The sequence below is a fragment of the Arenimonas sp. genome (assembly GCF_035721105.1).
Lineage (GTDB): Bacteria > Pseudomonadota > Gammaproteobacteria > Xanthomonadales > Xanthomonadaceae > Arenimonas.
The window spans coordinates 1-101,797 of sequence record NZ_DASTNG010000063.1 but is presented as its reverse complement, the minus strand read 5'-3'; the positions used below and the strand labels follow the sequence as shown (position 1 = coordinate 101,797).

101 protein-coding genes, 6 tRNA genes and 1 pseudogene are annotated in these 101,797 nt (G+C 70.8%); 84 read left to right on the top strand and 24 right to left on the bottom strand.

Going from position 1 to position 101,797, the window contains the following annotated elements; genetic code table 11:
- The 5 genes and pseudogenes from VFQ84_RS10665 to VFQ84_RS10645 form a co-directional block, all read left to right on the top strand.
- Nucleotides 1–488 (top strand): annotated as a pseudogene (locus tag VFQ84_RS10665) (ABC transporter ATP-binding protein); the annotation flags it as partial.
- A gap of 153 nt (nt 489–641) precedes the next feature.
- Nucleotides 642–2,162, top strand: a complete 1,521-nt coding sequence (locus tag VFQ84_RS10660; RefSeq protein WP_325131610.1) for a fumarate hydratase — start codon at nt 642–644, stop codon at nt 2,160–2,162.
- A 251-nt stretch (nt 2,163–2,413) separates the two neighbouring features.
- Nucleotides 2,414–2,623 (top strand): cold-shock protein, encoded by a 210-nt coding sequence (locus VFQ84_RS10655; RefSeq protein ID WP_026816018.1) that lies wholly within the window; start codon nt 2,414–2,416, stop codon nt 2,621–2,623.
- Nucleotides 2,624–2,715: 92 nt separating this feature from the next.
- Nucleotides 2,716–3,348, top strand: a complete 633-nt coding sequence (locus VFQ84_RS10650; RefSeq protein WP_325131609.1) for a glutathione S-transferase family protein — start codon at nt 2,716–2,718, stop codon at nt 3,346–3,348.
- A 4-nt stretch (nt 3,349–3,352) separates the two neighbouring features.
- Nucleotides 3,353–4,048 carry an NAD(P)H-binding protein gene (locus VFQ84_RS10645; RefSeq protein ID WP_325131608.1) on the top strand — a complete coding sequence of 232 codons (696 nt, stop codon included), beginning with the start codon at nt 3,353–3,355 and terminating at the stop codon, nt 4,046–4,048.
- Here the strand turns inward: VFQ84_RS10645 and VFQ84_RS10640 are convergent.
- Nucleotides 4,045–5,232, bottom strand: a complete 1,188-nt coding sequence (locus VFQ84_RS10640) for a PQQ-dependent sugar dehydrogenase (protein WP_325131607.1) — start codon at nt 5,230–5,232, stop codon at nt 4,045–4,047. The two genes, VFQ84_RS10645 and VFQ84_RS10640, sit on opposite strands and share 4 nt — an antisense overlap.
- Before the next feature lie 22 nt (nt 5,233–5,254).
- A complete protein-coding gene (locus VFQ84_RS10635; RefSeq protein WP_325131606.1) occupies nt 5,255–5,860 on the bottom strand; it encodes an arylesterase in 606 nt (201 codons plus the stop codon).
- Nucleotides 5,861–5,940: 80 nt separating this feature from the next.
- On the opposite strand from VFQ84_RS10635, the gene VFQ84_RS10630 reads away from it, so the two are divergent.
- Nucleotides 5,941–6,642, top strand: coding sequence for an ABC transporter ATP-binding protein (locus tag VFQ84_RS10630; RefSeq protein WP_325131605.1), 702 nt, complete (start codon nt 5,941–5,943; stop codon nt 6,640–6,642).
- Nucleotides 6,639–9,137 (top strand): ABC transporter permease, encoded by a 2,499-nt coding sequence (locus tag VFQ84_RS10625; RefSeq protein ID WP_325131604.1) that lies wholly within the window; start codon nt 6,639–6,641, stop codon nt 9,135–9,137. The genes VFQ84_RS10630 and VFQ84_RS10625 overlap by 4 nt, the downstream gene beginning before the upstream one ends.
- A gap of 4 nt (nt 9,138–9,141) precedes the next feature.
- Here VFQ84_RS10625 and VFQ84_RS10620 read toward each other — a convergent pair whose 3' ends face one another.
- Both VFQ84_RS10620 and VFQ84_RS10615 read right to left on the bottom strand, forming a co-directional pair.
- Nucleotides 9,142–9,630: a DUF456 domain-containing protein gene (locus tag VFQ84_RS10620; RefSeq protein WP_325131603.1), complete on the bottom strand. Its 489-nt coding sequence runs from the start codon at nt 9,628–9,630 to the stop codon at nt 9,142–9,144.
- Between the two features lie 119 nt (nt 9,631–9,749).
- On the bottom strand, nt 9,750–10,259 hold the full coding sequence (locus tag VFQ84_RS10615) for a fasciclin domain-containing protein (RefSeq protein WP_325131602.1): 510 nt from the start codon (nt 10,257–10,259) through the stop codon (nt 9,750–9,752).
- A gap of 207 nt (nt 10,260–10,466) precedes the next feature.
- On the opposite strand from VFQ84_RS10615, the gene VFQ84_RS10610 reads away from it, so the two are divergent.
- Nucleotides 10,467–11,303 (top strand): alpha/beta fold hydrolase, encoded by an 837-nt coding sequence (locus tag VFQ84_RS10610; protein WP_325131601.1) that lies wholly within the window; start codon nt 10,467–10,469, stop codon nt 11,301–11,303.
- On the opposite strand, the gene VFQ84_RS10605 is transcribed toward VFQ84_RS10610, so the two are convergent.
- Nucleotides 11,293–11,691, bottom strand: a complete 399-nt coding sequence (locus tag VFQ84_RS10605; protein WP_325131600.1) for a hypothetical protein — start codon at nt 11,689–11,691, stop codon at nt 11,293–11,295. The two genes, VFQ84_RS10610 and VFQ84_RS10605, sit on opposite strands and share 11 nt — an antisense overlap.
- A 63-nt stretch (nt 11,692–11,754) precedes the next feature.
- Nucleotides 11,755–12,219 (bottom strand): peptidoglycan-associated outer membrane lipoprotein precursor, encoded by a 465-nt coding sequence (locus VFQ84_RS10600; RefSeq protein ID WP_325131599.1) that lies wholly within the window; start codon nt 12,217–12,219, stop codon nt 11,755–11,757.
- A 123-nt stretch (nt 12,220–12,342) separates the two neighbouring features.
- Between VFQ84_RS10600 and VFQ84_RS10595 the strand changes: the two genes are divergently transcribed.
- Complete coding sequence (locus tag VFQ84_RS10595; RefSeq protein WP_325131598.1) at nt 12,343–13,137, top strand: tRNA threonylcarbamoyladenosine dehydratase; 795 nt, start codon at nt 12,343–12,345, stop codon at nt 13,135–13,137.
- Here the strand turns inward: VFQ84_RS10595 and VFQ84_RS10590 are convergent.
- Together VFQ84_RS10590 and VFQ84_RS10585 are read right to left on the bottom strand one after the other, a co-directional pair.
- Nucleotides 13,115–13,894, bottom strand: a complete 780-nt coding sequence (locus VFQ84_RS10590; RefSeq protein WP_325131597.1) for a TatD family hydrolase — start codon at nt 13,892–13,894, stop codon at nt 13,115–13,117. The two genes, VFQ84_RS10595 and VFQ84_RS10590, sit on opposite strands and share 23 nt — an antisense overlap.
- On the bottom strand, nt 13,891–14,124 hold the full coding sequence (locus VFQ84_RS10585) for a DUF6116 family protein (RefSeq protein ID WP_325131596.1): 234 nt from the start codon (nt 14,122–14,124) through the stop codon (nt 13,891–13,893). The genes VFQ84_RS10590 and VFQ84_RS10585 overlap by 4 nt, the downstream gene beginning before the upstream one ends.
- Nucleotides 14,125–14,262: 138 nt before the next feature.
- On the opposite strand from VFQ84_RS10585, the gene VFQ84_RS10580 reads away from it, so the two are divergent.
- From VFQ84_RS10580 to VFQ84_RS10560, 5 genes are all read left to right on the top strand, one after another.
- On the top strand, nt 14,263–14,946 hold the full coding sequence (locus VFQ84_RS10580) for a glycine zipper 2TM domain-containing protein (protein WP_325131595.1): 684 nt from the start codon (nt 14,263–14,265) through the stop codon (nt 14,944–14,946).
- Nucleotides 14,947–15,068: 122 nt separating this feature from the next.
- Nucleotides 15,069–16,232 carry an acyl-CoA dehydrogenase family protein gene (locus tag VFQ84_RS10575; protein ID WP_325131594.1) on the top strand — a complete coding sequence of 388 codons (1,164 nt, stop codon included), beginning with the start codon at nt 15,069–15,071 and terminating at the stop codon, nt 16,230–16,232.
- 71 nt (nt 16,233–16,303) lie between these two features.
- Nucleotides 16,304–18,949: a DUF3857 domain-containing transglutaminase family protein gene (locus tag VFQ84_RS10570; RefSeq protein ID WP_325131593.1), complete on the top strand. Its 2,646-nt coding sequence runs from the start codon at nt 16,304–16,306 to the stop codon at nt 18,947–18,949.
- Nucleotides 18,950–18,962: 13 nt separating this feature from the next.
- Nucleotides 18,963–21,224, top strand: coding sequence for a thiamine pyrophosphate-dependent enzyme (locus VFQ84_RS10565; RefSeq protein ID WP_325131592.1), 2,262 nt, complete (start codon nt 18,963–18,965; stop codon nt 21,222–21,224).
- A gap of 58 nt (nt 21,225–21,282) precedes the next feature.
- A complete protein-coding gene (locus VFQ84_RS10560; protein ID WP_325131591.1) occupies nt 21,283–22,176 on the top strand; it encodes an adenylate/guanylate cyclase domain-containing protein in 894 nt (297 codons plus the stop codon).
- A gap of 94 nt (nt 22,177–22,270) precedes the next feature.
- Here the strand turns inward: VFQ84_RS10560 and VFQ84_RS10555 are convergent, their stop codons facing one another.
- A complete protein-coding gene (locus VFQ84_RS10555) occupies nt 22,271–23,149 on the bottom strand; it encodes a phosphate/phosphite/phosphonate ABC transporter substrate-binding protein (protein WP_325131590.1) in 879 nt (292 codons plus the stop codon).
- Nucleotides 23,150–23,216: 67 nt separating this feature from the next.
- A complete protein-coding gene (locus VFQ84_RS10550) occupies nt 23,217–24,089 on the bottom strand; it encodes a folate-binding protein (RefSeq protein WP_325131589.1) in 873 nt (290 codons plus the stop codon).
- 90 nt (nt 24,090–24,179) lie between these two features.
- Between VFQ84_RS10550 and VFQ84_RS13940 the strand changes: the two genes are divergently transcribed.
- The 25 genes from VFQ84_RS13940 (at nt 24,180) to VFQ84_RS10425 (ending at nt 44,597) form a co-directional block, all read left to right on the top strand.
- Entirely contained in the window at nt 24,180–24,293 is a 114-nt protein-coding gene (locus VFQ84_RS13940) for a DUF1674 domain-containing protein (RefSeq protein ID WP_414637031.1), read from the top strand.
- 60 nt (nt 24,294–24,353) lie between these two features.
- A complete protein-coding gene (gene sdhC / locus VFQ84_RS10540; RefSeq protein WP_325131587.1) occupies nt 24,354–24,749 on the top strand; it encodes a succinate dehydrogenase, cytochrome b556 subunit in 396 nt (131 codons plus the stop codon).
- Nucleotides 24,746–25,123, top strand: a complete 378-nt coding sequence (gene sdhD, locus VFQ84_RS10535) for a succinate dehydrogenase, hydrophobic membrane anchor protein (protein ID WP_325131586.1) — start codon at nt 24,746–24,748, stop codon at nt 25,121–25,123. Before sdhC ends, sdhD begins: the two co-directional genes overlap by 4 nt.
- Before the next feature lie 7 nt (nt 25,124–25,130).
- Nucleotides 25,131–26,921, top strand: coding sequence for a succinate dehydrogenase flavoprotein subunit (gene sdhA / locus VFQ84_RS10530; RefSeq protein WP_325131585.1), 1,791 nt, complete (start codon nt 25,131–25,133; stop codon nt 26,919–26,921).
- Nucleotides 26,922–26,940: 19 nt separating this feature from the next.
- Nucleotides 26,941–27,723: a succinate dehydrogenase iron-sulfur subunit gene (locus tag VFQ84_RS10525; RefSeq protein WP_325131584.1), complete on the top strand. Its 783-nt coding sequence runs from the start codon at nt 26,941–26,943 to the stop codon at nt 27,721–27,723.
- 74 nt (nt 27,724–27,797) lie between these two features.
- Nucleotides 27,798–27,995, top strand: a complete 198-nt coding sequence (locus VFQ84_RS10520; protein ID WP_325131611.1) for a succinate dehydrogenase assembly factor 2 — start codon at nt 27,798–27,800, stop codon at nt 27,993–27,995.
- A complete protein-coding gene (locus VFQ84_RS10515; protein ID WP_325131583.1) occupies nt 27,955–28,401 on the top strand; it encodes a hypothetical protein in 447 nt (148 codons plus the stop codon). The genes VFQ84_RS10520 and VFQ84_RS10515 overlap by 41 nt, the downstream gene beginning before the upstream one ends.
- A 6-nt stretch (nt 28,402–28,407) precedes the next feature.
- Nucleotides 28,408–29,655 carry a lipoprotein-releasing ABC transporter permease subunit gene (locus tag VFQ84_RS10510; RefSeq protein ID WP_325131582.1) on the top strand — a complete coding sequence of 416 codons (1,248 nt, stop codon included), beginning with the start codon at nt 28,408–28,410 and terminating at the stop codon, nt 29,653–29,655.
- The gene (gene lolD / locus VFQ84_RS10505; RefSeq protein ID WP_325131581.1) at nt 29,648–30,388 is read left to right on the top strand and encodes a lipoprotein-releasing ABC transporter ATP-binding protein LolD; all 741 of its coding nucleotides are present in this window, start codon (nt 29,648–29,650) and stop codon (nt 30,386–30,388) included. The genes VFQ84_RS10510 and lolD overlap by 8 nt, the downstream gene beginning before the upstream one ends.
- Nucleotides 30,389–30,430: 42 nt before the next feature.
- A complete protein-coding gene (locus VFQ84_RS10500; RefSeq protein WP_325131580.1) occupies nt 30,431–32,746 on the top strand; it encodes a DNA internalization-related competence protein ComEC/Rec2 in 2,316 nt (771 codons plus the stop codon).
- 3 nt (nt 32,747–32,749) lie between these two features.
- Nucleotides 32,750–33,400, top strand: a complete 651-nt coding sequence (locus tag VFQ84_RS10495; RefSeq protein WP_325131579.1) for a MotA/TolQ/ExbB proton channel family protein — start codon at nt 32,750–32,752, stop codon at nt 33,398–33,400.
- On the top strand, nt 33,397–33,819 hold the full coding sequence (locus tag VFQ84_RS10490; RefSeq protein WP_325131578.1) for a biopolymer transporter ExbD: 423 nt from the start codon (nt 33,397–33,399) through the stop codon (nt 33,817–33,819). Before VFQ84_RS10495 ends, VFQ84_RS10490 begins: the two co-directional genes overlap by 4 nt.
- Nucleotides 33,816–35,573: a lipid A export permease/ATP-binding protein MsbA gene (msbA, locus tag VFQ84_RS10485; RefSeq protein WP_325131577.1), complete on the top strand. Its 1,758-nt coding sequence runs from the start codon at nt 33,816–33,818 to the stop codon at nt 35,571–35,573. The genes VFQ84_RS10490 and msbA overlap by 4 nt, the downstream gene beginning before the upstream one ends.
- Complete coding sequence (lpxK, locus tag VFQ84_RS10480; protein WP_325131576.1) at nt 35,570–36,595, top strand: tetraacyldisaccharide 4'-kinase; 1,026 nt, start codon at nt 35,570–35,572, stop codon at nt 36,593–36,595. Before msbA ends, lpxK begins: the two co-directional genes overlap by 4 nt.
- The gene (gene kdsB, locus VFQ84_RS10475) at nt 36,582–37,349 is read left to right on the top strand and encodes a 3-deoxy-manno-octulosonate cytidylyltransferase (protein ID WP_325131575.1); all 768 of its coding nucleotides are present in this window, start codon (nt 36,582–36,584) and stop codon (nt 37,347–37,349) included. Before lpxK ends, kdsB begins: the two co-directional genes overlap by 14 nt.
- Before the next feature lie 23 nt (nt 37,350–37,372).
- Nucleotides 37,373–37,840 (top strand): low molecular weight protein-tyrosine-phosphatase, encoded by a 468-nt coding sequence (locus VFQ84_RS10470; protein ID WP_325131574.1) that lies wholly within the window; start codon nt 37,373–37,375, stop codon nt 37,838–37,840.
- 27 nt (nt 37,841–37,867) lie between these two features.
- Entirely contained in the window at nt 37,868–39,292 is a 1,425-nt protein-coding gene (locus VFQ84_RS10465; protein ID WP_325131573.1) for a redoxin family protein, read from the top strand.
- Nucleotides 39,289–41,157, top strand: a complete 1,869-nt coding sequence (uvrC, locus tag VFQ84_RS10460) for an excinuclease ABC subunit UvrC (RefSeq protein ID WP_325131572.1) — start codon at nt 39,289–39,291, stop codon at nt 41,155–41,157. The genes VFQ84_RS10465 and uvrC overlap by 4 nt, the downstream gene beginning before the upstream one ends.
- Before the next feature lie 10 nt (nt 41,158–41,167).
- Nucleotides 41,168–41,728 (top strand): CDP-diacylglycerol--glycerol-3-phosphate 3-phosphatidyltransferase, encoded by a 561-nt coding sequence (gene pgsA / locus VFQ84_RS10455; RefSeq protein WP_325131571.1) that lies wholly within the window; start codon nt 41,168–41,170, stop codon nt 41,726–41,728.
- A 55-nt stretch (nt 41,729–41,783) separates the two neighbouring features.
- Nucleotides 41,784–41,859: transfer RNA gene (locus tag VFQ84_RS10450), tRNA-Gly, on the top strand.
- Nucleotides 41,860–41,951: 92 nt separating this feature from the next.
- A tRNA-Cys gene (locus tag VFQ84_RS10445) sits at nt 41,952–42,025 on the top strand.
- A 391-nt stretch (nt 42,026–42,416) separates the two neighbouring features.
- A tRNA-Leu gene (locus VFQ84_RS10440) sits at nt 42,417–42,503 on the top strand.
- A 24-nt stretch (nt 42,504–42,527) separates the two neighbouring features.
- Complete coding sequence (locus tag VFQ84_RS10435) at nt 42,528–42,827, top strand: hypothetical protein (protein ID WP_325131570.1); 300 nt, start codon at nt 42,528–42,530, stop codon at nt 42,825–42,827.
- 13 nt (nt 42,828–42,840) lie between these two features.
- On the top strand, nt 42,841–44,469 hold the full coding sequence (locus VFQ84_RS10430; RefSeq protein ID WP_325131569.1) for an FMN-binding glutamate synthase family protein: 1,629 nt from the start codon (nt 42,841–42,843) through the stop codon (nt 44,467–44,469).
- Between the two features lie 53 nt (nt 44,470–44,522).
- Nucleotides 44,523–44,597 (top strand) — tRNA-Val (locus tag VFQ84_RS10425).
- A gap of 79 nt (nt 44,598–44,676) precedes the next feature.
- Here the strand turns inward: VFQ84_RS10425 and VFQ84_RS10420 are convergent.
- On the bottom strand, nt 44,677–45,534 hold the full coding sequence (locus VFQ84_RS10420; protein WP_325131568.1) for a hypothetical protein: 858 nt from the start codon (nt 45,532–45,534) through the stop codon (nt 44,677–44,679).
- 136 nt (nt 45,535–45,670) lie between these two features.
- Between VFQ84_RS10420 and VFQ84_RS10415 the strand changes: the two genes are divergently transcribed.
- Nucleotides 45,671–45,979: a hypothetical protein gene (locus VFQ84_RS10415; RefSeq protein ID WP_325131567.1), complete on the top strand. Its 309-nt coding sequence runs from the start codon at nt 45,671–45,673 to the stop codon at nt 45,977–45,979.
- A gap of 138 nt (nt 45,980–46,117) precedes the next feature.
- On the opposite strand, the gene VFQ84_RS10410 is transcribed toward VFQ84_RS10415, so the two are convergent.
- Nucleotides 46,118–46,411 carry a DUF1244 domain-containing protein gene (locus VFQ84_RS10410; RefSeq protein WP_325131566.1) on the bottom strand — a complete coding sequence of 98 codons (294 nt, stop codon included), beginning with the start codon at nt 46,409–46,411 and terminating at the stop codon, nt 46,118–46,120.
- 96 nt (nt 46,412–46,507) lie between these two features.
- On the opposite strand from VFQ84_RS10410, the gene folD reads away from it, so the two are divergent.
- From folD to tadA, 8 genes are all read left to right on the top strand, one after another.
- On the top strand, nt 46,508–47,380 hold the full coding sequence (gene folD, locus VFQ84_RS10405; protein ID WP_325131565.1) for a bifunctional methylenetetrahydrofolate dehydrogenase/methenyltetrahydrofolate cyclohydrolase FolD: 873 nt from the start codon (nt 46,508–46,510) through the stop codon (nt 47,378–47,380).
- A 22-nt stretch (nt 47,381–47,402) separates the two neighbouring features.
- The gene (locus VFQ84_RS10400; RefSeq protein ID WP_325131564.1) at nt 47,403–48,284 is read left to right on the top strand and encodes a TRAP transporter TatT component family protein; all 882 of its coding nucleotides are present in this window, start codon (nt 47,403–47,405) and stop codon (nt 48,282–48,284) included.
- A 13-nt stretch (nt 48,285–48,297) separates the two neighbouring features.
- Nucleotides 48,298–49,299 (top strand): TRAP transporter substrate-binding protein DctP, encoded by a 1,002-nt coding sequence (gene dctP / locus VFQ84_RS10395; RefSeq protein ID WP_325131563.1) that lies wholly within the window; start codon nt 48,298–48,300, stop codon nt 49,297–49,299.
- On the top strand, nt 49,299–49,793 hold the full coding sequence (locus VFQ84_RS10390) for a TRAP transporter small permease (protein ID WP_325131562.1): 495 nt from the start codon (nt 49,299–49,301) through the stop codon (nt 49,791–49,793). Before dctP ends, VFQ84_RS10390 begins: the two co-directional genes overlap by 1 nt.
- Nucleotides 49,790–51,070: a TRAP transporter large permease subunit gene (locus VFQ84_RS10385; protein WP_325131561.1), complete on the top strand. Its 1,281-nt coding sequence runs from the start codon at nt 49,790–49,792 to the stop codon at nt 51,068–51,070. Before VFQ84_RS10390 ends, VFQ84_RS10385 begins: the two co-directional genes overlap by 4 nt.
- A 139-nt stretch (nt 51,071–51,209) precedes the next feature.
- A complete protein-coding gene (gene guaB, locus VFQ84_RS10380) occupies nt 51,210–52,667 on the top strand; it encodes an IMP dehydrogenase (protein WP_325131560.1) in 1,458 nt (485 codons plus the stop codon).
- A 6-nt stretch (nt 52,668–52,673) separates the two neighbouring features.
- Complete coding sequence (guaA, locus tag VFQ84_RS10375; RefSeq protein ID WP_325131559.1) at nt 52,674–54,242, top strand: glutamine-hydrolyzing GMP synthase; 1,569 nt, start codon at nt 52,674–52,676, stop codon at nt 54,240–54,242.
- 177 nt (nt 54,243–54,419) lie between these two features.
- Nucleotides 54,420–54,887 (top strand): tRNA adenosine(34) deaminase TadA, encoded by a 468-nt coding sequence (gene tadA / locus VFQ84_RS10370; protein ID WP_325131558.1) that lies wholly within the window; start codon nt 54,420–54,422, stop codon nt 54,885–54,887.
- A gap of 18 nt (nt 54,888–54,905) precedes the next feature.
- Here tadA and VFQ84_RS10365 read toward each other — a convergent pair whose 3' ends face one another.
- Nucleotides 54,906–55,367 carry a DUF2721 domain-containing protein gene (locus VFQ84_RS10365; RefSeq protein WP_325131557.1) on the bottom strand — a complete coding sequence of 154 codons (462 nt, stop codon included), beginning with the start codon at nt 55,365–55,367 and terminating at the stop codon, nt 54,906–54,908.
- 65 nt (nt 55,368–55,432) lie between these two features.
- On the opposite strand from VFQ84_RS10365, the gene orn reads away from it, so the two are divergent.
- Both orn and VFQ84_RS10355 read left to right on the top strand, forming a co-directional pair.
- Nucleotides 55,433–55,987 carry an oligoribonuclease gene (gene orn, locus VFQ84_RS10360; protein WP_325131556.1) on the top strand — a complete coding sequence of 185 codons (555 nt, stop codon included), beginning with the start codon at nt 55,433–55,435 and terminating at the stop codon, nt 55,985–55,987.
- A 1-nt stretch (nt 55,988) separates the two neighbouring features.
- Nucleotides 55,989–58,922: a two-component regulator propeller domain-containing protein gene (locus VFQ84_RS10355; protein WP_325131555.1), complete on the top strand. Its 2,934-nt coding sequence runs from the start codon at nt 55,989–55,991 to the stop codon at nt 58,920–58,922.
- Nucleotides 58,923–58,996: 74 nt separating this feature from the next.
- On the opposite strand, the gene VFQ84_RS10350 is transcribed toward VFQ84_RS10355, so the two are convergent.
- The 3 genes from VFQ84_RS10350 to ppsA all read right to left on the bottom strand — a co-directional run bounded on the left by VFQ84_RS10350 (nt 58,997) and on the right by ppsA (nt 65,479).
- Nucleotides 58,997–62,104, bottom strand: coding sequence for a diguanylate cyclase (locus VFQ84_RS10350; RefSeq protein ID WP_325131554.1), 3,108 nt, complete (start codon nt 62,102–62,104; stop codon nt 58,997–58,999).
- A 103-nt stretch (nt 62,105–62,207) separates the two neighbouring features.
- Entirely contained in the window at nt 62,208–63,107 is a 900-nt protein-coding gene (locus VFQ84_RS10345; RefSeq protein WP_325131553.1) for a mechanosensitive ion channel family protein, read from the bottom strand.
- A complete protein-coding gene (gene ppsA, locus VFQ84_RS10340; RefSeq protein WP_325131552.1) occupies nt 63,107–65,479 on the bottom strand; it encodes a phosphoenolpyruvate synthase in 2,373 nt (790 codons plus the stop codon). Before ppsA ends, VFQ84_RS10345 begins: the two co-directional genes overlap by 1 nt.
- 159 nt (nt 65,480–65,638) lie before the next feature.
- On the opposite strand from ppsA, the gene ppsR reads away from it, so the two are divergent.
- The 24 genes from ppsR to VFQ84_RS10220 all read left to right on the top strand — a co-directional run bounded on the left by ppsR (nt 65,639) and on the right by VFQ84_RS10220 (nt 84,692).
- Complete coding sequence (ppsR, locus tag VFQ84_RS10335; RefSeq protein WP_325131551.1) at nt 65,639–66,460, top strand: posphoenolpyruvate synthetase regulatory kinase/phosphorylase PpsR; 822 nt, start codon at nt 65,639–65,641, stop codon at nt 66,458–66,460.
- 53 nt (nt 66,461–66,513) lie between these two features.
- The gene (locus VFQ84_RS10330; protein ID WP_325131550.1) at nt 66,514–67,014 is read left to right on the top strand and encodes a DUF1249 domain-containing protein; all 501 of its coding nucleotides are present in this window, start codon (nt 66,514–66,516) and stop codon (nt 67,012–67,014) included.
- Between the two features lie 43 nt (nt 67,015–67,057).
- A tRNA-Ala gene (locus tag VFQ84_RS10325) sits at nt 67,058–67,133 on the top strand.
- Nucleotides 67,134–67,164: 31 nt separating this feature from the next.
- Nucleotides 67,165–67,240, top strand: a tRNA-Glu gene (locus VFQ84_RS10320).
- 94 nt (nt 67,241–67,334) lie between these two features.
- Entirely contained in the window at nt 67,335–68,060 is a 726-nt protein-coding gene (locus tag VFQ84_RS10315) for a beta-ketoacyl synthase chain length factor (protein WP_325131549.1), read from the top strand.
- Nucleotides 68,053–68,835 (top strand): lysophospholipid acyltransferase family protein, encoded by a 783-nt coding sequence (locus tag VFQ84_RS10310; protein WP_325131548.1) that lies wholly within the window; start codon nt 68,053–68,055, stop codon nt 68,833–68,835. Before VFQ84_RS10315 ends, VFQ84_RS10310 begins: the two co-directional genes overlap by 8 nt.
- A gap of 25 nt (nt 68,836–68,860) precedes the next feature.
- Nucleotides 68,861–69,076 carry a phosphopantetheine-binding protein gene (locus VFQ84_RS10305; protein ID WP_414637033.1) on the top strand — a complete coding sequence of 72 codons (216 nt, stop codon included), beginning with the start codon at nt 68,861–68,863 and terminating at the stop codon, nt 69,074–69,076.
- A gap of 33 nt (nt 69,077–69,109) precedes the next feature.
- Nucleotides 69,110–69,379 carry an acyl carrier protein gene (locus tag VFQ84_RS10300; RefSeq protein ID WP_325131546.1) on the top strand — a complete coding sequence of 90 codons (270 nt, stop codon included), beginning with the start codon at nt 69,110–69,112 and terminating at the stop codon, nt 69,377–69,379.
- A gap of 2 nt (nt 69,380–69,381) precedes the next feature.
- Entirely contained in the window at nt 69,382–69,915 is a 534-nt protein-coding gene (locus tag VFQ84_RS10295; RefSeq protein ID WP_325131545.1) for a hypothetical protein, read from the top strand.
- Nucleotides 69,905–71,590, top strand: coding sequence for an AMP-binding protein (locus VFQ84_RS10290; RefSeq protein WP_325131544.1), 1,686 nt, complete (start codon nt 69,905–69,907; stop codon nt 71,588–71,590). The genes VFQ84_RS10295 and VFQ84_RS10290 overlap by 11 nt, the downstream gene beginning before the upstream one ends.
- The gene (locus VFQ84_RS10285; protein ID WP_325131543.1) at nt 71,587–72,333 is read left to right on the top strand and encodes a glycosyltransferase family 2 protein; all 747 of its coding nucleotides are present in this window, start codon (nt 71,587–71,589) and stop codon (nt 72,331–72,333) included. The genes VFQ84_RS10290 and VFQ84_RS10285 overlap by 4 nt, the downstream gene beginning before the upstream one ends.
- Nucleotides 72,330–73,253, top strand: coding sequence for an acyltransferase (locus tag VFQ84_RS10280; RefSeq protein WP_325131542.1), 924 nt, complete (start codon nt 72,330–72,332; stop codon nt 73,251–73,253). Before VFQ84_RS10285 ends, VFQ84_RS10280 begins: the two co-directional genes overlap by 4 nt.
- On the top strand, nt 73,250–74,806 hold the full coding sequence (locus VFQ84_RS10275) for an aromatic amino acid ammonia-lyase (RefSeq protein WP_325131541.1): 1,557 nt from the start codon (nt 73,250–73,252) through the stop codon (nt 74,804–74,806). The genes VFQ84_RS10280 and VFQ84_RS10275 overlap by 4 nt, the downstream gene beginning before the upstream one ends.
- Entirely contained in the window at nt 74,793–75,212 is a 420-nt protein-coding gene (locus VFQ84_RS10270) for an acyl-CoA thioesterase (protein WP_325131540.1), read from the top strand. Before VFQ84_RS10275 ends, VFQ84_RS10270 begins: the two co-directional genes overlap by 14 nt.
- Nucleotides 75,209–75,826 (top strand): outer membrane lipoprotein carrier protein LolA, encoded by a 618-nt coding sequence (locus VFQ84_RS10265; protein WP_325131539.1) that lies wholly within the window; start codon nt 75,209–75,211, stop codon nt 75,824–75,826. Before VFQ84_RS10270 ends, VFQ84_RS10265 begins: the two co-directional genes overlap by 4 nt.
- The gene (locus VFQ84_RS10260; protein WP_325131538.1) at nt 75,819–78,128 is read left to right on the top strand and encodes an MMPL family transporter; all 2,310 of its coding nucleotides are present in this window, start codon (nt 75,819–75,821) and stop codon (nt 78,126–78,128) included. Before VFQ84_RS10265 ends, VFQ84_RS10260 begins: the two co-directional genes overlap by 8 nt.
- A 27-nt stretch (nt 78,129–78,155) precedes the next feature.
- Nucleotides 78,156–79,397 (top strand): NAD(P)/FAD-dependent oxidoreductase, encoded by a 1,242-nt coding sequence (locus VFQ84_RS10255; RefSeq protein WP_325131537.1) that lies wholly within the window; start codon nt 78,156–78,158, stop codon nt 79,395–79,397.
- Nucleotides 79,385–79,924, top strand: a complete 540-nt coding sequence (locus tag VFQ84_RS10250; protein WP_325131536.1) for a DUF3261 domain-containing protein — start codon at nt 79,385–79,387, stop codon at nt 79,922–79,924. Before VFQ84_RS10255 ends, VFQ84_RS10250 begins: the two co-directional genes overlap by 13 nt.
- On the top strand, nt 79,921–81,105 hold the full coding sequence (locus VFQ84_RS10245; RefSeq protein WP_325131535.1) for a beta-ketoacyl-[acyl-carrier-protein] synthase family protein: 1,185 nt from the start codon (nt 79,921–79,923) through the stop codon (nt 81,103–81,105). Before VFQ84_RS10250 ends, VFQ84_RS10245 begins: the two co-directional genes overlap by 4 nt.
- On the top strand, nt 81,105–81,569 hold the full coding sequence (locus VFQ84_RS10240) for a hypothetical protein (RefSeq protein ID WP_325131534.1): 465 nt from the start codon (nt 81,105–81,107) through the stop codon (nt 81,567–81,569). Before VFQ84_RS10245 ends, VFQ84_RS10240 begins: the two co-directional genes overlap by 1 nt.
- Nucleotides 81,566–82,294 carry a 3-ketoacyl-ACP reductase FabG2 gene (locus VFQ84_RS10235; protein WP_325131533.1) on the top strand — a complete coding sequence of 243 codons (729 nt, stop codon included), beginning with the start codon at nt 81,566–81,568 and terminating at the stop codon, nt 82,292–82,294. Before VFQ84_RS10240 ends, VFQ84_RS10235 begins: the two co-directional genes overlap by 4 nt.
- Nucleotides 82,294–83,523 carry a beta-ketoacyl-ACP synthase gene (locus tag VFQ84_RS10230; protein WP_325131532.1) on the top strand — a complete coding sequence of 410 codons (1,230 nt, stop codon included), beginning with the start codon at nt 82,294–82,296 and terminating at the stop codon, nt 83,521–83,523. The genes VFQ84_RS10235 and VFQ84_RS10230 overlap by 1 nt, the downstream gene beginning before the upstream one ends.
- A gap of 25 nt (nt 83,524–83,548) precedes the next feature.
- Nucleotides 83,549–83,998: an excinuclease ATPase subunit gene (locus VFQ84_RS10225; protein WP_325131531.1), complete on the top strand. Its 450-nt coding sequence runs from the start codon at nt 83,549–83,551 to the stop codon at nt 83,996–83,998.
- A 1-nt stretch (nt 83,999) separates the two neighbouring features.
- Nucleotides 84,000–84,692, top strand: coding sequence for a 4'-phosphopantetheinyl transferase family protein (locus VFQ84_RS10220; RefSeq protein WP_325131530.1), 693 nt, complete (start codon nt 84,000–84,002; stop codon nt 84,690–84,692).
- Nucleotides 84,693–84,699: 7 nt separating this feature from the next.
- On the opposite strand, the gene VFQ84_RS10215 is transcribed toward VFQ84_RS10220, so the two are convergent.
- The 6 genes from VFQ84_RS10215 to VFQ84_RS10190 all read right to left on the bottom strand — a co-directional run bounded on the left by VFQ84_RS10215 (nt 84,700) and on the right by VFQ84_RS10190 (nt 91,694).
- Nucleotides 84,700–85,185 carry a DUF411 domain-containing protein gene (locus VFQ84_RS10215; protein ID WP_325131529.1) on the bottom strand — a complete coding sequence of 162 codons (486 nt, stop codon included), beginning with the start codon at nt 85,183–85,185 and terminating at the stop codon, nt 84,700–84,702.
- 10 nt (nt 85,186–85,195) lie between these two features.
- Complete coding sequence (locus VFQ84_RS10210; protein WP_325131528.1) at nt 85,196–86,515, bottom strand: copper oxidase; 1,320 nt, start codon at nt 86,513–86,515, stop codon at nt 85,196–85,198.
- Nucleotides 86,512–88,209, bottom strand: a complete 1,698-nt coding sequence (locus VFQ84_RS10205; protein ID WP_325131527.1) for a TolC family protein — start codon at nt 88,207–88,209, stop codon at nt 86,512–86,514. Before VFQ84_RS10205 ends, VFQ84_RS10210 begins: the two co-directional genes overlap by 4 nt.
- A 97-nt stretch (nt 88,210–88,306) precedes the next feature.
- Nucleotides 88,307–88,651, bottom strand: coding sequence for a hypothetical protein (locus VFQ84_RS10200; RefSeq protein ID WP_325131526.1), 345 nt, complete (start codon nt 88,649–88,651; stop codon nt 88,307–88,309).
- A gap of 83 nt (nt 88,652–88,734) precedes the next feature.
- Nucleotides 88,735–89,190: a Cu(I)-responsive transcriptional regulator gene (gene cueR, locus VFQ84_RS10195; RefSeq protein WP_325131525.1), complete on the bottom strand. Its 456-nt coding sequence runs from the start codon at nt 89,188–89,190 to the stop codon at nt 88,735–88,737.
- A 14-nt stretch (nt 89,191–89,204) separates the two neighbouring features.
- The gene (locus VFQ84_RS10190; RefSeq protein ID WP_325131524.1) at nt 89,205–91,694 is read right to left on the bottom strand and encodes a heavy metal translocating P-type ATPase; all 2,490 of its coding nucleotides are present in this window, start codon (nt 91,692–91,694) and stop codon (nt 89,205–89,207) included.
- Nucleotides 91,695–91,867: 173 nt separating this feature from the next.
- Here VFQ84_RS10190 and VFQ84_RS10185 point away from each other — a divergent pair, with 173 nt between their 5' ends.
- The 3 genes from VFQ84_RS10185 (at nt 91,868) to VFQ84_RS10175 (ending at nt 93,070) form a co-directional block, all read left to right on the top strand.
- A complete protein-coding gene (locus tag VFQ84_RS10185) occupies nt 91,868–92,128 on the top strand; it encodes a heavy-metal-associated domain-containing protein (RefSeq protein WP_325131523.1) in 261 nt (86 codons plus the stop codon).
- Nucleotides 92,129–92,196: 68 nt separating this feature from the next.
- Entirely contained in the window at nt 92,197–92,508 is a 312-nt protein-coding gene (locus VFQ84_RS10180) for a mannose-6-phosphate isomerase (RefSeq protein ID WP_325131522.1), read from the top strand.
- Nucleotides 92,509–92,698: 190 nt separating this feature from the next.
- Nucleotides 92,699–93,070 carry a hypothetical protein gene (locus VFQ84_RS10175; protein WP_325131521.1) on the top strand — a complete coding sequence of 124 codons (372 nt, stop codon included), beginning with the start codon at nt 92,699–92,701 and terminating at the stop codon, nt 93,068–93,070.
- A gap of 600 nt (nt 93,071–93,670) precedes the next feature.
- On the opposite strand, the gene VFQ84_RS10170 is transcribed toward VFQ84_RS10175, so the two are convergent.
- Nucleotides 93,671–93,940: a hypothetical protein gene (locus VFQ84_RS10170; RefSeq protein WP_231696181.1), complete on the bottom strand. Its 270-nt coding sequence runs from the start codon at nt 93,938–93,940 to the stop codon at nt 93,671–93,673.
- A gap of 231 nt (nt 93,941–94,171) precedes the next feature.
- On the opposite strand from VFQ84_RS10170, the gene VFQ84_RS10165 reads away from it, so the two are divergent.
- Nucleotides 94,172–94,414 (top strand): MbcA/ParS/Xre antitoxin family protein, encoded by a 243-nt coding sequence (locus tag VFQ84_RS10165; protein ID WP_325131520.1) that lies wholly within the window; start codon nt 94,172–94,174, stop codon nt 94,412–94,414.
- A gap of 10 nt (nt 94,415–94,424) precedes the next feature.
- Nucleotides 94,425–94,820 (top strand): MbcA/ParS/Xre antitoxin family protein, encoded by a 396-nt coding sequence (locus VFQ84_RS10160; RefSeq protein WP_231696183.1) that lies wholly within the window; start codon nt 94,425–94,427, stop codon nt 94,818–94,820.
- Nucleotides 94,821–94,952: 132 nt separating this feature from the next.
- Here VFQ84_RS10160 and VFQ84_RS10155 read toward each other — a convergent pair whose 3' ends face one another.
- A complete protein-coding gene (locus VFQ84_RS10155) occupies nt 94,953–95,834 on the bottom strand; it encodes a DNA-binding protein (protein WP_325131519.1) in 882 nt (293 codons plus the stop codon).
- Nucleotides 95,835–95,938: 104 nt separating this feature from the next.
- On the opposite strand from VFQ84_RS10155, the gene VFQ84_RS10150 reads away from it, so the two are divergent.
- The 5 genes from VFQ84_RS10150 (at nt 95,939) to VFQ84_RS10130 (ending at nt 101,583) form a co-directional block, all read left to right on the top strand.
- Nucleotides 95,939–97,024, top strand: coding sequence for a site-specific integrase (locus VFQ84_RS10150; RefSeq protein WP_325131518.1), 1,086 nt, complete (start codon nt 95,939–95,941; stop codon nt 97,022–97,024).
- A gap of 183 nt (nt 97,025–97,207) precedes the next feature.
- The gene (locus VFQ84_RS10145; RefSeq protein WP_325131517.1) at nt 97,208–98,287 is read left to right on the top strand and encodes a CBASS cGAMP-activated phospholipase; all 1,080 of its coding nucleotides are present in this window, start codon (nt 97,208–97,210) and stop codon (nt 98,285–98,287) included.
- Between the two features lie 2 nt (nt 98,288–98,289).
- Complete coding sequence (locus tag VFQ84_RS10140; protein ID WP_325131516.1) at nt 98,290–99,456, top strand: CBASS cGAMP synthase; 1,167 nt, start codon at nt 98,290–98,292, stop codon at nt 99,454–99,456.
- A gap of 1 nt (nt 99,457) precedes the next feature.
- A complete protein-coding gene (locus VFQ84_RS10135; protein WP_325131515.1) occupies nt 99,458–101,134 on the top strand; it encodes a ThiF family adenylyltransferase in 1,677 nt (558 codons plus the stop codon).
- Nucleotides 101,113–101,583 (top strand): Mov34/MPN/PAD-1 family protein, encoded by a 471-nt coding sequence (locus VFQ84_RS10130; RefSeq protein ID WP_325131514.1) that lies wholly within the window; start codon nt 101,113–101,115, stop codon nt 101,581–101,583. The genes VFQ84_RS10135 and VFQ84_RS10130 overlap by 22 nt, the downstream gene beginning before the upstream one ends.
- The last annotated feature ends 214 nt before the right edge of the window (nt 101,584–101,797 follow it).

The window sequence follows — 101,797 nt, the reverse complement described above, 5'->3', positions numbered from 1 at the left end:
TGGAGCTGCTCGAGGAATTGCTGGCGGACTACCCCGGCACCCTGATCCTGGTCTCGCACGACCGCGATTTCCTCGACAACGTGGTCACCAGTTCGCTGGTGATGGAAGGCAACGGCCGGGTAGGGGACTACGTGGGCGGCTACACCGACTGGCTGCGCCAGCGCCCGATGGCCGCGCGCATCGCCGCGGCCAACGCCGCCTCGCCGCGCCTGACCCCGCAGGTGGCGCCGACACCCAGGCCCGCCGCTCCGGCAGCGGCGCCGGTGCCGGCCAAGCGCAAGCTCTCGTACAAGGAACAGCGCGAACTCGACGAACTGCCCGGCCGGATCGAAGCGCTGGACGCCGAGGTCGCCGCGCTGACCGCACGGATCCAGGACCCGGCCTTCTATCGCCAGCCCGCCGACGCGGTCACCGCCGCGAACGCCCGCCTGGCCGCCCTGCAGGGCGAGCTGGAGCAGGCCTACGCCCGCTGGCAGTCCCTCGAATAACCGCCTCGAACAACCCCCTCGAACAATGTCGTTGTAGGAGCGGGCGGCGTGGACGGCAACGACGGCATGGCCGGCGTGGACGGCATGGCGCCGGGGTAAAACCGGCGCAGGCGGGGTAAAATGGCGGCCCTTTCGCCCAGCCCGATGCCCGCCGTGAGCCAGCCGATCAAGCAGGAAGACTTCATCCAGTCCGTCGCCGACGCGCTGCAGTACATCTCGTACTACCACCCCGTCGACTACATCCGGAACCTCGCCGCCGCCTACGAGCGCGAGGAATCGGCGGCGGCGAAGGACGCCATCGCCCAGATCCTGATCAACTCGCGCCTGTGCGCCGAGGGCCACCGCCCGATCTGCCAGGACACCGGCATCGTCACCGTCTTCCTCGAGATCGGCATGGACGTGCGCTGGGCCGACGCCACGATGGGCGTCGAGGACATGGTCAACGAAGGCGTGCGCCGCGCCTACCTCCACCCCGACAACAAGCTGCGCGCCAGCGTGCTGGCCGACCCGGCCGGCAAGCGCACCAACACCAAGGACAACACGCCGGCCGTCGTCAACATGAAGGTCGTGCCGGGCGACACCGTCGACGTCATCGTCGCGGCCAAGGGCGGCGGCAGCGAGGCCAAGTCCAAGTTCGCCATGCTCAACCCGTCCGATTCGATCGTCGACTGGGTGCTCAGGACCGTGCCGACCATGGGTGCCGGCTGGTGCCCGCCGGGCATGCTGGGCATCGGCATCGGCGGCACCGCCGAGAAGGCGATGCTGCTGGCCAAGGAGTCGCTGATGGAGCCGATCGACATCACCGACCTGCAGGCCCGCGGCCCGTCCAACCGCGCCGAGGAGCTGCGGCTGGAATTGTACGAGAAGGTCAACGCGCTGGGCATCGGTGCCCAGGGCCTGGGGGGCCTGACCACCGTGCTCGACATCAAGGTCAAGGACTACCCGACCCATGCCGCCAACCTGCCGGTGGCCATGATCCCCAACTGCGCCGCCACCCGGCACGCGCACTTCACCCTCGACGGCAGCGGACCGGTGCAGCTCGAGCCGCCGTCGCTGGACGACTGGCCGAAGCTGACCTACGACGCCTCCAAGGGCCGCCGCGTCGACCTCGACACCGTCACCCGCGACGAGGTCGCCAGCTGGAAGCCGGGCGAAGTGCTGCTGCTCAACGGCAAGCTCCTCACCGGACGCGATGCGGCCCACAAGCGCATGGTCGACATGCTCAACAAGGGCGAGGCGCTGCCCGTCGACCTGCGCGGCCGCTTCATCTACTACGTCGGCCCGGTCGACCCGGTGCGCGATGAAGTCGTTGGCCCGGCCGGTCCCACCACCGCCACCCGCATGGACAAGTTCACCGAGCAGGTGCTCGACCAGACCGGCCTGATGGGCATGGTCGGCAAGGCCGAACGCGGCCCGGCCGCCATCGACGCCATCCGCAAGCACCGCTCGGTCTACCTGATGGCCGTGGGCGGCGCCGCCTACCTGGTCTCGAAGGCGATCAAGGCCTCGCGCGTGGTGGGCTTCGCCGACCTGGGCATGGAGGCGATCTACGAGTTCGAGGTCCGGGACATGCCCGTCACCGTGGCCGTGGATTCCACCGGCGAATCCGTCCACCGCACCGGCCCCCGGGAGTGGCAGTCCCGGATCGGCAAGATCCCGGTGGTCGTGGACTGAGCCCCGGCGGGCGCCCGGAACCTGAACGGCGCCTGCACTTGACGGGGGGGTACAAGAAAGTGTTGGCATTCCGGCGCGGACTGGCGTATCGTCCGCGGCGACTGTGTTTGCGAAGGGTCACTGTGAATCGTGGCCTGATGCGGTAGATCCACCGATCCGCTACATCTTTTCACCTCGCTCTCCTTGCAACCCCAGTCGCGCGGCGGAATGTTTCCGTCAGCGATTAATCCATTCGTTCCAAGGAGTGTTTTATGTCGGATCGTCAGATCGGTACCGTCAAGTGGTTCAACGATGCCAAGGGCTTCGGCTTCATCAGCCGCGAGAACGGCGAGGACGTGTTCGTCCATTTCCGTTCCATCCAGGGCACCGGCTTCAAGTCCCTGCAGGAAGGCCAGAAGGTCTCCTTCAAGCTCGTCAAGGGCCAGAAGGGCATGCAGGCTGACGAAGTGCAGCCCATGTAATCCAGTCCGCATGGACTGAGCGAAGCCCCGGGCGCAATCCCGGGGCTTTTCTTTTGTATGCTTCGGGCTCCCCGGTCCGCACGGAAGCCTGCATGTACACGCTTTACTACTCCCCCGGCGCCGCCAGCCTGGTCGTGCACTGGCTGTTGATCGAAATCGGCGCGAAGCACGAGCTGCGCAAGCTCGACCTGCCGGCCGGCGAGCACAAGCGTCCCGAATACCTGGCGCTCAATCCCAACGGCGTGGTGCCGACCCTGCTGGTGCACGGCGAGCCGCTCACGGAAGCCGCCGCCCTGGTGCTGCACCTGGCCGACGTGCATCCGTCCTTCGGCCTGGCGCCCGAGCCGGGCAGCATCGAGCGCGGCCGCTACTACCAGTGGCTGCTGCATCTGGCCAACACCCTGCAGCCGGCCTTCCGCACCTGGTTCTACCCCGGCGAAGCCGCGGGCGAGGAGCACGCGCAGGCGGCCAAGGACCTGGCCCGGGAGCGCATCGAAGCCTGCTGGGACCGGATCGAGGCGCACCTGGCCAAGCGCGGACCCTACCTGCTCGGTGCCTCGGCCAGCGCCGCCGATTTCCACCTGACGATGCTGATGCGCTGGTCGCGCAACATGCCGCGCCCGGCCACCGACTGGCCGCAGCTGGCGGCGCTGGCGCAGCGCATGAAGGCGCGGCCGTCGTTCCGCACCCTGTACGAACGCGAAGGCCTCACCGAATGGGCGTGACCGGGTGAAGCCCGTCCGCCGCGTGCTGCTGGCCGGGGCCTCCGGCCTGGTCGGCAGCGAGGTGCGGCGCCAGCTGCTGGCGAAGGCCGACGGCCCGGTGGTGGTGTCGCTGTTGCGGCGCCCGGGGCAGTCCGTGCCGCCGCGCGACCTGGAAGGGGTCGCCGACCTGTCCGATGCCGCCCGCGACCCGGCGCTGGCGGAAGCGCTGCGCGCGCTGGCCGGTGGCGGCTTCGACGCCTGCGTCTGCTGCCTGGGCACCACCCTGCGCCAGGCCGGCTCGCGCGAAGCCTTCCTGGCGGTGGATCGCGACCTGGTGATCCGCATCGCCGACCTCGCCCGTGCGCTGGGCGCAGCGCGCATGGTGCTGGTGTCTTCCGTGGGCGCCAGCGCCCAGTCCAACAACTTCTACCTGCGCGTGAAGGGCGAGACCGAACGTGCGCTGGGCGAGCGGGGCTTCGAGCGCCTGGACCTGCTGCGGCCCGGCCTGCTGCTGGGGGCGCGCCGCGAAAAGCGGCCCGCGGAGCAGTGGGGCCAGCGGCTGGCGCCGCTCACCAATGCCCTGATGCACGGTCCGCTGCGGCGCTACCGCGCGATCCCGGCGGCCGACGTGGCGGCGGCCGCCGTCGCCGTGCTGTCGCAGGGCGAGGGCGGCCGCCATGTCCACGAGCACGACGCCCTGGTGGCGCTGGCCGGGACTTAGTCCGCCTCGGCCAGGCCGACGCGCAGCAGCTTGCCGTTGGCGGCGTCGGTCAGCAGGTACAGGTAGCCGTCCGGGCCCTGGCGCACGTCGCGGATGCGTTCGCCGAGGTCGGTGAGCAGCGCCTCTTCGCCCACCACCTTGTCGCCCTCGAGTTCGAGCCGCACCACGCGCTGGAAGGCGAGGGCACCGACGAACAGGTCGCCCTGCCAGGCCGGGAAGCGGTCGGCCGTATAGAAGGCCAGGCCGCTGGGCGCGATCGACGGCGTCCACTGGTGCATCGGCTGCTCCATGCCCTCGGCCTCGGTCTTGCCTTCGCCGATCGGCATGCCGTTGTAGTTCACGCCCAGGGTGATCACCGGCCAGCCGTAGTTCTTGCCGGCCTCTGGGATGTTGAGCTCGTCACCGCCGCGGGCGCCGTGTTCGGTCTGCCAGAGCGCGCCGGTGACGGGATGCAGGGCGGCGCCCTGGACGTTGCGGTGGCCGTAGGACCAGATCGCCGGCAGGGCGTCGTCGCGACCGACGAAGGGGTTGTCGGCCGGGATGCCGCCGTCGCGCTCGATGCGGAAGATCTTGCCCTGGCCCAGGTCCAGCGGCTGGACGTTGGGCTGGGTACCGCGGTCGCCGCTGGTGACGTACAGGCGCTTCTCGCGGTCGAACACCAGGCGCGAACCGAAGTGCTGCCCGGTGTCGAGCTTGGGCAGCTGGCGGAAGATCACCTCGACGTCGACCAGGGCATCGTCCTGCCAGCGGCCGCGCGCCACGGCCGTGCCGCCGCCGCCTTCGCCGGGCTCGCTGAAGCTCAGGTAGACCCAGGGGTCGGTGGCGAAGTCGGGATCCAGGGCGACGTCGAGCAGGCCGCCCTGGCCCTTGGCGAAGACTTCGGGCACGCCGGCCACGGGCGCCGAGAGCGCGCCGTCGGTGCCGACGATGCGCAGGCGGCCGGGACGCTCGGTCACCAGGGTGCGACCGTCCGGCAGGAAGGTCATGCCCCAGGGATGCTCCAGGCCTTCGGCCACGGTGGCGACTTCGAGCGCGCCGGCTTCGCTGGCGAAGCGCGCGACCGCCGGGGGCGCGGATGCCGCCGACGTCGCGGCCGTGGCGGCGGCGTTCGTGCTGGTGCCGGGGTCGCTGGCACCGCAGCCGGCGCAGGCCAGCAGGAGGGCGGCGGAAAGGACGGTACGCATGTTCGGGTTCCTTGGGCGGCGGTTACTTGAGGAGGGGTTCGAGCGCGGGCCAGACGTGGTCACGCAGGCGCGGCTGCGCCTCGGCGACCGGGTGCAAGTTGTCGGCCTGGAAGGCGTCGCGGTCGGTGGCGATGGGTTCGAGCAGGAAGGGCAGCAGGGCGGCGTCGTGTTCGGCGGCCAGCTCGACGTAGTTGCGCTCGAAGCCCTGGGTGTACTGCGGCCCGAAGTTCGGCGGCAGCCGCATCCCGATCAGCAGCACCTGGGCACCGGCCTCGCGCGAGGCCACGATGATCTTCTCGAGGTTGTCCCGCGTGTGCGCCAGCGGCAGGCCGCGCAGGCCGTCGTTGGCGCCGAGCTCGACCACGACCACGGCGGGCCGGTGCCGCGCCAGCTCGCCGGCGATGCGGCTGGCGCCGCCGGCGGTGGTTTCACCGCTGACGCTGGCGTTGGCGACCCGCCAGCCCGGATGGCGTTCGCGCAGCTTGTCGGCGGTCAGGGCCACCCAGCCCTGCTCGGGGGCCAGGCCGTAGGCGGCCGAGAGCGAATCGCCCAGGACCAGCACGGTGCGCGGTTCGGCCGCCTGCACGACGCCGGCCAGCAGGGCAAGGGCCATCAGCAGGGCCGTCATGCCCCGTTGAACCGGCGTTCGCCATGCTCCATATCCTGAGAACATCGTTTTCCTCTCCGTCATTGCATCCAAGGATTCCCATGGCCGACAGCCACGACCCGTCCCTCGTCGTCCACGAGGCGCTGCGCGCCGACGACCTCGGCAAGCGCGTCCCGCTGCCGGCCGGCGAGCTCACCATCCTCGATGGGGTCGGTTTTACCATCGCCAAGGGTGAAGCGGTTGCGATCATCGGTGCCTCCGGTTCAGGCAAGAGCACGCTGCTGTCGCTGCTGGCCGGCCTGGACGTGCCCAGCCAGGGCCGCGTGCTGCTGGACGGCGCGGCGCTGTCGGCGCTCGACGAGGACGGCCGGGCCCGGGTGCGGGGCGAGAAGGTCGGCTTCGTGTTCCAGAGTTTCCAGCTGCTGCCGTCGCTGACCGCCCTCGAGAACGTGATGCTGCCGCTGGAGCTGCGCGGCGACGATGACGCCGAGGGCCCGGCGCGCGCCATCCTGGCCCAGGTCGGGCTGGGCGAACGGCTGGGCCACTATCCGCGCCAGCTGTCGGGCGGCGAGCAGCAGCGCGTGGCCCTGGCCCGCGCCTTCGTCACCCGGCCGGCGGTGCTGTTCGCGGACGAGCCCACCGGCAACCTCGACACCACCACCGGGCAGGCGATCGTCGAACTGCTGTTCCAGCTCAATCGGGAGTCGGGCACCACCCTGGTGCTGGTGACCCACGACGAGCGCCTGGCCGCGCGCTGCGGCCGGATCCTGCGCCTGGATGGCGGCCGCCTGGTGTCGGCATGAGGGCGCTCGCGCTGGCCTGGCGCCAGCTGCGCCGCGACCTGGCCTCGGGTGACGTCCGCATCCTGCTGGCGGCCCTGGTGCTGGCGGTGATGGCGGTGACCTCGGTCAGCTTCATCACCGACCGCGCCGAACGCGCGCTCGCGCTGGAGGCGAACCGCCTGCTGGGCGGCGACGCCGTGGTGCGTGCGGATGCGCCGATCGAGGGTGCGCTGCGCGAGGCGGCGGCCGCGCCCGGACTGCGCCAGACCGAAACGCTGGGGTTCCCGAGCATGGTGCGCGCCGGCGAAGCGCTGCGCCTCGGCGAGATGAAGGCGCTGGGCGAAGGATTCCCGCTGCGCGGGCGCTTCCTGCTGCTCGACCCCGCCACCGGCGGCGAGCGCGCCGCCGACGGCATTCCGGCGCCGGGCACGGTGTGGCTGAGCCGCGCCGGCGCCGACCTTCTCGACGCCCGGATCGGCGATGCGATCGGTGTCGGCAACATCGAGCTGACGCTGGCGGCGCTGGTCGTGCAGGAGCCGGACGCGGCCCTGGATTACTTCAACACCGCGCCGCGCGTGTTCCTGAACCTGGCCGACGTGCCGGCGACCGGACTCGTGCAGGAAGGCAGCCGCATCGGCTACCGGCTGGTGGTGGCGGGCGAGGCGTCGGCGGTGGAGCGCTTCACCGCCACCGCACGCGAGCAGCTCGGCCGCGGCCAGCGGCTGGAAACGGCGGGCGACGCCCGTCCCGAGATTCGCCGCGCCCTCGACCGCGCCGATCGTTTCCTGGGCCTCGCGGCCCTGGTCTCGGTGGTGCTGGCGGCGGTGGCCGTGGCGATGGCGGCGCGCCGGCACAGCGCCCGCCACCTGCAGGGTTCGGCGGTGATGCGCTGCCTGGGCGCCAGCCAGGGCACCCTGGTCGCCATCCATGCCGGCGAGCTGCTGATGCTGGGCCTGTTGGGCTGCACCGCCGGCGTGGCGCTGGCCTTCGGCCTGCAGTGGGCGGTCGCCGACTGGCTGACCGAGGCGCTGAAGCTGTCGATCCCCGGCGCCGGCTGGCGGCCGGTGCTCGAGGGCTTTGGCGTCGGCCTGACCGTGCTGCTGGCCTTCGGCGTGCCGCCGGTGCTGGCGCTGCGCCGGGTGCCGGCGCTGCGCGTGCTGCGCCGCGACCTCGACCCGACCGAACCCAGCGCGATCATGGTGGCGCTCGCGGGCCTGGCCGGCCTGGCGCTGCTGCTGTGGTGGAAGGCGGGCTCGGCCGAAGTGGGCACGGCGATGCTGCTCGGCATCCTGGGCACGCTGGCGGTGCTGGCGGGCCTGGCCTGGGGGCTGATTGCCGTCCTGCGCCGCGTGCGCTCGCGCCTGCGGGGGCCGTGGCGCTACGGCCTGGCCAACGTCAGCCGCCGTGCCGGCGCCAGCATCGCGCAGGTGTCGGCGCTGGGCCTGGGCCTGATGGCCCTGCTACTGCTCACCTTCGTGCGCACCGACCTGCTCGACCGCTGGCGCAATGCGCTGCCGGCCGATGCGCCCAACCGCTTCATCGTCAACGTCCAGCCCGACCAGGTCGCGCCGGTGGGTGAGTTCCTGGCGGGGCAGGGCGTCGTCGATCCGGTGCTTTACCCGATGATCCGTGCCCGCTTGCTGGACGTGAACGGCCAGCCGACCACGGCCGAAAGTTTCCCCGAGGAGCGCGGCCGCGCCCGCCGCATGGCCGAGCGCGAGTTCAACCTGTCCCAGGTCGAGGCGCTGCGGGACGACAACGAAATCACCGCCGGCGCGTTCTGGACCGGCGTGCCGGCGTCGCCCGAGCTGTCGGTGGAGGAAGACTTCGCCGAGACGCTGGGCTGGAAGATCGGCGACGAGGTCGGCTTCGACATCGCCGGCTCGCGCTTCAGCGGTCGCGTGACCAGCCTGCGCAAGGTCGACTGGGAAAGCTTCCGGCCCAACTTCTTCGTGGTCGCGTCGCCCGGATCGCTGGACGGTTTCTCGGGCAGCCACATCACCGCGGTCAACGTGCCGGCCGAGCGCACGCGCTTCACCGCGGACCTGGTGTCGGCGTTCCCGAACCTGTCGGTGGTGGACGTCGACGCCGTGCTGGACCAGGTGCGCGGCACGGTCGAGCAGGTCTCGACCGTGGTCGAGGCGGTGTTCTACTTCTCGCTGGCGGCTGGCGTGCTGGTGCTGCTGGCGGCGGTGAGCGCCAGCCAGGACGAGCGCCTGCTCGAGGGCGGCGTGATGCGCGTGCTCGGCGGCAGCCGACGCCAGCTGCGCTGGGCACAGGTGTCGGAGTTCAGCGCGATTGGCCTGCTGTCGGGGCTGGTGGCGGCGATCGCGGCCACCGTGCTGGCCGGCGTCATCGCCGACCTGGCCTTCGACCTGCCCTGGACCGCGAACCCCAGGCTGGCCCTCACCGGTGCCTTGGTGGGCACGCTGGCGGCGCTGGTGGCGGGTCTGTTCGCGACGCGCGGCGTGGTCAACACGCCGCCGTCGGTGACGCTGCGCGAACTGCAGGGCTAGGCGCTCAATCCACCCAGAGCGCGAGCGCGAACACCGCAAGCATCGCAAAGGCGAGCGCGACCTTCAGGGCCGCGCCCAGCAGCAGGCCGACCCAGGTGCCGAAGCCGACGCGGGATGCCTCGCGCCAAGGCTTGCCGTGCGAGACCTCGCCCAGCGCCGCGCCCAGGAAGGGTCCGGCCAGCAAGCCCGGCAATCCGAAGAAGATCCCGACGAAGCCGCCGAAGCCCGCGCCCCACAGCGCCTTGTTGGAGGCCCCGACGCGCCTGGCGCCGACGATGCTGGCGAGCAGGTCGACCGCGATCGACAGCAGCACCAGCACGCCCAGCACCACCAGCGTGGTGGCGCCGATGTACCGGAACCCGTCGGCCCACGCCGCCAGCAGCATGCCGGCGAACATCACCGGCAAGCCCGGCAGGACCGGCAGCACCGTGCCCAGCAGTCCGATGACGACCAACGCCCCGGCGATCAGGTAATACGCAGTCTGGCTGTCCATGCCCGCAGCATACTGCAGCCCAAAATCAAAAAGGGGTCAGTGTCGTTCAGCGTTTGAAACGCTAAACGACACTGACCCCTTTTTCGGGCCCCGGTGAGGGGGCCCGAGGGGGAAGGGGATCAGTTCGGCAGGATGACGGTGTCGATGACGTGGATGATGCCGTTGCTGGCCTTGATGTCGGTGGCGGTCACGGTGGCCTCGTCGATCTTGACGGTGCTGCCGGAGACGGTGACGTCGGCCACGGCGCCGTTCACGGTGGTGGCGTTGTCGAGCTTGACGACGTCGGCGGCGGTGACCTTGCCGGCGACCACGTGGTAGGTGAGGATCGCGACCAGCTGGTCCTTGTTCTCGGGCTTGAGCAGGTTCTCCAGGGTGCCGGCCGGCAGCTTGGCGAAGGCGTCATCGGTCGGCGCGAACACGGTGAACGGGCCGTCGCCGCTCAGGGTCTCGACCAGGCCGGCCGCCTTGACGGCGGCAACGAGGGTTTCGAAGTCCGCATTGGACGCGGCGACGTCGACGATGGTGCCAGCCGAAATGGCCTTGCCTTCCTCGTGATGGCCGGCGAAGGCCGGGGTGGCAACGACGGCGGCCATCATCGCGGCGAGCAGGCTCTTGCGGAAAAGATTCATCGGGGACTCCAAGAAGTAGGGGGTGGGTGCTCTGGGCACGCACCGACGATGCGCCCGCGACCGTCGCGGCGGCGTCGGCGCGGCGTCAATGCCGCGTTCTTTCCGCGTGCAGGGCGGGTGATTTCCGCCGCGGCGTGGCGTTTGCACCCCTGCCGCGCGGCGCGCGGGGTCGATATGCTTCGCCGGCGCTTCCGCCCCGAGGAATGAATGGATATCGAACTGCGGCCGGTGGTAGCCGGTGATGGCCACGTCGCCCACCTGCGCCTGCATCACGCGGGCCCTGGCGCGCCTGGCCTGCTGTGGATGCCGGCGCTCGGCGTGCCGGCGGAGAAATACGATGCCTTCGGCCGGGCGCTGGCCGGGCTCGGCATCACCTGCGCCGTGCACGAATGGCGCGGCAACGCGAGCAGTTCACTGCGGGCGCGCCGCGGCAGCGACTGGGGCTATCGCGAGCTGCTCCAGCAGGACCTGCCCGCCAGCATCGCCGCGCTGGCGCCGGGTGCGTGGTACTTCGGCGGGCACAGCCTCGGCGGGCAGTTCGCGGCGATGGCCGCGGCGCGCCAGCCGGCGGCCTGCCGCGGCCTGGTGCTGGCCGCCACGGGCGTGCCGGACGCGCGCACCTTCCGCGGTCGCCAGCGTTTGGGCATCGGACTGTTCGCCCGCAGCATCCCGCTGGTCACGGCGCTGGCCGGCTACTACCCGGGCCATCGGCTGAAGTTCGCGGGCCGCGAGGCGGCGCGCCTGATGCGCGACTGGGCGGCGACCGTGCACGGTGGCCGCTACCGCGACTACGGCGATGGCGAAGCCATGGACCAGCGGCTGGCGCGCCTGTCGCTGCCGACGCTGGGGCTGCGCTTCAGCGGCGACTGGCTGGTGCCGGAAGCGTCGCTGCAGGCCCTGGTCGACAAGCTGGGCGGCGGCGAACACCGCGACGAATTCTTCGACGAAAGCCGACTGGGCACCACGCCCGACCACTTCCGCTGGCTGCGGCGACCGGAGGCCCCGGCCGCGGCGATCGCGCGCTGGATCGGGCTCAGCCCTTGAAGTCGCGGTGGCAGTCCTGGCAGCCGGACGAGACCCGGTCGACCACCACGCGGGCGGCGGCGCAGTCGGCCGGCGGCGCGGCGAGGGCGGCGTCGAGGGCCGCCCGCAGCTGGCTGGCGTGGGCGATGAAGCGCTCGTCGTCCGAGGTCGGCAGGAAGGCCGGTTCGATGTCGTTGCCGACGTAGCGCAGCGTCTGCAGGCGCGGCGCGAGGTCGGCCGAGGCGCAGCGGTTCTGCTTGAGCGACTGGTTCAGGCCCTTCATCTGGGCCGACATCACGGCCATCACGCCGTTGGGGTAGGCGGTGCCCTGGCGCAGGGAGTTGACCAGGACCAGGGTGCACAGGGCGCCGACCAACAGGCCGATGACGCCGACGATCAGGAAACGCATGGGAGGCTCCGGGGTTAGGCCGCCGCGAAGATATCACGGCGGCCTTCCCGGCCCGCGCCGGAGTCAGCGCAGCGGCGTCACCCGGTTGCCGTCCACCCGCACGTAGCTGCCCTCGCGCAGGTCGGGCCCCAGGCGATTGGTGTTGATGACGATCAGGCGGCCGTCGTCCATGCGAACGTGGATGTCGAAGGTTTCTTCGTTGCGCTTGTTCTCGATCGCGTTGCCGGCGATCGCACCGGCGACCGCGCCGGCGACGGTGGCGGTGTTCTCCCGGCCCTCGCTGCCGTGCTTGGGGATCTCGCGGGCGGCGACCGCGCCGACGATGCCGCCCAGGATGGCGCCGGTGCGGCTGTTCTGGCGGGCGTTGTAGACCGTCTCGATGCGCTCGACCCGGCCGCATTCGTAGCAGCGCTGGGGCGCGGAGTAGCCGCGGTCGTTGTAACCGTAGCCACCGGAGCGCGGGGCGCTGGTGCAGGCGGCCAGGGTGGCCGTGGCGAGGGTAAGGGCGATCAGCAGGGGGGTCTTCATGGTGGTTCCTCTCGGGGGGACACTCGGGGCCGACGCTAGTGCGTGTCGCCTGAACGGGTCCCGACCCGCGGCGGATCGGTTGCGGGACGGTTCATGGGGCCGGCGCTGGCCTAAAATACGCGCATGACCCCGACCCCAGTGCGCTTCGCCGGCATCGACCGGCTTTACGGACGCGGCGCCGCCGATCGTCTCTCCCGTTCCCAGGCCTGCGTGGTGGGGCTGGGGGGCGTGGGGTCCTGGGCGGTCGAGGCCCTGGCCCGCAGCGGCGTCGGCCGGCTGGTGCTGATCGACGCGGACGAGGTCTGCGTCAGCAACACCAACCGCCAGCTGCACGCCCTCGACGGCCAGTTCGGCCGCGGCAAGGGCGAAGTGCTGGCCGAGCGCTGCCGCGCCATCAACCCGGACATCCAGGTGGAGGTGGTGCCGGAGTTCCTGCTGCCGTCCAACCTCGAGGCCCTGCTGGACCGCGGCCACGACGTGGTGCTCGATGCCTGCGACAGCTTTCGCAGCAAGCTCGGGATGATCGCCTGGTGCCGGCGCCGGAAGCTGCCGATCGTCGTCTGCGGCTCGGCGGGCGGCCGCACCGACCCGACCCTGGTGCGGGTGCGCGACCTGTCGCGCACCGAGCAGGACGCGCTGCTGGCCCTGGTCCGCAAGCAGCTGCGCGCCGGCTTCAAGTTCCCGCGCAACCCGGACCGCTACTTCGGGGTGCCGGCGGTGTATTCGCTGGAGAACGTCAGATATCCGCAGGTCGACGGCAGCGTCTGCGGCGTGCGTCCCAAGCTCGACGCCGACGAATCGCTCAAGCTCGACTGTGGCGCCGGCCTCGGCGCGGCCACCCATGTCACCGGCAGCTTCGGCTTCGCGATGGCGGGCAAGGCCCTCGAGCTGCTGCTCAAGCCGAAGCCGGCGGCCTGACGAACAGGCGGCGGGCGTTGGCCGTGGTCGCCGCGGCGACGGCCTCGGGCGATTCCCCGCGCAGCTGCGCCACCGTCGCCAGCACCTCGGCCAGGTAGGCCGGCTCGTTGCGCTGGCCGCGGTGCGCGGCGCCGGGCTGGTCCGGCGCATCGGTTTCCAGCAGAAGGTATTCGATCGGCATGCCGGCCACGGTGCGCCGCAGCCGCTGGGCGCGTTCGAACGTGACCGGCCCGCCGATGCCCAGGTGGAAGCCCAGGTCGAACAGCTGGCGCGCCTGCTCCTCGCTGCCCGACCAGCTGTGCACCACGCCGCGCAGGCCGCCGGTGCGGCGCAGGCGGGTGATCACCTCGTCCACCGCGCGGCGCGCGTGCAGCACCACCGGCAGGTCGAAGGTCCGCGCCAGGTCGAGCTGGGCCTGGAAGAAGTGCCGCTGCCGCGCGGGGTCGAGTCCCTCGACGAAGTAGTCCAGGCCGCACTCACCCACGGCCGCCGGCCGTTCCTCCGCCAGCCAGGTGGCCAGTTCGTCGAGGTCCTCGTCGCGGTGCTGGTCCAGGAACATCGGGTGCAGGCCATAGGCCGGGACCAGGCCGGGATCCAGTGCGCAGGCGGCGCGCAGGCCGGGCCAGGACGCGCGGGTGACGGCCGGAACCAGCTGCCACTGCACGCCGGCGGCGCGGGCGCGGCCCACCACCGCCGGCCGGTCGGGGTCGAACTCGGGCGCGTCGAGGTGGCAGTGGCTGTCGTAGAGCGCGGTCATTCCCGGCGCGATTCACCCTCGATCGGCTCGCGCGTGGACGGCGGCGGTGCCTGCCGTTTCCAGTTCGCCAGCACCAGGGTGGCCAGGGCGGTCAGGATCTCGTCCATGAACGGGATCGGGTCGGGCAGCAGCCAGCTCACGACCATCAGCGCCAGGGTGATCTTGAACAGGGTGGGGTGGCGCAGCCGGCTGGCGAAACCGACCACGGGTCCGGTCAGGGGGTGCGGCATGACGGCTCCTTTGACGATCCTTGCCGCGAAATTAACACGGCGGGGCGGCTAATCTTGGCTCCGTCGCCGTTCAGCTTCGGGCGATCACCCTTGGCACCGAGCGCACGGACCCTGCCGTCGCCAAAAGAGGACCTGACCATGAACAAGACCTTCCTGGCCGCCGTGGCCGGCATGCTGGCCGCCGGTGGCGCCATCGCCGCCTACCAGACCTTCGCCACGCCCTATGCCGACGTGGTGTCGTCCACCCCCATCGTCGAGAAGGAGCCGATCTACGGCGACGTCGTGTCCAGCACGGCGGTCACCGAGATGCGTACCGGTTCGCGCGAAGTCTGCGAGGACGTCGCGGTCGAGAAGCGGCGCGAGGAGCGCTTCGGCGACAAGGACGGCATGGTCGTGGGCGCCGTGGTCGGCGGCCTGCTGGGCAACCAGGTGGGCGGCGGCAACGGCAAGAAGCTCGCCACCGTCGCCGGTGCCGTGGGCGGCGCCTATGCCGGCCGCGAGATCGACCGCCGCCACACGGGCGGCCAGAAGTACACCGAGGTCGAGCAGCAGTGCCGCACCGTCACCGAGCCGCGCGAGGAAGTGATCGGCTACGACGTGCAGTACCGCCGCGACGGCGAGGTCTCCACCACCCGCGTCGAGAGCAAGCCGGGCGCGCAGATCCTGCTCGGCGAGCGCGACAAGGTCGTCGGTTACGACGTCACCTGGGAGTACGAAGGCCAGACCGGCAGCCTGGTGATGGACGAGGACCCGGGCAAGCGCCTGCCGATCAAGGACGGCGTGATCGCGGTCCGCGCGGCCGATACGCCGCCGCAGGGTTGATGCCTTCACCCCGATGAACCCCGGAAGGGCCGGCCATGCCGGCCCTTTCGCGTCCACGGGCTGCCTATCGGCCGCCGGGCGGGCTAAAATGCCGGACTTCCTCGCCGACTGCAGACCGCCCCATGGCCCTGAACCCGACCGACCTGTTCGACATCCGCAGCCTGCTCTCCGAAGAGGAGCGCATGATCCAGGACAGCGTCGCCCGCTTCACCGACGAACGCGTGCTGCCGATCATCGGCGACTGCTTCGACCAGGCGCGCTTCCCGGCGGAGCTGGTGCCCGAGATCGCGGCCATGGGCCTGTTCGGCTCCTCGCTGCCCGAGAAGTACGGCTGCGCCGGCCTCAACGCGGTCAGCTACGGCCTGATCTGCCAGGAGCTCGAACGCGGCGACAGCGGCATCCGCAGCTTCGTCTCGGTGCAGAGCTCGCTGTGCATGTACCCGATCTACGCCTACGGCAGCGAAGAGCAGCGCCAGCAGTACCTGCCCGGCATGGCCCGCGGCGAGATCATCGGCTGCTTCGGCCTGACCGAGCCGCACGGCGGCTCCGACCCGGCCAACATGAAGACCACCGCCAAGCGTGACGGCGGCGACTGGATCATCAACGGCGCCAAGATGTGGATCACGAATGGCTCCCTGGCCGACATCGCCATCGTCTGGGCGATGACCGACGAGGGCATCCAGGGCTTCATCGTCCCCAAGGGCACCAAGGGCTTCGAAACCCAGGTCGTGCACAAGAAGATGAGCCTGCGCGCCTCGGTCACCTCGGCGCTGTTCTTCGATTCCGTGCGCGTGCCCGACAGCCAGCGCCTGCCGAACGTGAAGGGCCTCAAGGGTCCGCTGGGCTGTCTGAGCCAGGCCCGCTACGGCATCACCTGGGGCCCGATCGGCGCCGCCATCGCCAGCTACACCTCAGCGCTGGAGTATTCCAAGACCCGCATCCTGTTCAACCGCCCGATCGCCGCCACCCAGGCGGTGCAGCTCAAGCTGGCCGACATGGCCCGCCGCATCACGATGGCGCAGCTGCTGTCGCTGCAGCTGGGCCGCCTGAAGGACGCCGGCACCCTGCAGCATTCGCAGGTGTCGCTGGCGAAGTGGAACAACTGCCGCATGGCGCTCGACATCTCGCGCGAGGCGCGCGACATCCTCGGCGGCGCCGGCATCACCACCGAGCATCCGCCGATCCGGCACGCGCTCAACCTCGAGTCGGTCATCACCTACGAGGGCACCGAGACCGTGCACCAGCTGGTGATCGGCCGCGAAGTCACCGGCATCAACGCGTTCTGAGCCCGGCCGGGGTGGCGGGGCAGGGGACGCGCAGCATCCGCCGGGTCGCCGCCTTCGGCGCGGCCCTGTTGGTGGCGTGGGCGTTCGCCGCGACGGCGCAGGCCGCCGACCTGCCCGAGGGGATGTCGCTGGCCGATGCGCCGGCCTGGGTGGCGCCGGTCGACACCGGCTCGATCGAGCCCGGCGCGCCGTCCGGCGGCCTGGCCTACCGCGTGGTCGATGACCAGGTCTCGCTGCGCGGTCCGCGGCCGCATGAGTACCGCCTGCTGGCCTACGACGTGCTCGACCGCACCGGCCTGGAAGACGCCGGCCGGCTGCGCATCGGGTTCCAGCCCGATTTCCAGCGCGTGCAGCTGCATGGCCTGGTGGTCATTCGCGACGGCCGCCGCGCCGATCGCCGGGCGACCGCCCGGGTCGAGCTGCTGCGGCTGGAGCAGCGCGCCAACGACGGCATCCTCGATGGCTGGCGCACGGCCGAGATCCTGATCCCCGACGTCAAGGTCGGCGACCGGGTCGAACTGTCCTTCAGCACGCTGGGCAGCAACCCGGTGCTGGGCGAGCACTACCACCGCAGCTTCAGCGCCGCGTATTCCACCGCCACCGGGCTGCGCCGCCTGCGCGTGCTGGCCGGCCCGGCGCCGCTGAAATGGCGGCGCACCGGCCCGGTCGACTACCGCGAACGGGTGAGCACCGACGCCGGCGGCCAGGTGCTGGTGCTGCAGGCGCGAAACCTGCCGGCGATCGAGGCCGAGGACGGCGCCCCCGAGTGGTTCGACGGCTATGGCGCGCTCGAGGTGGGCACCGCGCCGGACTGGGCGGCGGTGGCGCGCTGGGCCGAGACCCTGTTCCGTACGCCCGCCACTTCCCGGGCGCGGCTGGCGCGCGAGGCCGATGCGCTGGGCCTGGCCGGCAAGCCGGCCGCCGAAGCGGTGGCCAAGGCGCTGGCCTTCGTCCAGGGCGAAGTCCGCTACGTCAGCCTGTCGATCGGCGACTCCTCGCATGCGCCGGCGGACCCGGCCACCACGCTCGATCGCCGCTACGGCGACTGCAAGGACAAGTCGCTGCTGCTGGTGGGCCTGTTGGACCAGGCCGGCATCGAAGCCCAGCCCGTGCTGGTGAACTCGACGCAGGGTAGGCGCATCGCCGACGGCCTGCCGGGCCCGAATGCCTTCGACCACGCCATCGTGCGCGCCCGCGTCGACGGCGCGTGGCTGTACGTCGACCCGACCCGCAACCCCGAGCTCGGCGATTTCGACGACCGCCAGCCGGCCGACTTCGGCCAGGGCCTGCCGGTGGCGCGCGGCATCGCCGACCTCGAGGCCTTCCCGGCCGCCCCGACGGCGCCGGCGCCCGCGGTCGAGGTGCTGCAGGCGGTCTCGCTGCACGGCGACGAAACCCCGCGCCAGGTCGACATCCGCGTCGACACCCAGTACCGCTACGGCTTCGCCGCCTCGAACCGCGACCGCTTCGCTTCGGAAGGCGCCAGCCGCGTCGGCCGCAGCTACCTCGAGTACATGCAGGGTTACTACAGCGGCATCGAACTAATGGCGGACCCGGTCGGCAAGGACTCCCCGGACGACAACCAGTTCGCCGTCAGCGAGCACTACCGCACCCGACTGGTCGCCGACGACGCCGAGCCCGGCCAGCTGGGCGAGTTCAACCTGCTGATGTTCCAGCTGCGCGACTGGGTGCCGTCCGCGCGCGCGGCCACGCGCCGCTGGCCGCTGCGCCTGCCGGGCCCGCCGCGCGGCGTGCAGGAGATCCGCATGACCGCCGAAGGCGGCTGGGACATCCAGCCCGAGCAGCTCACGGTCGAGAACGCCTACTTCCGGTTCCGTCGCGACGTCTCGGCCGAAGGCCGGGTGCTGACCATCCGCGGCGAATGGGAGCGGCTGGCCGAGCACATCCCGGCCGACGACTACGCCGCCACGCGCGAGCAGCTCGACCAGGTCCGCGACCTGCTGGAGTATCCGGTCTACCTCGGCGGCGGGGACGCCGACGTCCCGGGCCCGGAGATCAGCCGCAGCGACCTGGCCTGGCCCGGCCTGTCGCTGATGGCGCTGGCGATGCTGTTGGGCACGCTCTGGTTCGTGCGCGGGCAGAGCGCGGTCGCGGGCGTGTTCTTCGCGCCGCGCCGCACGATGCGGCGCCTGGTCGACGACGGCTCGGTGCCGCTGGCCATGCTCTGGCTGCTCGGCAGTGCGGGCCTGATGCTGGCGCTGACCGTGACCCCCGAACTGGTCGCGGGCGCGCGCCCCGACTGGGGCCCGGTCCTGTTCGAGGCCCTGGCCGAAGTGCCGCGCTTCCTGGTGGTCGCCGCGCTGCTGCTGCTGGCGTTCCGCGTGCTGGGGCATCGGCCGGGCTACCGTGGCCTGGTCATCGCCTCGGCCTGGGGCGCCATCCCGATGATCGCGCTGCTGCTGCTGGCGCTGCTGGCCGCGGGTCCGCTGCTGTCGGCGGTGGCCAGCACCCCGGCGTCGCCCTCGGGCGACATGGGCGTGGTGGTCGCCAACAGCCTGGTCGCGCTGGCCCTGTTGCTGGGCGGCCTGGCCTGGGGCGTGGTCGCCACCGTCGCCGGTCTCGCCGAAGCCGCCCGCAGCAGCGCCGGTATCGCCGTGCTGGCCCTGGTGGTGACCTTCGCCGCGCTGTTCTGCGTGGTCATCATCGCCGCCATCGTCTACCTCCTCGCGTCGGGCAGCCTGCCCGGCCTGTCCTGACCCCGGAAACCCCATGTCCACGCCGCTGATCCCCGCCCGCCACAAAGACGTCAATCGCGCCAAGGTGTGCGACGACAACTTCATCGAGTTCGTGGCGAACTGGGCGGGCCGCCCGGAGCCGCGGCCGGCGCCGCACGAGCCGGTGCTCGAGGGCAGCGCCTGCACCGCCGCCGACTTCCTGGCGGTGTTCGAGTCGCAGCTGGTGTCGCGCCACCTGGATCTGATGGCGCGCGTGCTGCGCGTCCAGCAGAAGGTCTTCTACACCATCGGTTCCTCCGGCCACGAAGGCAATGCGATGGTCGCGCGGCTCACGCGCCACACCGATCCGGCCTTCCTGCACTACCGCTCCGGCGGCTTCATGGCCGAGCGCTTCCGCAAGCTGCCCGGCATGGACCCGATCATGGATTCGGCGCTGAGCTTCGCCGCCAGCAGCGAGGATCCGATCTCGGGCGGCCGGCACAAGGTGTGGGGCAGCAAGCCGCTGTGGGTGCTGCCGCAGACCTCGACCATCGCCTCGCACCTGCCCAAGGCGCTGGGCACCGCGATCGCGATCGAACAGGCGCGCCGCATCGGCCACGCGCTGCCCATCCCCGAGGATTCGATCGCCATCTGCTCGTTCGGCGACGCTTCCAGCAACCACGCCAGCGCCCAGACCGCGTTCAACACCGCGCAGTGGACCGCCTACCAGAAGTTGCCCGCGCCCGTGCTTTACGTCTGCGAGGACAACGGCATCGGCATCTCGGTGAAGACGCCGGGCGGCTGGATCGCGAACGCCTTCCGGCACCGCGAAGGCCTGGACTATTTCTACGCCGACGGCCTGGACGTGGCCGAGGGCTACGGCCAGGTGCAGGCCGCGGTCGAGCACTGCCGCCGCACGCGCCGGCCGACCTTCCTGCACCTGCGCACCACGCGCATCATGGGCCACGCCGGCACCGACTTCGAGATCGAGTGGCGCAGCTTCGAGGAGCTGATGGCGGTCGAGGCCACCGATCCGCTGCTGCGCTCGGCGGCGATCGCGCTCGCGTCCGGCCTGATGTCGAAGGACGAGCTGCTGGCGAAGTACGAGGACACCCGCCGGCGCTGCTTCGCCGCGGCCGAGGACGCCGACCGCCGGCCCAAGCTCGACGACCTGGCCGAAGTCATGCGCCCGCTCGCGCCCTACACGCCGGACAAGGTGATGGCCGAAGCCACCCGCGGCGGCTTCGACGACAAGCGGCTGTCCGTGTTCGGCAGCGAAGCGAAGCTGCCCGAGAACCAGGCGCCGCGCCACCTGGCCATCCAGATCAACAACGCGCTGCACGACCTGTTCTGCAAGTACCCGGAGGCGCTGCTGTTCGGCGAGGACGTGGCGCAGAAGGGCGGCGTGTACACGGTCACCAAGGGCCTGCACAAGGCGTTCAAGAACGCCCGCGTCTTCAACACGCTGCTGGACGAGACCATGATCCTGGGCCTGGCCCAGGGCTATGCCAACGTCGGCATGCTGCCGATGCCCGAGATCCAGTACCTGGCGTACTTCCACAACGCCTGCGACCAGATCCGCGGCGAAGCCTGCTCGCTGCAGTTCTTCTCCAACGGGCAGTACCGCAACCCGATGGTGATGCGCATCGCTTCGCTGGGCTACCAGCGCGGCTTCGGTGGCCACTTCCACAATGACAACTCGATCACCGCGCTGCGCGACATCCCGGGCCTGGTGGTGGGCTGCCCCAGCCGCGGCGACGACGCGGTGACCATGCTGCGCACGATGATGGCCCTGGCCAAGGTCGACGGCCGGGTTTGCGCCTACCTCGAGCCGATCGCGCTGTACATGGCCAAGGACCTTTACGAAGCCGGCGACGGCCAGTGGCTCACCGCCTATCCGGCCAACGGCGAGGCGATGGTGCTGGGCGAGGAGCGCGTGTACTTCCCGGAAGCCCGCGACCTGGTGATCTTCAGCTTCGGCAACGGCCTGCCGATGAGCCTGCGCGCCGCCCGCGACATCGAGCGCAACCACGGCTGGAAGGTGAGGGTGGTGGACCTGCGCTGGCTGCAGCCGCTCAACGCCGAGGCCATCGCCCGCCACGCCGGCGAGTGCGACCGGATCATGGTCGTGGACGAAGGCCGCAAGTCGGCGGGCGTGGGCGAGGGCGTCATCACCGCGGTGGTCGAGGCCGGGTACGGCGCCAAGCCGCTGCGCCGGGTGGTCGGCGCCGACACCTACACGCCGCTGGCAGGTGCCGCCTTCCTGGTCATTCCCAGCGAGGCGGACATCGTCGCGATGGCCGCGACGCTCGCCTGACACCGTTGTCCCGGGGCATGAGAATGACGCCTGCCCCGGCATCGCCTAGACTCTGGCCATGAGCCCGTCCCGGCCCCAGACCATCCTGTTCGCCGACGTCAGCGGCAGCACGCGCCTGTTCGAGGCGAAGGGCGACCAGGAAGCGCGGCGGCTGATCGCGGCCGTGCTCGACGCGCTCACCCAGGTCTGCCGGCAGCACGGTGGCCGCGTCATCAAGACCATCGGCGACGAGATCATGTGCACCTTCCCGGCCGCGCTCAACGGCGTGCTGGCGGCCTGCGACATGCAGCGCCGGATGGGCCGCGACATCGACTTCGTCCGTGACAGCCTGGCGATCCGCATCGGGCTGCACCACGGCGACGCGCTGGAGGAGGACGACGGCGACGTCTACGGCGATGCCGTGAACACCGCCGCGCGGATGGCCTCGCTGGCCAAGCGCGAACAGATCGTCACCACCGCCGCCACCTACGACAGCCTGACCGGCAAGGTCCCGGAGGCGCGCGGCCTGGGCAAGGCGCGGGTCAGCGGCAAGCTGCTGCCGATTTCGATCGTCGACCTGGTGTGGCAGGAAGACACCTCGGGCATGACCATGGTGCAGTCGGCGGTGCGCAGCGGCGACTCCGCCGCCGGTGAGGTATTGCGGCTGCGCCATCGCGGCCAGGTGGTGGAGCTGCGGCCGGACTCAGAACCCTTCAGCATGGGTCGCGAACCGGCCAACCACCTGCAGGTCGAGGCGGACTGGGTCAGCCGCACGCATGCGATGATCGAGTACAAGCGGGGACACTTCCTGCTGGCCGACCGGTCCACCAACGGCACCTACGTGCGCATCGGCGACGACGACGAACTGAAGGTGCACCGCGACGAGCTGCACCTGCGCAAGGCCGGCACGATCAGCCTCGGCCAGGCGGTCGCCGTGAACACCGGTGACGTCATCCATTACGAGGCCCTCTGAGCCCCGGAAACAGCGGGAGGGACGTCGTTCCCGATGCTTCGCGACGCAAGCCATCGGGAACGCCGCCCCTCCCACGGGGTATTGCCTGGCGAGGTCAGTCGTCGGCCTGGACCTGGATGCCGCCAGTGATCTCGGGTTCGACGTCGGGCTCGGCTTCGGCCGCCGCCTTCGGCATCGGCCGGTAGCCGAACACGCCGCGCAGCAGGCTTTCGCTGCCCGCGTACTCCGCGGCGTTGGTCTCGACGAACTGGCTGGCGCCGAGCTCGACCAGCACTTCGTACAGCGAATCGTCCTCGTGCAGCTTCAGCATGGCCTCGGACACGGCCTGGCGGACGTCGGCCGGGACCGTGCCGCCCGCGCTGAGCGCACGGCCGGTGAACTCGCGCGAATCCGACACCGACACCAGGTTCGGATACAGCTGGGCGATGTAGTTGGGCACCATCGCGGCCTCGGTCTCCTGCGAGAACACCATCTCGACGCCGTCGCGCCAGTTCGCCGCCACCGACATGATCTCGGGCTGGGCGATGGGGTTCTTGTAGATGTCGCCCAGCAGCAGGTAGCCCATGCTGGGCGCCGGCATGCTGACGACGCGGTAGCCGATGAGCCCGGTGATGCCCTGTTCCGCGATCGACGGATCGGCCATCAGCGAGTAACGGGTGCCTTCGGACACGCGCACCAGCGGCGTGAAGCCGTGGCGGTTCACGCGGTAGTCGGTGAAGTGCGCTTCCTCGAACGCGAAGTCGGTGCGCGCCCCCGAACGCAGGTCGCGCCAGTAGACGTGGTAGTTGGTCGCGGTCTTGAGCTTGAAGGTGTGGCCGGTGCTCTGCGCGAGGTAATCAAGCAGCGGCTTGTAGACCTGCTCGGCCTGCGCCGGCGGGTAGTTGGGTTCGACCGCGAGGATGTATTCGGCGGCGAGCGCCGGGGTCGCGATCAGCGAGCAAAGCAAGGCGGCTAGGCCTTTTTTGAGCGTCATGTCTGGTTCCTCCCTGTGCTCGCGGTATAGCAGACATCCCGCGCTTTGGCCAATGCTGGCGCGGGTTTCAGCCCCCTCGCGCCAGCCCGTCCGCGAGCGTGGCAGGGCGGCAGGGGCGGCCGCCGACGGTGAACTCGCCGGCGTCCCCGGCCGCCATCACGGCCAGGCCTTCACGCCCGTCGGCCGTCGCGCAGGCGAGGGTGCCGGCGGTGCGTTCACCGGCCATCACCGGCTGGCCGACGGCGAGGCCCTCGCCGAGGATGCGAACCAGTTCACGCTTCGATTGCCCGAGGTAGTGCGTGCGCGCGACGATCTCCTGCCCCGGATAGCAGCCTTTCTTGAGGCTGAAGGCGGAAAGCCGCCCGAGCGAAAGCATCTGTGGCGTCCAGGCCTCGCGCTGGCTGGGCGGCAGGCGGGGCAGGCCCAAGACGAGGTCGTGCGCCAGCCAGGCGGCGTCGACGACCGGATCGGCCGGGGCGAGCGCCGGATCGCCGGACGGCAGCAGCCACAGTGTCCGCGGCGCGTCATGGGTGCCGAAATCCAGCGCCAGGACGCCGGGCGCCTCGCCGGCGAACCGGTCCGGGGCCGGCGTGCCGCAGACCGGACCCGCCGCCGCCACCCAGCCCGGGGCGGCGTCGATGGCGAGCTTGCTGCGGAACACGAAGCGCTGCAGCGCCTCCCGCAGCGCGTCGGCCGGCATGTCCGGCGAGACCGCCAGGAAACGGTCGTCGTCCAGCCTGGCCAGCGCGAACAGGGCGATCACGCGGCCCTTGGGCGTGAGCCAGCCGGTCCAGTGCCACTGGCCGACGGCCAGCGCAGCGACGTCGTTCATCAGCTGCGCCTGCAGGAAGCGGGCCGCATCGGGGCCTCGCACGGTCATCACGCCGAAGCCGGAAAGCGCCGGGCAGGACGCCGGGGATAGATTTGTCTTGAACGTCATGGGGGTGGGACTTAACATTACGCAATGCCTGACGAGCCTCGAATCATAGGCGAAACCGCCGCCGGTACCGCACCGGAGGCCGCTGGCCCCGTGGCCGCCGACAATGCCATGCCTTCGCCGCCCGCCGAGATCGGTGGCCGCGACGGGCCCGACCCCACCCGCTACGGCGACTGGGAAAAAAACGGGCGCTGCATCGACTTCTGAACGCCGCGCACACACCGCGCCCCTGAAACTCCACCGATCCCCGAGAGACGAGCGCAGCCCATGGCCACGCCAAAACGACCCCTGTCCCCCTTCATGATCGGCCCGTACTACCGGCCGCAGCTCACCAGCATGATGTCGATCGCGCACCGCGCCACCGGCGTGATCCTGGCGCTGGGCTCGCTGGTGCTGGCCGCGTGGCTGGTCGCCGCGTCCGAGAACGCCTTCATCTACGACGGCTTCCGGTCGGTGCTGGCCTCGGTGCCGGGCAAGATCGCGCTGTTCGCGTTCTCGGCCAGCCTGGTCTACCACTTCCTCAACGGCATCCGGCACCTGTTCTGGGACGCCGGCCGCGGCTTCTCGATCCCGAAGGCCTACGCCAGCGGCTATGCCGTGCTGGCGCTGTCGGTGGTGATCACCGCCACGCTCTGGTGGTTCGGGCTGGGAGGCGTGGCATGAGCCTGCGCAATCCGCTTGCCCGCGCCAAGGGCCTGGGCTCGGCCAAGGACGGCACCTCGCACTGGTGGCACCAGCGCCTGACCGCCATCGCGCTGGCGCTGCTGACCCCGTGGTTCGTCATGTTCGCGGTCAAGCTGCTTGGCGCCAGCCACCTGGCCGTGCGCGGCGCCATCGCCCACCCGGTCACCGCGACCCTGCTGGCGGCGTTCGTGCTGTCGCTGTTCTGGCACGCGCGCCTGGGCCTGCAGGTCGTGGTCGAGGACTACGTCCACGGCGGCCTGGAAATCGCCCTGCAGATCGCCATCAAGTTCGTCTTCGCGCTGGCCGCCATCGCCTCCCTGCTGGCCATCGGCCGCATCGTCTTCTCTGCCTGAGCCCGCCATGACTTCTGCCTACAAGATCCACGAGCACACCTACGACATGGTCGTGGTCGGCGCCGGCGGTGCCGGCCTGCGCGCCACCTTCGGCCTGGCCCAGAAGGGCCTGCGCACCGCCTGCATCTCCAAGGTGTTCCCGACCCGCTCGCACACCGTGGCGGCGCAGGGCGGCATCTCGGCCGCGCTGGGCAACATGGGCGAGGACGACTGGCGCTTCCACTTCTACGACACCATCAAGGGCTCGGACTGGCTGGGCGACCAGGACGCCATCGAGTACATGTGCCGTGAAGCGATCCCGGCCATCATCGAGCTCGAGCACCAGGGCGTGCCGTTCTCGCGCACCGAGGACGGCAAGATCTACCAGCGCCCCTTCGGCGGCATGACCACCAACTACGGCCAGGGCACCGCCCAGCGCACCTGCGCGGCCGCCGACCGCACCGGCCACGCCATCCTGCACACGCTGTACCAGCAGTCGCTGGCGCACCAGGCCGAGTTCTTCATCGAGTACTTCGCACTCGACCTGATCATGGACGAGGAGGGCGCCTGCCGCGGCGTGCTCGCGCTCGACATGGCCTCGGGCGAACTGCACCTGTTCCGCGCCCAGGGCACCGTGCTGGCCACGGGCGGCTACGGCCGCGCCTACTTCAGCGCCACCTCGGCCCATACCTGCACCGGCGATGGCGGCGGCATGGCGCTGCGCGCGGGCCTGCCGCTGCAGGACATGGAGTTCGTGCAGTTCCATCCCACCGGCGTCTACGGCGCCGGCTGCCTGATCACCGAGGGCGTCCGCGGCGAAGGCGGCATCCTGCGCAACTCCGCCGGCGAGCGCTTCATGGAGCGCTACGCGCCCAACGCCAAGGACCTGGCCTCGCGCGACGTGGTGTCGCGCTCGATGACCATCGAGATCCGCGAAGGCCGTGGCGTGGGCCCGAAGAAGGACCACATCCACCTCGACCTGACCCACCTCAACCCGGCCGACATCCACGAGAAGCTGCCGGGCATCGCCGAGACCGCCAAGATCTTCGCCGGCGTCGACGTCACCAAGCAGCCGATCCCGGTGCTGCCGACCGTCCACTACAACATGGGCGGCCTGCAGACCAACTACCACGGCGAAGTGGTGACCCTGAAGGACGGCAACCCCGATTCGGTGGTGCCGGGCCTGTACGCCATCGGCGAGGCGGCCTGCGTGTCGGTGCACGGCGCCAACCGCCTGGGCTCGAACTCGCTGCTCGACCTGGTGGTGTTCGGCCGCGCCGTGGCCAACCGCTGCGCCGAGACCATCAAGCCGGGCGCGCCGCACAAGTCGCTGCCGGCCTCGGCCTGCGACAAGTCGCTGGCCAACCTCGACAAGCTGCGCCACGCCAACGGCGGCACGCCGACCGCGCAGATCCGCGACGCCATGCAGCAGACGATGCAGAACGATGCCGCGGTGTTCCGCACCGGCGAGACCCTCAAGCACGGCGTCGAGAAGATCCGTGAAGTCGTGGCCTCGTTCGCCGACGTGAAGGTGTCGGATCGCTCGCTGGTCTGGAACTCCGACCTGGTCGAGACCCTGGAGCTGCAGAACCTGCTGGGCCAGGCCGTCGCCACCCTGGTGTCGGCCGAGAACCGGCAGGAATCGCGCGGCGCCCACGCCCGCGAGGACTTCAAGGACCGCGACGACGTGAACTGGCACAAGCACACCCTGTGCTGGGTCGACGACGCGGGCAAGACCGCCATCGACTACCGCCCGGTGCACATGTACACCCTGAGCAAGGACGTCGACGTGGTCCCGCTCAAGGCCCGCACCTACTGATCGCCCAGGACACCTGACAATGGCTGAGTTCACCCTCCCCAAGAATTCCAAGGTCACCAAGGGCAAGCATTTCGCCGCCGCCGGCGCGAAGAACGTGCGGACCTTCAAGATCTACCGCTGGAACCCGGACGACAGCGCCAATCCGCGCACCGACACGTACGAAGTCGACATGGATTCGTGCGGCCCGATGGTCCTGGACGCGCTGATCAAGATCAAGAACGAGATCGACCCGACGCTGACCTTCCGGCGCAGCTGCCGCGAGGGCATCTGCGGCTCGTGCGCGATGAACATCGACGGCACCAACACCCTGGCCTGCACCAAGGGCATCGACGAGTGCGGCAAGCAGGAAGTGCCGATCTACCCGCTGCCGCACATGCCGGTCATCAAGGACCTGGTGCCGGACCTGAGCCACTTCTACGCGCAGTACGCGTCGATCAAGCCCTGGCTGCGCACGCAGAGTCCGGCGCCGGCCAAGGAGCGCCTGCAGTCGAAGGAAGACCGCGCCAAGCTCGACGGCCTGTACGAGTGCATCCTGTGCGCCTGCTGCTCGACCAGCTGCCCGAGCTACTGGTGGAACGGCGATCGTTACCTGGGCCCGGCCGTGCTCCTGCAGGCCTACCGCTGGATCATCGACTCGCGCGACGAGGACACCGGCGCCCGCCTGGACGAGCTCGAGGATCCGTTCAAGCTCTACCGCTGCCACACCATCATGAACTGCGCCCGCACCTGCCCGAAGGGCCTGAACCCGGCCAAGGCGATCGGCGAGATCAAGAAGCTGATGCTGCAGCGCCGCGGCGCCTGAGGGCCGTGGAGACGCGTGATCCGGAACGCGAGGCCGCCGAGCTGCGGCGGCTTCGCTGGCGCTGCCGACGCGGCATGCGCGAGCTCGACCAGCTGATGCTGCGCTATCTCGACGCCCGCTGGCCGGCGGCTTCCGACGCGGAGCGGGCGATTTTCCTGCAGCTGCTCGACACCGAGGACGATAAGCTCTGGCGATGGTTCATGGGCCGCGAACGGCCCGAGGACACCTCGCTTGCCGACCTCGTCGCCCGCATCCTCGACCTTCCGCCTTGACTGGCGGCCCTCGCGCCTCCTGGGCCTGGCGCTGGTGGCGCTGGGCCTGCTCGCCGGCGGGTCGCTGCTTGCCAGCCGGCTGCCGCCACCCCTGAAGCTCCCCGCCGCGACCCTGGCCCTGGCCCGGGGCCTGCAGCTGGCCCGGCGCGAGGCGGGCAGGGCGCCCTGCCGCCTGGCCTGGGCCGGTGGCGACGCGCCGGTGTGGGTCAACGGCAGCGTCCTGGTGTCCCCGCGCCTGCACCTGCGCGGTCCGATCGCCGTGCTGGCGGCACGCGACGTTCATGGAAGGTTGCAGCGTTTTTGCTGGTGGCCGGATACCCTGTCGCCTGGCCTGCGCCGCCAGCTGCACCTGGCGGCCTCGGCCGATCCCCGTTCCGCGAACCCGCTGGCCGTGCTGTCAGCCTAGGACCCCATGTTCCAGCCCCTGCCATTCTCGATCGGCCTTCGCTACCTGCGCGCCAAGCGGCGCAACGGCTTCATCTCCTTCATCTCGATGGCGTCCATCCTGGGCATCATCATCGGCGTGATCGCGCTGATCACGACGCTGTCGGTGATGACCGGCTTCCAGACCGAGCTGCGCGAACGCATCCTGGGCATGGTGGCGCACGCCACCGTCGCCGGGGTCGACGGACCGCTGCAGGACTGGCCGCGCGCCGTGGCGCTGGCCAACGCCGACCCGCGGGTCGAGGGCGCCGCGCCCTACATCGAAACCGAGGCCCTGCTGCAGGGGCGCCAGCGCCGCGGCGCGATCATCCGCGGCGTGCTGCCCACGCACGAGCCCAAGGTTTCCGAGATCAACCGGATGATGAAGCAGGGCACGCTGGACCAGCTGCAGCCCGGCGCCTTCAACATCATCCTGGGCCGCGAGCTGGCCATCCTGCTCGGCGTCGGCCCGGGCGACGCGGTCAACGTCTTCATCTCCGAATCCACCGTCACGCCGCTGGGCGCGCTGCCGCGGGCCAAGCGCTTCAACGTCGTCGGCATCTTCGAGGCCGGCACCCAGGAGTACGACCTGGGCCTGGCCCTGGTGCACCTGCAGGACGCCCAGCGCCTGGGCCGGATGGGCGAGGGCGTCACCGGCGTCCGCCTGAAGCTGGTCGACCTGTGGCAGGCCGCACCGGTGGCGCGCGACCTGTCCGACAAGATGGATGGCTTCTACCGGGTGCGCGACTGGATGCGCGACAACGCCAATTTCTTCCGCGCGCTGAAGATGGAAAAGACGGTGATGTTCATCCTGCTGTCGCTGGTGATCGCCATCGCCGCCTTCAACCTGGTGTCGTCGCTGATCATGCTGGTGCAGGACAAGCAGTCCGACATCGCCATCCTGCGCACGCTGGGCATGTCGCCGGCGGCGGTGATGCGGGTCTTCGTGGTGCAGGGCCTGGTGATCGGCGTGGTCGGCATCGCCGTCGGGACGGTCGGCGGCGTGCTGCTGGCCAGCAACCTTTCGGCCGTGGTGCGGTTCTTCGAGCGCCTGTTCGGCGCCGAGCTGTTCCCGTCCGACGTCTACTACATCACCGGCGGCGTGCCGAGCCTGGTGCAGCCCGGGGACGTGGTGACGGTGGTGGCGGTGGCCTTCGTGCTCTGCCTGCTGGCCACCCTCTACCCGGCCTGGCGCGCTTCGCGCACCGATCCGGCCACGGCGCTGCGCTATGAATAAGGATCCCGGCATGGACGTCGTCATCCGCTGCTCGAAGCTGGGCAAGACCTATGCCGAGGGCGACCTGGAAACCCCGGTCTTCGACGGCCTCGACCTCGAGGTCCGGCGCGGCGAGACCGTCGCCATCGTCGGTGCTTCCGGTGCCGGCAAGAGCACCCTGCTGCACCTGCTCGGCGGCCTGGACCAGGCCACGGCCGGCCAGGTTTATGTCGACGGCGAGGCCATGTTCACGATGGGCGAGCGCCAGCGCGGCGAGTTGCGCAACCGGGCGCTGGGCTTCGTCTACCAGTTCCACCACCTGCTGCCCGAGTTCACGGCGCTGGAGAACGTGATGATGCCGCTGCTGATCCGCGGCGACGCGGTCGAGGCGGCGCGCCAGCCGGCGCAGGCCCTGCTCGAACGCGTGGGCCTGGGGCATCGCCTGGGCCACAAGCCAGGCGAGCTGTCCGGCGGCGAGCGCCAGCGCGCCGCCGTCGCCCGCGCCCTGGTCACGCGCCCGGCCTGCGTGCTCGGCGACGAGCCCACCGGCAACCTCGACGAAAAGACCGCAGCCGCAGTCTTCGACCTGATGCTGGAACTCAACCGCGACCTCGGCACCGCCCTGGTCATGGTGACCCACGATCGCCGCCTGGCGCGGCGACTGGATCGGACCCTGGAACTGTCCCGGGGACGACTGCAGCCGCTCGTGGACGACCGCCTCCCGCCCCACGCCGCGGCGCCCGACCGTCCCTGAGCCGCGGTGCGCGGCCCCGGGCCGTCCCCGTTCGGGCCCGCCGTGGCCGCCAGCCTGCTGGCGGGCGTGCTGGTGGTGCAGGGACTGCCGCGGCTGCCACCTCCCCTGTTCTCCGCGCTGCTGCTGGCGCTGGGGCTGCTGGCTTACGTTCGCGCGGGGTGGCCGCGCGCCCTGGGCGCGGCGGCCGTGGGCGTTGCGCTGGCCTGCCTGCAGGGGCAGTCCACGCTGGCGGCCCAGTGGCCGGCCGCGCGGTCGGGGCAGGACGTCGTGGTCGAGGGGCGCGTGGTGGGCCTGCCGCTGCGCACCGAGGACGGCCTGCGCTTCGAATTCATCGTCACCGAGGGACCGCCCGGCCTGGCGGCGGGCAGGAAGCTGCGCCTGGGCTGGTTCGCGCGTCCGGGCCAGCCCTTGCCGGGCGTGGTGCCGGGCAGCCGCTGGCGCCTGCCGCTGCGCCTGCGCGCGCCGCGCGGCCTGCTCAACCCGGGCGGCTTCGACTTCGAGCGTCGTGCGATCGAACAGCGCATCGCCGCCACCGGCGTGGTCCGCGACGCCGGACCGGTGCAGCGGCTCGGCCCCGGACACGGCCTGGACCAGGCGCGGGCGGTGCTGTCGGCCCGGATCCACGCGGCGGTGGCGCAGCCGTCCGCGCGCTTCGTCGCCGCGCTGGCGCTGGGCGACACCCGCGGCCTGGACGACCGCGACTGGGAGATCCTGCGCGCGACGGGCCTGACCCACCTGATCGCCATTTCCGGCTTCCACGTCGGCCTGGTCGCGGGCTTCGGCGCCTGGTTGGGGCGCGCGCTGTACTGGCTGACGCCGGCCCTGGGGCGACGCTGGCCGCGTCCACAGGGCAGCGCCGCCATGGCGCTGGCGCTGGCGGCGGGCTACACGGCGCTGGCCGGGTTCGCGCTGCCGACGGTGCGCACGCTGCTGATGATCGCCGCCGTGGCGCTGGCGCACGGCCTGCGGCGGCCGGCGTCCCTGGCGCAGTCGCTGTCGCTGGCGCTGGTGTGCGTCCTGGTCGGCGATCCCGCCAGCGTGCTGGCGCCGGGGTTCTGGCTGAGCTTCCTGGGCGTGGCCTGGCTGGCCTGGTGCCTGCCGCAGCGTCCGGGCGAGGGCCTGCTCCGGCCCTTCCTGGCGGCCCAGGCGGTGGCGATGCTTGGCTTGCTGCCGCTCAGCGTGTGGTTCTTCAGCCAGGCCTCGCTGCCCGGGCCGCTGGTGAACCTGGTCGGCATTCCCTGGATCAGCCTGGTCGTGGTGCCGCTGGCCCTGCTGGGCCTGGCGTTCGATCCCTGGCTGCCCGGGGTGGCGGCCGGACTCTGGAGCCTTTCAGCCACGCTGATGCAGTGGCTATGGCTGGGCCTGGACTGGGTGGCGCGCTGGCCGCCGGCGCTGGCCTGGCTGCCCGAGCCGGGGCTGGCGGCGACCACGCTGGCGCTCCTGGGCGCCTTCTGGGGACTGCTGCCGCGCACCGTGCCCGGCAAGCCGCTGGCGCTGGCGCTGCTGCTGCCGCTGCTGTGGCCCGCACTGCCGCGGCCGCCGCGCGGCGAGGTCGACCTGCACCTGCTCGACGTCGGCCAGGGCCTGGCGCTGCTGGTACGAACGCACGCGCACACGCTGCTGTACGACGCCGGCCCGGCGCCGCCGCGCGGCATGGACCTGGGCGAAGCGGTGGTGGTGCCGGCCCTGCGCGCGCTCGGCGTGGCCCGGCTGGACACGCTGGTGATCAGCCACGGCGACAACGACCACGCCGGCGGCGCCGAGGCGGTGGCGCGGGCTTTTGCCCCGGGCCGGGTGATGGCGCCCGAGGCCATGCCCGGTACCCGACACGGCGCCTGCGTGGCCGGGCAGCGCTGGCGGTGGGATGGCGTCGACTTCGAGGTGTTGCACCCGACGCCGCACTTTCCCTACCTGCGCAACGACAGCTCCTGCGTGCTGCGCATCAGCGCCGGCGGCCGGCACGCGCTGCTGGCCGGCGACATCGGCCGCCACGTCGAGGCGCGGCTGGCCAAGCTGCCGCGCACGCGCATCGGCGCCGACCTGCTGGTGGTGCCGCACCACGGCAGCGACACCTCCTCGAGCCTGGACTTCCTGGCGGCGGTGCGTCCCACGCTCGGCCTGGTCGCGGTGGGCGAGGGCAACCGCTTCGGCCTGCCCAAGCCCGTGGTGCTCAATCGCTATGACCGCTACTCGGTCACCCTGCACGACAGCGCCGGCAGCGGTGCCATCACCGTGCGGCTGGGCCCGGGCGGCGTGCGGCTGCGCGAACGCCTTCGCCAGGACCGCCCGCGCTACTGGCGCCATGCCGCTGCCGGCGGGGCAGGCTATGCTATCGACAGGCAAGAACCCGAAAGGTGAGGCGTGCTGGAACTGATCAAAGCGGGCGGCTGGGTGATGCTGCCCATCATCCTCCTGGCGGTGTTGGCCCTGGCCATCATCCTGGAGCGGTTCTGGAGCCTGCGGCGCCAGGAAGTGCTGCCGCCGGGCCTGGGCGAAGAAGTGCGTGAATGGGCCCGCGGCCGCGCGCTCGACCCCAAGCACATCGACGTGCTGCGCAGGAATTCGCCGCTGGGCGAACTGCTGGCGGCCGGCCTGGACGTGCGCCACCGCCCGCGCGAGCTGATCAAGGAGCGCATCGAGGACGTCGGCCGGCACGTGGCGCACCGCATGGAGCGCTTCATGAACACCCTGGGCACCATCGCCGCGGTGACGCCCCTGCTGGGCCTGCTGGGCACGGTGTTCGGCATGATCGAGATGTTCCTGGACATCCTCACCGCCGGCGTCGGTGACGCCAACCGGCTGGCCGGCGGCATCGGCCAGGCCCTGATCAGCACCGCGGCCGGCCTGTGCGTGGCGATCCCCGCGCTGATGTTCCACCGCTACCTGCGCGGCCGCGTCACCGGCTACGTGATCGACATGGAGAAGCAGGCCACCGCGCTGCTCGACGCCCTCGACGAGGGCGCGGCGCCGCCGCCGGCGAAGGCCCCGCGCGCGAAGCGGAGCGAAGCGTGAGGCTCAGCACCGGCCGGGTGCCGGACGAGCCGGAGATCAACCTGGTCTCCCTGATCGACGTCGTCTTCTGCCTGATCATCTTCCTGGTGGTCACCACCACCTTCGACCAGCGCTCGGCCCTGAAGCTGGTGCTGCCGCAGTCGCAGGCCACCACCGAGGTCGACCCGGGCGAGCCGCTGACCGTGCTGGTGGACGCCGAGGGCCGGTTCTTCATCGGCAATGACGAAGTGCTCAAGCGAGACGTCGGTTCGCTGCGCGAGGCCATCGTCCGGGTCGCCGGCACCGACCGCGAGCGCCCGGTCGTGCTGCGCGCCGACGCCCGTACGCCGCACCAGTCGGTGGTGACGGCGATGGACGCGCTGGGCCAGGCCGGCTTCCGCAAGATCTCGATCGCCACCACGCCCGAGGCCAAGCCTTGAGCAGCCCTGAAACCTCGGCCTGGACCATCTACCGCCGCCTGCTGGGGCGGGCGAAGCGCTACAAGTTCTTCCTGGCGGCGGCCGGCGTCGGCATGCTGTTCGAGGCCGCCGCGGCCTCGGCCTTCACCTGGATGATGGAGCCGATGATCAACGGCACCTTCGTCGACAAGGACCCGGCCCTGCGCTGGACGCTGCCGCTGGCCATCGTCGGCCTGTTCGTGGTGCGCGGCCTGGCCACCTTCTGCACCGACTACGGCATGGCCCGCGCCGGCCGCAGCGTGGTGCGCGACCTGCGCGGCGAGGTGCTGGAGAAATACCTGCGCCTGCCCAGCGCCCGCTTCGACACCGAGCCGGTGCCGTCGATGGTCTCGCGGCTCAACTACGACACCGAGCAGGTCACCCAGGCCAGTTCGGACGCCATCAAGGTCATCCTGACCGACAGCTTGACCATCGTCGGCCTGCTGGGCGTGATGTTCTGGTACAGCCCGCGCGTGACCCTGGTGATGCTGGTGGTGGCGCCGCTGATCGCCGCCATCTCGGGCATCGTCGGCCGCCGCTACCGGCAGATCAACCGCGGCATCCAGGACGGCGTCGCCAACATGGCGCAGTCGGCCGAACAGGCGCTGTCGGCGCAGCAGGAAGTGAAGGTCTACGGCGCCCAGGGCTCCGAGCTGGCGCGCTACACGACCCTGATCAACCGCAACCTGGGCCTGAGCATCAAGGTCGAGTCGACCCGCGCCGCGGCCTCGTCGGTGGTGCAGGTGCTGGCCGCCACCGCGCTGGCCGTGATCCTGCTGGTGGCCGGCAGCGAGGCCGCGAAGGGGCGGATGAACGCCGGCGCCTTCGTCGCCATGCTCACGGCGATGATGGCCATGCTGCCTTCGCTCAAGCGCATCACCAACGTGCAAAGCCTGGTCCAGCGCGGCGTGGCGGCGGCCGAGCGCCTGTTCGGCATCCTCGACGAGCCCGACGAGCGCGACACCGGCACGCTGCCGCTGCTGCACGCCCGCGGCGAGATCGAATTCCGCGACGTCACGCTCCGCTATCCGGGCCAGGAGGCGCCGGCGCTGGCCCAGGTCTCGTTCGTCGCCCGCCCCGGCACCGTCACCGCCATCGTCGGCCGGTCGGGCAGCGGCAAGTCCACCCTGATCCGGATGCTGCCGCGCTTCTACGAGCCCAGCGCCGGCGCGGTGCTGGTCGACGGCGTGCCGATCGAGCAGTACCGCCTGGCCGACCTGCGCCGGCAAATCGCCATCGTCGGCCAGCGGGTGATGCTGTTCGACGACAGCATTGCGGCCAACATCGCCTACGGCCAAGCCACGGGCGTCGATCCGGCGCGGGTGCGCGCCGCGGCCGAGGCCGCCAATGCGGCCGAGTTCATCGACCGCCTGCCGGACGGCATGGACGCACGCATCGGCGAGAACGGCGGGCTGCTCTCCGGCGGCCAGCGCCAGCGCCTGGCGATCGCCCGCGCCATCCTCAAGGACGCGCCGATCCTGATCCTGGACGAAGCCACCGCCGCGCTCGACACCGAGTCCGAGCGGCTGGTGCAGGACGCGCTGAACCGCCTGATTCCCGAACACACCACGCTGGTGATCGCGCACCGCCTGTCCACGGTCGAACACGCCGACCAGGTGCTGGTGCTCGACGCCGGCCGGCTGGTGGAGCAGGGCACTCACGCCGAGCTGCTGGCCCGCGGCGGCCTGTACGCCCATCTGCACCGCATGCAGTTCCGCGAGTCGGAGGCCGGGTGAAAGCCGCGCTGGAGCGCTGGCTGCTGCGGCGCTGGTACGGCGGCGTGGCGCCGGGCCCCGGGCTCAAGGCACTGGCCGGGTGCTACCGCGGGCTCATCGCCCTGCGCGCGGCACTTTATCAGCGCGGCCTGCGGCGGGTGCACCGGCTGCCGGTGCCGGTGCTGGTGGTCGGCAACCTGGTGGCAGGCGGCAGCGGCAAGACGCCGCTGACCATCGCTTTGGCCCGCGGCCTGGCGGAACGCGGCTGGCGTCCGGGCATCGTCAGCCGCGGCTACGGCCGCCGTTCGCAGGGTCCGGTGCAGGTGGCCCTCGACATGCCGGCCTCGGAATGTGGCGACGAGCCGCTGCTGATCGCGCGCCAGACCGGCCTGCCGGTATTCGTCGACCGCGACCGGGTCGCCGCGGCGCGGCGCCTGGTGGCCGCCGGCTGCAACCTGGTGATCGCCGACGACGGGCTGCAGCACCTGCGCCTGGGGCGCGACATCGAGATCGAGGTCGTGGACGGCGAACGCCGGCACGGCAACGGACGGCTCATTCCCGCGGGGCCGCTGCGCGAGCCGGCCGGTCGCCGCGTCGACCATCGCGTCATCAACGGCGGCCAGCCACGCGGCACCCGGGCCGACCACGCGGATACGACGCCCGAGTGGCCGATGCAGCTGGTGCTGGGGAACGCGCTGCCGATGGCGGGCGGGGCGTCGCGTCCGCTCGGGGCCTTCGGCGACGGCGTGCTGCACGCCTTCGCCGGCATCGGCCATCCGGCGCGCTTCTTCGCGGCGCTGCGGGCCGCCGGCCTGGCGCCGATCGAGCACGCCTTCCCCGACCACCACGCCTTCACCGCGGACGAGCTGGCGTTCACGCCCCCCGGCCCCCGGCTGATGACCGAGAAGGACGCGGTGAAGTGCGCCGGCCTCGATCTCGCCGACGCCTGGGCGGTGCCGGTTCGCGCCGACCTGCCCGATGCCCTGTTCACGGCCCTGCAGACGCAGCTGGCCGCCTGGAGTCCCGCCCATGGATCCGCTTGATTTCATCGTCGCCATCCCGGCCCGGTTTGGCGCCAGCCGCCTGCCGGGCAAGCCGCTGCGCCTGATCGCGGGCCTGCCGATGGTGGTGCACGTGGCCCACCGGGCCCTGGCCGCCGGCGCCCGCGAGGTAGTGGTGGCGACCGACGACGTGCGCATCGCCGAGGCGCTGGGCGGCGAGCCGCTGCGCGTGTGCATGACCCGCGCCGACCACGCCTCGGGCACCGATCGCCTGGCCGAGTGCGCCGACCAGTTGGGCTGGGCCGACGACCAGATCGTGGTGAACCTGCAGGGCGACGAGCCCTTCGCGCCGGCGGAGGGCATCCGCGCCGTGGCCCGCACCCTGGCCGAGTCCGACGCCGAGATGGCCACCCTGGCGACCGCGGTGGAGGACAGCGCGACCCTGTTCGATCCCAATGCCGTGAAGCTGGTGCGCGATGCCCGTGGGCTGGCGCTGTACTTCAGCCGCGCCCCGATTCCCTGGCAGCGCGATGCGTTTGCGCGTGACCGCCTCTCGCCTGGTGTCGGCAGCGCGCTGCGGCACATCGGCATCTACGCCTACCGCGCCGGTTTCCTGCGGCGCTTCGCGGCCCTGCCGCCGGGACGCCTTGAACAGCTCGAGGCCCTCGAACAGCTGCGGGTGCTCGAGGCCGGCCATCGCATCGCCGTCGGCCTGACGCCGGTGCCGTTCCCGCCGGGCGTGGACACCGAAGCCGACCTGGCAAGGGCCGAGGCCCAGGCGCTGGCTGATAAGTAACTTTACATAGTTGCTGTAACGCATTGAAAATATTGTTTGTTTGCATGGGGAACATCTGCCGCTCGCCGCTGCTCGAGGGCTGGGCAAGGCATACCCTCGAGGCCGCGGGCCAGGGCCATCGCGCCCAGCTCGACTCGGCCGGCACCGGCGGCTGGCACGCCGGCTCACCGCCCGACCCGCGTGCGATCGCGGCGTCGGCCCGCCACGGCGTCGACCTCCGCGGCCAGCGCGCGCGGGCGGTGTCGCCGGAGGACTTCCAGGCCTTCGACCTGATGCTGGCGGCCGACGGCGACACCCTGCAGTGGCTTCGCCAGCACGCGCCGCCGGAAGCGCGCGCGCGTCTTCACCTCGCCCTGGCCTGGTGCGAGGCCGCGCACCGGGGCGACGTTCCCGATCCCTACTACGGCGATGCCGCCGGATTCGAAGCGACCTGCACGCTGGCGCGCGCGGCCGCCGAAGGCCTGCTGCGCAAACTGGCGCCGCAGGCATAATGCGGCGACCCCCGGAAGGACGCCCCCATGTCGCAGGCCAACCAAGCCGCCCCCGAACTGCCGCCGAGCCTGCAGTGGCTCAACGCCGACCGCCAGACGGTCGCGGCGCAGCAGGGCCGGGTGCTGGCGCTGGTGTTCTGGAACGCGGCCTCGTCCTACTGCCACACCCTGCTTGATGAACTGATGCGCCTGCAGGCGCGGTACCCGGTGGCGCTGACGCTGCTGGGCATCCACCAGCCCAAGTTCGACTCCGAGCTCGACGGCCGCCTGGTGCTCAAGACGGCCAATCGCCTGGGCCTGAACTTCCCGGTGGCGAACGACCGCAGCTGGAGCACCTGGCAGCACTACGGCATCCAGTCCTGGCCGTCGGTGGCGCTGGTGGACACGCGCGGCCGGCTGCGCCATGTCTTCGCCGGCGACCACCAGGGCCCGGCGATCGATGCCGCCATCGCCGCCCTGATCGACGAGGTCGGTGGCGCCGTGCGGCCGGCGGAGCCGCCGCGCCGCCGCGGCGGCGAATCCCGGCTGCCGCTGGCCTTCCCGTCCGGCCTGGCCGTGGGCGAGAGCCACCTGTACGTCGCCGACACCGGCCACCACCGCATCCTCGAGTGCACCCACTCGGGCCGCGTGCTGCGCGAATTCGGCACCGGCCACGGCGACTACCTCGACGGGCCGGCCGACATCGCCGCGTTCCGGTCGCCGCGCGGCCTGTGCCTGGTGCGCGAATCGCTGTACGTCGCCGACACCGGCAACCACGCGCTGCGCCGCATCCGCTTGCTCGACGGCGCGGTGGAAACCGTGCTGGGCAACGGTCGCCCCGGCGCGGTGCGCGAGGGCCAGCAGTCGGGCGACGCCACGCTGTCCCTGAACCAGCCCTGCGATGTCGCCGGCACCCTGGACCGCCTGTACCTGGCGATGGCAGGCAGCAACCAGGTCTGGGAGTACGACCTGGCCCAGGCCCGCCTGCGCCTGCTGGCCGGCACCGGCGAGCTGGGCATCGTCGACGGCCCGACCCGCAACGCGATGTTCGCGCACCCGACCGGCCTGGCGCTGGTGCAGCAGACGCTCTACGTCGCCGATTCCGCCACCTCGGCCATCCGCGCCATCCAGGTCGCCCAGGGCCAGGTGCAGACCCTGGTCGGGCAGGGGCTTTACGAGTTTGGCGAACACGACGGCCAGCGCCGCGATGCGCGCCTGCAGCTGCCGATGGCGCTGGCGCTGGACCCGGCCTCGCCGGTGCTGTGGGTCGCCGACAGCTACAACGGCAGCCTGCGCAAGCTGCGCCTGGGCGGCGGCGAAATGACCACCCACGACCTGCCGCAGCCGCTGGACCTGCCGGCGGCGCTCGCGGCCGGCGCGGGCTCGCTGTGGATCGCCAACACCGGTGCCCACGAAGTCCTGCGGCTGGACCTGGCCAGCGGCAAGCTCGGCCGCCTGCCGATCGGCGAATGACGGCCGGCGACGCCACCCCCGCCGGCGAGGCGCCGGCCCCGTTCGACGGCAAGGCCTTCGTCCGCGACCTGACCCCGGCGCCGGGCGTGTACCGCATGCTCGGGGCCGACGGCAGCGTGCTCTACATCGGCAAGGCCTCGTCGCTGAAGAAGCGGGTGGGCAGCTATTTCCTCAAGGAGCTGCCGTCGCGGCGGATCGCGCTGATGGTGGCGCAGATCGCCCGCATCGAAGTGACGGTGACCCGCACCGAGAGCGAGGCGCTGATCCTCGAGAACCAGCTGATCAAGTCGCTGCGCCCGCGCTACAACGTGCTGCTGCGCGACGACAAGAGCTACCCGCACATCCTGCTGACCGACGAGACCTGGCCCAGGCTGGGCTACCACCGCGGACCGCGGGCGATGGCCGGGCGCTACTTCGGGCCGTATCCCAGCTCGGGCGCGGTGCGCGAGACGCTGGACCTGATGTTCAAGCTGTTCAAGCTGCGCAGCTGCGAGGACAGCGTCTTCCGCAACCGCAGCCGGCCCTGCCTCCAGCACCAGATTGGCCGCTGCAGCGCGCCCTGCGTCGGCCTGGTGCCGACCCGCGACTACGACGCCACCGTGCGCCGCGCGGTGCTGTTCCTCGAGGGCCGCAGCACCGAGCTGGTGGATGAACTGGGCCGGGCCATGGATGAAGCCAGCCAGCGGCTGGAGTTCGAACAGGCGGCGGTGCTGCGCGACCAGATCGCCGGCATCCGCAAGATCCAGGCCCGCCAGTACGTCGAGGGCGAGCAGGTCGAGATGGACGTGCTGGCGCTGGCGATGGAGCAGGGCGCGGCCTGCGTGCTGCTGATGGCCTTCCGCAACGGCCTCAACCAGGGCACGCGCAGCTTCTTCCCGCGGCCCAACGGGGCCGAGAGCCCCGAGGAGGTGCTGGGCGCCTTCGTCGCGCAGTACTACCTGGAGCAGCGGCCGCCGCGCGAGATCGTGCTCAGCCATGCCATCGCCGACGAGACGTTGCTGCAGGAGGTGTTCAGCGCGCAGGCCGGGCGCAAGGTCGAGCTCAAGTCGTCGGTGCGCGGCGAGCGTGCCCGCTACCTCGAGATCGCCCGCCAGAACGCGGCGCTGGCCCTGGCCACCGAAGCCGCAAGCAGCGCCAGCCAGCGCGCGCGGCTGCTGTCGCTGCAGGCCCTGCTGGAACTGGGCGAACCGCCGGCGCGCATCGAATGCTTCGACATCAGCCACACCATGGGCGAGGCGACCGTGGCCTCGTGCGTGGTGTTCGACGGCGAAGGCCCGGTGCGCGGACAGTACCGGCGCTACAACATCACCGGCATCACGCCCGGCGACGACTACGCGGCCATGCACCAGGCCCTGGAGCGGCGCTTCCGGCGCGGAGTGGAGGAGGGCGTGCTGCCCGACCTGCTGCTGATCGACGGCGGCGCCGGGCAGCTGGCGCAGGCGCGGGCGGTACTGGACGAACTGGGGGTGCAGGGCGTGGCCATGGTCGGCGTCGCCAAGGGCGAGGCGCGCCGCGCCGGGCACGAGGCGCTGGTGTTCGCCGACGGCCGCGAGCTGCGGCCGGGCGCGGCCTCGCCGGGCCTGCAGCTGGTGCAGCAGGTGCGCGACGAAGCGCACCGGTTCGCGATCACCGGCCACCGCGGCAAACGGCAGAAGACGCGCGAGACCAGCCGGCTCGAGGACATCCCGGGCATCGGCCCGCGCCGGCGCGCCAGCCTGCTCAAGCATTTCGGCGGACTGGCCGGGCTCAAGGCCGCCGGCGCCGAGGAAATCGCCCGGGTCGAAGGCGTCAACGATGCGCTGGCCCAGCGCATCTACGCCGCCCTGCACGGACTTGAGGCACAATCGCCCCGGAACGACGCCTGAGCAGGACCCCGTGACCCTGACCATCCCGACCATGCTGACGCTGATGCGGATCGTGCTGATCCCGGTGCTGGTCGTCGTCTTTTACCTGCCCTACGGCTGGACCAACATCGCCGCCGCCGGCATCTTCATCTTCGGCGCGCTCACCGACTGGCTGGACGGCTGGATCGCGCGCCGCTACGGCATGTATTCGGCCTTCGGCGCCTTCCTGGACCCGGTGGCCGACAAGCTCACCGTGGCCTTCGCGCTGCTGCTGGTGGTCGAGCGCCACGACACGCCCTGGATGGCGCTGCTGAGCGCGGTGATCATCGGCCGCGAGATCACCATCTCGGCCCTGCGCGAGTGGATGGCGCAGGTGGGCGCGCACGGCCTGGTCAAGGTGGCCGCGCTGGGCAAGCTCAAGACCATCGTGCAGATGGTGGCGATCAGCTGCCTGCTGTTCCAGGAGGACCTGCTGGGCCTGCCGGTGTTCCGGATCGGCGAGTGGCTGCTGGCCATCGCGGCGGCCCTGACCCTGTGGTCGGGCCTGGACTACCTGCACGCGGCCTGGCCGACGATGCGAAAGAAGGGCTGAAACGAAAAAGGGTGTTGACACCTCCGGGGGGCTTCCCCCAAAATGTGCGTCTCTTGCGGGAATAGCTCAGTTGGTAGAGCACGACCTTGCCAAGGTCGGGGTCGCGAGTTCGAGTCTCGTTTCCCGCTCCAGTTCCAGACAAAACCCCGCCCGCCGGGGTTTTGTTTTTTCAAGGCGGTGGCAACCGCCGCCGGACGCGATAAGCTTCCGGCAACGCTATCCCGGCCGGGTGGCAGAGTGGTTATGCAGCGGACTGCAAATCCGCGTACGCCGGTTCAATTCCGACCTCGGCCTCCATCATCAAAGCCCCGCTCCGGCGGGGCTTTTTTGTTGCTGGGCGCGGGATATTCGGGTGTGGCGTACCCGATGGGGCTGGCTTCGGGCAGGCCGCTTTTATTTGAACGCGGATCAGAGCGGAAACCGCCGATAAGAGCGGATAGGGCTTGAGGGGGGCGAGCCGAGTGCGTTGCCTCGGGCGAAAAGCCACTCAAGGTCCTAGACCCCATCCAGGCCTTTGGCTTCATTTGTCTTTATTTGGCTTTATCCGCTCTTATCGGCGGTTTCCGCTCTGATCCGCGTTCAAACACTCGGCCCCCACCCGAAGCGTTCGCTTTCAATCACGCGTCCACCCACCCCAGCGCACCGCAGCGCTGGCGACGCGCACGCGCTTCCGGCACCATCGTCCAAGGCCCGGGTGGCGAAACTGGTAGACGCATGGGACTTAAAATCCCCCGGCCGCAAGGCCATGTGGGTTCGACCCCCACCCCGGGCACCACGAACGCAGGGGAGTAGCGCCGGGATGTTCCTGATGATGGGGTTGATGTACTTCGTGGTCGACCTGGCGGCGATCCTGCTGCTGTCCGCGTGCTGGCAGCGAACGCGCATCCGGGGCTTCGCGATCGTCGCCGCCAGCTACGGGGCGGGCATCGTGGCGCGCTGGACGGCGCCCCTGGCCTATCGCTGGGCGGACAGCGGCGACGGCGGCATGGGGTCGCTGGCCGGCGTGGTCGTCCAGACGGCCTTTTTCCTGGTCGCGGTGGTCGCCGTCGTCGGCTTCTGGGACATTTACCGCGTGCTCAAGCAGCGCCCCGCCGCCTGATCCGGAGTCCCCGATGCTGTCATCCCGCTACTGGCCTTTCGCCGCCTGCCTGGTGCTGACCCTGGCCTTCGCATACGCCACCACGCTCACGCCGATGGCCGGCTGGGGGCTGGCGGTATTCGGCGGGCTGTCGCTGCTCGGCCTCGCCGACCTGCTGCAGCGCAAGCAGGCGCTGCGGCGCAACTTCCCGATCACGGCGCATTTCCGCTACGGCCTGGAGTCGATCGGCCCGGAGATCCGGCAGTACTTCATCGAGTCGGACACCGTCGAGCTGCCGTTCTCGCGCCAGCAGCGGGCGATCGTCTACCAGCGAGCCAAGGACGTGCTGGACAAGCGGCCGTTCGGCACCCAGCGCGACGTCTACGGCGACGAGTACGAGTGGATGAACCATTCGCTGCAGCCGACCCGGATCGATTCGCACGACTTCCGCATCACCATCGGCGAGGGGCGGGCCCAGCCTTACTCGGCGAGCGTGTTCAACATCTCGGCGATGAGCTTCGGCGCGCTGTCGGCCAATGCCATCCGCGCGCTCAACCACGGCGCGAAGCTGGGCGGGTTCTACCACGACACCGGCGAGGGCTCGATCTCGCGCTACCACCGCGAGCACGGCGGCGACCTGGTCTGGGAGATCGGCTCGGGCTACTTCGGCTGCCGCACCGACGACGGCCATTTCGACGCCGACAAATTCCGCGCCAATGCCTGCGACCCGCAGGTGAAGATGATCGAGCTCAAGCTCAGCCAGGGCGCCAAGCCGGGGCAGGGCGGCATCCTGCCGGCGGCCAAGGTCAGCGCCGAGATCGCCGAGGCGCGCGGCGTGCCGCAAGGCGTGGAGTGCCATTCCCCGGCGGCGCATTCGGCGTTCTCGACCCCGATCGAGCTGCTGCAATTCATCGATCGGCTGCGCGAACTCTCGGGCGGCAAGCCCACCGGGTTCAAGCTGGCCATCGGCCATCCCTGGGAATGGTTCGCGATCGCCAAGGCGATGAAGCAGACCGGCATCCTGCCCGACTTCATCGTCGTCGACGGCGGCGAAGGCGGCACCGGCGCCGCGCCGCTGGAGTTCACCGACCACGTCGGCGCGCCGATGCGCGAGGCGCTGCTGCTGGTGCACAACACGCTGGTGGGCCTGGATCTGCGCTCGCGGATCCGGATCGGCGCGGCCGGCAAGATCGTCACCGGCTTCGACATCGCGCGCACGCTGGCGCTGGGCGCGGACTGGGTGAATGCCGCCCGCGGCTTCATGTTCTCGCTCGGCTGCATCCAGTCCCAGAGCTGCCACACCGACCGCTGCCCGACCGGCATCGCCACCCAGGACCCGCACCGCCAGGCGGCGCTGGATCCGGCGGACAAGGCGACCCGGGTCCACAATTTCCATCGCAACACGCTGGTGGCGCTCAAGGACCTGCTGTCGGCCGCCGGGCTTCGGCATCCGCTGGAGCTGGGGCCGGAGCACATCATTCGCCGGGTGTCCTCCACCGAGGTCCGCGCGCTGTCCAAGCTCTACCACTTCGTGCCGCAGGGGCAGCTGCTCGAGGCCATTCCCGAGCACGCGGTGTTCCAGGTGTTCTGGGACCAGGCCCGGGCCGAGAGCTTCTCGCCGCCCGCCAAGGCCGCGGAAATGCAGGCCACCAAGCAGCAGTAGCCGGCGTTCTTGACCGCCCCCGGGCCAGCCACGTAAGATTCGCGCTCTCTTCCGGGCGGTTAGCTCAGCGGTAGAGCATCGCTTTCACACGGCGAGGGTCACAGGTTCAAGCCCTGTACCGCCCACCAGTTCCAGGAAATGGCCACCTCCGGGTGGCCATTTTTTTTGCCGGCCGCATCGCCGCCAACGGCATGGCGGGGCAGCGGACTACTCGAGCTGCGCCTTGGCGAACTCGGCGTCCAGCTTCTCCATTGCGTCCTTGGGCTTGAGCTTGCCGGCCTTTTCGTAGGCGCTGGCGGCGGCGTCTTCCTTTTTGTCCCCGTAAAGGAGCAGCAGCAGGTTGCCGTGTTCGAAGTGGGCGATCGGCGAGTCCGGCGTCAGCTTGAGCGCGGTGGCCAGGTGCTTGTCGGCCTCGCTGGCCTTGGCGCCGTAGGTCATGCCGCCGACCAGGGCGCCGATCTTGCTGATGATCTCGGCGTGGTAGAGGCCCAGCGCCGTATGCGCCTCGGCGTGCTTGGGCGCGAGCTCGAGCGTGGTTTCCAGCGCCTTGCGGACCTTGGTGGCCAGGCCCATCTTCAGCGCCTTGGCGATCGAGATGCCCTGGCTGTAGCGGCCCATCGCGTGGGCGTAGCGGTAGTGGCTGTTGGCTTCGCCGGGCAGGGCGGCCACGGCGGCTTCGGCCAGTTTGCCGGCCTGTTCGTAGCGCGCGAGCTGCTCGTCCTCGTCGTCGACCAGGTGGGTCGCGTGGATGGCCAGGGCCTTGCAGGCCACGGATGCACCGACCGGCCCCAGGGCCGAGCCGGCCTCGAAGGCCTGCTGGAAATCGCCGCGATGGAAGGCGCGCCAGGCGTCCTGGAGTGCCTCGGCCACGGCGGCGGCGTCCAGGCCCTTGGGCGCGGCCTTGCCGGCGGCCTTGGCCAGGGCGGCGGCGCGCTTGTCGTCCGGGAAGGGTTCGCAGTCACCGGCGTGCAGGGCCGGCCAGGCCTTCTTGAGCTTGTCGCCGGACAGGTCGAAGGCCTTGGCCTCGTGCGGGAACTTGGCCCAGGTCGAATTCTTCGCAGCCATGGCGGGTCTCCGTGCAGGGGAGGCCAGCATGTCGCGGGGCCACCCGGGCCGCAAGCGCGGCTAGTGTGATTGCTCGGTGGGCGCGGCACAGACTGCGGGTCGAACGGCCATCCCGGCCATCGCCACGAGGTGTCCCATGACCCGCTCGACCCCGACCCGCCGTCGTTCCCCCGCCCGCAAGACCCCGATCAGCCCGCGCGCCGTCATCCTCGCCGGCATCGGCGCGGTCTCGCTGGGCCGCAAGCAGGCCCAGGCCAAGCTCGGCCAGGCCGATGCCTTCGTGCGCCAGACCCGCGGCCAGGCCGACGCTTACGTCCGCCAGACCCGCGCCAAGGTCGAGGCCACGCTGGCTCCCGTGCTGGTGAAGCTGGGCGTCAAGCGCGCCCCGGCCAAGCGCAGCGTCCGCGCCAAGCGCGCCGCCGCGCGCCCGCGCAAGCGCGCCTGAATCCCGCCATCTCTCTCCCCGTCAGTGGGATTTCGCGCCCCGGCCGGTTGGCCGGGGCGTTTTTTTGTGCGGTACCGGCGCCTTCGGGCGCGGAGCGTCCCGGCGAAAAGATTCGCGCCTGAAGGCGCTCCTACCGCGCTAGGGGTGGGCGCGGCGGGCGGCTTCGAAGGCGGCGAGCTGTTCGGGGGTGGCTTCGGGCTGGTACTTCGCCTTCCACTCGGCGAAGGGCATGCCGTAGACGACTTCGCGGGCGGCCTCCTTGCCGATCGGGGTGCCGGCCGCGGCGGCGGCTTCCTCGTACCAGGTGCTCAGGCAGTTGCGGCAGAAGCCGGCCTGGATCATCAGGTCGATGTTCTGGACATCGCTGCGCTCGCGCAGGTGGGCGACCAGCCGGCGGAAGGCGGCGGCTTCGAAAGCGGTGGTATCGGTCATGTTCGGGTAGCCGGGCAGGGAAGGGTTCGGGGATAATCGCACCTTGGAACCCGGTCCCGCCTGCGCGGGGTCGCCCCCACTGCCCCCCGGAGCGCCATGACCGCCCGCATCCTCGACGGCAAAGGCATCGCCGACGCCCTGCTCGACGACCTGGCCCGCCGCGTCCAGGCCCGCCTGGCCACCGGCAGGCCGGCCCCCGGGCTGGCGGTGGTGCTGGTGGGCCAGGACCCGGCCTCGGCCGTGTACGTGCGCAACAAGCGCCGTGCCGCCAAGAAGGTCGGCATCCGCGCCATCGACTTCGACCTGCCGGCCAGCACCACCGACGCCGAGCTGGCGGCGCTGATCGACCGCCTGAACGCCGACCCGGCCATCCACGGCATCCTGGTGCAGCTGCCGCTGCCCGGCAACCGCGACGCCACCTGGCTGATCCACCGCATCGACCCGCGCAAGGACGTCGACGGCTTCCATCCCGAGAACGTCGGCCACCTGGCCCTGCGCCAGTTCGGCCTGCGTCCGTGCACGCCGCGCGGCATCACCACGCTGCTGGCCTACACCGACCGCCCGGTGCGCGGGCAAAGCGCCACCATCGTCGGCGTCAGCAACCACGTCGGCCGGCCGATGGCGCTGGAGCTGCTGATCGCCGGCTGCACCACCACCAGCTGCCACAAGTTCACCCCGCGCGAGGTGCTCGAGCGCCACGTGCGCGAGGCCGACATCCTTGTGGTGGCGGTCGGCCGCCCCGGCCTGGTGCCGGGCGAATGGGTGAAGCCGGGCGCGGTGGTCATCGACGTCGGCATCAATCGCCTCGACGACGGCCGGCTGGTCGGCGACGTCGGCTTCGACGCCGCGTTCGAACGCGCCTCGTGGATCACGCCGGTGCCGGGCGGGGTCGGGCCGATGACCGTGGCCACCCTGATGCAGAACACGCTGGAGGCCGCCGACGCCTCCGATGCCACCGTCGCGTCATGATGACGCCGCAGCCTTGACACTCATGATCGTGAACCGCCGCCTCGCGCCCACGCTGCTGCTGGTCCTGGCCACGCTCGCCTGCGCCGGCTGCGCCACCCTGGTCGGCCGCGCCAGCGACCAGCTGGCGGCCCAACTGGGCAGCGCCATCACCAACAGCGACGACCCGGCCACGGTGCGCGATGGCCTGCCGGCCTACCTGCTGCTGATCGACGGCCTGGTGCAGGGCCAGGCGCCCGGCGAGCGCCGCAGCGCCGGCCTGCTGTTCGCCGCGGCCGAGCTCAACGGCGCCTACGCGGGCAACTTCACCGGCGACGACAAGGCGCGGGCGCGCAGGCTGGCCGCGAAGGCCATGGACTACGCGCGGCGCGGCACCTGCGCCCAGGACGCGCGCCTGTGCGCCGCGCTCGACGACGACATCGACGGCTTCAACGCCGCGCTGGCGGCCGCGCCGGCCGAGGACGTCGCCGGCCACTACGCGCTGGCCGCGGCCTGGGTCGGGTTCCTGCAGGCCAACAGCGAGGACTGGGGCGCCATCGCCGACCTGCCCAAGGTGCAGGCCTTGCTGGACAAGGTGGTCGCCACCGACCCCGGCCACGCCCGCGGCATGCCGCACGTGTACCTCGGCGTGCTGCATTCGCTGCGGCCCGAGGCCATCGGCGGCCAGCCCGAGCGCGGCCGCGCCCATTTCGAAAAGGCGCTGGCGCTGTCGGGTGGCCGCAATCTGTACGCCAAGACCCTGATGGCCGAGTACTACGCGCGCCTGCTGTTCGACCAGGACCTGCACGACCGCCTGCTGGCCGAGGTGCTGGCCGCCGACCCGGTCGAGCCCGGCTTTACGTTGATGAATGTGCTGGCCCAGCAGCGCGCCGAGGCGCTGGTGGCGAGCGGCAAGGACTATTTCTGAGGATCCGCCCGTGATGCACGCCCGAATCATCCGCTGTGCCTTCGCCCTGGCCCTGGGGCTCGCGCTGGCCCTGCCCGCGTCGGCGCAGGTGATCAAGATCGCCACCCTGGCCCCGGACGGTTCGGCCTGGATGCGCGAACTTCGCGCGGCCGCGGCCGAGGTCAAGGCCGGCACCGACGGCCGGGTGGACGTGAAGTTCTATCCCGGCGGCGTGATGGGCAACGACGCCGTGGTGCTGCGCAAGATGCGGCTCGGCCAGCTCCAGGGCGGCATCCTGACCTCGAGCGAGCTGTCGCTGGTGTATCCGGACGCGCCGATCTACAGCCTGCCGTTCCTGATGTCGTCCTGGGACGACGTCGACCGCGTCCGCGCCGAGGTCGACCCGATGCTGGCCAAGGGCTTCGAGGCGCACGGCATCCGCATGCTGGGCGTGTCGGGACTGGGCTTTGCCTACCTGATGGGCGACAAGCCGCTGGGCAGCGCCGCCGACATGGCCGGCCGCAAGCTCTGGGTGCCGCAGAACGACGCCGTCGCCGCCCGCATCTTCGAGATGGGCGGCGTCAGCACCATCCCGCTGCCGATCGGCGACGTCTTCACCAGCCTGCAGACCGGCCTGGTGGATACCGTGGTCAACACCCCCAGTGGCGCGGTCGTGCTGCAGTGGCACGGCAAGATGAAGCACATGGTCGACCTGCCGCTGACCTTCGTGGTCGGCTTCCTGGTGGTCGACGACAAGGCCTGGAAAAAGCTCGCGCCGGCCGACCAGGCGGTGCTGGCCGGGGCCTTCGCCGCCGCCGGCAAGCGCATGGACGCCAACACCCGGCGCGATGACGCCGCCGCGCTGGAGGCGATGAAGAAGCAGGGCCTGAAAGTGTCGCCGATGGATCCGGCCGAGGCGCGCCGCTGGCGGGAACTGGGCACGCGCCTGATCGCCGAGATGGAAGCCGAGGGCAAGATCTCCCCCGACATGCTGGCCGCCGTGCGTCGCGCGCTGGCCAAGCCGACGACGCCCTGATGCCGCAGCGCTGGCTGGACCGCCTGCACCGGGTCGAAGACGCGCTGCTGGCGATCCTGCTCGGCGCGCTGCTGCTGCTGTCGGTCGCGCAGATCGGCCTGCGCCTGGTGTTTGATTCCGGCCTGGACTGGGCCGAACCGGTCAGCCGCGCCGGCGTGCTGTGGCTGGCGCTGCTGGGCGCGCTGGGCGCCACCCGCACCGGCAAGCACATCGCCATCGACGCGCTGCCGCGGGCGCTGCCGGCCGGTGCGCACCGGCCGCTGTGGGCCATCGCCCAGGTCGCCGCCGCGATCGTCGCGCTGTGGCTTGCCTGGCTGGGCGTGGGCCTGGTCGCGCTCGAGCGCGAAGCGCCGGTGCCCTTCGTCGCCGGCATCCCCAGCTGGGTGCCGATGCTGGCGCTGCCGGTGGGCTTCGGGCTGATGGGCCTGCGCTTCCTGGTGGCGGCCTGCCTGCCGCCGCCGGTGGTGGTGGCGATGGGCGAGGGCACGCCATGAGCCTGGGCCTCGGCCTGGCGATCATCCTGCTGCTGGCGGCGCTGGGCATGCCGCTGTTCGCGGTGATCGCGGCCATTGCGATGCTGGGCTTCCACCTCGCCGGCTACGACCTGATCGCCGTCACCGTCGAGTTCTACCGGCTGGGCGACATGCCGGGCCTGATCGCGATCCCGCTGTTCACCCTGGCCGGCTACCTGCTCGGCGAGAGCCACGCGCCGAAGCGGCTGGTGCGGCTGTCGAACGCCCTGCTGGGCTGGCTGCCGGGCGGGCTGGCGATCGTGGCCATCGTTGCCAGCAGCTTCTTCACCGCGTTCACCGGCGCCTCGGGCGTCACCATCGTGGCGCTGGGCGCGCTGCTGTACCCGGCCCTGCGGCAGGCCGGCTACGGCGAGCGCTACAGCCTGGGCCTGGTGACCGCCGCCGGCAGCCTGGGCCTGCTGTTCGCGCCGTCGCTGCCGCTGATCCTCTACGGATTCGTGGCCGGGCAGATGGGCTCGGACCCGCCGGTGACCATCCCCGACCTGTTCCTGGCCGGCCTGGTGCCGGGCCTGATGATGGTGGCGATGCTGTCCCTGCACGCGATGTGGGTGGGGCGGGGCATCGACCGCCCGCGCCATCGCTTCGACGCCGGCGAGCTGGGCCGGGCCCTGCGCGAGACCGGTTGGGAGCTGCCGCTGCCGGTGATCGTGCTGGGCGGCATCTACTCCGGCGCCCTGGCGGCCAGCGAGGCCGCGGCTGTGACGGCACTTTATGTTCTTGTCGTAACTGTATTGATTAAAAAAGAAATATCCTTCTCGAAACTGCCCCGGGTGATGGCCGAGTCGATGCGCCTGGTGGGCGCCATCCTGCTGATCCTGGGCGCGGCGCTGGCGCTGTCGAACTGGCTGGTGGACCAGGAGGTGCCGGCCACCCTGTTCGCCGCCCTCAGCGAGCACGTCGACAGCCCCTGGGTCTTCCTGCTGCTGCTCAACCTGTTCCTGCTGGGGGTGGGCATGCTGCTGGACATCTTCTCGGCCGTGGTGATCCTGACCCCGCTGCTGCTGCCGGTGGCGGCGGGCTTCGGCATCCACCCGGTGCACCTGGGCGTGGTGATGCTGGCCAACCTGCAGCTGGGCTACTTCACCCCGCCGGTGGGCATGAACCTGTTCATCGCGGCCTACCGGTTCGGCAAGCCGGTGCTGGTGCTGGTGCGGGCCTGCGTCCCGTTCTTCCTGGTGCTGGCGGCCGCCGTGGCCCTGATCACCTGGTGGCCGGCCCTGTCGCTGGGCCTGCTGTAGCCCCCCCCTGTAGGAGCGCCTTCAGGCGCGAAGCCTCTCGCCGAAAGGCTTCGCGCCTGAAGGCGCGCCTACACCGTTCTGTCCGGGGGAGGCGCGACCCGGCTATAATTGCGCGCTTCCCATCCCCCGGAGCCGCTCCATGCTGCGCATCCAGGCCGAAGCGCTGACCTTCGACGACGTATCCCTCGTTCCCGCGCACTCGGCCGTCCTGCCCAAGGACGTCAGCCTGGGCACCCAGCTCACGCGCGGCATCTCGCTCAACCTGCCGATCGTGTCCGCCGCCATGGACACCGTCACCGAGGCGCGCCTGGCGATCGCCATGGCCCAGCTCGGCGGCATCGGCATCATCCACAAGAACATGAGCGTGCAGCAGCAGGCCGCGCATGTCGCCCAGGTCAAGAACTTCGAGGCCGGCGTGATCCGCGAGCCGTTCACGGTCGGCCCGGACACCACCATCGGCGAAGTGATCCGCCTCACCCGCGCCCGCAACATCTCTGGCGTGCCGGTGGTCGACGGGGGCCAGCTGGTGGGCCTGGTGACCAGCCGCGACATGCGCTTCGAGAAGAAGCTCGACGATCCGGTCCGCAACATCATGACCCGCAAGGACAAGCTGGTGACGGTGCGCGAAGGCGCCACCGACGACGAAGTCCTGCAGCTGATGCACAAGTTCCGCATCGAGAAGGTACTGGTGGTCGACGACAGCTTCGCGCTGCGCGGCCTGATCACCGTCAAGGACATCCAGAAGGCCCGCGACAACCCGTTCTCCGCCAAGGACGCCGACGAGCAGCTGCTGGTCGGCGCCGCGGTCGGCGTCGGCGGCGACACCGAGGCGCGCATCGCCGCGCTGGCGGCGGCCGGCGTGGACGTGGTGGTGGTCGACACCGCCCACGGCCATTCGCAGGGCGTCATCGACCGCGTCGCCTGGGTGAAGAAGAACTTCCCGAACCTGCAGGTCATCGGCGGCAACATCGTCACCGGCGACGCCGCGCTGGCGCTGTACGACGCCGGCGCCGACGCGGTGAAGGTCGGCGTGGGCCCGGGCTCGATCTGCACCACGCGGATCGTCGCCGGCGTCGGCGTGCCGCAGATCACCGCGGTGGGCATGGTGGCCGACGCGCTCAAGGGCCGCATCCCGCTGATCGCCGACGGCGGCATCCGCTACTCGGGCGACATCGCCAAGGCCCTGGTGGCCGGCGCCAGCACCATCATGATCGGCGGCCTGTTCGCCGGCACCGAGGAAGCCCCGGGCGAGGTCGAACTGTTCCAGGGCCGCAGCTACAAGAGCTACCGCGGCATGGGCTCGCTGGGCGCGATGGAGATGGGCAGCAAGGACCGCTACTTCCAGGACGCTTCTGACGCCGACAAGCTGGTGCCGGAAGGCATCGAGGGCCGCGTGCCTTACCGCGGCCTGCTGCGCAACATCGTGCACCAGCTGGCGGGCGGCATCCGCGCCTCGATGGGCTACGTGGGCTGCGCCACCATCGAGGAAATGCGCACCCGCCCGAAGTTCGTGCGCGTCACCAACGCCGGCACCCGCGAAGCGCACGTGCACGACGTGCAGATCACCAAAGAGCCGCCGAACTACCGGATGGGCTGAGGCCAGATGACCGACATCCACAGCGACAAGATCCTGATCCTCGATTTCGGCGCGCAGTACACCCAGCTGATCGCCCGCCGGATCCGCCAGTTCGGCGTCTACTGCGAGATCTGGGCCTGGGACCACGACCCGGCCGAGATCGCGAAGTACGCGCCCAAGGGCATCATCCTCTCCGGCGGCCCGGAGTCGACGGTCGAGGCCGGCTCGCCGCGCGCGCCGCAGGAAGTGTTCGACGCCGGCGTGCCGGTGCTGGGCATCTGCTACGGCATGCAGACCATGGCCGTGCAGCTCGGCGGCCGGGTGGAAGCGGGGCACCACCGCGAGTTCGGCTACGCCGAGGTCGAGGTGGTGGCGGGCTGTGGCCTGCTCGACGACCTCAAGGACCACGCCGGCAGCCCGCCGCGGCTGGACGTGTGGATGAGCCACGGCGACCGCGTCACCGCGATCCCGCCGGGCTTCCAGGTCACCGCCCGCACCGGCGCGGTGCCGATCATCGCCATGGGCGACGACGCCCGCCGCTGGTACGGCGTGCAGTTCCACCCCGAAGTCACCCATACGAAGTCGGGCGAACAGATGCTGCGCCGGTTCGCGGTGGACATCTGCGGCTGCGACACGCTGTGGACCGCGGCCAACATCATCGAGGACCAGATCGAGCGCGTGCGCGCGCAGATCGGCGACGGCAACGTGCTGCTGGGCCTGTCCGGCGGCGTCGACTCGTCGGTGGTGGCGGCGCTGCTGCACAAGGCCATCGGCCCGCGCCTGACCTGCGTGTTCGTCGACACCGGCCTGCTGCGCTGGCAGGAAGGCGACCAGGTGATGGCGATGTTCGCCGAGCACATGGGCGTGAAGGTGATCCGGGTCAACGCCGCCGACCGTTACTTCGCCGCGCTCAAGGGCGTGGCCGACCCCGAGGCCAAGCGCAAGATCATCGGCCGGCTGTTCGTCGAGATCTTCGACGAGGAGGCCGCCAGGCTCGACAACATCCAGTGGCTGGCGCAGGGCACGATCTACCCCGACGTGATCGAGTCGGCCGGCAGCAAGACCGGCAAGGCCCACGTCATCAAGAGCCACCACAACGTCGGTGGCCTGCCCGAGCACATGAAGCTGGGCCTGGTGGAGCCGCTGCGCGAGCTGTTCAAGGACGAGGTCCGCCGCATCGGCGTCGAGCTCGGCCTGCCGCGCGAGATGGTCTACCGGCATCCGTTCCCGGGACCGGGCCTGGGCGTGCGCATCCTGGGCGAGGTCAAGCCCGAGTACGCCGAGCTGCTGGCCCGGGCCGATGCGATCTTCATCGACGAGCTGCGCAAGTCGGGCTGGTACGACAAGACCAGCCAGGCTTTCGCGGTGTTCCTGCCGGTCAAGTCGGTCGGCGTGGTCGGCGACGCCCGCGCCTACGAATGGGTAATCGCCCTGCGCGCGGTCGAGACGGTCGACTTCATGACCGCGCACTGGGCGCACCTGCCGTACGACCTCCTCGACGACTGCTCCCGCCGCATCATCAACGAACTGCGCGGCGTTTCCCGCGTCGTCTACGACATCAGCGGCAAGCCCCCGGCGACCATCGAGTGGGAGTGAGTCGCGAGCAGCGCTTTTGCCACGGATGAACACAGATGAACACGGATAAAGCCAAGGCTTTGGAATGCGTTCCTCTGTGCCGCGACACCCCGCGTTGATGCTGGTTCCGATTACAGGCTGGAATTGTTCCAGTCGTTGCTCCATCCGTGTTCATCTGTGTTCATCCGTGGCCAAAAAATGAATCCCACCGACGAAGACTGGATGCAGCAGGCGCTGGCGCTGGCCGACACGGCCGAGCGGGAGCATGACGAGGTGCCGGTGGCGGCGCTGGTGGTCGGGCCGGATGGCGTGCTCGTGGGCGAAGGGTTCAACCGGAACATCGGGGACTGCGATCCGAGTGCGCATGCCGAGATCGTGGCCATGCGCGAAGCCGGCCGGCGGCTGGGCAACCATCGCCTGCTGGGCTGCACGGTGTACGTGACGCTGGAGCCGTGCGCGATGTGCGCGATGGCGATGGTGCATGCCCGCGTTGCCCGCGTGGTGTTCGGCGCGGCCGATCCCAAGACCGGGGCCGCAGGCAGTGTGTTCGACCTGCTGGCCGATCCGCGTCACAACCACCGCGTGCAGGTCCGGGGCGGCGTGCTGGGCGAGGAAGCCGGGGCCCGGCTGACGACCTACTTCCGCCGCAAGCGCGGCAAGGCCTGAGGCCGGCCGCGGCCGGGTTCAGCGCCGGCGGCGGGCCAGTTCGGCGTCGAGCTCGCGGTCGAAGCTGCGCACCGACAGCACCACCTCGCGGCCCAGGTTGACGCTGGCCACCAGCAGGCCGATCACGCCCACGACCGCCAGCCCGGTCGGCAGGTAGGGCAGGCGGAAGCCGGCAAGCGCGTCCACCGCCAGCGCCAGGCTGGTGCCCACGAACGCACACAGCCCGAGGTAGAGCATCTGGCAGGCCTTGAGCACCAGGTGCGCCCGGCGCCGGTGGCGGTCGATCTGCGCCTCCAGCTCGGGCCGGCTCATCTCGTCGCCGCCTTCGAGCTGGGCGATGATCGCGCGCAGCCGGTCCACCACCCGCGCCAGCCGGTTGTTGGCCGAGATCAGCAGCGAGCCGGTGGCCGCCATCAGCAAGGCCGGCGCCAGCATCGAGGTAAGGATGCGGTAGTGGTCCAGGGCGTCCTGCGGGTTCACGGCGTCATCTCGGGCGGGGCAGGGCTGAAGTATGATGCGGCCATCCCCACTGCCGCCAGCCGCGCATGCCCAGCCACGAGCAGAACCTGATCTGGATCGACCTGGAGATGACCGGGCTGGACCCGGACACCGACTCGGTGCTCGAGATCGCCACCCTGGTCACCGACAGCCAGCTCAATGTCCTGGCCGAAGGCCCGGAGCTGGCCATCCGCCATCCGCTGGCGCGGCTCGAGGCGATGGACGACTGGAACCGCGGCACCCACACCCGCTCCGGCCTCTGGCAGCGCGTGCTCGACAGCGATGTCGACATGGCCCGCGCCGAAGCCCTGACGGTGGAATTCCTCAGCCACTGGGTGCCGGCCGGCAAGTCGCCGATCTGCGGCAACTCGATCTGCCAGGACCGCCGCTTCCTGGTCCGGCACATGCCGCGGCTCGAGCGCTACTTCCACTACCGCAACCTCGACGTTTCCACGCTCAAGGAGCTGGCGCGGCGCTGGGCACCGGAGGTGCTGGGCAGCCTGAGCAAGGTCGGCGCCCACACCGCGCTGTCCGACATCCGCGAGTCCGTGAAGGAGCTGGCGCACTATCGCCAGCACATGGGCAAGCTGGGCGGGCACTGACATGGCGCTGCGCGCACTGCTGATCATGCTGGCGGCGCTGCTGGCCGCCCCCGCCCAGGCGCTCGACCAGAAGGCGCTGGACGCCTACGCCCGCGAGATCTGGACCACCCGCGACGGCCTTCCGCACAACCAGGTCAATTCGATCGCGCAGACGCCGGAGGGCTACCTCTGGTTCGCCACCTGGGAAGGCGTGGTGCGCTACAACGGCCAGGAGTTCCGCAGCTTCGGCCGCAACAACGTGCCGGCGCTGCAGGACAGCGGCATCCGCGCGGTCAGCGTCGGCCCCAGCGGCAGCCTGGTGGTGGCGACCTCGCGCGGCGGCGTCAGCGTGCTGCGCGGCGAAGCGTGGACCACCTACAGCACCGCCCAGGGCCTGGCCCAGGACGAGACCTTCGCGGCGATCGAGGATCGCGCGGGCCGGATCTGGGTCGCGTCCGAGAGCCGCGGCGTCACCCGGCTGGCGCCCGAGGGCGCGGCCCAGTTCAACGACAAGAATGGCCTGGGCTCGAACGTGGGCTACGCCCTGCTCGAGGACGGCGCCGGCGCGATCTGGGTCGCCACCGGCCGCGGCGTGGCGCGTATCGAGGGCGACCGCGTCCAGAATTTCTCGGTCGAGGCCGGCCTGCCGGCGGGCTCCGTGTTCAGCCTGGCGCTGGCGCCGGACGGCCAGCTCTACGTCGGCACCGAGGCCGGCGTCTACGTCGGCCGCGGCGGTCGCTTCGAGCCGGTGGCCGGGGCGCTGCCGGCGGTGGCCGTGGCCAGCCTGCAGGTCGACCAGCAGGGCAGCCTGTGGATCGGTACCGTCAGCCGCGGCCTGTTCCGGCTGGGCGATCGCGGGGTGGAGCATTTCGACGTCGCCAACGGCCTGCCCAACGACCGCGTGGCCTCGCTGTTCGCCGACCGCGAAGGCAGCCTGTGGGTCGGCACCAACGCTGGCCTGATGCGCTTCGCCGACACCCCCTTCATCACCATCGACAGCCACCAGGGCCTGGCCGACGACTACGTGCGCGCGCTGCTGCAGACCCGCGACGGCGAGATCCTGATCGGCACCAGCCGCGGCCTGGACCGCTGGAAGGACGAGGTGGTCACCAACACGCCGGACCTGGCGTCGGACTCGGTGCTCAGCATCGCCCAGGACCGCGCCGGCGACGTCTGGATGGGCACGTATTCCACCGGCCTGCTGCGCTGGCGCGACGGCCAGCTGCTCGGGCGCATGACCAGCTCCGACAGCCCGCTGCCGTCGAACCAGGTGCGCGCCGTGCACGAGGCCCGCGACGGCACGCTGTGGGTCGGCACCGCGCGCGGCCTGCTGCGGATGAAGGACGGGCAGTCGAGCGTGCTGGACGAGAGCGACGGCCTGCCGCGCGAGTTCGTGCTGAGCCTGTTCGAGGCGTCGGACGACAGCCTGTGGGTGGGCACCTCCAACGGCGCCGCCCGGATCCAGGGCGGCGAGGTCAGCGCCATCGACCTGATGCCGATGGACGGCGCCCAGGATGTCTTCGGCATGCACGAGGACGCCGACGGCACGCTGTGGTTCGCCACCGACCGCGGCCTGGTGCGCCGGCGCAACGGCCAGCTGAGCATGATCGGCAGCCGGCAGGGCCTGCCGGTGGCCGCGGTGTTCCAGGTCGTGGTCGACAGCTACGGCAACTTCTGGCTCAGCTCGAACGCCGGCGTGGTCTACGTGCGCCGCGACGACATGGAGTCGGTGGCCAACGGCGGCAGCGATCGCCTGGACTACCAGCAGTTCGCGGAAGCCGACGGCATGGGCAGCGCCCAGTGCAACGGCGGCGCCGGACCGGCCGCCCTGCGCGCCAACGACGGCAGCATCTGGGTCGCGACCGCGAAGGGCGTGGCCGTGGTGCAGCCCGACCAGCTGCCGCGCTACCAGCTGGCACCGCCGCCGGTGGTGATCGAAGGCCTGCGCGTGGACGATGCCAGCACCAGCGCCGCCGGCAGCCTGGTGCTGCCGCCCGGCACCCGCAAGCTCGAGCTCGACTACGTCAGCCTGAGCTATCGCACGCCGGAACAGATCCGCTACCGTTACCGCCTCGAGGGGTTCGACAACGGCTGGGTCGAGCGCAGCACCCGCCGCAACGCCCAGTACACCAACCTGCCGCCGGGCCAGTACCGCTTCCAGGTCAGCGCGGCCCAGCGCGGCAGCGGCTGGAGCCCGGAAACGGCCTCGGTGAACTTCGAGATCCAGCCGCGGCTGTACCAGCGCGCCTGGTTCCTGCCGGTGGCCGGCTCGCTGTTTGCGCTGGTGCTGTATTCGCTCTACCGGGCCCGGGTGAACCAGCTCAAGGCACGCGAAGCGCAGCTGAGCCGCATCGTCGACGAACGCACCCGCGACCTGAGCGAGAAGAACGGGGAACTCGAGCTCAAGAACGAGACCATCCGCAAGCAGTCCGAAGTGTTCGAGCAGCTCTCGCGCACCGACGCGCTGACCGGACTGCCCAATCGCCGCAGCATGGACGAGGGGTTGGCGCACGCCTATCGGGACGCGGTCGACGACGGCCAGCCGCTGTGCTTCGGCCTGCTCGACATCGACCACTTCAAGCGCATCAACGACGGCTATTCCCACGACGTCGGCGACGAGGCGCTGCGGCGCGTGGCCCGGGCCATGAACCAGCAGATGGCGCGGCACCCGGTCGAGGGCTGGCCGTCCGGGCAGCGCGTGGCGCGCTGGGGCGGCGAGGAGTTCGCGCTGCTGTTCCCGCGCACCGGCATCACCGAGGCCGCCGTGGTGGCCGAGCACCTGCGGCTCGCGATCGAGTCGATCGACTGCAGCGACTTCGCCCCCGGACTGAAGATCACCGCGAGCATCGGCCTGGCCGAGCGCACCGGCCTGTCGCACCACGAACGGCTGGTGTCGCACGCCGACGAACGCCTCTACGAGGCCAAGCGCGAAGGCCGCAACCGCGTCAGCCGCTAGCGGCTGGCGGCGAGGCACAAGGTGCGGGGCGCGTGCCGCCCCAGGCGGCCGGCAGGTCGCCGCGGGCTGGCGATTCAGCGCGAAGGGAAGCGCGGCGCGATTGGGGTGGAGTGCAGCACGCGCACGCTGCCGGGCTCCATCGCATCCGGCGCCCGGCCCAGCAGCAGCGACTCCAGCCCGATCGGCCCCAGCGCCGGGCCCGGCGCCAGGCCGACCCAGGCGTTCTTGCCGGCGGCCTTGGCCGCATAAAGCGCCCGATCGGCCAACGCGACGCTCTGCTCCCAGTCGCCAACGACCGCATGCCGGGGCGAGAACGGCCAGGGGGCGAAGCCGATCGAGCAAGTGACCGACAGCGACAGCCCGGACGGCAGCACGAAGGGCTGGTCGGCGATGACCCGGCGGATGCGCTCGGCCACGGCCGGGGCGTCGTGCATCTGCAGTTCGCGCAGCATCCACAGGAACTCTTCGCCGCCCCAGCGCACCACGACGTCGTGGCCGCGGCTCAGGCTGCTCAGCCTCGCCGCGAAGGCCACCAGCACCTCGTCGCCGACGGCATGGCCGTGCTGGTCGTTGACCGGCTTGAAGTCGTCGATGTCGATCATGAAGAACACCAGGCCGCCGCGGTCCTCGCCGGCCGTGGCGGCCTCGCGCACGATCTGCAGGCCCTCGCGCGAGAGCCACTGCTGCAGGTCGCGACGATTGGACACGTGGGTGAGCGGGTCGGTGCGGGTGGCGACCTCCAGCTCGCGGTTGCTGGCCTGTAGCTGGCGGTTGGCGCGCTCGAGTTCGGCCGTGCGCTCGGCCACCGTCCGGTGCAGCAGGGCGATCCGGGCCTCGCGCTCGCGGCTGCGGGCGCCGATGCGCGAATAACCCCAGGCCAGCAGGGCGCAGCCCGCCAGCGCATAGGCCAGGTAGGCGAGCGGATGCCGCCAGGCCGGCGGCGGCACTTCGATCACCAGCGTGCGCGCCGGGCCGAAGCGGCCGTCGCGTCCGGCGGCGGACAGCGCCAGCGGATAGTCGCCCGGCGCCAGATGGCTGAGCATGAGTTCGGCCTGCGGCCCGCGCGTGCGGACCCAGTCGTCGTGGATGCCGCCGATGCGGTAGCGCAGGCGCGCGGCATCGGGCGCCGAGAAATCGATCGCAACCAGGTCCACGGCCAGCACCGCGTCGCGCGGATCCAGCGCCACGCGGTCGGCGTAGAGCGTGTCGAGGCGCCGCTCGTCCGCCTCCGGCGCACCGCCGCGACGCACGCCGATCACCTGCAGCCCGGCGACCACCGGCGTGGCCGGCGGGCTGGTCAGGTCCAGGGCCTCCGGATCCACGACGTCCAGGCCCTCGGTGCCCCCGAAGAACAGCCAGCCGCTGGCGTCAACCAGCCCGGCGCCGCTGTTGTACTCGCGATTGCTTAGGCCGTCGCCGGGACCCAGCGGCTGGATCAGGTCCGTGGCCGGATCGAGCACGCTCAGCCCGTTGTTGGTGCTCAGCCACAGGCGGCCGCGGCGGTCGGGCAGGATGCGGTAGACCACGTCGTTCGACAGGCCGTCGGCGACGGTGTAGGCGCGCACGGCGTCGTTGTCGCGGTCCAGGCGCAGCAGCCCGCCGGCGAAGGTGCCGACCCAGTAGGCGTCGGCGCTGGCGTGCAGCGACCAGATCGAATTGTGCGGCAGCCGGCCGTTGCCGGGATGCAGGTGCTCGAGCCGGCCATCGGGCCAGAGGCGGTAGAGCCCGTCCTCGTTGCTGCCGATCCACAGGCGGCCGCGGGCATCGCGCATCAGGCTGGTCAGGAATGTGTCCTGCAGGCCGGGCGGCACCCCGGCCGAGGTCATGACGCCGTCGCGCAGGTGGCCCAGTCCCCCGCGGGTGGCGATCCAGACGTCGCCGCCCTCGACCAGCAGGTCGGTGACGCGCGGGTCGGGCAGGGGAGACTGCGCGGTGACCCGGCCTTCGGCGTCCATGCGCCACAGGCCGCGGTGCGTGCCCAGCCACCAGCCCCCTTCGGCGGCGGCGGCGATCGCCCGGATGGGCGTGTTGCCGAGTTCGGGTACGCCGCGCCAGGGCGCGTCGGGCGCCGTGCGCCAGGCCAGGCCGGCATCGGTGCCGACCAGCTCGACGCCCCCGCGCCGCCAGAGAGAGCGGACGCTGCGCACCGGCCAGGCGGCGACGTCGCGGGCGCCCACCAGGTCGCGGCGGATCGCCGCCGACAGCGGCCGGCCGCGGAACAGCCCGCGGGTGTGGGTGCCGATCCACAGCACACCGTCCCGGTCTTGCGTGAGCACCTGGATGGCGCCGCCGATGGCGGCGTCGACGTCGAGCCGGCGGGCGCTGCCGTCCCCGCGGGCGTCCAGGCGCACCACGCGGCCGTCGTCATGGCCCAGCAGCAGTTCGCCGCCCGGCCGCAGCAGCAGGGTGGTCACCCGGGCGTCGGTGCCGCTGGCCGCGGCGCGCGGGAAGCGCCGGAGCAGGCTGCCGCCGGGGGACACCAGCGCGACCTCGCCACCGGCGGTCGCCAGCCACAGGCCTTCGGACGACCCCTGCATCGCGACGCAGTCGCGGAGCCCTTCGGCCTGGACGGGGACCGGATCGATGCGCTGCGGATGCAGGCGCCACAGGGCACAGTCGGCGCCGAGCGCAAAGGCCTCGCCGCTGGCGCGCGCCATCGCCACCCGGTCCAGGTCGATCGCCAGCGTGCGCGCCCCGGCCAGCCCGGCGTCCACGTAATCGATGCCGCGCTGCGTGCCGACCCAGGCGCCGGCCGCGTCGTCGAGCAGCAGCCCGTCGACGGTGGGATGCGAGAGGCCCTGGGCCGTGCCGATCCGCAGGCGCTCGCCGGTGCGAAGGTCCAGGACCTCGAGGCCGGCATCGTTGGTGCCGATCCACAGCCGCGAACGGGCGTCGTGGGCGAGGGCATCGATGCTGCTGCTCACCGGGCCCGCGTCGGGGTCCTGCTGCCGGCGCTGGACCTGGAAGCGCTGGCCGTCGAAGCGGTTCAGGCCTTCCTGCGTGCCGATCCAGAGGAAACCGGTGTCGTCCTGGACGATCGCCGTGACCGCGAGCTGGGACAGGCCTTCGTCAAGGCCGTAGCGTTCAAGGCTGAGGAAAGGCGGCCGGGCATCGCTGGCCAGCGCCGGCACCATCGCCAGCATCGCCGCCAACACCAGACCTGCACGGTACCGCTGCCGCATGCGTCCGCCGCCCCCGGGAGGTTCGAAGCCTCGTTGCCCCGAGTATGCCCAGCGCGGGCGGCGCCGGCCATCCCGGCGGCCCCGCCGTCTTCACGCGGGGCGGTCAGGTCGGATCGGGATCGTCCACCGCGGCGATGACCTGGGCCAGCGGCCGGCCGTCGGCATCGTGGTGGTAGACGTGCAGGTCGCGCTGCGGGAAGGGGATGGAGACGCCGGCCTGGGCGAAGTCGCGGTGGATGGCTTCGGTGATCTCGCTGCGGGTGGCCACGAAGTCGGGCGTGCGGACCCAGGCGCGCAGCACCAGGTCGACGCTGCTTTCGCCCAGCCCGGTGACCAGCACGTCGGCGGCCGGCTCGTCGAGCACGCGCGGATTGGCGCGGGCGATGCCCAGCAGCACTTCGCGCGCCTGCCGGATGTCGTCGCCGTAGCCCACGCCGACGGTGACGTCGATGCGCCGCTCGCCGCGCGAGGTGAAGTTCACGATCGCCGAGGTGGTGACTTCGCTGTTGGGCAGGGTGATGTCGTGGTTCTGGTAGGCGCGCAGCACCGTCTGGAAGATGCCGACGCGCTCGACGATGCCCTCCTGCCCGGCGATCTGCACCGCGTCGCCGGCGCGGAACGGCCGCAGCACGATCAGCATCACGCCCGAGGCGATGTTCGACAGCGAGTCCTTCAGCGCCAGGCCGATCGCCAGGCCGGCGGCACCCAGCACCGCCACCATCGAGGTGGTCGGGACGCCCAGCGCATCCAGCGCCGCCACGAACACCACCACCAGGCCGATCGCATAGGCGATGTTGCGCAGGAAGTCGCGCAGGATCTGGTCGAGGCCGGCGCGACCCATGCCGCGGTCCAGGCCGCGCGAGAGCAGGCGCGCCAGCCACATGCCGACCAGGGCGATGGCCAGGGCCATCGCGATGCGCCAGAGCCAGTCGGACTGCGCGGCCTGCAGGGCGAGGTCGCGACCGGTGCCGATCGGGTCGGCCAGCAGGGCGGCGACCGCCATCAGTTCGCCTTGAGCTTGGCGAGGCGCAGCCAGGTGTCGACCACGGTGTCGGGGTTGAGCGACACCGACTCGATGCCCTGCTGCATCAGCCAGTCGGCCAGGTCCGGGTGGTCGGACGGGCCCTGGCCGCAGATGCCGATGTACTTGCCCTTGGCGCGGGCGGCCGAGATGGCCATCGACAGCAGCTTCTTCACCGCCGGGTCGCGCTCGTCGAACAGCTCGGCGACGATGCCCGAGTCGCGGTCCAGTCCGAGGCTGAGCTGGGTCAGGTCGTTGGAGCCGATCGAGAAGCCGTCGAAGATCTCGAGGAACTCGTCGGCCAGAAGCGCGTTCGACGGCACCTCGCACATCATGATGACCTTTAGGCCGTTCTCGCCGCGCTTGAGGCCGTTGGCCTCGAGGGTTTGGATCACGGCACGGCCTTCGCCAAGCGTGCGCACGAACGGGATCATGATCCAGCAGTTGGTCAGGCCCATGACGTCGCGCACCTTCTTCACCGCCCGGCACTCGAGCGCGAAGCAGTCGCGGAAATCGGGGTGCACGTAGCGCGAGGCGCCGCGGAAGCCGATCATCGGGTTCTCTTCGTGCGGCTCGTAGGCCTTGCCGCCGACCAGGTTGGCGTATTCGTTGGACTTGAAGTCGGACAGGCGCACGATGACCGGGTTGGGCGCGAACGCGGCGGTGAGCGTGGCGATGCCCTCGACCAGGCGCTCGACGTAGAAATCGACCGGGCTGGCGTAGCCGGCCGTGATCTGGTCGATCTGCTTCTTCAGCTCGGCCGGCTGGCGGTCGTACTCGAGCAGGGCGCGCGGATGCACGCCGATCTGGCGGGCGATGATGAACTCGAGCCGGGCCAGGCCGATGCCCTGGTTGGGCAGTTGCGCGAAGTCGAAGGCGCGCTCCGGGTTGCCGACGTTCATCATGATCTTCAGCGGCGCCGGCGGCATGTTGCCCAGGTCGGTGGTGATGACCTCGAAGCCCTGCTTGCCAGCGTAGATGAAGCCGGTGTCGCCCTCGGCGCAGGACACCGTGACCTCGGCGCCGTCCGGGATGGTCTTCATGGCGTCGCCGGTGCCGACGACCGCCGGCACGCCCAGCTCGCGGGCGATGATCGCCGCGTGGCAGGTGCGGCCGCCGCGGTTGGTGACGATGGCGGCGGCGCGTTTCATGATCGGCTCCCAGTCGGGATCGGTCATGTCTGCCACCAGCACGTCGCCGGGCTGGAACTTGCTCATCTCGGCCAGGCTGCGCACCACGCGCGCCACGCCGGCGCCGACCTTGTGGCCGATGGCGCGGCCCTCGGTGAGCACCTCGCCCTTGGACAGCAGGTGGTAGCGCTCGATCTGGTTGGCGCTGCTGCGCGACTTCACCGTTTCCGGGCGCGCCTGCACGATGTAGAGCTTGCCGGTGTGGCCGTCCTTCGCCCACTCGATGTCCATCGGTCGGCCGTAGTGCTTCTCGATGGTCAGGGCCTGGCGCGAGAGTTCCTCGACGTCGGCGTCGGTGATCGAGAACTGGCGGCGCAGCTCGGCCGGGGTGTCCTCGATGCGGACGCGCTCGCCCGGCGTGTCGGAATAGACCATGCGGATGAGCTTGGAGCCGATCGTGCGGCGCAGGATGGCCGGCTTGCCCTGTTCCAGCGTGGGCTTGTAGACATAGAACTCGTCGGGGTTCACCGCGCCCTGCACGACCATCTCGCCCAGGCCGTAGCTGGCGGTGACGAACACCGCGTCGCGGAAACCGGACTCGGTGTCGAGGGTGAACAGCACGCCGGACGAACCGACGTCCGAACGCACCATCAGCTGGACGCCGGCCGACAGGAACACGTCCTCGTGCTTGAAGCCGTGGTGCACGCGGTAGGCGATGGCGCGGTCGTTGTAGAGGCTGGCGAAGACTTCCTTCACCTTGCGCACCACGTCGTCCTCGCCGGTGACGTTGAGGAAGGTTTCCTGCTGGCCGGCGAAGCTGGCGTCGGGCAGGTCCTCGGCGGTGGCGGAGGAGCGCACCGCGACGGCGATCTCGCCGGCGCCGGCCTCTTGGCACATCTTGCGGTAGCCGGCGCGGATGGCCTGGTCCAGCTCGGGCTGCAGCGGGGCGTCGATCACCCAGCTGCGGATCTCGGCGCCCGCGGCGACCAGCGCATCCACGTCCTCGACGTCGAGCGTGGCCAGGCGATCGAAGATGCGCTGGCTCAGGTCGTTGTGGGTGATGAAGCGCCGGAAGGCGTCGGCGGTGGTGGCGAAGCCGCCCGGCACCGAGACCCCGAGGTGCGCCAGCTGGCCGATCATCTCGCCCAGCGAGGAGTTCTTGCCGCCGACCTGGGCCAGGTCGGTGAGGCGAAGTTCGTGCAGCCAGAGGACGTCGGCGTTCAAGGGGGTCTCCGTGGGCTCGGGAAGGGGGCGGCCAGGCGGCGGGCCCGCTGTGGATGGGACCCGAGCTGCGTATGATGCGACCCCGGGGCTACCCCATACAAGCTTGAATTGGCTGGGGATTCATGCGTCGGACCCCGGCGCGCGGCGCGAGGACAGGGCATGACGGCGGCAAGACCGGTTTTCTATGTTTCCGACGGCACCGGCATCACCGCCGAAACCATCGGCCACAGCCTGCTGACCCAGTTCTCGGGCGTGGAATTCCAGACCCGCCGCATCGCCTTCGTCGACAGCGTCGAGAAGGCCGAGGCGGCCGTGTCCGAGATCCGCCGGGCCGGGCAGGACGCCGGCTGCCGGCCGGTGGTGGTCAACACCGTGGTCGATCCGGACCTGAACCACCTGCTGGCCGAAAGCGGCGCCCTGATGCTGGACGTGTTCGCCCCGTTCATCAGCCCGCTGGAGCAGGAGCTCGGCGTGCGGCGCGAGGCGCGGGTCGGCCACGCCCACGGCATGGTCGACTTCAAGGCCTACGAGTCGCGCATCAATGCCACCAACTACGCGCTCACCCACGACGACGGCATGGACATCCATTACGACGACGCCGACGTGATCCTGGTCGGGGTGTCGCGCTCGGGCAAGACGCCCACCTGCCTGTACATGGCCCTTCACTACGGCGTGAAGGCGGCCAACTACCCGCTCACCGAGGAAGACCTGGAGGGCAGGGAGCTGCCGCGCCGCCTGCGCGCGCACCGGCGCAAGCTGTTCGGCCTGACCATCGACCCCGAGCGCCTGCAGCAGATCCGCAACGAGCGCCGCCCCAACTCGCGCTACGCCACGATCGACACCTGCCGCTTCGAAGTGCAGCAGGCCGAGGCGCTGTTCCGGCAGGAAAACATCCCGGCCCTGAGCACCACCCACACCTCGATCGAGGAAATCGCCGGCAAGGTCCTCGCGCACCAGGGCATCCATCGCCACATGTTCTGAGCCCGCCGCAGGCGGGCCTTCGGGTCCGAATCCCGCGTGCTAGCATCCTCGCCATGGCAGCCCCCGGTCCCGACCGCAACGCCCTCCCGCGCATGAGCCGCTTCGCCTGGCTCATGGGCCTGTACGGCGAGAACTTCCATCGCCTCACCCGCATGTTCCAACCGCAGTCGCTGCCGGCGGGGCGCTACCTGTCGCGGGTGCCGGGCGGCCTGGACCTAGTGGTCGACGTGCTCGAACAGCACGCCTACACGGTCGAACTGCGCCTGAGCTACCGCATGCACGACGACCAGACCGGCCAGCCCGATCCGTCGGCCTACGTGCGCCTGTACCGCGACGCGCGCCAGGCCGAGGTTACCCACTGCTACGTCGGCCGGCACTGGCAGGACGTGCTGGGCCTGCGTCCGAGCGTGCAGGAAATGCTGAGCCACCGGATGCGGATGAACAGCTTCCTCAACAAGTGGCTGGACTACCTGGACGGGCAGGGACACGGTCCGCACACCCTGTCCGGCCACGCGCCGGAGGCGGCCGGAGAAAAAAACGTCGCCTGTGCTTGACGAGCCAAAGGCGGATGTCTAAACTTCCGCTTCTTCCTTCGGTGGGGCTATAGCTCAGCTGGGAGAGCGCTACAATGGCATTGTAGAGGTCATCGGTTCGATCCCGATTAGCTCCACCACTTATTCGCAACACGCTGCACCCAGTTCCAAGTCCCCATCGTCTAGAGGCCTAGGACATTACCCTTTCACGGTAGCGACCGGGGTTCGAATCCCCGTGGGGACGCCACTTCAGAGTGTCCAGAGAAAGCCCGGCCAACGCCGGGCTTTTTCTTTTTGGCGCCGGCGCGGGATGATGCCCGGCGGACACGGGAGACCAGGACATGGACGGAACATTCAGCCTTCGGGCCTGGTCGGGCTTCGCCGCGGGCCTGGCGTCGGCGCCGGACTGGCTGGCGTGGGCGCGCGCGCCCTGGCTGCCCGAGGGCCTCGCCACGCCGGCGCTGGCCGAGATGCCGGCGATGCAGCGGCGCCGGCTGGAGCCGCTGGGCCGGATGGCGCTGGAAGTGGCCTGGCGCTGCCAGCCCGAGGCGACGCCCGGGCTGCCGATGGTGTTCGCCTCCCGGCACGGCGACGTCGCCCGCACCTACGACATGCTGGCCGGCCTGGCCCGCGGCGAGCCGCTGTCGCCGACCCATTTCGGCCTTTCGACCCATAACGCGATCGCGGCGCAGTACTCGATCGCGCGCGGCCTGACCGACAACTACCTGGCGGTCTCGGGCGGCGTGGAATCGCCGGAGGCGGCGGTGACCGAGGCGCTCGGCCTGATCGCCGACGGCGCCCCGGAAGTGCTGGTCGTGGTGTACGACGGCCCCACGCCGGAGCCTTACGCCGAATACCGCGACGAACCCGAGGCGGCCTGGGCCTGGGCCTGGCGGGTGGGTGCGCCGGAAGCGGGCGCGCCGACCCTTTCGCTGCAGCCGTGCGCCGACGAACCGCCGGCGGCATCGTCGCTCCCGCACGGCCTGGACGTGCTGCGCTTCGCGCTGGCGGGCACCGGCGCACTGGTGTCGCCCTCGGGCCGGCGCTGCTGGCGACGGCATGGCTGATCGCCTCGACCGCGCCTGGCGGGTGTTCGGCACCGCCGTGTCGTTCGCGGCCTTCGGGCTGGGCGGGGGGCTGCTGGGCTTGCTGGTGTTCCCGCTGCTGCGGCTGTGGGTGCGCGACCCGGCGCGACTCGGGCGGCTGGCGCGGCGGCTGGTGCAGCGCAGCTTCGCCGGCCACGTCTGGCTGATGCGGCGGCTGGGCGTGATGAGCTGGGAGATCCACGGGGCCGAGCGCCTGCAGCGGCGCGGCCTGCTGGTGCTGGCCAACCATCCGACCCTGATCGACGTGGTCTGCCTGGTCGGCATGATCGAGGAGGCCGACTGCGTGGTGAAGTCGCGGCTGGCGACCAACCCGTTCACCCGTGGCCCGCTGCGCGCGGCCGGCTATGTGTTCAACGACAACGGCGCCGGCCTGGTCGACGACTGCATCGCGTCGGTGCGCGCGGGCAAGAACCTGGTGATCTTCCCGGAAGGCACCCGGACGCCGCGCGGCGAGACCCTGGGGCCGCTGCAGCGCGGGGCCGCGAACATCGCCGTCCGGGGCGCGATCGACGTGACGCCGGTGCTGGTCCGGTGCACGCCGCCGACGCTGGGAAAGGGTGAGAAATGGTATCGTGTGCCCTCACGCCGATTTCACATCACAATACAGGTCCTGCCGGACATCCCGGTGGCCCCGTTCCTGGCTGGAAGCGCCGAGGCCCTGGCGGCCCGCCGGCTGACCGACCACCTGGAAACCACCTTCAAGACGGAGCTCGCCCGTGCCGGCGCTGGAAGCTGAAATCAAGGAACTGATCATCACCACGATGTCGCTCGAGGACATCGCCGCGGACGACATCGACGCCGAGGCCCCGCTGTTCAACGACGGCCTGGGCCTGGACTCGATCGACGCCCTGGAGCTGGGCCTGGCGCTGCAGAAGCGCTACGGGGTCACGCTCGCCGCCGATTCCGAGGAAACCCGCCAGCACTTCGCCTCCGTTCGCGCGCTCAGCGCCTTCGTGGCGGCCAACCGCAAGCAGTAAGGCCACCGGCCGCCGCACCGCATGAGCACTACCATGACCAAGGACCAGCTTTTCCAGCGCATCGTCGCCATCCTCCACGACACCTTCGGCATCGACCCCGAGAAAGTCACGCCGGACGCGAAGCTGGGCGAAGACCTGGACATCGACAGCATCGACGCGGTCGACCTGATCGTGCAGCTCAAGCCGCTGCTGGGCGGCAACCTCAAGCCCGAGGCCTTCCGGTCGGTGCGCAGCGTGCAGGACGTGGTGGACGCACTGCACGCCATGATGCACGGCAGCGACGCACCCGCCGCAGGCGCCTGAGCATGCGCGCCGCGACGGCGCTGGCCTGGCTGGCGACCCTGCTGTACCCGCTGGCGATCTGGCTGGGCCTGGCCCACTTCGAACCGCGCTGGCTGGCGCTGGGGCTGCTGGCGATGGCCCTGCTGCGCGCCGCGGTCTCGCGCGAGGCCGTCTGGCTGGTCGCCGCGGCCTGCGCCGGTGGCCTGGTGCTGGCCAGCCTGCTGAGCAACGACGGCCTGCCGCTCAAGCTCTACCCGGTGCTGGTGAACGCCGCCTGCCTGGTCGTGTTCGCCACCAGCCTCCGGCGCCCGCCGACGGTGATCGAGCGGCTGGCGCGGCTGCAGCATCCCGACCTGCCGGCCGAGGCGATTCCCTACCTGCGCCGGGTCACGCAGGCCTGGTGCCTGTTCTTCGTGGCCAACGGCGGCATCGCGCTCTACACCGCGCTGCGCGCCAGCGACGCCGCGTGGGCGCTCTACAACGGACTGATCGCCTACGTCCTGATCGGCGCCATGCTCCTTGGCGAACGCCTCGTCCGTCCGCGCCATGGCGACTGAACGCACCCGCATCCCGCTGGCCCGGCGCCTGGCCTGGCCGCTGCCGGGCGACGCCCCGGTGGCGACCGACGCCGGCAACGCCGCCTTCCTGGGCCGCGTGGCGGCCTGGCGCGAGGCCTTCGCCGCGCGCGAGGGCGGGGACTTCGCGCTTTACCTCGACGACGGCCTGGAGTTCGCCGCGGCGCTGTTCGGCGCCTGGGCGGCCGGCAAGACGCCGTGGCTGCCGGGCGACCGGCTGCCGTCCACGCTGGCGAGCCTGGACCCGCACGTGCACGGGCGCGCCGGCGAACTGCCCGACGGCTTCCTGGCCGACGCCAGCCCCGGCACGCCGGCGGCCGGGCCCGCGCTGGACCCGGAGACTTGCCAGGTCGTGCTGTTCACCTCGGGCTCCACCGGCGAACCCGGCCCGATCCGCAAGTCGCTGCGCCAGCTCGACAGCGAAGTCGCCGCGCTCGAAGCCTGCTTCGGGGCGACCCTGGGCAACGCGGTGGTGCAGGGCACGGTGTCGCACCAGCACATCTACGGGCTGCTGTTCCGCCTGCTGTGGCCGCTGTCGGCCGGGCGCGCCTTTGCGCGGCACCGGGTCGGGTTCAACGAACAGCTGGCGGCGTTGGGCGACGGGCCGCTGGCGCTGGTGGCCAGCCCCGCGCACCTGAAGCGACTGCCGGAAAACCAGGACTGGCGCGGACTGGCGCGCAGCCTGCGCGCCACGTTCTCGTCGGGCGGGCCGCTGCCGGCGGACGCCGCGCAGGCGGTCCGCCAGCTCTGGGGCCAGGCCGCGATCGAGGTCTTCGGCAGCACCGAGACCGGCGGCATCGCCTGGCGCCAGTCGGGCGGCGCGCCCAAGCCCTGGCAGCCGCTGCCGGGCGTGGCCTGGCGGGTGCAGGACGGCGTGCTGGCGGTCCGCTCGCCGCACCTGGCCGACGACGACTGGTACCGCACCGCCGACCGCGCGCAGGCCACCGCGGGCGGTGGCTTCGAACTGCGCGGCCGCGTCGACCGCATCCTCAAGCTCGAGGAGCGGCGCATCTCGCTGGGCGCGATCGAACGACGGCTGCAGGCCTCGCCGCTGCTGGTCGAAGCCCGGCTGCTGCCGCTGCCCGGCCATCGCATCCTGCTGGCCGTCGCCGCCGTGCCCAGCGCGGAGGGGCAGGCCCTGCTCGACGCCGCGGGCAAGCCCGCGCTGGTCGCCGCGCTGCGCGCCTGGCTGGCCGACCACGCCGACGCGATCGCACTGCCGCGGCGCTGGCGCTTCGTCGACGCGCTGCCGGCCGACGCCCAGGGCAAGTCCAGCCAGCGCGCCCTGGCGGCGCTGTTCCGGCCGCTGCTGCCCGAGCCCGAGTGGCAGGTGCGCACGTCCACCAGCGCCCGGGTTGGCCTGGACGTGCAGGCGGAGCTGGCCGCGTTCGAAGGCCATTTCCCCGGCGCCACCATCCTGCCGGGCGTGGCCATGATCGACTGGGCGGTGCGGCTGGGCCGGCTGGCGTTCGGCCTCGAGGGCCGCTTCCTGCGCATGGAGGCGATCAAGTTCATGCACCTGGTGCGGCCGGGGTCCCGGCTGGAGGCCAGCCTGGACTGGCACCCCGACACCGGCGTGCTCGGCTTCCGGTTCCAGTCCGATATCGGCGTGCATTCCAGCGGGCGCCTGCGCTTCGCGATCGGGGAGGCCGCGTGAGCGCCGGGTTCGATCCGCTGGTGGTGATCCCGGTGTTCGACCACGAGCACGCCATCGGCGACGTGGTCACCCGCCTGCGCCGGCACGGCGTCGACTGCCTGCTGGTCGACGACGGCTCGTCGCCCGCCTGTGCGGCGGTGCTCGACGCGCTGGCGACCGCGCCCGGGGTCTCGCTGCTGCGCCTGCCGGTCAACCAGGGCAAGGGGGGCGCGGTGATCGCCGGCCTGCGCGAAGCGGCACGCCGCGGCCACTCCCACGCACTGCAGATCGATGCCGACGGCCAGCACGACGCCGACGACGTGCCGCGCTTCCTGGCCGAGGCGCGGGCGCATCCGGACGCCGTCATCAACGGCCGCCCGCGGTTCGACGCCTCGGTGCCCAAGGCGAGGCTTTACGGGCGCTACGCCACCCACGTCTGGGTCTGGATCAACACGCTGTCGTTCGAGATCATCGATTCGATGTGCGGCTTCCGCGTCTATCCGCTGGCGCCGACGCTGGCGCTGCTCGAACGCGCCCGCATCGGGCGGCGCATGGATTTCGACACCGAGATCCTGGTCCGCCTCTACTGGGACGGCCTGCGCGTGCGCAACCTCGACACCCGCGTGCGCTATCCCAGCGACGGCGTGTCGCACTTCCAGGTCTGGCGCGACAATGTGCTGATCTCGGCCATGCATACCCGGCTGTTCTTCGGGATGCTGTGGCGGCTGCCGCGCCTGCTGGCCCGCAAGTGGGCGCGCCGATGAGCCGGCGGCACTGGGCCGACCTCGGCGAGACCACCTTCGTCGGGGGCACCTGGCTGCTTTACGGCGTCTACCGGCTGTTCGGCCGGCTGCCGTTCCGGCTGTGCCTGTATCCGGTGGTGTGGGTCTACTGGCTGGGCAGCGGCGTCGCGCGCCGCGCCTCGCGCGAGTACCTGGCGCGGCTGCAGGCGGCCGAACGGGTGTTCGCGCGACCGCCCGGCGTGCGCGAGAGCCTGCGCCACTTCGCGGTGTTCGCCGAGACGCTGCTCGACAAGATGCTGGCGATCGGCGGCCGCTACCCGCGCGAGCGCGTCGCCTTCCGTGGCCACGACACGATGCTGGCGTCGTCGCAGGCGGGGCAGGGCGGGGTGATCATCACCGCGCACATGGGCTGCCTGGAGCTGATGCAGATGGCGGCCAGCTGGCGCGAAGGCCTGCGCGTCACCATCCTGGTGCACACCGCGCATGCGCAGCGCTTCAACCGCATCCTCGAGCGCATCAATCCCCAGGCCAGCGTGCGCCTGATGCAGGTCACCGACTTCTCGCCGACCACGGCGATGCTGCTGGCCGACCGCGTGGCGGCCGGCGAGTTCATCGCCATCGCCGGCGACCGGGTGCCCGTCCGGGGCGACCGGATCGCGAACGCGATGTTCCTCGGCCAGCCGGCGCGGCTGCCGGCCGGTCCCTACCTGATCGCCTCGGTGCTGCGCTGCCCGGTCTGGCTGCTTTCGTGCCTGCACGAGGGCGAGGGCTACCGCGCCGACATCACGCCCTTCAGCGAACGTATCGTGCTGCCGCGCGGCGACCGCCAGGCCGGGCTGGATGAACAGGCCGGCCGCTTCGCCGCCTGGATGACCGCCTGCCTGCGACAATCCCCGTATGACTGGTTCAACTTCTTTCCCTTCTGGGATGCCCCGCGATGACCGCCGCTCCGCCTGATGCCCCCTCCCTGCTCGTCGACGGCCGCCCGCTGCGGATCGAAGACATCGTCGCCGTCGCCCACGGCCGGGCGCGGGTGGCGCTGTCGCGCGACCCGGCCTTCGAGGCCCGCATCAACCGCGGCGCCGACTTCGTCGACCGGCTGATCGCCGAGGATGGCGTGGTCTACGGCGTCAGCACCGGCTACGGCGACTCCTGCACGGTGGCGATCCCGCCGGCGCTGGTCGCCGAGCTGCCGCACCACCTCTACGCCTACCACGGCTGCGGCCTGGGCCGCTTCCTGGATCCGCAGGAAACCCGCGCCGTGCTGCTGGTGCGCCTGCAGTCGCTGGCCCAGGGCGTGTCGGGCGTGAGCCTGGGCCTGCTGCGCCAGCTGCAGGCGCTGCTCGCGCACGACATCCTGCCGATGATCCCGGCCGAAGGTTCGGTCGGCGCCAGCGGCGACCTGACGCCGCTGTCCTACGTCGCCGCCGTGCTGTGCGGCGAGCGCGAGGCCTGGCACCAGGGCCGGGTGATGCCTGCCGCCGAGGCGCTGGCCCTGCACGGCCTGCAGCCTCTGCGCCTGCGTCCGAAGGAAGGCCTGGCGATCATGAACGGCACCGCGGTGATGACCGCGCTGGCCTGCCTGGCCTGGGCCCGCGCCGATTACCTGGGCCGGCTGTCGACCCGCATCACGGCCTTCAACGTACTGGCCAGCGCCGGCAACGCGCACCACTTCGACCAGACGCTGTTCGCGGTGAAGCCGCACAAGGGCCAGCAGCGCGTCGCCGCGCGGCTGCGCGCCGACCTGGCCTCGGACCGGCCGCCGCGCAACGAGCAGCGCCTGCAGGACCGCTATTCGCTGCGCTGCGCGCCGCACGTCATCGGCGTGCTCGAGGACGCACTGCCCTGGCTGCGCAACAACATCGAGGACGAACTGAACTCGGCCAACGACAACCCGATCATCGACGCGGTCGAGGAGCGGGTGCTGCACGGCGGCCATTTCTACGGCGGCCACATCGCCTTCGCGATGGACTCGATGAAGAACGCGGTCGCCAACCTGGCCGACCTGCTGGACCGGCAGATGGCGCTGCTGGTGGACGCCCGCTACAACCACGGCCTGCCGGCCAACCTGTCGGCCGCCCGCGGCGAGCGCGCCGCACTCAACCACGGCCTCAAGGCGCTGCAGATCAGCGCCTCGGCCTGGACCGCGGAGGCGCTGAAGCTGACCATGCCGGCCTCGGTGTTCTCGCGCTCCACCGAATGCCACAACCAGGACAAGGTGAGCATGGGCACCATCGCCGCACGCGACGCACTGCGGGTGGTCGAGCTGACCGAGCAGGTGGCCGTGGCCCTGCTGGTCACCGCGCGCCAGGGCATCGCCCTGCGCGAGGCGGTGTCGGGCGAGCTGCCGCTGTCGCCGGCGCTGGCCGCCATGCAGGCGGACCTGGCGGCGCGGCTGCCGCTGGTGACCGAGGACCGCGCGCTCGACGTCGAGCTGCGGCAGCTGCTGGCGGCCGTGCGCGCCGAAGCCTGGAGCCTGTATGCCGACGCCTGAGCACAGCCTGGAGATCGAACTGAGCCCGGGCTTCCACGACCTGGACCCGATGGACATCGTCTGGCACGGCAACTACGTGCGCTACCTGGAGCTGGCGCGCTGCGCGCTGCTGCAGGCCATCGGCTACGACTACCCGCAGATGCGCGACTCCGGCTACGCGTGGCCGGTGGTGGACCTGCGCTGCAAGTACGTCCGGCCGGTGCGCTACGGCCAGCGCATCATCGTGCGCGCCACCATCACCGAGTGGGAGAACCGGCTGCGGATGGACTACCTGGTGCGCGACGCCGCCACCGGCGAGGTCATCCACCGCGCGCACACGATCCAGGTCGCGGTCGACCTGGCCACGGGCGAGATGTGCTTCGCGTCGCCGGCGGTGCTGTTCGAGCGGCTGGGGATCGCGCCGTGAGGCCGGGCTGGCGGGCCGTACTCGCACTCGGCCTGGCCGCGCTGGCCTTCACCGCCGCGGCGGCCGAAGGCGACGGCGTGCGCGAGCGCCTGGCGCAGCCCCCGGTGCTGCGCGGGCAGTTCGAGCAGAGCAAGCAGCTGCAGGGCTTCCGGCAGCCGCTGGTGTCGCGCGGCGACTTCCTGCTGGTGCGCGATCGCGGCGTGGCCTGGGACACGCGCGAACCCTTCGCTTCGACCGCCCTGCTGACCCGCGACCGCCTGCTCACGCGCCTGCCCGACGGCAGCCAGCGCGTGCTGCTAGATGCCGCCGAGTCGCCCGGCGTGGCCGCGGTCAACGCGCTGCTGCTGGCGCTGGTGGCCGGTGACCTGCCGGCGCTGGCAACCCGCTTCGAGCTTGAGGAAACGCTGGCGGACGACGGCCGCTGGACGCTGGTGCTGCGGCCGCGCGAGGCGGCGCTGGCGCAGGCCTTCACCCGCATCACGCTGGGCGGCGACCGCTTCGTGCGCGAAGTCCTGATCGAGGAAGCCGGCGGTGACGTGACCACGCTGCGATTCCTGGCCCTGGCCGATGAGCCGGCCGCGCCCACGCCCGCCGAGGCCGCGCGCTTTGACTGAGGCGTTCGCCCGCGGCCGCTGGAACGCGCTGGCCTGGGGCTGGCTGCTGGTCGTGGCCGCGCTGGCGGTGCACCAGGCCGGGTTCTGGCGCGAAGCGCGACTCGACAGCGACGTGATGGCGCTGCTGCCGGGCGAAACCGACGACGCCCTGTTGCGCGCCGCGAACGCGCGCCTCGCCGGCGGCGCCACCCGCCAGGTGGTGGTGCTGGTCGGTGCCGAAGACTGGCCGCGCACGCAGCGCGCCGCCGACGCCTTCATCGCCGCGCTCGACGACGCGGGATCGCCGGTGACCCGCCTGCGCGGCGACGACGCCTCGCTGCGCGAAGCGCTGTCGCTTTACGAAGCGCACCGTCGCGGCCTGCTGACGCCGGCGCAGCGCGCGCAGCTGGAGGATCCCTCGACCGAGGCCTTGGCGCTGGCGCGGCTGTTCGCACCCGGGACCGGCGGCATCGGCGCCTGGCGCGACGATCCGCTGGGGCTGTGGACGGCGTGGTGGCAGGCACGCAGCGGCGCCGCGATCAGTCCGCGCGACGGCCTGCTGGCGGTGCGCGGCGAAGACCGGGACTGGGCGCTGGTGCGACTGGAAAGCCGCGTCGCCGCCTTCCAGCTCGACGGCGAGCGCCACCTCCAGGCGGCGCTCGACGCCGCCCGCGCCGCCGCCGTGGCCGCGGCCGGCACCGACGTGGAGATGATCGCCGGCGGCGTCCCGCTGCACGCCGAAGCCGCCGCGGTCCGCGCCCGCACCGAAGTCGGCACCATCGGCCTGGGCTCGCTGCTGGCGGTGGTGGGCCTGGTCTGGCTGGCGTTCCGCAGTCCGCGGCCGATCCTGATGGTGGCGGTGTCGCTGCTGGTGGGCACGGCCGCCGGGCTGTCGGTCACGGCGCTGGTGTTCGGGCAGGTGCACCTGCTGACCCTGGTGTTCGGCGCCAGCCTGGTCGGCGTCGCCGAGGACTACGGCATCCACTGGTTCGCCAGCCGCCAGGCCCAGCCCGGCGTGCCGCCGCGGACCATGATGCGGCGGCTGCTGCCGGCGCTGTCGCTGGCGCTGGTCACCAGCGCGCTGGCCTACCTCGCGCTGGGCATCGCGCCGTTCCCCGGACTGCGGCAGATGGCGGTGTTTTCCGCCGCCGGCCTGGCCGCGGCCTTCCTGACGGTCGCGCTGTGGTTCCCGTGGCTGGACGGCGCCGCGCCGCGCCCGAGCCCGTTCGCCGAAGCAGTGGGGCGCAGCCTGGCGCGCTGGCCGCGGCTGTCGAACCGCGCGCCGACCTGGCTGGCGGCGCTGGCCCTGGTCGCGGTGATCGGCACGGGCCTGCCGCGCCTGTCGGTGAACGACGACCTGCGCAGCCTGCAGTCCTCGCCACCCGCGCTGCTGGCGCAGGAAGCACGGCTCGGGCGCCTGCTCGGCCTGCCCAGCCCGGCGCAGTTCTTCGTGGTCGAAGGCCATGACGCCGAGCAGGTGCGCGAGCGCGAGGAGGCCCTGGTCGATCGCCTGGCGGACCTGTCTGCCGGCGGCCACCTGGGCGGCTGGCGCGCGGTCAGCGACTGGCTGCCGTCGGCGGCGCGCCAGCGCGAGGACGCGGCCCGCGTGCAGACGATCGAAGGCCGCGTGCTGGCCCGCGCCGCCGGACTGCTGGGCGAGGCGCCGCCCGCGGCGCGCACCGACGTCGCGCCAGCGCTGGCGCTGGACGCCTGGCTCGCACACCCGGTGTCGGCGCCGATGCGGCCGCTGTGGCTGGGGTCGGTCGACGGCCGCTGGGGCAGCGTGGTGCTGCTCGAAGGCCTGTCGCCCGAGCGCCTGCCGGCGCTGGCGCAAGCCGCCGAAGGCCTGCCCGGCGTGCGCTGGATCGATCGCAGCGCGACGATTTCCGGCGTGCTGGCGCACTACCGTCACCAGATGTCGCTGCTGCTGGTGGCCGGCTACCTGGCGGTGGCGCTGGCGCTGTGGCTGCGCTTTGGCCGCCGCGCGTGGCGCGCCTGGCTGCCGACCGCGCTGGCCGCGACCCTCAGCCTGGCCATGCTGGGCTGGCTGGGGGTGCCGCTGCAGCTGTTTGGCGTGCTGGCCCAGCTGCTGCTGCTGGGCGTGGGCATCGACTACGGCATCTTCCTGCTCGAACATCGCGATGACCCCGCCAGCTGGCTCGCCGTTTCACTGGGCGCGGCCAGCACGCTGCTGGCCTTCGGGCTGCTGGCGCTGTCGGCCACGCCGGCGCTGCACAGCTTCGGCCTGGCGCTGCTGCTGGGGATCGGCATCGTCTGGCTGATCACCCCCTGTTTCCGACCCGCGCCGCGCGCGGCGACCTGAGCCCGACCTTCCACGGACCGCCACGACATGGACATGCGCATCGAATCCACCGAGATCCTGATCATCGGCGCCGGCCCCGCGGGTTCGGTGGCGGCCGGCCTGCTGCGCCAGCAGGGCAGGGAGGTGCTGATGCTGGAGAAGGAGCAGTTCCCGCGCTTCTCGATCGGCGAGAGCCTGCTGCCCCAGAGCATGGAGTACATCGAGGCCGCCGGCATGCTCCGGGCCGTGGTCGAGGCCGGCTTCCAGTACAAGAACGGCGCCGCCTTCGCCTGCGGAGACCGGCGCACGCAGTTCGATTTCCGCCAGAAGTTCAGCCAGGGCTGGGGCACCACCTACCAGGTGCAGCGCGCCGACTTCGACAAGGTCCTGGCCGACGAGGCCGCGCGGATGGGCGCGACCGTTCGCTACCGGCACGAGGTGCTGGCGGTGGACGTGGACGGCGAGCGCCCGTGCGTGACCGTGCGCAGCCCCGAGGGCGAGACCTACCAGGTGCAGGCGCGCTTCCTGCTCGACGCCAGCGGCTTCGCGCGCATCCTGCCGCGGATGCTGCAGCTCGAGAGCCCGTCGGGCTTCCCGGCCCGCGGCGCCATCTTCACCCACGTCGCCGACCGCATCGCGCCGGGTTCCGCCGCGTTCGACCGCAGCAAGATCCTGATCACCGTGCATCCGCGGCACCCGGACGTGTGGTACTGGACCATCCCGTTCTCGAACGGCCGCTGCTCGCTCGGCGTGGTCGCGGAAACCCGCTTCCTGTCGCAGTACGAGGGCACCGAGACCGAGCGCCTGAAGGCGATCGTGGGCGAGGACCCGGGCCTGTCGGACCTGCTGGCGAAGGCCGAATGGGACACGCCGGCGCGCCAGATCGTCGGCTACTCGGCCAACGTGAAGTCGCTCTGGGGCCGCAACTACGCGCTGCTGGGCAATGCCGGCGAATTCCTGGACCCGGTGTTCTCGTCCGGCGTCACCATCGCCTTCAAGTCGGCCAGCCTGGCTTCGGCCTGTCTGGCGCGCGAATTCGCCGGCGAGACCGTGGACTGGGAAGCCGACTACGGCAGGCCGCTTCGCGCCGGCGTCGACACCTTCCGCTGTTTCGTCGAGGCCTGGTACGCGGGCGGCTTCCAGAAGATCATCTTCCATCCCAACCCCAGCCCCGACATCCGCGAGATGATTTGTTCGATCCTGGCCGGTTACGCCTGGGACAAAACCAATCCCTACGTCGCCGAGCACACGCGCCGGCTGGGCGTGCTGGAGCAGCTGTGCTCCGCCTGATCGCCGCCGTCGCGCTGGGCCTGCTGGCCGGCTGCACGCCGCCGGCGACGCGGCCGCCGGCCGACGCCACGCCGGTGTTCACGCTGGCGCCGTCGGCGCTGCCGGGCGGGCTGGCCGAGCAGCAGCGCCTGTCGTTCGAACACGGCGACCGCCGTGAAACGGTGGACGCGATGGTGCAGGTCGACGCCGAGGCCGTGCGGCTGGTGATCCACGCCCAGGGCCAGGTGGCGCTGCGGCTGGACTGGGACGGCCGGCAGCTGGCGCAGACGCGCCAGCCCTGGCTGCCCGCGTCGCTGGACGGCGGGCGGGTGCTGTCGGACCTGCAGCTGGTGTTCTGGCCGGTCGAGGCGCTGCGCACCCAACTGCCGCCCGGCTGGACGCTCGAGGACGCCGGTGCCCGCCGCACCCTGCGCGATGCTGGCGGCACCGTGGCCTGGGTCGAACGCGAGGACGCCGACACCCGCGTGCTGCACCAGGAGCGCCTGCGCTACCGGCTGCGCATCGATTCCGTGGCGCTGGCGCCATGACCCCGGTCTTCCTCAACGAACTGGGGCTGTGCTGCGCCCTGGGCCATGACCTCGACGCGGTCGCGGCGCGGCTGTTCGCCGACGATGCACCGCGCGGCGTCACCAGCACCGAGGCCGTGACGCCGGGACGCGCGCTGGCGCTGGGCCTGGTCGACGGCCCGCTGCCCGACCTGGGCCACCTGCCGCGGGCGCTGCAGGGGCGCAACAATGCGCTGGCGACGCTGGCGCTGGCGCCGATCCGCAGCGCGGTGGAGGCGGCGATCGCGCGCCACGGCGCCGACCGCGTCGCCGTCGTGCTGGGCACCAGCACCTCGGGCGTCGGGGAGAGCGAGCGCGCGCACCGCCACCACCGCGACCACGGCGGCTGGCCGGACGACTTCCACTATTCGCAGCAGGAAATGGGCATGCCCGCGCGCTTCCTGGCCGCGCAGCTCGGCGTGCGCGGCCCGGCCCACGTGATCTCCACCGCCTGCTCGTCCAGCGCCAAGGCCCTGGCGTCGGGGGCGCGGCTGCTTCGGGCCGGGCTGGCCGATGCGGTGGTCGCGGGCGGCGTCGATTCGATCTGCGAGTTCACCATCGCCGGCTTCAGCGCGCTCGGCTCGGTGTCGACGGCGCGCTGCAATCCGTTCTCGCGCCAGCGCAATGGCATCAACATCGGCGAGGGCGCGGCGCTGTTCCTGATGACCCGCGAACCGGGCGTGGTCAGGCTGGCAGGGTGGGGCGAGAGTTCGGACGCGCACCACATGTCCGCCCCGGAGCCGGAAGGCCACGGCCCCGAGCGCGCCCTGCGCGAAGCGCTCCGGCGCGCCGGCCTGGCGCCGGCCGATATTGGCTACGTGAACCTGCACGGCACCGCGACGCCGCAGAACGACGCCATGGAGGCCGGGGTGCTGCAGCGCGTGTTCGGCGGCGACACCCCGGCCAGCTCCACCAAGCCGCTGACCGGGCATACGCTCGGCGCCGCCGGTGCGATCGAGGCCGGCCTGTGCTGGCTCGCGCTGGCCCGCAATCCCGGCCACGCACTGCCGCCGCACTGGTGGGACGGCGACCAGGACCCGGCGCTGCCGCGGCTCGACCTCGTCACGCCCGGCCGCCGCGCCGCGGCGCCGCTGCGCCACGTGCTCAGCCAGTCCTTCGCCTTCGGCGGCAGCAATGCCGCGCTCGTGCTGGGAGCCGGCTGATGGATCCGCGCGAGGAAGCCATCGAACGCCTGGTGCCGCACCGCGGCGGCATGCTGTGGATCGACAGTGTGCTGCACGTCGACGCCGACAGCGTGGTCGCCGAAGCCACGGTCCGCGACGACCACCTGCTGCTCGAGGACGGCGGCGAGGCCGTGCCGGCCTGGGTCGGCATCGAGTACATGGCCCAGGCCATTGCCGCCTGGGCCGGCGGCCGCGCGCTGGCGCGCGACGAAGCCGTCAAGCCGGGGTTCCTGCTCGGCACCCGCCGCTACGACGCGCACTGGGACCGCCTGCCGGTCGGCAGCCTGCTGCGCATCGAGGCGCGCTGCGAACTGATGGGCGACAATGGCCTGGGCCTGTTTGCCTGCCGCCTGCTGGTCGGGGAGGCGGTCGTCGCCACCGCCAGCGTCTCGGTATTCGAGCCGCCCGATCCCGACGCTTACCTTGGAACCGCTCCCGCATGAATCCACGCACCCTCCTGGTCACCGGCGCCAGCCGCGGCATCGGCAAGGCGATCGCCCTGCGCCTGGCCCGCGACGGCTTCGACATCGTCGTGCACTGCCGCAGCCGTCGCGACGAGGCCGAGGCCGTGGCCGCCGAGATCACCGCGCTGGGCCGCGCCGCGCGCGTGCTCTGCTTCGACGTCGCCGACCGCGCCGCCTGCGCAGCCGCGCTCAACGCCGACATCGAGGCGCACGGCGCCTACCACGGCGTGGTCTGCAACGCCGGCATCGCTCGCGACAACGCGTTCCCGGCGATGACCGGCGAGGAGTGGGACAGCGTCATCCACACCAACCTCGACGGCTTCTACAACGTGCTCCAGCCGGTGGTGATGCCGATGGTGCGGCGCCGGAAGCCGGGCCGCATCGTCACGCTGTCCTCGGTGTCGGGCATCGCCGGCAACCGCGGCCAGACCAACTACAGCGCCGCCAAGGCCGGCATCATCGGCGCCACCAAGGCGCTGGCGCTGGAGCTGGCCAAGCGCGAGATCACCGTCAATTGCGTGGCGCCCGGCCTGGTCGACACCGAGATGCTGCCCGCCGAAGTGGTGGACGAGGCGATGAAGATGATCCCGCTGCGTCGCGTCGGCCGGCCGGAGGAGGTCGCAGCCGTCGTGTCCTTCCTGATGTCGGACGAAGCCTCCTACGTCACCCGCCAGGTGATCTCGGTCAACGGGGGCATGGTCTGATGCGTCGCGTCGTCGTCACCGGCCGCGGCGCGCTCAGCCCGCTCGGCCACGACTGGAACAGCGTGCTGGCGCACCTGCGCACGGGCCGCAACGCCGTGCGCCGCTTCGACGAATGGGGCCAGTACAAGGGCCTGAACACGCGCCTGGGCGTGCCCTGCGCCGACTTCACGCTGCCCGACCACTACAACCGAAAGACCCTGCGCAGCATGGGCCGGGTGGCGATGCTGGCCACCCGCGCCAGCGAGCTGGCGCTGGAAGACGCCGGCCTGCTCGGCGACCCGTTGCTCACCTCGGGCCGGGTCGGCATCTCCTACGGCTCCTCCGCCGGCACGCCGTCCTCGATCGGCGACTTCGGACGGATGCTGTCGGAGCTGACCACGCAGTACATCAATGCCACCACCTACATCAAGATGATGAGCCACACGGCGCCGGTGAACATCGGCGTGTTCTTCGGCATCACCGGCCGCATCATCACCACGTCCAGCGCCTGCACCTCGGGCAGCCAGGGCATCGGCTTCGCCTACGAGGTGATCAAGAGCGGCAAGCAGGTGGCGATGCTGGCCGGCGGCTGCGAGGAGCTCGACGTCACCGACGCCACGGTGTTCGACACGCTGTTCGCCACCAGCACCCTCAACGACACGCCCGGACTGACGCCGCGCCCCTTCGACCGCGACCGCGATGGCTTGGTGGTGGGCGAGGGCGCCTGCACCCTGGTGCTCGAGGACCTGGAGCACGCGCAGGCCCGCGGCGCCACCATCCACGCCGAGATCGTCGGCTTCGGCACCAACAGCGACGGCCAGCACGTCACCCAGCCCAACGCCACCACCATGGCGCTGGCGATGCGGCTGGCGCTGGAGGATGCCGGGCTGCCGCCCGAAGCCATCGCCTACGTCAACGCCCACGGCACCGCCACCGACCACGGCGACGTCGCCGAGACCACCGCCACCCATGCCGTGTTCGGCGAACGCATGCCGATCAGCTCGCTCAAGAGTTACACCGGCCATACCCTGGGCGCCTGCGGCGCGCTGGAGGCCTGGGTGACGCTGGAGATGATGCGCGAGGGCTGGTTCCACCCGACCCTGAACCTCTCGAACGTCGATCCGCGCTGCGGCGCCCTCGACTACCTCACCGGCACCGGCCGCGCCATCGACGCCGAATACGCCATGAGCAACAACTTCGCCTTCGGCGGCATCAACACCTCGCTGGTGCTGCGCCGCTGGCCGGCCTGATCCCACCCCCACGGAGCCTCCCCCCATGAAGTCCATCCTCTCCTGCCTGCTTGCCTTCGCCCTGGCCGGCCTGCTCGCCAACACCGCCGAGGCGCGCGACAAGCGCGTGCAGTTCGACATCGCCAGCGCCATCGCCGCCGGTGAAGCCGACGGCAGCCTCGACGGCAGCGTCAAGTTCTACTTCGAAGGGCAGGCCACGCCGCGCCTGTTCGCGGAGTTCGGCCCGGCCAACACCAACCGCAAGACCAATGCGGTCGGCAAGTCCGAGCGCGAGGCCTGCCAGTGGGCGATGCTGGGCGCGCTGGTGGCGCTGCAGGACGCCGCCAAGGCGCGCGGCGCCGACGCGGTGGTCGGCCTGCGCAGCAACTTCAAGCGCGAGGTGTTCAGCAGCCCCACCCAGTACCAGTGCGGTGCCGGCCGGCTGATGGCCGGCGTGGCCCTGCTGGGCACCTACGCCAAGGTCGCCGATCGCTGACGTGGCGGACACGGCCGACTGCCGCCTGGCGCTGGCGTCGCTGCCCGACGTCGAAGCCCGGCTGCCCGGCCCCGGCACGGCCTGGCTGACCGCCGCCGAGGACCTGCGCCTGCAGGCGATCTCGGCGGCGCTGCGCCGGCGCCAATACCTGGCCGGCCACTGGCTGCTGCGCATGATGGCCAGCGAATCCCACGGCGGCGCGGCCACCGACTGGCGCTTCGCGTCCGACGAAGACCCGCGGCCGCGGCTGCGCCACGACGACGGGCGCCTGCTCTGGGCCTCGCTCAGCCACAGCGGGGAGCACCTCGCGGCCGCGATCGCCCCGGCGCCGGTCGGCATCGACCTGGAGCGCCCGCGCAAGCCACGGGACTACGTCGCGATCGCGCGCTTCCTGTTCTCGCCCGAGGAGGCCGACCAGGTCGAGGCGGCGGAGCAGGGCAGCGGGCGCGAGCGCGTGTTCCATCGTTACTGGGCGCTGAAGGAAGCGCGCGGCAAGCGCAGCGGCGAAGGCCTGCAGCCCTCGCAGGCCCGGCGCGTGAGCGCGCGTCCGGCCGACCGCGCACGGGCCGAGGCCTGGCACTGGACCTTCGCCGACGGCGCCTGCGTGGCGCTGGCGGCCTGGCCCGGGGTGTCGCCGACGCTGGGCGCCGGGGTGGCACCCGACGGCGCCTGGCAATACGCCGACGCGGACTAGGGAAGGCTTACTCGGTCTCGCCGTGGCGCGACCAGGTGCTGGTTTCGCCGTGTTTGTCGACCAGCTGCACGTCGTAGGCCTGCACGCGGCCGTCCGGCGACTCCATGCCGGGCGAACCGATCGGCATGCCGGGCACGGCGATACCGCGGGCGTCGGGCTTCTCGGCCAGCAGGCGCTTCACGTCCTCGGCCGGCACATGGCCTTCGACGAAGTAGCCGCCCACTTCCGCGGTATGGCAGGAGCCCTTGCCGGGCGGGATGCCGACGCGCTGCTTCACCGGCGTCATGTCGTCGGTGTTGACCACCTCGACCCTGAAGCCGGCGGCCTGCATGTGCTCGACCCACTTTTCGCAGCAGCCGCAGTAGGGGCTCTTGTGCACGGTCACGAGCGGCAGCGCGTTGTCGACCGGGCTGGTGTTGGGCGTGGCGGCAAGCGTGGCGGCGGGGCCGGCCAGCAGCAGCGCGGCCAGGCAGATCGCTTTGAACAGATTCATGGCGGGGTCCTCAGGTCGTGGGGCGGCGCGGGGGTGCGCCGAAATCAGGGGCGGTGCTGACGCGACGGGCGACGGTGCCCGCCGGGTTGCGGTACCAGCCCGGGTCGCGGTAATCGCCCGGGGCCAGATCGTCGCGCACCTTGACGACGGTGAACATGCCGCCCATCTCGATGTTCCCGAACGGGCCCTTGCCGGCCATCATCGCCAGCGTGTTCTCCGGGCCCTTCATGTGTCCGCTGTCGGTGTGGTCCTGGTGCTCGGACATGCCGGCTTCGCCCATGGCCATGTAGCCGGGCAGCATGCGCCGGATCCTTTGCTCGACGCCGGACTGGTCCACGCCCAGCGTGTTGGGGACGTCGTGGCCCATCGGACCCATGGTGTGGTGCGACATGTGGCAGTGGAACGCCCAGTCTCCCGGCACGGCGGTGAACTCGATGTCGCGCATCTGGCCGACGCCGACGATCTCGGTCACCTCGCGCCGCCACTGCCCGCGCGGCCAGCGCCCGCCGTCCGAGCCGGTGACCTCGAACTGCACGCCGTGCAGGTGGATCGGGTGGTTCCACATGCTCAGGTTGCCCACGCGGATGCGCACCCGCTCGCCGGAGCGCGCGACGATCGGATCGATCGCCGGGAACACCTTGGAGTTGAAGGTCCACAGGTCGAAGTCCTGCATCACCGCCGGGTCCGGCCGACGCGTGCCCGGATGCAGGGCGAAGTTGTGCAGGATGAAGGCGTAGTCGCGATCCACCGGCACGGCTTCGGCTTCGCGCGGATGGATGATGAACAGGCCCATCATTCCCTGGGACATCTGCACCATCTCGTCGGCGTGCGGGTGGTACATGTGGGTGCCGTGCTGGCGCAGGGTGAACTCGTAGGCGAAGGTCTCGCCGGGCTCGATCTTCGGCTGGTTCAGGCCACCCACGCCGTCCATGCCCGAAGGCAGCAGCAGGCCGTGCCAGTGGATGGTGGTGGCTTCACGCAGGCGATTGGTGACGAAGATGCGCACGCGGTCGCCTTCCACCGCCTCGATCGTCGGGCCCGGCGTGGAGCCGTTGTAGCCCCAGCAGATCGCCTTCGAGCCGGGCGCGAATTCATGCTCGAACTCTTCGGCGACCAGGTGGAATTCCTTGACGCCGCCGTTCATGCGGTGGGGCAGGGACCAGCCATTGAGGGTTCGCACCCGGCCGGCACCGCGGCGCGCGGCCGCGGGCGGGGCCGCCTCGGGCGAGGCATGGCCGACGTGGGCGTCCTGGGCGAAGGCCGCGGTGGCGCCGGACGCGACCAGTCCGGCGCCGGTGCCGATCAGCAGGTTGCGGCGGGTGAGCTTCATGGCGTGTCTCCGTGGTCGTGTTCGCCGTCCCGGGCCTCGGTAGCCTCGTGCCCGGAGTGATCCATTGCCTCGTGCTTCGAGTGATCCATCGCCTCGTGCTTCGAGTGATCCATCCCTTCGTGTTGCGAGTTATCCATCCCTTCGTGCTCGGAGTGATCCATCCCTTCGTGTTGCGAGTTATCCATGCCTTCGTGCTCGGAGTGATCCATCCCTTCGTGCTGCGAGTGGTCCATGCCTTGGTGCTGCGAAGGATCCATGCCGCCGTGCTGCGAGTGATCCATGCCGCCCCGGGGCGCGAGGATGTCCTGCACGCTGGGCGTGCGCTCGCCGATGCCGGCGTCGCTGGGCAGGCGCTGGCCGACCACGCGGGCCAGCTCGACCCGGGCCAGCCAATAGTCGCGAACCGCTTCCAGGTAGGCCTGGTAGGCGTCGTACTCGGCCAGCTTGGCCTGCACCAGCTCGAACACGCCGATCAGCATGAAGTTCTGGCGCTCCTGCTGCCGCGCGACGATGGTCTCGCGCTGCGGCACCAGGGCCTCGCGGTGCAGGCGCACCACCTCGCGCATCGCCGTCACCGATTCGCTGCCCAGGCGCACGCCCTGCGTCACCGACAGTTCGCCCTGGTCCACCCGCGCCAGCGCCGCGGCCAGCTGGGCCTCGGCGCGGGCCAGCCGGGCCTGGCCCTGGTTGAAGATCGGCAGCTCCAGCGCCAGCGACGGGCCGCGCAGGCGGGCACCGTCGGCTTCCTTCTCGCGCTCGTAGCCGATTTCGCTGCCGCCGAGCCAGCGCAGCGAGCGGGTCAGGCCCAGCGCGTCGGCCAGCACTTCGGCTTCCTTGCGCGCCGCCAACAGCTCCGTGTTGCCTTCGGCCGCCAGCCGCGCCAGCTGTGCCGGGTCGTCTTCCTCGGGCACGGGGAGGGGCAGGTTGTCGCTGGTTTCCCAGTCGGCTTCCTCGCCGTGGAGGCCGAGCAGCAGGTTCAGCGCAAGGCGCTGGCGGCCGGCCTCGGCGCGGGCGCGCAGCGCCTCGATGCGCGCCTCGCTCGCGACCGCCTGTTCCTGGGCCAGCTGCAGGTCGCTGATGTTGCCGGCGGCGTGGAAGCGCTGCGCCAGTTCGGCCGACGCCGCCGCCCCTTCCGAGACGGCCTCGCGCATCGCGGCGACCTGGCGCGCGCTCACGTACGCGTACCAGCCCGCCTCGACCTCGGCGACGACGCCGAGCACCGCACCGGTGACCTCGTAGGTGGCGCGCTCGTATTCCAGCGTCGCCAGGCGCGTGCGCGCGGGCAGCATCAGCAGGTCCACCAAGGGCAGCGACAGGCCCACGGTGCGCTTGCTGCCGCCGGCGTCGAGCGACATCCGCGAGAGCGACAGGGTGGGGTTGGAAATCTCCAGCGCCTCGAGCACCTCGGCGCGGGCGAGGCCCTGGTGGGCGTATTCCTCCTGCAGGCGCGGGCTGCGCAGCATGGCCACGCGCAGCGCGGCGTCCAGGGTCATGGGCTGGTCGAGCCAGCGGCCGATGGCTTCGCGCTCGGCGCGCGGGGCGCCCACGGCGGCCCAGTCGACGGCGGGACCGCCGCGCTGCGCGAGCGACGTCGCGAGGTCATCGGCGCGCGGCCGCGGCGACAGGGTGGTGCAGGCGCCCAGGGCGGCGGCGAGCGCCAGCGCCAGGCTGGCGCGTGCCAGGGAATGGGTCATGCTCGGGTCTCCGTGCATTCGGAACCGGCGGGGCCGGGTAGCCCGCCAACAGGCGGGCGCGTCGCGGGGTGGCAGACCAGATGTCCGCCGCAGGCGATCAGGCGATGGGAGGTCGGACGTCCGGCGCCTCGGGCGCCGACATCAGCGCGACGAGCACAGGCCGCTGGTCCGCATCGCGGCGCGGCAGGGGCCGCAGGCGCACCGGGGTCACCAGGCTGGCCTTCATCAGGTGCAGGCAATCGCAGATACAGCCGCCATCGCAGCAATCCGCGGGCGGCGCATCCCGGGAATCACCCGCATCCCCGGCGAGGTCGTGGCAGGACTCGGCCATGGCCTTCCCGGTGCCCGCCGAATCGTCCGCAGCGGCGGCGCCCGGCGCCAGGCCGCCGGCCAGCAAGGCCAGGACCAGCAGAAGGTGGGCGAGGGTGCGAAGCAGCGGCATGGCCTTAGTTTACCCCGGTCGGTGCGTGACGGTTTCGTCAGCCCCGGGGCCACGCCCGACCCGGGCGGCAGGCGCTGTCGTGCTCACTGCCGCGGCGCCTCGCCGGCGAGGTCGTCGAGGATGGGGCACTCGGGGCGGGCATCGCCGTGGCAGTGCGCGGCGAGGTCCTGCAAGGTGCGCTGCATGGCTCGCATTTCGGCGATGCGCGCGGCGAGCTCGTCGGCGTGCGCCTGGGCCAGGCGCTTGACCTCGGCGCTACTGCGGTCCGGGTCCGACCACAAGCCCAGCAGCTGCTCGATCTGCTTCATCGAGAAGCCCAGGTTGCGCGCGCGCTTGATGAATCGAAGCCGATGCACGTCGGCGTCGTGGTAGAGCCGGTAGTTGGCGAAGGTGCGGCTGGCCGGCGGTATCAGGCCGATGGACTCGTAGTGGCGGATCATCTTGGCCGAGACCCCGGCCAGCGCGGCGGCCTCGCCGATGTTGTGGAAGCCCTGGCCCTTGGCGTCGGACAGTTCGGGGCGGATCACGTGGCGTGCCATGGGGACCTCCTCGGTCAGTGGCGGGCGCGCGGCGACCAGCGCCGCAGCAGCAGGGTGTTGGAGACGACGCTGACGCTGGAAAGCGCCATGGCCGCGCCCGCGACGACGGGATCGAGCAGGCCGGCGGCGGCCAGCGGGATGCCGACGATGTTGTAGACAAAGGCCCAGAACAGGTTCTGGTGGATTTTGCGGGTGGTGCGGCGGGAGATGTCGATGGCATCGGCCACCAGGCGCGGGTCGCCGCGCATCAGGGTGACGCCGGCGGCGTGCATGGCGACGTCGGTGCCGCCGCCCATCGCGAAGCCGACGTCGGCCGCGGCGAGGGCGGGCGCGTCGTTGATGCCGTCGCCGACCATGCCGACGCGGCCATCGACGGCCAGCGCGCGCACGACGTCCGCCTTGTCGCCGGGCAGCACTTCGGCGCGCACATCCTGCGCCGGGATGCCCACGGCCGCGGCCACCGCCAGCGCGGCACCGCGGTTGTCGCCCGACACCATCACCGTGCGCAGGCCTTGCGCCTGCAGCAGGCGGATCGCCTCGGTGGCCTCGGGCCGCGGCGGATCGCCGAACGAGAGCAGGCCACGCAGGACAAGGCCGTCATCGTTCCCGGTGGCCAACCACGACACCGAGCGTCCGCTCGCAGCCTCGGCCTGGCCCGCGCTGGCCAGCGCGGCCAGGTCGACGCCGAGTTCGCGCATCAGCCGCTCGCTGCCCAGCAGGGTGCGACGACCCTGCACGCGGCCTTCGATGCCGCGCCCCTGCAGGGCGGTGATGCCGTCGGCCGGCGGCGGCAGGTCACCGCGCGCGGACGCCGCGGCGATGACGGCCCGAGCCAGCGGGTGTTCGCTTCCCTGCTGCAGGGCCGCCGCCAGCGACAGCAGCGCATCCTCGTCGCCTTGCACGGCGCGCAGCGTCGCCAGCCCGGGACGACCGGCCGTGAGCGTGCCGGTCTTGTCGAAGGCGACGGTGCGCAGGTGGCGCGTGGTTTCCAGCGCTTCGGCATCCTTGATAAGGATGCCGGCGCGCGCCGCCACGCCGGTGCCGGCCATGATCGCGGTCGGCGTGGCCAGGCCCAGTGCGCAGGGGCAGGCGATGACCAGCACGGCGACGGCGTTGAGCGTGGCGGCGGTCCAGTCACCGGTGGCGAAGCCCCAGCCAAGCAGCGTCGCCAGCGCGATCATGACCACCACCGGAACGAACACGGCGCTGACCCGGTCGACGATGCGCTGGATCGGCGCCTTCTTCGCCTGCGCATCCTCGACCAGGCGGATGATGCGCGCCAGCGCCGACTCCGCGCCGACCGCGACGGTGCGGACGACCAGGCGGCCCTCGCCGTTGACGGCACCGCCAGTCACGCGTTCGCCGGGCTCCTTCGCCACCGGCAGCGATTCGCCGCTGATCAGGGATTCATCGGCATGGCTTCGCCCCTCAAGCACCTCGCCATCCACCGGGAAGCGTTCGCCCGGCAGCACCACCACATGGTCACCGACGCGCACGCTGGCCACCGGGACTTCGGCCTCGTGGCCGTTGGCGTGGCGCACGCGCGCCGCGGCCGAACGCAGCGCCTGCAGCGCGCGGATGGCTTCGGTGGTCTGGCGCTTGGCGCGCGCCTCGAGCCATTTTCCCAACAGGATGAGCGTGATGACCACGGCCGAGGCTTCGAAGTACAGCGGCGGCTCGCCGTGGTGCGGCGTGGTGAACAGCAGGTGGTAGACGCTGAGGCCATAGCCGGCCGTGGTGCCGAGCGCGACCAGCAGGTCCATGTTGCCCGTGCGGGCGCGCACGGCTTTCCAGGCTGCCCGGTAGAAGCGCGCGCCGAGCCAGAACTGTACCGGCGTGGCCAGCAGGAACTGCCACACGCCCGGCAGGGCCCAGTGTTCATCGAACAGCATGCCCACCATCGGCATGGCCAGAGGCAGCGAGAGCAGGGCGGCGAAGATGAGATGGCGCCGCTCGCGAGCGGCCGCGCGCGTTTGTGGCGAGACGGTGGGGGGCTCCTTCGATGCCGGCGCGCCGGTTCCGCGGGTAGCGTCACCGCCGTGGGGTGGCGCCAATGGCTCGGCGGCCACCGGCGCGACCTCGTAGCCGGCGCCCGCGATGGCCGCGACCAGCGCCTCGTGGGCGGTGCCGGCCAGCACCTGCACGCGCGCGGTCTCGGTCGCCAGGTTCACGCTGGCGGACTGCACGCCCGGCACCTTCGCCAAGGCCTTCTCGACGCGACCGACGCAGGACGCGCAGGTCATGCCGAGGATGGCCATCGAGATGTCCTCGACGGCCACGCCATAGCCGGCCTTTTCGACCGCAGCGGCGAGGGTCGCGGCCGAGGCGCTGCCGTCGGTCGTGACCGTCGCCGTCTCGGTGGCCAGGTTCACGCTGGCCGAGCGCACGCCGGGGACCTGGGACAGCGCCTTCTCGACGCGGCCCACGCAGGTGGCGCAGGTCATGCCGGTCACGCCGAACCGGATTTCAGTGTCGCGGGTGGAATGGGGAAGGGGAGTGCTCATGGCGGTGTCCTGCGGGAGGTTGGACGCAGGTTGCGGCTTCCCATGATGGCAAGGTCAACGCCCCTGTCCAGTGCCGGTGCCTGCGGCCATCGGCGTTGACCTTGCCACGGGGGGAAGCAGCAGTCTGGCGGCAGGCCGGCAAGCCCGCCGGCGCATCCCCGGAGGTCGCTCCCTTGAAGTACAACGTCAGTCCACTCACCTGCGGCCGCTGCGTCGGCCGCATCACCGAAGCCCTGCTGGCCATCGATTCCGCCGCCCGGGTCGGGGTCGACCTCGCCGCCGGCACGGTCGAGGCCGAAGGCTACTTCGACGTCGCCAACGTGGTCACCACCCTCGCGGCGATTGGCTACGCGGCCTCGCCGGCCATCTCCGCCGCGTCCGCGGATATCGACAGCACGGCTGGCGCAGGCTGCTGCGGCACCTGCCACGCCTGACCGGCTCCCCCTTGCGCCGGACCACGCTCTCCCCGGAGTCCGGCGCCTTTCTGCTCCAGGAGCCCGCGATGCCCATCACCCATGGAACAACCTTTACCGCGGGCCGCGCCTGGGGTTCCCGCCAGATTGCCCGGATGGGCGCCGTCACGACGCGCCTGCACTGGACCGACACGCCTTACCACTGGCACGTCAACACCGGTGAAGAGGTCTTCGTCGTGCTCGATGGCGTGGTCGAGATGCACTATCGGATCGCCGACACCGAGTACCGGGCCCTGCTTGGCCCTGGCGACATCTTCCACGCCACCGAGGGCATGGCGCACGTCGCCCATCCTGTTGGCGAGGCGCGAGTCCTCGTCGTCGAGCAAGCTGGCAGCGACTGAGCCGGTCGCGAGCCGGACGAAACCCGGCCGGCGGCGCCATGGGGATCGCGCACGGCTCCCGGATCCCGGCCACGCAGGCGGGACGGCGGGACGGCGGGGCGGGGTGGCCGCGCCGGGACGGGATGTCCGTCTCAATCTATGAGCCAGACGCTGGGCAGACTGGCCAGCGAACCACCCGACACGGAACCCCATGGACGAACGAGACGAGTGGTTGACCCGCCTTCGAAGGATGCGCCTGGCCTGGCCAGTCCGCTGTGCGCGGACCTTCACGCCGGACGAGATGGCCAAGCTGGCCGAGGGCCTGTGGCCGACCAGCCTGGAGGACCGCTGGGTGGTCTGGCTCAACCAGGGCCAGCTGCGGGCCTGGCGCGGCGCCACTGGCGAATGCATCTACGAGGCCGAACTGAGCGTCGACATCGAGGGCGCCGGCCACTGCCGCATCCTGCGCGTCTGCGACGACCCCGAGATGTACACCCGCAGCCCGGCGGACGCCGGCGAGCTGGATCGCTTCGACGGGGTGCTGGCCCAACTGCTGGGCCGACGCCGCGAGGCCGCCGCCTGAGTGCTACGGATGCACCGGGTGGGGAAGCGCCCGGCGACGGCAGGAAGCCGCCAGGTCGAGAACCCGGGTAGCCGTCAGGCGGAGTCCATCTGAGGGGCATCCATTAGTTGACATAATATACATTATGCGCACTAAGCGAGGTACGCTTTCCGGGGTGAAGCGGCCCCGCAAACCCGCCAGAACCCGCGCCGTTACTGGCTCCCGCTTCCACATTGCCCGCGACGGCGGCTGCCTGAGCCTGCCCGCAGCCGCGAATTCATCTTGGTTGACGCCGCGGTCCTTCCATCCCCGAAACGCCGGCCGCGCCAACTGTTTACCGCAGCGAATCTTGGGCATCACCTGCAAAGAATCTGTACATCTGGTGCAGACATTCCTGCACAACAAGTGACAGAGGCAGAAACTTCTACTCACCGGTCTACGCGATGTACACGTTTTCGTGCACCGGTGGCCAGTTGAGTCTCCACCTCTGCGAATTCTGGACCACCTGGCCGCGCTGCTACTCACAGAATCCACCGTGAGCGCTGCCCACCTTCCCAGCCGCCCGATCTAGTTCCTCAGGCAAGTGACCAATCAGGACCTAACCTGGGACTCAAACCTGTATCAGGCGGAGAATCCGTGCATCGCCCGGCTGAGGTTATCCACGACCTCGTTAGTGCGTCCAGCCGCGACCAGCTCGATCGGACTCAGTGAACCCTTGTCCCCGGACGTAATCAGCCAAATCCCGGCCTCGTCAATCCCGAACCCGAGTGAACTCAGTGCTTCAGCCAATGCTGGCTCTTGGGCCTGCACGTAGCGCAATGCGGCATGGCCAGCCGAAGTGGTGGCTAGCTGCGCCTGACGGATGCACGTAAGCACTTCTTCAAGGGACAAGGCAGCCTCCTGTGCTCCAGGTCTCGCCAAATTGTTGCATCAGCCTTTCGGCTGCTGCGTCGTCTAACGCATCGGACTTGGCGGCAAAATTACGTCGGGCTCCAGCCCTCCGGGCCTGAAAATCGCGCAAATCCGGCCAGCGGCCACCCATTTGCCTGCCCACAATCGCTTGCGATGGCCGTCTGACGAATGTCGGTATAGGATGGCAGTGAAACATCTAGGGGGTTCGCCATGTCCGTCGCGAGCAGCCTGCCCAGCGCGCTGCAAGATGTCAAAGAACGACTTCGAGCGGCCCTCGACGCCGACGGCGAATCGCCGCCTGAATTTGATCTTGATCAGTGGTTGCAGGACTGGCTAGAGCGTCCCCAGCCAGCGCTGGGTGGTGCCCGTCCCATCCAATTGCTGGATTCTGCGGAAGGTCTGGAGTCCGTCCGTAGAACCTTGGGCGCCTTGCTGAGTGGCGCGTACCAGTAGCCGGCGCACGATGAGAGATGTTGCGGCAGATCCGATTGCCCGCCAAGACCTCGCCGGCCCTGGTTTACGTGCCTTCTTCAACATCGCTGAGAAGTGGGAGCTAACGACCGACGAGGCGCGCTGCCTGCTGGGCGCTCCGGGTCGGGCCACATTCTCTCGTTGGAAGCGTGACCGGATGGGGCCTGTGCCTGACGATGTCCTTGAGCGCATCAGCTACATCTTGGGCATATACAAGGCCTTGCATTTGCTGTTTGCGGACCGTGCGCAGGCTGACGGCTGGGTGAGGCGGCCCAATGCAGCGCAGATGTTCGGCGGTCGTAGTGCGCTGGACTGCATGTTGGCTGGCCAGGTCGCAGACCTTTACGTGGTCCGGCAATACCTCGAGGGACAGCGAGGCTGGACGTGATCGTCGGGCGCCGCACCCAAGCTTCCTCCTCCGATGACTGAGGCCTTGATGCAAAAGACGGCCGAGCATGTGCGACACGATCTAAAGTCCGTTGGACGCTTTCACGGAAGCCGTTAGGCTTGGCCGTTGCCGTCACTCTTTCGGAGGGCGCCGACGAGGCGGCGCCGCGGGTTTCCTCCCGGAAGATTTCGGGCGGGCCAGCTCGCGCTCGAGCACGAGAACGCGGGCCTGCGCGGCGGCGACCTCACGCTCTGCGCGGTGCCTGGCGACGTCCGCTGCTTGGCGGGCTTGCTCCACGGTCCGAAGGGCCGCGGCGTGTTCTCGACCTTGTGAGGCTAGCTGACTCTTGGCGGCTTTGAGCTCTTGGCGCAAACGGTCGATCTCGGCGTGGGCGCGATCTTCGACCAACCGTGCATGGGCCTGTAGGTCGGCGCGTTCGGCGGCCGCAGCGCTGCGCGCGGACTCGGCGTCCGAAAGTGTCTGGTGGAGCCGGGCATCCAGGGCGTCGCCACGGTTGACTAGGTCCTCCACACGCGCCTCAAGTTTGGCAACCTGCCGGAGCAGGTCGCTAACGCGCTCATCGCTGATGGCCAAAGCTGCCTGCGCTCCCTCTGCCGCCGCTACAGCAGCCTGGCGGGCATGATCAGAGGCCGCGGCGGCGGCCCGTTCGTGGGCGATGGTGGACTCCATGGCTGTCAAGGCCTCGGCCAGCGCGGCCCGTTCTGGCGCTACGGCAGCCTCGGCATGGGCCTGCCCCGCCGCCAGCGCCGCCTCCCAGAGCGCGGACGCCGCCTCGACGACGGCCGCCGGAGCCTTCGGGACCGCTGCGGATTTGCGCTGCGCGGCGAGCCGCCCGCCGAGTCCTTGCCACCAGACGTCCAACATCCGGGTGAGCGTATTGGGCGAGCCGGTGCCGAGGGCCGCCCGGACCCGCTCGATCGTGGGTCGTTCGCCCGACAGCAGCAGCTGCTCGATCGCGCCGTTGACCTGCTCCTGGGTGATGCCGCGTGCCATCAGATGTGCTCCTACTTGGATCCCCTACCCCGGGCTTGACGTACCAACGATAAGTGATGATTATCGTGGCTAGGAACTTAATAGCGTAGTACAGACTACATATTATGAAGCCGAAAGACACCCTGCCCGCCCATGCCTCGCCCGCCGCCGGACTGCAGTTGCCCGCGCAGCTGGCCCAACAGGCCGCGGATGCCGTGCGCGAGCTGCTGGCCGAAGCGGCGGCCGCCAACACGACGCGTAGCTACGCCTCGGCCCTGCGTTACTGGGCCGGCTGGCACGTGGCGCGCTACGGCATTGAGCTGCCCTTTCCGACGCCGGAGGCAACCGTGCTGCAGTTCCTGGTCGACCACACGGCCCGCCGGACCGAGGACGGGCGCCTGACCTGGGAGTTGCCGCCGGAGGTCGACCAGGCGCTCGTGGCGGCGGGCCTCAAAGCCAAGCCCGGCGCTTGGGCCCTGGCCACCGTTCGACACCGCGTAGCCGTCCTGTCGACCGCTCATCGCCTAAAACACCTGGCCAATCCCTGTGAGCAGCCAGCGGTTCGGACGGTCCTTAGCCGAGCTGGCCGCGCCTCCGTGAAACGCGGTGAGCGCCCCCGCAAGAAGACGGCCATCACCCTGACCGAGCTCGAGGCGATGCTGGCCACATGCGACGACAGTCTGGAGGGGCTGCGGGACCGGGCCCTGCTCTGCTTTGGGTTCGCCAGCGGCGGACGCCGGCGTAGCGAAATAGCCGCGGCCAACATTCGCGACTTGCGCCGGATCGGCCCCCAAGGGTTCATCTACCGCTTGGAGCACAGCAAAACCCAGCAGGCCGGCGTCACTGCCTCTTCCACGCCGGACAAGCCGGTGCTGGATCGGGCCGCTCTGGCGCTAGAAGACTGGTTGGAGGCCGCCGGCCTCACCGAGGGGGCGATTTTCCGCCGACTCTGGAGGAACCGTATCGGCCCGGCCCTCTCCCCGGCCGCCGTGGGTGAGATCGTGCAGCGGCGGGCTCGCCTGGCCGGTCTGGAGGGGGATTTTGGGGGGCATAGCCTGCGATCCGGATTTGTCACCGAGGCAAGCCGCCAGGGTGTCTCTCTGCCGGCGATCATGCAGCTGACGGAGCACCGGGCGGTTTCAAGCGTGATCGGATACTTCCAGACGGGCAGCGCCACGGTGAACCCCGCTGCTCACCTTCTGGAAGACTAATAGTTGCTGGCTATCAACTTCAGCCTTCCCTGCCGCCACTAGATCTAGTGGAAAAATTTCAACTCGACCCCTTGAAATTGTGATGGGCACCCCAAAATCGTCGTGGTCTCGATCTACGAGACAGGTCACCTGAATAGTGGTGCCTTACTACCGAGGTCCAGACAGTCCACCTAGGGGGGGCATATGACCATCATCGCCGGGCAAGGAGAGGACGATCCGCACGACCTGACGGGCAGCACGCCGAGTGCTGCCCAGCCCGATTCCCCTTTCCGCATCCTGAGCCTGTCCGGCGGTGGCTACCGCGGACTCTTCACCGCCCGCGTCCTCGCCGACCTCGAAGAGCGCATCGGCGCCCCGATCGCGACTCGCTTCGACCTGATCGCCGGCACCTCGATCGGCGGCATCCTGGCCTTGGCGTTGGCCTTGGAAGTGCCTGCCAAGCAGATGGTGGCGCTGTTCGAAGAACGCGGCGACGAGATATTCAAGAAGCGCTGGTCGTTCCTCAGCTACCTGCGTTCCCCCTACACACAGGCATCCCTCGCTGCCTTGCTCGAGTCCGAAACGCTGTTTGGCCAGCGCACCCTCGGCGCATGTACGCATCGCGTCATCGTCCCGGCAATCAACCACACGACTGGGCGCCCGGTCGTGTTCAAGACGCCGCACCATCCCAGCTTCTCCACCGACCACAAGCACCGACTGGTCGACGTCGCGCTGGCTACCAGCGCTGCGCCCGGGTTCTTCCCGCGCCACGTCTTCAACAACTGCCAGTACGTTGACGGCGGGCTGTTCGCCAACGCCCCCGGCTTGCTGGCACTGCATGAAGCCGAGCACTTCCTCGGGCAGTCGCGCCCGAACCTCTACGTAATGGCGATAGGAACCATGTCGGCGAAGTTCACCGTCGACCCGCATCGCAACCGCGATGGCGGTGCGCTGGACTGGGGCGGCTGGATGCCGGCCAACATGCCCAAGCGCCTGTTCGGCGTTTCCATCTCGGCGCAGGAAACGCTGGTCCACCACCTGCTGGGCCACGCGATCATGCCTGGCCAGTACCACCACCTGGATGAAGACCTGACCGACGAGCGGGCCCGTGCCGTGGCGTTGGACAAGACCGACGGGGCCGCACAGGAAATCCTGCTGGGCTCTGCAGCGGAATGCGCCAAGCGCGCGCTCGGCAACGCGTCGATCCAGGCAATGCTGGATCGCGCCGCGCCGATACCGACCTTCCACCACGGCGAACACGCCAATCCTGCTCAAGGAGCATGATCATGTTGAAGTTGCACAAGCTGTTTCTCAACGCCGGCCATGCCCTGAGCTTCGACGAGGTCATCGAGCCGACCAAGACCCAGTGGCAAACGCTGGTCGACGCAAAGAACGACATCCGCGACCATCTACGGGCGAGCCTGCGCGCCGCATCGACCCAGTTGCTGGGCATGGACCGGCAGATCGGTCCGCGCTTCCGCAGCCAGGGCTCCTGCGTCTACCGCACGCTGATCCAGCCGGCGCATCCCGCACAGGAAATGGACTGGGATTTTGGCGTCTACCTGCCGGTGGAAATCATGGATGCGCGGCCGAAGACGGCGGCCAAGACCTACTTCGACATCGTCGAAGCGGCGCTGGACGAGTTGTGCAAGAAACGTGGGTGGTCGCTCGATCGGAGCAAGAAGAGCTGCGTCCGGGTCAAGATCGCGCCGTGGGCGCACATCGACGTACCCCTCTACGCGGTGCCGGCCAGCGAATTCCACACCATCCAGGAACGCGCCCGCGCGAGCGGCCAGCTTTATGCCACGCGCGACAGCGTAAGGCTCGGCGAAAGCGTGGACTTCGCCGAAATGCCCGAACCGTTCTGGCAGATGATCGAAGGCGTCCACCTGGCCACGCGCAATGGCGAATGGCTCAAGACCGATCCGGAAGAAGTCGCCCGCTGGTACAACGACCGCGTGGAGCAGCACGGCGAGCAGCTGCGCCGGGTCTGCCGCTACGTGAAGGGCTGGCGCGACTACTACTGGCCCAACTGCGATGGCCCCAGCTCGGTATCGCTGATGATCCTGGTGGCGCGGAACTTCGTCCCGCGCCTGCGCCGCGACGACCTCGCGCTCGAGGATGCCGCCCGCGCCATCTACGAGGGCATCGGGCACGACATCTTCGAGCCGGGGATCGATGGCGGCGGGACCGACTTTAACCGACTCGACGCCACCCAGCGCAAGGTGGCCAAGGCGCGCGCGAAGGATCTCCTGGACCAGGTGTGGAACTCGCGCCACTACGCCAGCCTGAACCTGGCGCCAGACGCGATCCGCAACATGCGCGGCGAGTTCGGCAGCCGCATCGCCAACGACACCAGTTTTATCGAAGTCGACGACAGCGCCGACCAGGTCCGCCGGTCGTCGGCCGCGGCCGTGGCACCGCCGCTGGTGGGCTCGAACCAATCGGGGTGACATGTCTGCGTCGCGGCTCGCGCTGGGACTGAGGAAACTGGGCGAGCTCGGCTTCAAGTCGATCAAGCGTCCAGGTTCGGCGCGCTGCTTCGTCGGCGAATTGCAGTGCGCCAAGGGTCCGATCAAGGTCCGGCTCGAGATCTCGGACTGGGATTTCACGACCTACCCCACGCTCGTCATCCTCGAGCGGCCGGCGTTCCTGCCCGCGCTGACTCCGCACGTGTCCGGCGACGGCGTGCAGTGCTATTTCATGCAGGGACGGGTCGTGCTCGACCGCTATCGTCCCGACCACGCGATCTGGCAATGCATCGAACAGGCGCAGCGGGAGCTTGATCGACTCAGCGGGAGCCCGACGTACCGCGAACGCGAGTTCGAGCAGGAGTTCGGCGCGAACTGGGAGATCGGACAGCGCCCCTTGCCCGCTCCGGTGCTGCTTGCCGAGGCGGCCGGCGACGGCGCCGTGCCTTGTTTCGGCATCACCGTTGACGACGGTCTCTATGTCATCGCCGCCAGCGACGAAGCGCAGGTCAAGGCGCTGGCCCAGGCCCGCGGCTGGCCAGCGGCGAGGCGAATGAAGCTAGGGACCTATATCGTCCGCAGCACCCGGTCACCGACGTTGCCGGGCACGCTGCCCGCGACGATTGCCGAGATGTTCGCCTGGATTAAGTCGTGGGATGCGGCGGCCATGAAGCGCATCCATGCCGTGCTCGGGCAACGTGAGTGGCTGGGATTCAAAGCGATCCAGTTCCTGCTCGACAGTCCGGCCGGCTGGTTCGGTTTCTTCTTCGACCTGAACTCCAACCGCAAGCTGATGCACCAGCGCAAGCCGTCGGGTTATCGGCAGCACCTTTACAACAAGGGACACGAGCTTCCGATTACGCGGGTCAGCGTCAGGCAGATCAGCCCGGACTTCATCCACAGCCGCAACCTGCAATTCCCGTCGCTAAAGGACCGGCGAATCACGCTAGTCGGTTGCGGCGCGATCGGCGGCTACCTCGCACAGGCACTGGTGAAGCTGGGTGCGGGAACGGGCACCGGATCGCTGACGCTGATCGATCCGGACGACCTCGGTCCAGGCAACCTGGGCCGGCACTTCCTCGGCATGGACAGCCTGTACAAACCCAAGGCGGTCGCGCTGCAGGAAACACTGATTCGACAGTTTCCATACGCCAGGATCGTCGCCGAGCCGCGCCGCGCGGCCTACCCTTCCGACATCGCCGGTGACCTAGTCATCGACGCGACCGGCGAGGAGGCCGTGAGCGAGGCGATCAATGCGAACCGCCGCACCAAGTTCGGCACCGAGGGCGTGCCGGTCCTGCACACGTGGATCGTCGGCAACGGCGAGTGCGTCCAGGCGCTGTGGGTCGATCAGCGCAAATATGCTTGCTTCCGCTGCATGCGCCGGAACGACGACCCTGCACGATCGCAGCGATTCCCTGTCATCGATCATGATCCGGAGACGAGGATCGTCGGTTGCAGCGCCTATACCCCGTATGCCGTTTCCGCGCCGATGTCCTCGTCTGCCCTTGCCATCGACATGATCATAGACTGGCTCAAGGGCGACGTCTCTCCGCGCTTTCGGACTCGCTACATCGAAGACGCAGATGTCAGGAAGATCAAGAACCAGAACGTCTTGCCGCTCGAGGGATGCCCGGGATGCTCACTCCCCTCGTCCTGAGACGACCCGACGATGACGGCTTCGTCCTGATCGAAGAAAAGGCGCTACAGGTACTCGCCCGGCACCGCCAACTCCATCACGACGCGCCCGAATCCGGCGGCATCCTGCTGGGGTACCGGCGCGGTAATCACCTGCACGTGACCGAGGCCACCACGCCGTTGGTTTCCGACCAGGCAAGCAGGACTCGCTTCTTTCGTTCCGCCGCGCCGCACCAGCAGGCCGCACTCGCGCGATGGCGCGAGAGCGGCGGAACCATGGACTACCTGGGCGAGTGGCATACCCACCCGGAACACCATCCGACGCCGTCGACGATCGATAAGCGTGGCTGGATACGCATCTGCGGCAAGCGCAGGATCCCGATGCTTTTCGTGATCGCCGGCACCCAGGATCACCTTTGGATCGGCCTCGGCACCCCAACAGGGCTGCGCTCGATGTCTGAATTGACGTAGAAGATGCACGAGGGAAATGGCAGCCACCCGGAACATCCAATTAGCTCTAAGCGATCTGTTTGCATGTAGTGGAAGTGACCTGCGTACGGATCTTGTAGCCAATCAGCCAGTGAGTCCGGGGTGGATATTATCTGCCTCGAGCCAGGCCCGTCGAACGGTGGCCGGGGCCTTGTAGCCGTGGGCGCTGTGTGGCCGCTGCTCGTTGTAGAACTGC

Bases quoted from the DNA above. Each gene is read 5' to 3' on its own strand.
- VFQ84_RS10655 (WP_026816018.1), top strand. From the start codon at position 2,414: ATGTCGGATCGTCAGATCGGTACCGTCAAGTGGTTCAACGATGCCAAG.
- VFQ84_RS10650 (WP_325131609.1), top strand. From the start codon at position 2,716: ATGTACACGCTTTACTACTCCCCCGGCGCCGCCAGCCTGGTCGTGCAC.
- VFQ84_RS10640 (WP_325131607.1), bottom strand. From the start codon at position 5,232: ATGCGTACCGTCCTTTCCGCCGCCCTCCTGCTGGCCTGCGCCGGCTGC.
- VFQ84_RS10635 (WP_325131606.1), bottom strand. From the start codon at position 5,860: ATGACGGCCCTGCTGATGGCCCTTGCCCTGCTGGCCGGCGTCGTGCAG.
- VFQ84_RS10630 (WP_325131605.1), top strand. From the start codon at position 5,941: ATGGCCGACAGCCACGACCCGTCCCTCGTCGTCCACGAGGCGCTGCGC.
- VFQ84_RS10625 (WP_325131604.1), top strand. From the start codon at position 6,639: ATGAGGGCGCTCGCGCTGGCCTGGCGCCAGCTGCGCCGCGACCTGGCC.
- VFQ84_RS10620 (WP_325131603.1), bottom strand. From the start codon at position 9,630: ATGGACAGCCAGACTGCGTATTACCTGATCGCCGGGGCGTTGGTCGTC.
- VFQ84_RS10615 (WP_325131602.1), bottom strand. From the start codon at position 10,259: ATGAATCTTTTCCGCAAGAGCCTGCTCGCCGCGATGATGGCCGCCGTC.
- VFQ84_RS10610 (WP_325131601.1), top strand. From the start codon at position 10,467: ATGGATATCGAACTGCGGCCGGTGGTAGCCGGTGATGGCCACGTCGCC.
- VFQ84_RS10605 (WP_325131600.1), bottom strand. From the start codon at position 11,691: ATGCGTTTCCTGATCGTCGGCGTCATCGGCCTGTTGGTCGGCGCCCTG.
- VFQ84_RS10600 (WP_325131599.1), bottom strand. From the start codon at position 12,219: ATGAAGACCCCCCTGCTGATCGCCCTTACCCTCGCCACGGCCACCCTG.
- VFQ84_RS10595 (WP_325131598.1), top strand. From the start codon at position 12,343: ATGACCCCGACCCCAGTGCGCTTCGCCGGCATCGACCGGCTTTACGGA.
- VFQ84_RS10590 (WP_325131597.1), bottom strand. From the start codon at position 13,894: ATGACCGCGCTCTACGACAGCCACTGCCACCTCGACGCGCCCGAGTTC.
- VFQ84_RS10585 (WP_325131596.1), bottom strand. From the start codon at position 14,124: ATGCCGCACCCCCTGACCGGACCCGTGGTCGGTTTCGCCAGCCGGCTG.
- VFQ84_RS10580 (WP_325131595.1), top strand. From the start codon at position 14,263: ATGAACAAGACCTTCCTGGCCGCCGTGGCCGGCATGCTGGCCGCCGGT.
- VFQ84_RS10575 (WP_325131594.1), top strand. From the start codon at position 15,069: ATGGCCCTGAACCCGACCGACCTGTTCGACATCCGCAGCCTGCTCTCC.
- VFQ84_RS10565 (WP_325131592.1), top strand. From the start codon at position 18,963: ATGTCCACGCCGCTGATCCCCGCCCGCCACAAAGACGTCAATCGCGCC.
- VFQ84_RS10560 (WP_325131591.1), top strand. From the start codon at position 21,283: ATGAGCCCGTCCCGGCCCCAGACCATCCTGTTCGCCGACGTCAGCGGC.
- VFQ84_RS10555 (WP_325131590.1), bottom strand. From the start codon at position 23,149: ATGACGCTCAAAAAAGGCCTAGCCGCCTTGCTTTGCTCGCTGATCGCG.
- VFQ84_RS10550 (WP_325131589.1), bottom strand. From the start codon at position 24,089: ATGACGTTCAAGACAAATCTATCCCCGGCGTCCTGCCCGGCGCTTTCC.
- sdhC (WP_325131587.1), top strand. From the start codon at position 24,354: ATGGCCACGCCAAAACGACCCCTGTCCCCCTTCATGATCGGCCCGTAC.
- sdhD (WP_325131586.1), top strand. From the start codon at position 24,746: ATGAGCCTGCGCAATCCGCTTGCCCGCGCCAAGGGCCTGGGCTCGGCC.
- sdhA (WP_325131585.1), top strand. From the start codon at position 25,131: ATGACTTCTGCCTACAAGATCCACGAGCACACCTACGACATGGTCGTG.
- VFQ84_RS10525 (WP_325131584.1), top strand. From the start codon at position 26,941: ATGGCTGAGTTCACCCTCCCCAAGAATTCCAAGGTCACCAAGGGCAAG.
- VFQ84_RS10520 (WP_325131611.1), top strand. From the start codon at position 27,798: ATGCGCGAGCTCGACCAGCTGATGCTGCGCTATCTCGACGCCCGCTGG.
- VFQ84_RS10510 (WP_325131582.1), top strand. From the start codon at position 28,408: ATGTTCCAGCCCCTGCCATTCTCGATCGGCCTTCGCTACCTGCGCGCC.
- lolD (WP_325131581.1), top strand. From the start codon at position 29,648: ATGAATAAGGATCCCGGCATGGACGTCGTCATCCGCTGCTCGAAGCTG.
- kdsB (WP_325131575.1), top strand. From the start codon at position 36,582: ATGGATCCGCTTGATTTCATCGTCGCCATCCCGGCCCGGTTTGGCGCC.
- VFQ84_RS10465 (WP_325131573.1), top strand. From the start codon at position 37,868: ATGTCGCAGGCCAACCAAGCCGCCCCCGAACTGCCGCCGAGCCTGCAG.
- uvrC (WP_325131572.1), top strand. From the start codon at position 39,289: ATGACGGCCGGCGACGCCACCCCCGCCGGCGAGGCGCCGGCCCCGTTC.
- VFQ84_RS10435 (WP_325131570.1), top strand. From the start codon at position 42,528: ATGTTCCTGATGATGGGGTTGATGTACTTCGTGGTCGACCTGGCGGCG.
- VFQ84_RS10430 (WP_325131569.1), top strand. From the start codon at position 42,841: ATGCTGTCATCCCGCTACTGGCCTTTCGCCGCCTGCCTGGTGCTGACC.
- VFQ84_RS10420 (WP_325131568.1), bottom strand. From the start codon at position 45,534: ATGGCTGCGAAGAATTCGACCTGGGCCAAGTTCCCGCACGAGGCCAAG.
- VFQ84_RS10415 (WP_325131567.1), top strand. From the start codon at position 45,671: ATGACCCGCTCGACCCCGACCCGCCGTCGTTCCCCCGCCCGCAAGACC.
- VFQ84_RS10410 (WP_325131566.1), bottom strand. From the start codon at position 46,411: ATGACCGATACCACCGCTTTCGAAGCCGCCGCCTTCCGCCGGCTGGTC.
- folD (WP_325131565.1), top strand. From the start codon at position 46,508: ATGACCGCCCGCATCCTCGACGGCAAAGGCATCGCCGACGCCCTGCTC.
- VFQ84_RS10400 (WP_325131564.1), top strand. From the start codon at position 47,403: ATGATCGTGAACCGCCGCCTCGCGCCCACGCTGCTGCTGGTCCTGGCC.
- dctP (WP_325131563.1), top strand. From the start codon at position 48,298: ATGCACGCCCGAATCATCCGCTGTGCCTTCGCCCTGGCCCTGGGGCTC.
- VFQ84_RS10390 (WP_325131562.1), top strand. From the start codon at position 49,299: ATGCCGCAGCGCTGGCTGGACCGCCTGCACCGGGTCGAAGACGCGCTG.
- VFQ84_RS10385 (WP_325131561.1), top strand. From the start codon at position 49,790: ATGAGCCTGGGCCTCGGCCTGGCGATCATCCTGCTGCTGGCGGCGCTG.
- guaB (WP_325131560.1), top strand. From the start codon at position 51,210: ATGCTGCGCATCCAGGCCGAAGCGCTGACCTTCGACGACGTATCCCTC.
- guaA (WP_325131559.1), top strand. From the start codon at position 52,674: ATGACCGACATCCACAGCGACAAGATCCTGATCCTCGATTTCGGCGCG.
- tadA (WP_325131558.1), top strand. From the start codon at position 54,420: ATGAATCCCACCGACGAAGACTGGATGCAGCAGGCGCTGGCGCTGGCC.
- orn (WP_325131556.1), top strand. From the start codon at position 55,433: ATGCCCAGCCACGAGCAGAACCTGATCTGGATCGACCTGGAGATGACC.
- VFQ84_RS10355 (WP_325131555.1), top strand. From the start codon at position 55,989: ATGGCGCTGCGCGCACTGCTGATCATGCTGGCGGCGCTGCTGGCCGCC.
- VFQ84_RS10350 (WP_325131554.1), bottom strand. From the start codon at position 62,104: ATGCGGCAGCGGTACCGTGCAGGTCTGGTGTTGGCGGCGATGCTGGCG.
- VFQ84_RS10345 (WP_325131553.1), bottom strand. From the start codon at position 63,107: ATGGCGGTCGCCGCCCTGCTGGCCGACCCGATCGGCACCGGTCGCGAC.
- ppsR (WP_325131551.1), top strand. From the start codon at position 65,639: ATGACGGCGGCAAGACCGGTTTTCTATGTTTCCGACGGCACCGGCATC.
- VFQ84_RS10330 (WP_325131550.1), top strand. From the start codon at position 66,514: ATGGCAGCCCCCGGTCCCGACCGCAACGCCCTCCCGCGCATGAGCCGC.
- VFQ84_RS10315 (WP_325131549.1), top strand. From the start codon at position 67,335: ATGGACGGAACATTCAGCCTTCGGGCCTGGTCGGGCTTCGCCGCGGGC.
- VFQ84_RS10310 (WP_325131548.1), top strand. From the start codon at position 68,053: ATGGCTGATCGCCTCGACCGCGCCTGGCGGGTGTTCGGCACCGCCGTG.
- VFQ84_RS10305 (WP_414637033.1), top strand. From the start codon at position 68,861: ATGTCGCTCGAGGACATCGCCGCGGACGACATCGACGCCGAGGCCCCG.
- VFQ84_RS10300 (WP_325131546.1), top strand. From the start codon at position 69,110: ATGACCAAGGACCAGCTTTTCCAGCGCATCGTCGCCATCCTCCACGAC.
- VFQ84_RS10295 (WP_325131545.1), top strand. From the start codon at position 69,382: ATGCGCGCCGCGACGGCGCTGGCCTGGCTGGCGACCCTGCTGTACCCG.
- VFQ84_RS10290 (WP_325131544.1), top strand. From the start codon at position 69,905: ATGGCGACTGAACGCACCCGCATCCCGCTGGCCCGGCGCCTGGCCTGG.
- VFQ84_RS10280 (WP_325131542.1), top strand. From the start codon at position 72,330: ATGAGCCGGCGGCACTGGGCCGACCTCGGCGAGACCACCTTCGTCGGG.
- VFQ84_RS10275 (WP_325131541.1), top strand. From the start codon at position 73,250: ATGACCGCCGCTCCGCCTGATGCCCCCTCCCTGCTCGTCGACGGCCGC.
- VFQ84_RS10270 (WP_325131540.1), top strand. From the start codon at position 74,793: ATGCCGACGCCTGAGCACAGCCTGGAGATCGAACTGAGCCCGGGCTTC.
- VFQ84_RS10255 (WP_325131537.1), top strand. From the start codon at position 78,156: ATGGACATGCGCATCGAATCCACCGAGATCCTGATCATCGGCGCCGGC.
- VFQ84_RS10245 (WP_325131535.1), top strand. From the start codon at position 79,921: ATGACCCCGGTCTTCCTCAACGAACTGGGGCTGTGCTGCGCCCTGGGC.
- VFQ84_RS10240 (WP_325131534.1), top strand. From the start codon at position 81,105: ATGGATCCGCGCGAGGAAGCCATCGAACGCCTGGTGCCGCACCGCGGC.
- VFQ84_RS10235 (WP_325131533.1), top strand. From the start codon at position 81,566: ATGAATCCACGCACCCTCCTGGTCACCGGCGCCAGCCGCGGCATCGGC.
- VFQ84_RS10230 (WP_325131532.1), top strand. From the start codon at position 82,294: ATGCGTCGCGTCGTCGTCACCGGCCGCGGCGCGCTCAGCCCGCTCGGC.
- VFQ84_RS10225 (WP_325131531.1), top strand. From the start codon at position 83,549: ATGAAGTCCATCCTCTCCTGCCTGCTTGCCTTCGCCCTGGCCGGCCTG.
- VFQ84_RS10215 (WP_325131529.1), bottom strand. From the start codon at position 85,185: ATGAATCTGTTCAAAGCGATCTGCCTGGCCGCGCTGCTGCTGGCCGGC.
- VFQ84_RS10210 (WP_325131528.1), bottom strand. From the start codon at position 86,515: ATGAAGCTCACCCGCCGCAACCTGCTGATCGGCACCGGCGCCGGACTG.
- VFQ84_RS10205 (WP_325131527.1), bottom strand. From the start codon at position 88,209: ATGACCCATTCCCTGGCACGCGCCAGCCTGGCGCTGGCGCTCGCCGCC.
- VFQ84_RS10200 (WP_325131526.1), bottom strand. From the start codon at position 88,651: ATGCCGCTGCTTCGCACCCTCGCCCACCTTCTGCTGGTCCTGGCCTTG.
- cueR (WP_325131525.1), bottom strand. From the start codon at position 89,190: ATGGCACGCCACGTGATCCGCCCCGAACTGTCCGACGCCAAGGGCCAG.
- VFQ84_RS10190 (WP_325131524.1), bottom strand. From the start codon at position 91,694: ATGAGCACTCCCCTTCCCCATTCCACCCGCGACACTGAAATCCGGTTC.
- VFQ84_RS10180 (WP_325131522.1), top strand. From the start codon at position 92,197: ATGCCCATCACCCATGGAACAACCTTTACCGCGGGCCGCGCCTGGGGT.
- VFQ84_RS10175 (WP_325131521.1), top strand. From the start codon at position 92,699: ATGGACGAACGAGACGAGTGGTTGACCCGCCTTCGAAGGATGCGCCTG.
- VFQ84_RS10165 (WP_325131520.1), top strand. From the start codon at position 94,172: ATGTCCGTCGCGAGCAGCCTGCCCAGCGCGCTGCAAGATGTCAAAGAA.
- VFQ84_RS10160 (WP_231696183.1), top strand. From the start codon at position 94,425: ATGAGAGATGTTGCGGCAGATCCGATTGCCCGCCAAGACCTCGCCGGC.
- VFQ84_RS10155 (WP_325131519.1), bottom strand. From the start codon at position 95,834: ATGGCACGCGGCATCACCCAGGAGCAGGTCAACGGCGCGATCGAGCAG.
- VFQ84_RS10150 (WP_325131518.1), top strand. From the start codon at position 95,939: ATGAAGCCGAAAGACACCCTGCCCGCCCATGCCTCGCCCGCCGCCGGA.
- VFQ84_RS10145 (WP_325131517.1), top strand. From the start codon at position 97,208: ATGACCATCATCGCCGGGCAAGGAGAGGACGATCCGCACGACCTGACG.
- VFQ84_RS10140 (WP_325131516.1), top strand. From the start codon at position 98,290: ATGTTGAAGTTGCACAAGCTGTTTCTCAACGCCGGCCATGCCCTGAGC.
- VFQ84_RS10135 (WP_325131515.1), top strand. From the start codon at position 99,458: ATGTCTGCGTCGCGGCTCGCGCTGGGACTGAGGAAACTGGGCGAGCTC.
- VFQ84_RS10130 (WP_325131514.1), top strand. From the start codon at position 101,113: ATGCTCACTCCCCTCGTCCTGAGACGACCCGACGATGACGGCTTCGTC.